The sequence below is a fragment of the uncultured Roseovarius sp. genome (assembly GCF_947489715.1).
GTDB lineage: Bacteria > Pseudomonadota > Alphaproteobacteria > Rhodobacterales > Rhodobacteraceae > Roseovarius.
This window is the reverse complement of the sequence record NZ_CANLER010000004.1, coordinates 280,677-382,785: the sequence shown is the minus strand read 5'-3', so window position 1 is coordinate 382,785 and position 102,109 is coordinate 280,677. Positions and strand designations below refer to the sequence as shown.

The 102,109-nt window shown below is 58.2% G+C and carries 91 protein-coding genes, 1 tRNA gene and 2 pseudogenes (1 of these 94 running past the window's edge); 36 read left to right on the top strand and 58 right to left on the bottom strand.

What is annotated here, in order from left to right:
* Positions 1-130 precede the first annotated feature (130 nt).
* The 3 genes from fusA to rpsL are packed head-to-tail and all read right to left on the bottom strand — an operon-like array spanning position 131 to position 3,124.
* Positions 131-2,248 carry an elongation factor G gene (fusA, locus tag Q1B27_RS13590; protein ID WP_299848321.1) on the bottom strand — a complete coding sequence of 706 codons (2,118 nt, stop codon included), beginning with the start codon at positions 2,246-2,248 and terminating at the stop codon, positions 131-133.
* Positions 2,249-2,269: 21 nt separating this feature from the next.
* Positions 2,270-2,740: a 30S ribosomal protein S7 gene (rpsG, locus tag Q1B27_RS13585; protein ID WP_299848320.1), complete on the bottom strand. Its 471-nt coding sequence runs from the start codon at positions 2,738-2,740 to the stop codon at positions 2,270-2,272.
* Between the two features lie 12 nt (positions 2,741-2,752).
* Positions 2,753-3,124, bottom strand: a complete 372-nt coding sequence (gene rpsL / locus Q1B27_RS13580) for a 30S ribosomal protein S12 (protein WP_085800764.1) — start codon at positions 3,122-3,124, stop codon at positions 2,753-2,755.
* Between the two features lie 777 nt (positions 3,125-3,901).
* Here rpsL and Q1B27_RS13575 point away from each other — a divergent pair.
* Together Q1B27_RS13575 and cls are read left to right on the top strand one after the other, a co-directional pair.
* Positions 3,902-4,585 (top strand): endonuclease/exonuclease/phosphatase family protein, encoded by a 684-nt coding sequence (locus tag Q1B27_RS13575; protein WP_299848319.1) that lies wholly within the window; start codon positions 3,902-3,904, stop codon positions 4,583-4,585.
* The gene (gene cls / locus Q1B27_RS13570; protein WP_299848318.1) at positions 4,582-6,012 is read left to right on the top strand and encodes a cardiolipin synthase; all 1,431 of its coding nucleotides are present in this window, start codon (positions 4,582-4,584) and stop codon (positions 6,010-6,012) included. The genes Q1B27_RS13575 and cls overlap by 4 nt, the downstream gene beginning before the upstream one ends.
* 201 nt (positions 6,013-6,213) lie before the next feature.
* On the opposite strand, the gene Q1B27_RS13565 is transcribed toward cls, so the two are convergent.
* The 7 genes from Q1B27_RS13565 to Q1B27_RS13535 are packed head-to-tail and all read right to left on the bottom strand — an operon-like array spanning position 6,214 to position 11,462.
* The gene (locus tag Q1B27_RS13565) at positions 6,214-7,155 is read right to left on the bottom strand and encodes a TonB family protein (protein WP_299848317.1); all 942 of its coding nucleotides are present in this window, start codon (positions 7,153-7,155) and stop codon (positions 6,214-6,216) included.
* Positions 7,152-7,538, bottom strand: a complete 387-nt coding sequence (locus Q1B27_RS13560; RefSeq protein ID WP_299848316.1) for a biopolymer transporter ExbD — start codon at positions 7,536-7,538, stop codon at positions 7,152-7,154. The genes Q1B27_RS13565 and Q1B27_RS13560 overlap by 4 nt, the downstream gene beginning before the upstream one ends.
* Positions 7,535-7,915: a biopolymer transporter ExbD gene (locus tag Q1B27_RS13555; protein ID WP_299848315.1), complete on the bottom strand. Its 381-nt coding sequence runs from the start codon at positions 7,913-7,915 to the stop codon at positions 7,535-7,537. Before Q1B27_RS13555 ends, Q1B27_RS13560 begins: the two co-directional genes overlap by 4 nt.
* Entirely contained in the window at positions 7,908-8,549 is a 642-nt protein-coding gene (locus Q1B27_RS13550) for a MotA/TolQ/ExbB proton channel family protein (RefSeq protein WP_299848314.1), read from the bottom strand. The genes Q1B27_RS13555 and Q1B27_RS13550 overlap by 8 nt, the downstream gene beginning before the upstream one ends.
* A gap of 5 nt (positions 8,550-8,554) precedes the next feature.
* Positions 8,555-8,926: a hypothetical protein gene (locus tag Q1B27_RS13545; protein WP_299848313.1), complete on the bottom strand. Its 372-nt coding sequence runs from the start codon at positions 8,924-8,926 to the stop codon at positions 8,555-8,557.
* Complete coding sequence (locus Q1B27_RS13540) at positions 8,916-9,347, bottom strand: hypothetical protein (RefSeq protein ID WP_299848312.1); 432 nt, start codon at positions 9,345-9,347, stop codon at positions 8,916-8,918. Before Q1B27_RS13540 ends, Q1B27_RS13545 begins: the two co-directional genes overlap by 11 nt.
* Positions 9,348-9,356: 9 nt before the next feature.
* Positions 9,357-11,462, bottom strand: coding sequence for a TonB-dependent receptor (locus Q1B27_RS13535; protein WP_299848311.1), 2,106 nt, complete (start codon positions 11,460-11,462; stop codon positions 9,357-9,359).
* Positions 11,463-11,808: 346 nt separating this feature from the next.
* Here Q1B27_RS13535 and Q1B27_RS13530 point away from each other — a divergent pair, with 346 nt between their 5' ends.
* Together Q1B27_RS13530 and Q1B27_RS13525 are read left to right on the top strand one after the other, a co-directional pair.
* Positions 11,809-12,036: a hypothetical protein gene (locus Q1B27_RS13530; protein WP_299848310.1), complete on the top strand. Its 228-nt coding sequence runs from the start codon at positions 11,809-11,811 to the stop codon at positions 12,034-12,036.
* Between the two features lie 11 nt (positions 12,037-12,047).
* On the top strand, positions 12,048-13,616 hold the full coding sequence (locus tag Q1B27_RS13525; protein ID WP_299848309.1) for a PepSY domain-containing protein: 1,569 nt from the start codon (positions 12,048-12,050) through the stop codon (positions 13,614-13,616).
* A gap of 165 nt (positions 13,617-13,781) precedes the next feature.
* Here the strand turns inward: Q1B27_RS13525 and Q1B27_RS13520 are convergent, their stop codons facing one another.
* The gene (locus Q1B27_RS13520) at positions 13,782-14,198 is read right to left on the bottom strand and encodes a VOC family protein (protein ID WP_299848308.1); all 417 of its coding nucleotides are present in this window, start codon (positions 14,196-14,198) and stop codon (positions 13,782-13,784) included.
* A 552-nt stretch (positions 14,199-14,750) separates the two neighbouring features.
* On the opposite strand from Q1B27_RS13520, the gene Q1B27_RS13515 reads away from it, so the two are divergent.
* The 3 genes from Q1B27_RS13515 (at position 14,751) to Q1B27_RS13505 (ending at position 18,658) form a co-directional block, all read left to right on the top strand.
* A complete protein-coding gene (locus Q1B27_RS13515; protein WP_299848307.1) occupies positions 14,751-15,371 on the top strand; it encodes an RNA polymerase sigma factor in 621 nt (206 codons plus the stop codon).
* On the top strand, positions 15,368-16,141 hold the full coding sequence (locus Q1B27_RS13510) for an anti-sigma factor (protein WP_299848306.1): 774 nt from the start codon (positions 15,368-15,370) through the stop codon (positions 16,139-16,141). The genes Q1B27_RS13515 and Q1B27_RS13510 overlap by 4 nt, the downstream gene beginning before the upstream one ends.
* A gap of 669 nt (positions 16,142-16,810) precedes the next feature.
* Entirely contained in the window at positions 16,811-18,658 is a 1,848-nt protein-coding gene (locus tag Q1B27_RS13505) for a calcium-binding protein (protein ID WP_299848305.1), read from the top strand.
* Positions 18,659-19,054: 396 nt separating this feature from the next.
* Here the strand turns inward: Q1B27_RS13505 and Q1B27_RS13500 are convergent, their stop codons facing one another.
* Genes Q1B27_RS13500 through Q1B27_RS13490 form a run of 3 tightly spaced genes read right to left on the bottom strand, consistent with a single transcriptional unit; the run spans position 19,055 to position 22,173 of the window.
* Entirely contained in the window at positions 19,055-20,005 is a 951-nt protein-coding gene (locus Q1B27_RS13500; RefSeq protein ID WP_299848304.1) for a pyridoxal-phosphate dependent enzyme, read from the bottom strand.
* An 11-nt stretch (positions 20,006-20,016) separates the two neighbouring features.
* The gene (locus tag Q1B27_RS13495) at positions 20,017-21,183 is read right to left on the bottom strand and encodes an aminotransferase (protein ID WP_299848303.1); all 1,167 of its coding nucleotides are present in this window, start codon (positions 21,181-21,183) and stop codon (positions 20,017-20,019) included.
* A gap of 18 nt (positions 21,184-21,201) precedes the next feature.
* Positions 21,202-22,173 (bottom strand): ornithine cyclodeaminase family protein, encoded by a 972-nt coding sequence (locus Q1B27_RS13490; protein WP_299848302.1) that lies wholly within the window; start codon positions 22,171-22,173, stop codon positions 21,202-21,204.
* Positions 22,174-22,452: 279 nt separating this feature from the next.
* On the opposite strand from Q1B27_RS13490, the gene Q1B27_RS13485 reads away from it, so the two are divergent.
* Together Q1B27_RS13485 and Q1B27_RS13480 are read left to right on the top strand one after the other, a co-directional pair.
* A complete protein-coding gene (locus Q1B27_RS13485) occupies positions 22,453-23,610 on the top strand; it encodes an aromatic ring-hydroxylating dioxygenase subunit alpha (RefSeq protein WP_299848301.1) in 1,158 nt (385 codons plus the stop codon).
* Positions 23,611-23,701: 91 nt separating this feature from the next.
* Positions 23,702-25,315 carry an ABC transporter substrate-binding protein gene (locus Q1B27_RS13480; protein WP_299848300.1) on the top strand — a complete coding sequence of 538 codons (1,614 nt, stop codon included), beginning with the start codon at positions 23,702-23,704 and terminating at the stop codon, positions 25,313-25,315.
* 135 nt (positions 25,316-25,450) lie between these two features.
* Here Q1B27_RS13480 and Q1B27_RS13475 read toward each other — a convergent pair whose 3' ends face one another.
* From Q1B27_RS13475 to Q1B27_RS13465, 3 genes are read right to left on the bottom strand one after another with little or no spacing between them, the layout of a single operon-like run.
* The gene (locus Q1B27_RS13475; RefSeq protein ID WP_299848299.1) at positions 25,451-26,080 is read right to left on the bottom strand and encodes a class I SAM-dependent methyltransferase; all 630 of its coding nucleotides are present in this window, start codon (positions 26,078-26,080) and stop codon (positions 25,451-25,453) included.
* Complete coding sequence (locus tag Q1B27_RS13470) at positions 26,077-28,473, bottom strand: FAD-dependent oxidoreductase (protein WP_299848298.1); 2,397 nt, start codon at positions 28,471-28,473, stop codon at positions 26,077-26,079. Before Q1B27_RS13470 ends, Q1B27_RS13475 begins: the two co-directional genes overlap by 4 nt.
* Positions 28,474-28,476: 3 nt before the next feature.
* Complete coding sequence (locus tag Q1B27_RS13465) at positions 28,477-29,100, bottom strand: cupin domain-containing protein (RefSeq protein ID WP_299848297.1); 624 nt, start codon at positions 29,098-29,100, stop codon at positions 28,477-28,479.
* 68 nt (positions 29,101-29,168) lie between these two features.
* On the opposite strand from Q1B27_RS13465, the gene Q1B27_RS13460 reads away from it, so the two are divergent.
* From Q1B27_RS13460 to Q1B27_RS13450, 3 genes are read left to right on the top strand one after another with little or no spacing between them, the layout of a single operon-like run.
* Positions 29,169-29,999, top strand: coding sequence for a hypothetical protein (locus tag Q1B27_RS13460; protein ID WP_299848296.1), 831 nt, complete (start codon positions 29,169-29,171; stop codon positions 29,997-29,999).
* Positions 29,996-30,775, top strand: a complete 780-nt coding sequence (locus Q1B27_RS13455) for a sulfotransferase family protein (protein ID WP_299848295.1) — start codon at positions 29,996-29,998, stop codon at positions 30,773-30,775. Before Q1B27_RS13460 ends, Q1B27_RS13455 begins: the two co-directional genes overlap by 4 nt.
* Positions 30,772-31,938 carry an aromatic ring-hydroxylating dioxygenase subunit alpha gene (locus Q1B27_RS13450; RefSeq protein ID WP_299848294.1) on the top strand — a complete coding sequence of 389 codons (1,167 nt, stop codon included), beginning with the start codon at positions 30,772-30,774 and terminating at the stop codon, positions 31,936-31,938. Before Q1B27_RS13455 ends, Q1B27_RS13450 begins: the two co-directional genes overlap by 4 nt.
* A gap of 87 nt (positions 31,939-32,025) precedes the next feature.
* On the opposite strand, the gene Q1B27_RS13445 is transcribed toward Q1B27_RS13450, so the two are convergent.
* The 4 genes from Q1B27_RS13445 to Q1B27_RS13430 form a co-directional block, all read right to left on the bottom strand.
* The gene (locus Q1B27_RS13445; RefSeq protein ID WP_299848293.1) at positions 32,026-32,349 is read right to left on the bottom strand and encodes an NIPSNAP family protein; all 324 of its coding nucleotides are present in this window, start codon (positions 32,347-32,349) and stop codon (positions 32,026-32,028) included.
* Positions 32,350-32,427: 78 nt separating this feature from the next.
* Entirely contained in the window at positions 32,428-33,438 is a 1,011-nt protein-coding gene (locus tag Q1B27_RS13440) for a zinc-binding alcohol dehydrogenase family protein (protein WP_299848292.1), read from the bottom strand.
* Complete coding sequence (locus tag Q1B27_RS13435) at positions 33,435-33,788, bottom strand: cupin domain-containing protein (protein WP_299848291.1); 354 nt, start codon at positions 33,786-33,788, stop codon at positions 33,435-33,437. Before Q1B27_RS13435 ends, Q1B27_RS13440 begins: the two co-directional genes overlap by 4 nt.
* Positions 33,785-34,888, bottom strand: coding sequence for an alkene reductase (locus tag Q1B27_RS13430; RefSeq protein WP_299848290.1), 1,104 nt, complete (start codon positions 34,886-34,888; stop codon positions 33,785-33,787). Before Q1B27_RS13430 ends, Q1B27_RS13435 begins: the two co-directional genes overlap by 4 nt.
* Positions 34,889-35,209: 321 nt before the next feature.
* On the opposite strand from Q1B27_RS13430, the gene Q1B27_RS13425 reads away from it, so the two are divergent.
* Entirely contained in the window at positions 35,210-36,094 is an 885-nt protein-coding gene (locus Q1B27_RS13425; RefSeq protein ID WP_299848289.1) for a LysR family transcriptional regulator, read from the top strand.
* Between the two features lie 92 nt (positions 36,095-36,186).
* Here Q1B27_RS13425 and Q1B27_RS13420 read toward each other — a convergent pair whose 3' ends face one another.
* From Q1B27_RS13420 to Q1B27_RS13405, 4 genes are read right to left on the bottom strand one after another with little or no spacing between them, the layout of a single operon-like run.
* Complete coding sequence (locus tag Q1B27_RS13420) at positions 36,187-36,750, bottom strand: ABC-type transport auxiliary lipoprotein family protein (RefSeq protein WP_299848288.1); 564 nt, start codon at positions 36,748-36,750, stop codon at positions 36,187-36,189.
* A gap of 2 nt (positions 36,751-36,752) precedes the next feature.
* Complete coding sequence (locus Q1B27_RS13415) at positions 36,753-38,837, bottom strand: MlaD family protein (protein WP_299848287.1); 2,085 nt, start codon at positions 38,835-38,837, stop codon at positions 36,753-36,755.
* Complete coding sequence (locus Q1B27_RS13410; protein WP_299848286.1) at positions 38,830-39,480, bottom strand: paraquat-inducible protein A; 651 nt, start codon at positions 39,478-39,480, stop codon at positions 38,830-38,832. Before Q1B27_RS13410 ends, Q1B27_RS13415 begins: the two co-directional genes overlap by 8 nt.
* Positions 39,456-40,082 carry a paraquat-inducible protein A gene (locus Q1B27_RS13405; protein WP_299848285.1) on the bottom strand — a complete coding sequence of 209 codons (627 nt, stop codon included), beginning with the start codon at positions 40,080-40,082 and terminating at the stop codon, positions 39,456-39,458. Before Q1B27_RS13405 ends, Q1B27_RS13410 begins: the two co-directional genes overlap by 25 nt.
* A 317-nt stretch (positions 40,083-40,399) precedes the next feature.
* Between Q1B27_RS13405 and Q1B27_RS13400 the strand changes: the two genes are divergently transcribed.
* Complete coding sequence (locus Q1B27_RS13400; protein WP_299848284.1) at positions 40,400-41,029, top strand: sulfotransferase family protein; 630 nt, start codon at positions 40,400-40,402, stop codon at positions 41,027-41,029.
* 98 nt (positions 41,030-41,127) lie between these two features.
* Here Q1B27_RS13400 and Q1B27_RS13395 read toward each other — a convergent pair whose 3' ends face one another.
* Positions 41,128-41,529 carry a hypothetical protein gene (locus Q1B27_RS13395; RefSeq protein ID WP_299848283.1) on the bottom strand — a complete coding sequence of 134 codons (402 nt, stop codon included), beginning with the start codon at positions 41,527-41,529 and terminating at the stop codon, positions 41,128-41,130.
* 33 nt (positions 41,530-41,562) lie between these two features.
* Here Q1B27_RS13395 and Q1B27_RS13390 point away from each other — a divergent pair, with 33 nt between their 5' ends.
* Both Q1B27_RS13390 and Q1B27_RS13385 read left to right on the top strand, forming a co-directional pair.
* A complete protein-coding gene (locus Q1B27_RS13390) occupies positions 41,563-42,036 on the top strand; it encodes a hypothetical protein (RefSeq protein WP_299848282.1) in 474 nt (157 codons plus the stop codon).
* Between the two features lie 26 nt (positions 42,037-42,062).
* A complete protein-coding gene (locus Q1B27_RS13385; protein WP_299848281.1) occupies positions 42,063-42,776 on the top strand; it encodes a lysophospholipid acyltransferase family protein in 714 nt (237 codons plus the stop codon).
* Positions 42,777-43,541: 765 nt separating this feature from the next.
* On the opposite strand, the gene Q1B27_RS13380 is transcribed toward Q1B27_RS13385, so the two are convergent.
* The 8 genes from Q1B27_RS13380 to Q1B27_RS13345 all read right to left on the bottom strand — a co-directional run bounded on the left by Q1B27_RS13380 (position 43,542) and on the right by Q1B27_RS13345 (position 53,927).
* Entirely contained in the window at positions 43,542-44,603 is a 1,062-nt protein-coding gene (locus tag Q1B27_RS13380) for a ferredoxin--NADP reductase (protein ID WP_299848280.1), read from the bottom strand.
* Between the two features lie 2 nt (positions 44,604-44,605).
* Positions 44,606-45,133 carry a hypothetical protein gene (locus tag Q1B27_RS13375; protein WP_299848279.1) on the bottom strand — a complete coding sequence of 176 codons (528 nt, stop codon included), beginning with the start codon at positions 45,131-45,133 and terminating at the stop codon, positions 44,606-44,608.
* On the bottom strand, positions 45,130-46,008 hold the full coding sequence (locus Q1B27_RS13370) for an ABC transporter six-transmembrane domain-containing protein (protein ID WP_299848278.1): 879 nt from the start codon (positions 46,006-46,008) through the stop codon (positions 45,130-45,132). The genes Q1B27_RS13375 and Q1B27_RS13370 overlap by 4 nt, the downstream gene beginning before the upstream one ends.
* Complete coding sequence (locus Q1B27_RS13365; RefSeq protein WP_299848277.1) at positions 46,005-47,156, bottom strand: SRPBCC family protein; 1,152 nt, start codon at positions 47,154-47,156, stop codon at positions 46,005-46,007. Before Q1B27_RS13365 ends, Q1B27_RS13370 begins: the two co-directional genes overlap by 4 nt.
* A 22-nt stretch (positions 47,157-47,178) precedes the next feature.
* The gene (locus Q1B27_RS13360; protein WP_299848276.1) at positions 47,179-47,427 is read right to left on the bottom strand and encodes a hypothetical protein; all 249 of its coding nucleotides are present in this window, start codon (positions 47,425-47,427) and stop codon (positions 47,179-47,181) included.
* On the bottom strand, positions 47,424-47,963 hold the full coding sequence (locus tag Q1B27_RS13355; RefSeq protein ID WP_299848275.1) for a TetR/AcrR family transcriptional regulator: 540 nt from the start codon (positions 47,961-47,963) through the stop codon (positions 47,424-47,426). Before Q1B27_RS13355 ends, Q1B27_RS13360 begins: the two co-directional genes overlap by 4 nt.
* Positions 47,964-48,558: 595 nt before the next feature.
* Positions 48,559-51,738 carry an efflux RND transporter permease subunit gene (locus tag Q1B27_RS13350; protein WP_299848274.1) on the bottom strand — a complete coding sequence of 1,060 codons (3,180 nt, stop codon included), beginning with the start codon at positions 51,736-51,738 and terminating at the stop codon, positions 48,559-48,561.
* Positions 51,735-53,927 carry an efflux RND transporter periplasmic adaptor subunit gene (locus Q1B27_RS13345; protein ID WP_299848273.1) on the bottom strand — a complete coding sequence of 731 codons (2,193 nt, stop codon included), beginning with the start codon at positions 53,925-53,927 and terminating at the stop codon, positions 51,735-51,737. The genes Q1B27_RS13350 and Q1B27_RS13345 overlap by 4 nt, the downstream gene beginning before the upstream one ends.
* A gap of 671 nt (positions 53,928-54,598) precedes the next feature.
* Here Q1B27_RS13345 and Q1B27_RS13340 point away from each other — a divergent pair.
* The 5 genes and pseudogenes from Q1B27_RS13340 (at position 54,599) to Q1B27_RS13320 (ending at position 57,111) form a co-directional block, all read left to right on the top strand.
* Positions 54,599-54,940: a copper resistance CopC family protein gene (locus Q1B27_RS13340; protein ID WP_299848272.1), complete on the top strand. Its 342-nt coding sequence runs from the start codon at positions 54,599-54,601 to the stop codon at positions 54,938-54,940.
* A gap of 3 nt (positions 54,941-54,943) precedes the next feature.
* The gene (locus tag Q1B27_RS13335; RefSeq protein ID WP_299848271.1) at positions 54,944-55,816 is read left to right on the top strand and encodes a CopD family protein; all 873 of its coding nucleotides are present in this window, start codon (positions 54,944-54,946) and stop codon (positions 55,814-55,816) included.
* Between the two features lie 164 nt (positions 55,817-55,980).
* Positions 55,981-56,499, top strand: a pseudogene (locus Q1B27_RS13330) (tyrosine-type recombinase/integrase); the annotation flags it as partial.
* Positions 56,494-56,936 (top strand): annotated as a pseudogene (locus Q1B27_RS13325) (transposase); the annotation flags it as partial. The pseudogenes Q1B27_RS13330 and Q1B27_RS13325, both read left to right, overlap by 6 nt.
* A gap of 103 nt (positions 56,937-57,039) precedes the next feature.
* Positions 57,040-57,111: transfer RNA gene (locus Q1B27_RS13320), tRNA-Ala, on the top strand.
* Positions 57,112-57,501: 390 nt separating this feature from the next.
* Here the strand turns inward: Q1B27_RS13320 and Q1B27_RS13315 are convergent.
* Positions 57,502-59,382 (bottom strand): SLC13 family permease, encoded by a 1,881-nt coding sequence (locus tag Q1B27_RS13315; protein WP_299848270.1) that lies wholly within the window; start codon positions 59,380-59,382, stop codon positions 57,502-57,504.
* 180 nt (positions 59,383-59,562) lie between these two features.
* On the opposite strand from Q1B27_RS13315, the gene Q1B27_RS13310 reads away from it, so the two are divergent.
* The 3 genes from Q1B27_RS13310 (at position 59,563) to Q1B27_RS13300 (ending at position 61,659) form a co-directional block, all read left to right on the top strand.
* Positions 59,563-60,594 (top strand): helix-turn-helix domain-containing protein, encoded by a 1,032-nt coding sequence (locus Q1B27_RS13310; protein ID WP_299848269.1) that lies wholly within the window; start codon positions 59,563-59,565, stop codon positions 60,592-60,594.
* Positions 60,595-60,705: 111 nt separating this feature from the next.
* A complete protein-coding gene (locus Q1B27_RS13305) occupies positions 60,706-60,867 on the top strand; it encodes a hypothetical protein (RefSeq protein ID WP_299848268.1) in 162 nt (53 codons plus the stop codon).
* Positions 60,868-61,659: a sterol desaturase family protein gene (locus Q1B27_RS13300; protein ID WP_299848267.1), complete on the top strand. Its 792-nt coding sequence runs from the start codon at positions 60,868-60,870 to the stop codon at positions 61,657-61,659.
* A 36-nt stretch (positions 61,660-61,695) separates the two neighbouring features.
* On the opposite strand, the gene Q1B27_RS13295 is transcribed toward Q1B27_RS13300, so the two are convergent.
* Together Q1B27_RS13295 and Q1B27_RS13290 are read right to left on the bottom strand one after the other, a co-directional pair.
* Positions 61,696-62,160, bottom strand: a complete 465-nt coding sequence (locus tag Q1B27_RS13295; RefSeq protein ID WP_299848266.1) for a hypothetical protein — start codon at positions 62,158-62,160, stop codon at positions 61,696-61,698.
* Between the two features lie 129 nt (positions 62,161-62,289).
* Positions 62,290-62,856 carry a TlpA disulfide reductase family protein gene (locus tag Q1B27_RS13290; RefSeq protein ID WP_299848265.1) on the bottom strand — a complete coding sequence of 189 codons (567 nt, stop codon included), beginning with the start codon at positions 62,854-62,856 and terminating at the stop codon, positions 62,290-62,292.
* A gap of 21 nt (positions 62,857-62,877) precedes the next feature.
* On the opposite strand from Q1B27_RS13290, the gene argH reads away from it, so the two are divergent.
* The 4 genes from argH to Q1B27_RS13270 all read left to right on the top strand — a co-directional run bounded on the left by argH (position 62,878) and on the right by Q1B27_RS13270 (position 68,446).
* Positions 62,878-64,269 (top strand): argininosuccinate lyase, encoded by a 1,392-nt coding sequence (gene argH / locus Q1B27_RS13285; protein ID WP_299848264.1) that lies wholly within the window; start codon positions 62,878-62,880, stop codon positions 64,267-64,269.
* Positions 64,266-64,445, top strand: a complete 180-nt coding sequence (locus Q1B27_RS13280; RefSeq protein ID WP_299848263.1) for a hypothetical protein — start codon at positions 64,266-64,268, stop codon at positions 64,443-64,445. The genes argH and Q1B27_RS13280 overlap by 4 nt, the downstream gene beginning before the upstream one ends.
* Before the next feature lie 121 nt (positions 64,446-64,566).
* Entirely contained in the window at positions 64,567-65,832 is a 1,266-nt protein-coding gene (gene lysA, locus Q1B27_RS13275) for a diaminopimelate decarboxylase (protein ID WP_299848262.1), read from the top strand.
* Between the two features lie 37 nt (positions 65,833-65,869).
* Complete coding sequence (locus tag Q1B27_RS13270) at positions 65,870-68,446, top strand: TIGR02302 family protein (RefSeq protein WP_299848261.1); 2,577 nt, start codon at positions 65,870-65,872, stop codon at positions 68,444-68,446.
* 187 nt (positions 68,447-68,633) lie between these two features.
* Here Q1B27_RS13270 and Q1B27_RS13265 read toward each other — a convergent pair whose 3' ends face one another.
* From Q1B27_RS13265 to Q1B27_RS13235, 7 genes are all read right to left on the bottom strand, one after another.
* Complete coding sequence (locus Q1B27_RS13265) at positions 68,634-69,518, bottom strand: DMT family transporter (protein WP_299848260.1); 885 nt, start codon at positions 69,516-69,518, stop codon at positions 68,634-68,636.
* On the bottom strand, positions 69,515-71,584 hold the full coding sequence (locus tag Q1B27_RS13260; RefSeq protein ID WP_299848259.1) for a proline/glycine betaine ABC transporter permease: 2,070 nt from the start codon (positions 71,582-71,584) through the stop codon (positions 69,515-69,517). The genes Q1B27_RS13265 and Q1B27_RS13260 overlap by 4 nt, the downstream gene beginning before the upstream one ends.
* Positions 71,581-72,639, bottom strand: a complete 1,059-nt coding sequence (locus tag Q1B27_RS13255) for a glycine betaine/L-proline ABC transporter ATP-binding protein (protein WP_299848258.1) — start codon at positions 72,637-72,639, stop codon at positions 71,581-71,583. The genes Q1B27_RS13260 and Q1B27_RS13255 overlap by 4 nt, the downstream gene beginning before the upstream one ends.
* A 16-nt stretch (positions 72,640-72,655) precedes the next feature.
* Positions 72,656-73,606 (bottom strand): ABC transporter substrate-binding protein, encoded by a 951-nt coding sequence (locus Q1B27_RS13250; RefSeq protein ID WP_299848257.1) that lies wholly within the window; start codon positions 73,604-73,606, stop codon positions 72,656-72,658.
* 150 nt (positions 73,607-73,756) lie between these two features.
* A complete protein-coding gene (locus Q1B27_RS13245) occupies positions 73,757-74,959 on the bottom strand; it encodes an NnrS family protein (RefSeq protein ID WP_299848256.1) in 1,203 nt (400 codons plus the stop codon).
* On the bottom strand, positions 74,949-75,209 hold the full coding sequence (locus Q1B27_RS13240) for a DUF6522 family protein (protein ID WP_299848255.1): 261 nt from the start codon (positions 75,207-75,209) through the stop codon (positions 74,949-74,951). The genes Q1B27_RS13245 and Q1B27_RS13240 overlap by 11 nt, the downstream gene beginning before the upstream one ends.
* Positions 75,206-75,622, bottom strand: coding sequence for an Rrf2 family transcriptional regulator (locus Q1B27_RS13235; RefSeq protein WP_299848254.1), 417 nt, complete (start codon positions 75,620-75,622; stop codon positions 75,206-75,208). Before Q1B27_RS13235 ends, Q1B27_RS13240 begins: the two co-directional genes overlap by 4 nt.
* Before the next feature lie 167 nt (positions 75,623-75,789).
* On the opposite strand from Q1B27_RS13235, the gene Q1B27_RS13230 reads away from it, so the two are divergent.
* On the top strand, positions 75,790-77,040 hold the full coding sequence (locus Q1B27_RS13230) for an FAD-binding oxidoreductase (protein ID WP_299848253.1): 1,251 nt from the start codon (positions 75,790-75,792) through the stop codon (positions 77,038-77,040).
* A 95-nt stretch (positions 77,041-77,135) separates the two neighbouring features.
* Here the strand turns inward: Q1B27_RS13230 and Q1B27_RS13225 are convergent, their stop codons facing one another.
* From Q1B27_RS13225 to Q1B27_RS13200, 6 genes are all read right to left on the bottom strand, one after another.
* Complete coding sequence (locus Q1B27_RS13225) at positions 77,136-79,148, bottom strand: M3 family metallopeptidase (RefSeq protein ID WP_299848252.1); 2,013 nt, start codon at positions 79,146-79,148, stop codon at positions 77,136-77,138.
* Positions 79,126-80,193 carry a HesA/MoeB/ThiF family protein gene (locus tag Q1B27_RS13220; protein WP_299848251.1) on the bottom strand — a complete coding sequence of 356 codons (1,068 nt, stop codon included), beginning with the start codon at positions 80,191-80,193 and terminating at the stop codon, positions 79,126-79,128. The genes Q1B27_RS13225 and Q1B27_RS13220 overlap by 23 nt, the downstream gene beginning before the upstream one ends.
* Entirely contained in the window at positions 80,193-80,654 is a 462-nt protein-coding gene (dut, locus tag Q1B27_RS13215) for a dUTP diphosphatase (RefSeq protein ID WP_299848250.1), read from the bottom strand. The genes Q1B27_RS13220 and dut overlap by 1 nt, the downstream gene beginning before the upstream one ends.
* Positions 80,655-80,693: 39 nt before the next feature.
* Positions 80,694-81,887, bottom strand: coding sequence for a bifunctional phosphopantothenoylcysteine decarboxylase/phosphopantothenate--cysteine ligase CoaBC (gene coaBC, locus Q1B27_RS13210; RefSeq protein ID WP_299848249.1), 1,194 nt, complete (start codon positions 81,885-81,887; stop codon positions 80,694-80,696).
* Between the two features lie 83 nt (positions 81,888-81,970).
* Entirely contained in the window at positions 81,971-82,741 is a 771-nt protein-coding gene (locus Q1B27_RS13205; protein ID WP_299848248.1) for a ChaN family lipoprotein, read from the bottom strand.
* The gene (locus Q1B27_RS13200; protein ID WP_299848247.1) at positions 82,738-83,616 is read right to left on the bottom strand and encodes an RNA polymerase factor sigma-32; all 879 of its coding nucleotides are present in this window, start codon (positions 83,614-83,616) and stop codon (positions 82,738-82,740) included. The genes Q1B27_RS13205 and Q1B27_RS13200 overlap by 4 nt, the downstream gene beginning before the upstream one ends.
* 104 nt (positions 83,617-83,720) lie before the next feature.
* On the opposite strand from Q1B27_RS13200, the gene cobU reads away from it, so the two are divergent.
* The 4 genes from cobU (at position 83,721) to Q1B27_RS13180 (ending at position 87,475) form a co-directional block, all read left to right on the top strand.
* Positions 83,721-84,242 carry a bifunctional adenosylcobinamide kinase/adenosylcobinamide-phosphate guanylyltransferase gene (gene cobU, locus Q1B27_RS13195; RefSeq protein WP_299848246.1) on the top strand — a complete coding sequence of 174 codons (522 nt, stop codon included), beginning with the start codon at positions 83,721-83,723 and terminating at the stop codon, positions 84,240-84,242.
* Entirely contained in the window at positions 84,239-84,811 is a 573-nt protein-coding gene (locus tag Q1B27_RS13190) for a histidine phosphatase family protein (RefSeq protein ID WP_299848245.1), read from the top strand. Before cobU ends, Q1B27_RS13190 begins: the two co-directional genes overlap by 4 nt.
* A 58-nt stretch (positions 84,812-84,869) precedes the next feature.
* The gene (locus Q1B27_RS13185) at positions 84,870-85,745 is read left to right on the top strand and encodes a glutathione S-transferase (RefSeq protein ID WP_299848244.1); all 876 of its coding nucleotides are present in this window, start codon (positions 84,870-84,872) and stop codon (positions 85,743-85,745) included.
* Positions 85,746-85,960: 215 nt separating this feature from the next.
* Entirely contained in the window at positions 85,961-87,475 is a 1,515-nt protein-coding gene (locus tag Q1B27_RS13180) for a YifB family Mg chelatase-like AAA ATPase (RefSeq protein WP_299848243.1), read from the top strand.
* Here the strand turns inward: Q1B27_RS13180 and Q1B27_RS13175 are convergent.
* The 4 genes from Q1B27_RS13175 to rsmI are packed head-to-tail and all read right to left on the bottom strand — an operon-like array spanning position 87,441 to position 90,600.
* Entirely contained in the window at positions 87,441-88,349 is a 909-nt protein-coding gene (locus tag Q1B27_RS13175) for an alpha/beta hydrolase (RefSeq protein ID WP_299848242.1), read from the bottom strand. The genes Q1B27_RS13180 and Q1B27_RS13175 overlap by 35 nt on opposite strands.
* Positions 88,346-89,281 carry a glutathione synthase gene (gene gshB, locus Q1B27_RS13170; RefSeq protein ID WP_299848241.1) on the bottom strand — a complete coding sequence of 312 codons (936 nt, stop codon included), beginning with the start codon at positions 89,279-89,281 and terminating at the stop codon, positions 88,346-88,348. The genes Q1B27_RS13175 and gshB overlap by 4 nt, the downstream gene beginning before the upstream one ends.
* A gap of 57 nt (positions 89,282-89,338) precedes the next feature.
* Positions 89,339-89,743: a YraN family protein gene (locus Q1B27_RS13165; protein ID WP_299848240.1), complete on the bottom strand. Its 405-nt coding sequence runs from the start codon at positions 89,741-89,743 to the stop codon at positions 89,339-89,341.
* Positions 89,740-90,600 carry a 16S rRNA (cytidine(1402)-2'-O)-methyltransferase gene (gene rsmI, locus Q1B27_RS13160; protein ID WP_299848239.1) on the bottom strand — a complete coding sequence of 287 codons (861 nt, stop codon included), beginning with the start codon at positions 90,598-90,600 and terminating at the stop codon, positions 89,740-89,742. Before rsmI ends, Q1B27_RS13165 begins: the two co-directional genes overlap by 4 nt.
* Before the next feature lie 89 nt (positions 90,601-90,689).
* Between rsmI and Q1B27_RS13155 the strand changes: the two genes are divergently transcribed.
* Both Q1B27_RS13155 and Q1B27_RS13150 read left to right on the top strand, forming a co-directional pair.
* Positions 90,690-91,859 carry a penicillin-binding protein activator gene (locus Q1B27_RS13155; RefSeq protein WP_299848332.1) on the top strand — a complete coding sequence of 390 codons (1,170 nt, stop codon included), beginning with the start codon at positions 90,690-90,692 and terminating at the stop codon, positions 91,857-91,859.
* Between the two features lie 20 nt (positions 91,860-91,879).
* The gene (locus Q1B27_RS13150; RefSeq protein WP_299848238.1) at positions 91,880-94,648 is read left to right on the top strand and encodes a [protein-PII] uridylyltransferase; all 2,769 of its coding nucleotides are present in this window, start codon (positions 91,880-91,882) and stop codon (positions 94,646-94,648) included.
* Between the two features lie 25 nt (positions 94,649-94,673).
* On the opposite strand, the gene Q1B27_RS13145 is transcribed toward Q1B27_RS13150, so the two are convergent.
* The 3 genes from Q1B27_RS13145 to Q1B27_RS13135 all read right to left on the bottom strand — a co-directional run bounded on the left by Q1B27_RS13145 (position 94,674) and on the right by Q1B27_RS13135 (position 98,288).
* Entirely contained in the window at positions 94,674-95,423 is a 750-nt protein-coding gene (locus Q1B27_RS13145; RefSeq protein ID WP_299848237.1) for a DUF3592 domain-containing protein, read from the bottom strand.
* A gap of 150 nt (positions 95,424-95,573) precedes the next feature.
* Entirely contained in the window at positions 95,574-97,175 is a 1,602-nt protein-coding gene (locus Q1B27_RS13140; protein WP_299848236.1) for a hypothetical protein, read from the bottom strand.
* Positions 97,176-97,316: 141 nt separating this feature from the next.
* Positions 97,317-98,288 carry a zinc transporter ZntB gene (locus Q1B27_RS13135; protein ID WP_299848235.1) on the bottom strand — a complete coding sequence of 324 codons (972 nt, stop codon included), beginning with the start codon at positions 98,286-98,288 and terminating at the stop codon, positions 97,317-97,319.
* Positions 98,289-98,435: 147 nt separating this feature from the next.
* Here Q1B27_RS13135 and Q1B27_RS13130 point away from each other — a divergent pair, with 147 nt between their 5' ends.
* Positions 98,436-101,609 (top strand): valine--tRNA ligase, encoded by a 3,174-nt coding sequence (locus Q1B27_RS13130; protein ID WP_299848234.1) that lies wholly within the window; start codon positions 98,436-98,438, stop codon positions 101,607-101,609.
* 331 nt (positions 101,610-101,940) lie between these two features.
* Here the strand turns inward: Q1B27_RS13130 and Q1B27_RS13125 are convergent, their stop codons facing one another.
* On the bottom strand, positions 101,941-102,109 hold the final stretch of the coding sequence (locus tag Q1B27_RS13125) for a crotonase/enoyl-CoA hydratase family protein (protein ID WP_299848233.1). It continues 626 nt past the right edge of the window; only the last 169 of its 795 coding nucleotides appear in the window; its start codon lies beyond the right edge, outside the window; it ends in the stop codon at positions 101,941-101,943.

Below are 102,109 nucleotides of genomic sequence, written 5' to 3'. Positions count from 1 at the left end.
TCTTACCGTGGTCAACGTGACCAATCGTGCCAATGTTCACATGCGGTTTCGAACGATCAAACTTTTCCTTTGCCATGATGGCCTCCTTGATTTTCCCTGGGGCGCCGGCATCACCGGCACCCGATTTCGCTTAGGCGTATTTCGCCTGAATTTCTTCGCTGATGTTCGAAGGCACCGGATCATAATGCGAGAATTGCATTGTGAACTGGGCGCGACCCGAGCTCATCGAGCGCAGCGTGTTGATGTAGCCGAACATGTTGGCCAGCGGGACGTTTGCGTCGATCGCAATTGCGTTTCCGCGCGGTTCCTGGCCGGATACTTGTCCGCGACGGCTGGTCAGGTCACCGATGATGCCACCGGTATACTCTTCCGGCGTGATCACTTCGACCTTCATGATCGGTTCCAGCAGTTTCGCACCGGCACGTTTCAGACCTTCGCGCATACACATCCGCGCCGCGAGTTCAAACGCCATGACGGACGAGTCAACATCGTGGAATTTACCGTCGATCAGGGCGACCTTGAAGTCGATCACGGGGAAGCCTGCCAAGGGGCCGCTATCCATGACGGACATGATGCCTTTTTCAACACCCGGAATGTATTCCTTGGGAACCGAACCACCAACGATGCGGCTTTCAAACGAATAGCCTTCGCCCGCTTCTGTCGGCGAGATGATCATCTTCACTTCGGCAAACTGACCCGAACCACCCGATTGTTTCTTGTGGGTGTAGGTGTGCTCGATTTCATGACCGATGGTCTCACGATAGGCCACCTGCGGCGCACCGATATTCGCTTCAACCTTGAACTCGCGTTTCAGGCGATCCACCAGAATGTCGAGGTGAAGTTCCCCCATGCCCTTCATGATGGTCTGACCGCTTTCGAGGTCAGTCTCAACACGGAATGAGGGATCTTCGGCGGCCAGACGGGCCAGACCTTGAGACATCTTTTCCTGGTCATTCTTGGTTTTCGGCTCGACCGCGATCTCGATCACAGGATCGGGGAAGGTCATGGTTTCCAGAACCACCGGATCATTGACAGCACAGATCGTGTCACCGGTTGTGGTATCTTTCAGACCCGCCAGCGCGATAATGTCGCCAGCAAACGCCTCGGTGATTTCCTCGCGGTTGTTCGAGTGCATCATCATCATCCGGCCGACGCGCTCTTTCTTGCCCTTGGTCGAGTTCAGCAGCGTGTCACCCTTGTTCAAGGTACCCGAGTAAACGCGTGTGAAGGTCAGCGAGCCAACGAAGGGGTCGTTCATGATTTTGAACGCCAGTGCCGAAAACGCCATATCATCATCTGCACGGCGGGCAATGTTACGGGTTTCTTCTTCGTCACCGGGTTTGAAGCCCATGTAATCGACAACGTCCAGCGGGCTGGGCAGATAGTCGATCACAGCGTTCAAAAGCGGCTGAACACCCTTGTTTTTAAAGGCAGAGCCACCCAACACAGGTACGAAATGCAACGCCAGTGTGCCTTTGCGCAGCAATTTGCGCAGCGTCGGCACGTCGGGCTCGTTGCCCTCAAGGTATTCCATCATCGCATCGTCGTCTTCTTCGACGGCGGCTTCGATCATCTTGCCACGCCATTCGTCAGCCATGTCCTTCAGGCTGTCGCGGATCGGGGCCTTGACCCAGGAAGCACCCAGATCTTCACCCTGCCACAGCCATTCTTCCATGGTCACGAGGTCGATCAGACCCTCCAACTCGGTTTCCGCACCGATCGGAATGCCGATTGGAACGGCAGTCGCGCCGGTACGGTCTTCGATCATGCGTACACAGTTGAAGAAATCGGCACCGATCTTGTCCATCTTGTTGACGAAAACCATCCGCGGCACCTTGTAGCGGTCGGCCTGACGCCAAACGGTTTCAGTCTGCGGCTCTACGCCCGCGTTGGCGTCCAGAACGCAAACAGCACCGTCAAGAACGGCCAACGAACGCTCAACCTCGATGGTGAAATCCACGTGGCCGGGAGTGTCGATGATGTTCAGGCGGTGTTTGGGGGTATCGGCGGTTTGCCCGTCTTCGGTGCGCTCCCAGAAGGTGGTGGTCGCAGCCGATGTGATGGTGATCCCGCGTTCCTGCTCCTGCTCCATCCAGTCCATGGTGGCCGCACCATCGTGCACCTCACCGATGTTGTGGGATTTGCCGGTGTAGTACAGGATCCGTTCCGAGCAGGTGGTTTTGCCTGCATCGATATGGGCCATGATGCCAAAGTTGCGGTAGCGGTCGAGCGGATAGTCGCGTGCCATAGGTCTCTTGCCTCTGAATTTTTACCAGCGGTAATGGCTGAAGGCTTTGTTCGCCTCGGCCATCTTGTGGGTATCTTCGCGTTTCTTAACGGCGGAACCGCGCGATTGAACCGCATCCAGCAATTCGCCCGCCAGACGCTCTTCCATCGTGTTCTCGTTGCGGCCACGGCTGGCGGTGATCAACCAACGGATCGCCAGAGCCTGACGGCGCTCGGGGCGCACTTCGACCGGCACCTGATAGGTGGCACCGCCCACCCGGCGCGAGCGAACTTCGACGCTGGGCTGAATGTTATCGAGCGCTTCGTGGAACACTTCCAGCGGGGCGCGCTTGATTTTGTCCTCAACGCGGTCAAGCGCGTTGTAAACGATCTTCTCGGCGACCGATTTCTTACCATCGATCATAAGATTGTTCATGAATTTTGTCAGAACCAGATCACCAAACTTGGCGTCGGGCAGAACTTCGCGTTTTTCAGCGGCGTGACGACGTGACATCTCGCTCTCTCCTTACTTAGGACGCTTGGCGCCGTATTTCGAACGGCGTTGCTTACGGTCTTTGACGCCCTGGGTATCCAGAACACCGCGAAGAATGTGGTAACGCACACCCGGAAGGTCTTTTACCCGGCCACCACGGATCAGAACGACCGAGTGCTCTTGCAGGTTGTGACTTTCGCCGGGGATGTAGCTGATGACCTCAAAGCCATTGGTCAGGCGCACCTTGGCAACCTTCCGCATGGCCGAGTTCGGCTTTTTCGGTGTGGTGGTGTAAACGCGCGTACATACGCCACGTTTCTGCGGGCACCCTTGCAGGTGCTGCGACTTCTGCGTTCTTACTTTCGGCTGCCGCGGTTTGCGGATCAGCTGCTGGATCGTTGGCATTCCGGTTCTTCCCCGTCTCTCAACACATGTGTCTGCATGGGAACCCATGCGGTTAAATCTCGCTCGCCTCACGCGTCCGCAAAGCGAAATGACCGCAATCGTTCCCATTCCGAGGTGAACGACGCGGCTGGCTATTCAGAGGATCGGAGCGCTATAACGGCCCGGATCTTGACCACTTCAGTTTTGATATCAGCTTTCGGGGCGACCCCCTTGGCCGGATGTGGCGCGTATAGGGGGAGTCGGTATGCTTGTCAACAGCACCTGCCCGGTGGTTATTCATTCCCTTATGCGATCAGAATAGCCTTAAAATACATGCCATTTCGCTAGGAGGCTTTTGATTGCGAAGTCAACCAAGTTTATATCAAAGACCGTTCTAGTCGCGACGTTTGGGTACTTGCCAAGTGCCACATGGGCCGGTCAAGCGAAGTTGGACATTGCGAAGCTTCCAGAACGTACTGTTCCAATATGCTCGGGCGTCGAGGTGGTCATTCTTAAAGCAGACCTATCGCATCAATATTGTTTGCCCTGTTCAAGCTTCCCAGCGGCCGCAATCCACTAAAAATAACCAGCTGAACGGTATCGTCCTCAAGACCATTGCCATTGAAAAGATAGTAAAGTGCATCAAGTCGGTGTTGCCAAACCCGGCATGAAACGAGGATGATGAAACTTCTCAAACCCGTAAACCACTCCGGTATCGACCGGCGCTTTGACATTCATACCAATCGACATGTCGCATAGCGGCGCACCGTTGGCTGTAAGGAATTTGCAAAAAGACTGATGCGTATCGCCAGCTACAACATTCGCAAGGCAGTGGGACTCGACTGGCGGCGCGACGCAGACCGTATCGCTGATGTCTTGGCAGAGATCAACGCGGACGTGGTTGTTTTGCAAGAGGCTGATCGCCGCGTCGGTGCTCGCGCCGGTGTGCTTCCTCTGGACCGGCTGGCAAAAGAACTCGACTATGAGCTTGTTGACCTGGCGATACGTCCTCAGAGTCACGGCTGGCACGGAAACGCCATGTTATGCCGGGCCGACACCGCCATTGCCGAAACGAAACGTATCGACATACCGACCATAGAACCGCGAGGGATCGTGTCCGCTGTCCTGTCGGATCCGCTACTCGAAATCATCGGCGTTCATCTGGGGCTTACCCCCGGCATGCGACGCAAACAGATGATGTCATTGGCCCGCTACATCACCGGCACTTGCCATCCCGTTGTCATTGCGGGTGATTTCAACGAATGGAAGCTTGAGACCGATGTCTTCGGGAACATTGGCCACATGATTTCCCCGGGTCCCAGTTTTCATGCGTCCCGTCCACGGGCTCCTCTTGATCGGTTCGTTGTTGCCGGTCCCATCAAGCCCCTTAACTCGAAGGTTCATAAATCCGAACTTGCCAGAATTGCATCAGACCATCTGCCCATCGTGATGGAAATCGCATTTACCAAGGACACGCCATGACCCTCATTCTGATCCTTCATGCTTTGCTGGTTATCGGGTTCACGACCCGGATCTTGTTGCGCGATGATCTTTCTCCACCTGCACGTCTGGCCTGGTTCATCGTGCTGAACGTTTTACCCTATTTCGGCAGCGCCATCTATTTCGTGTTTGGTGAGATTGACCTTGGGAACAGGGCAAACAAACGCCATCATCAGATATTTGGTGAAATCAGAACCAAAGCCGCCGCGTTCATGGGAACTGCTTCCAATGTCGAGCATCTGATAGATCCACTCTACCGTCCGGCATTTTTCTATGCGGGTTCAATCAACGGATTTCATCCTGTTGACGGGAACAAGGCTGAATTGATGGTCGATGCCAGGGCCACAAAGGATAGGTTGGTGGCGGATATCGATGCGGCGCGCGATCACGTTCATGTTCTTTACTATATTTGGCTAGACGACAATACTGGCACGGATGTCGCCGAGGCTTTGATCCGCGCCGCCCGGCGCGGAGTGACTTGCCGGGCGATGGCCGACGGGTTGGGATCACGCGCATTGGTCAAGAGCTGCCTTTGGCGACAGATGAAAGAGGCCGGTGTTCATCTTGCCGTCGCGCTATCATTGAAGAACCCGATCCGCACAATTCTGACCAGCCGGCTTGATCTGCGCAACCATCGCAAGATCACAGTGATTGATGGTAAAGTTACCTATTGTGGCAGCCGAAATTCAGCCGACCCCGAATTTCTGGTCAAAGCCAAATTTGCGCCTTGGGTCGATATCATGCTGCGGTTTGAAGGCCCGGTCGTGGCACAGAACCAACTGCTGTTTGCCAGTGATTGGATGCAGGCGACCGGTGAATCTTTGGACCAGATCAAACTGGTCGCCAAGCCGTTCAAAGATGGATTTCCGGCGCAAGTCATGGGCGACGGTCCAACCGAACGCCGCGGTGCGACACCTCAGCTTTTTTCCAACCTCATTGCCTGCGCCCAAAGTGAATTGACACTCTCAACCCCATATTTCGTACCCGATGCGACCGTGCTGGAAGCCCTTTGTGCCGCAGCACATCGCGGCGTCGAGGTCACCCTGATTTTTCCAAAGGTCAACGACAGCTGGATCGTAGCGGCGGCCAGCCGCAGTTTTTATCGAAAACTTCTAGAAGCGGGCTGTGTCATTCATGAATTCAAGGGCGGTCTACTGCATGCAAAAACGTTGACTATTGATGGCAAGCTTAGTCTCGTCGGCTCCTCCAATCTTGATCTGCGCAGTTTCGATCTGAACTATGAAAACAACATCCTGCTTCAAGATCCGAAAACAACCGCCGCCATCTTTCAAAGGCAACAAGACTATATTGCATCCTCTTCGCACGTTGATTTGCCTGAAGTACTGGCCTGGTCATATCGTCGGCGCATCTGGAACAACGTGATCGCCACAATCGGTCCCGTTTTGTAGAAAATTCAGACCACCATCGGCAACTGACTTACCCTTGACGGGCGGTCCCAGTATTTGACCCGGACCGAACGGTGGGCGCAAACGCAATTTTGCCAATGACTCGCCATCAATCGCGGTTTTGCCATCGCGATCAATTGGTCTGTCGTTCGAATGAAACCAGTATTCGACGGTTTATCTTGATCAAACCGACGAAATCCTTCTTCATCCTCCTTTGATCTTGATCGAAAAGCTTCGGCGGGCACCGGTGGGTGGTGGCGGGAAGGGTGCCGCGCGCCGCACGACACGCAGCGCCGCTTGATCCAGCTTGGACGATCCCGAACTGCGCGACAGAGAAATTGCGCCAATTCCACCGCTGGAAGAAATCGTAAAGGCCACAACGCTCGTCCCCTTGGAACCGACGCGCGGTTTGGGCACCCGTGAGATTTTCTTCATCACCTTGCCGGGATAATTGCTTACCGCCACATTGCCGGTTGCCTGTCGCTTTGATTTGCCCGTGCTGGCCACCTTGGCCTTTGTCTCGGTTCTTCCAGTCTCAGCACCGATTGTGGCATTCTGCTTGGCGTTCCCACGCGGCTGCGACTTTGCTTTCTGTCGCTTGGTCTTGGCAACTTTTTTTGGCGGCTCGACCCGTTTTTCCAACTCGGTGCTTCTCGTCTTGGGTCTAAGCGATCGTGTGACCGAAGGTGTCTCATCCACCTCTGGTTCGATCATCTCAGTAATCTCCGACGCTGCGAGATCGGGGATAGGTTCAGCTACGGCCTGGGCCTGTTCCGGCAGGAGATGTTGAGTTGGTAGCGGCGGCTCAGTCGTCCGGGTGGGTTCGGGTATTGAAGCTGTCTGAGTAGTGACCAGCTCCTTGATCTTTGCCATAGAATCTGGCGGCGCTGGTTGGAACGTTTCGCTTGGCAAAACCGCTTCAATTTTTTCCGGCGAGATTTCCTCCAAGACCTCATTTGTTTGGGTAGCAATGAACATTCCCGCCGACATATCCGCGAAACTGCTGCCAATACTGGCGTCGATCGAACCGGCAGAACCTTCGATTGCGACATTTGTATCCTTCGCCATTCCCCAGATCGCGACGCTGTGCAGCGCAATGGCTACCGATACCGCAAGCGTCTTAGCCAAGCGCGATGAATGCGTCATTGCAAACCTCGCTCGGTGACAACCAGTATTTTTTCAGCACCTTCAAGACGCAACTCACGGGCCACCATGACCAATTGAACGGCTGGCAGATCACGGTCCGGCACAATCCGGACGCTTTGCCGTTCATCGTCGGTGCGCGTTGCAAGAAAAGAGGCCGCGGTGGTGACCGTTTCGCCGCGATAGCTGAGGCTGCCATCCGAGTGAACGACCAGCGCATCAGGCGGTGCACGCCCTTCGAGCTCTGCCGTGCGCACGAGGTTCAGTGTACCGTCCAATGGCTGCGCCACGGTGCCTGCGACCATGAAGAAGACAAGCATCAAAAACACGATGTTGATCAACGCGATGGTCGGCTCTCGGGTGCGTTTGACCTGCTTGCGTTTCATGATGCCCCCAGCACCGTGACCTGCACGCCCTGCACACCGCGCAACACCACCAGTAGATCGGTCAGACGTTGGGCGTTCACACCGTCACGCAGACTGATCAAGACCGACATTGTTACAACATCCGTATCGCGCGCCGCAAATGCCGCCGGTAGGGTTTCGAGTGTCTGCGGTTGCCCATTCAGGCTCAGTTTTTCAGCCTCAAGTCGCAGAAAAAAAGGAGAGGTGTCCGCGACTGTCCCACCACCACCAGCCGCCGCTATTTCAACCTCGGAAAAACGCGAAAAGGTCGAGGAGAGCATGAAGAACAAGAGCAGAAGAAAGATGACATCAATCAAGGATGTCATTGACAACCGCCGCCCTTGCCGATGCCTACGCATGGCTAAGCGCCCCCGCTGCCGGTGCCTCTGACACGCCACCGGTCGGGTGAAGGATCGTCGCAATTGCCCGCTCGGCGGTGACGCGCTCTGCATCCATCCGCCCTTCGAACCAGCTGAGCACCAATGCCGTTGGCATTGCAACCGCCAGACCCACCGCGGTGGTCAGTAATGCGACCCAGATGCCACCCGCAAGGATCGATGGATCAACTTGCGCACCTGCGTCCTGCAGCGACTGGAACGCCTCGATCATTCCCAGAACCGTCCCAAACAGACCCAGAAGTGGCGCCATCTGAGCCACCGAATCCAAAAACCTGAACCCTCGTTCCAGCCGGGCAAAGCGGGTTTCCGCTTCGGCCTCCAGCCGCGAACTGTCCTCGGGCCGGGCGCCAAATGCCATATCGACCACAGGCACAAGGTAGCTATTGGATCGGTTCAACGAGAGTTTCGCACCGGAGCGGTCACCCCGATCCCAGGAGGCAACAGCATCGGAAAGGGCTTTGTGTCGACCGACACCAGCGGCTGCGAATTGCCAAATTTTATAAAGAACCGTTGCCAGTGTTGCGATCGAAACGACTATCAGCACCATGACGACCGGGCCACCAAGATCTGCGATTTGACGAATTGGCTCTATCATGTTGTTCATCCTGTCACCTCGATATCTGTCCGTGTTCTCAATTGCAGACCGGTCTCACAGGCGTCCTCGGACAGTTCCGGGGCGGCACAGGCATGAACGCCGTTGATCAGGATCTGCCCAAGGTTTTCACAGGTTGTTCCCGGGACCGCGAATTGCCGCACGCGGGGGCGGCCTGCGGGTAACGTGCCGAAGTCAAAGAGCGTCAGTCGGTCCACCTGACCGTCGCTATCGAACAGAACCGTTTCGTAGACAGCCTTTTCGATTTTCCGGGCACGGCCATTGATCACCAGAAAGGTCAGCGTGCATTTACCCTCGGAGGTCTTTATCGCATTCAATTCCAGCGAGACTTTGGCGTCGATTTCGGCTTCATCCGCCATCGCGGCTCCTGCGAGCGATCCTGCTATCAAGAGAATGATGGGCTTGGGATCGAAAATCATGGCTGTTTTCTCCTGTTGTTCTTCCCTTTTTGTGCTTTGCCTCTTGCAGCCAGGTTTGAAGGTGGCTTTCAAATCCATCTCCCATCCGATTGAGCCAACCGGCAATGGCATGCCAGCCCTCAGGTGTGACCGCGATCAGCATCCATCCAAAAGCACAAACCGCTCCCATCCAGATCACCAGACCGGCGGAGGTGCCTGCAAAAAGCAACGCCGCCCCGGGAAGGCTGAAAACCAGCCAACCCGGCCAAGCGTTGAGAGGTACTCGCAATGCAGGCAATCCGAAGACACGGCGCCGCTTAGGATCACGCCAACTGAGCCAGGCCAGTGCCAAGAGGGATATGATGATCGCTGCAAACGTCATCGCATCTTCTCAGAAAGTCTTAGTCGCAAAGGCACCGACGGACAGCGGTTCACCGGTTCGGACCTGCGTGCCTGTGGCGCTTGCATTTCGTTGAACGGCATAATCTTTGTCAAAGAGATTTCGCACGTAGACACCGGTCAACCAACCGCCATCGTTTTCATAGGTCAGTTGTGCATTTACCAACCAGCGATCATCACTCCGGTTGCCCGGACTATTGGCGGCGTCGAAGTAACTGGCGCCAGTATAGGAAAGATCCATCCCAAAGCTGACACCATTATTCCAAGAATATTCACCCCCCAACGCTGCCGTCCATTCGGGTGCCAACGGAAAACTGTTGCCGGCAAAATTATTACCGGCTGAGGTAAAGCGCAAAAACTCGGTATGTGCATAGCCGACTGACCCGAAGAGGCTGAGGTTTTCTGTTGCGTCACCTTCAACCATCAACTCGCCGCCAAACAACTCGGACTTGCCAGCGTTTAAAGTATCATTGTCGAACGGACTGCCCGATGCGCCCGGGCTGTCCACCTGCTGATCACGCCAGAGTACATAAAACATGTTGGCGGCGACGCGCAGATTGCCATCATAGAATTCACCACGGTAAGCCAGTTCGTAGTTCGTTGTGTATTCCGGGTCGAATTCATTCAGCACTCCGGTAAACAGATTTACCTGTGCTCCTCCGGCCCGATAGCCTCGTTGAATGGTGAGACTGACAGACTGATTTTCTGCAAAATCATAGGTCACACCGGCCTTGGGCAGGAAAGCGTCATAACTTGTTCTGCCCGAGAAATTTGTGCCAGGAACGACCGCGGGCGTAACCGTTGTGATATCGGCAAATTTAAAGCGTTCTTTGTCGTACCGCGCTCCAAGCGTGAAACTCAGCCCGGACAGAATTTCATCGACCTTGATATCTGCTTCGCCAAATATGGCGTAGTTGGTCGTGGTGGTTGGAAATTCATTCAACCGCGTCGCGAAAATGCCATTGGGCACACCCACGGTCAGGAAACCAATATCAAATACCGCCTCCGAGGGACGGTTGTCGTCGATCTCGGTATAAAACAAACCCAAAACGCCACTGACGCGGTTTGTTTCGAAGCGCAAGCGCAGATCTTGCTCGAAGACTTCGGATTCAGCTGTGGCATTCAGGAACCCCAGATTTGCCGGGGAGAAATCGAAATCTTCTACTCGCACATAATCATGCATGTAATAATTGGTCTCGGACTCAAGCGAGAAGATGTCGTTGACCGCCCAATTTACGCGGACCCCAAAGATATCGTGGTCCGATCCCTCAATGGCTCTAACATTGGAGAAATTGAAGCGGTTTGCAGGGAATGGCGGTTCATTGACAAAATCTTCCCCACCAAAGTTTTCGGTGTGCGAATAGCTAAATATCACTTCGACATCTTCAGCAGGGTCCCATAACAACTTGGCCCGATAAGTTGTCATCTCCCGGCCGTCATAGTCATCCGTACCCAGCGTGGGATTGGTGATAAAACCGTCGTTTTCAAGGTGCTCCGCCGAAAACCGCAATGCCAACTTGTTGTCGATGATCGGTATATTGGCCATGGCAGCAAAACGCTGATGATCGCGTGAACCGGCCTCGGCGTGAAGTTTGAATTCTTGTTCATATGTCGGATCCTTGCTGCGGATCACGACCGCACCAGCCAGAGCATTACGACCTTGCTGAGTAGATTGCGGCCCGCGCAAAACCTCGACCTGCTCCAGATCCCACGCCGAATATGGGCCAAAAAAAGTTGCCTGATTGCTTGGCAGCGCAACACCATCCACCTGCGTCGAAATCACAAGGCCCGAGCCACCGCCAACGCCGCGTTGGTCGACCCCGCGAATTGAAAAACCTTTTTCGCCGAAGGAAGAAACCACATTTGGCGTGCGTTCGATCACATCATAAAGATCAGTATCTCCGCGGCGCTCCAGAATTTCGCCCGTTTCTACCGCCGCCGACGTCGGGCTGTCCTGTAGGCTGCGTGATTGCAGTTCGCCCCGGAGAACGATGGTGCCAAGGTCATAATTCTCTCTACTCTCCTGCGCCAATGCAGGAAATTGAACAAGCGCAACAGCGGACACCGTATAATAGATGAGATAGCGAGAACTGGTCATTCCATGCTCCGACATCAGACGTTTCGAGTTGAGACGAACCTGGCGGGGCCACATGACCGGCTGGGGACAGTTGGTCGCGATTAACCATTTTTTTGCATTTCGATCAATACCTAATTAATTTAATCAGAAATAGGTGGATTCGGTTTTCTTGATGCCGATCACCGCATAATATGAACCCAGGTCAGCCACGCGCACACGCTCAGCCAGCCAATTTTCTGATAAACTGTGGGGCGTGAAAGTGGCAGACCAATCCCAGAGCGTTTCAGCGTTACAAAGTGAAACAACTGCGACAACTAAGCCAATACACCGAAATCAAACGATTTTAAGGTGGTTTTTGGCAGGGCCGATGGCCTTCCTTCTGGCCATATTAGTGATGGCAACCCTGCCGCTTATCCTACCCTCGGGCCGCGGGGATATCGACCATCTGGTACTACCCGTAATCTTCTTTCCCTTGATATGGTCAACGCTGGTGGTGCTACCCGTCACGTCCGTGAGCCCCGGGCGCATCGCGCGGCTCTATGTCTTTGGCATGGGCTTTTGCATTTCCGTTATCGCCCTGACAATCGCGCTATAGGAACAGCCTTCATGCTGCTTGACGCATCCCAGACAAAACGCCTTGTCGCCCTGCATGGCTGGCTGGCCACAGCGCTATCGATCTTGCTTTATGCCGTCATTCTCAGTGGTACGGTCGTCGTCTTTGCTGATGAAATCGGCCATTGGTCTGAAAAGACCACACTCACGAACCAGGCATTGAGCCAACCTGTCAATCGTCATTTCCAGCGGATCGCGGCGCAGGTACCTGCTGACCTCAAAGAAGACGTCATCATCGGCGAAGGCCCCAATGGCACCTTGCGACTTTTCTTTGGCGGTGCCCGCCCTCGGCTTGATGGCGGTGGCGTCGCGACCTTTGGACGAGAGTACATCGTGCAACCTGATTCAGGTGCAATCGTAAGCGCTAAGTCTGGGTTTTTAGAAGATCTGTCTGCCACCCGTCCAAGCGAGGCACTGGCCGATTTCCTTGTCGAATTGCACGTCCGATTGCATGTGCCCGGTCGCTGGGGTCTTTATCTGACCGGCATCCTGGGTATTGCGATGTTGATCGCCGCCATCACCGGAGTGTTGATCCATCGCAACATCATTAAGGAGCTGTTTGTCGCCGAGCGCCCCGGCGGGCGCATGGTGTCATACCGGGACCGACACAACCTTGCGGGCGTGTGGTCGCTGCCTTTTGCCGTGCTGCTGGCTTTCACGGGCGCCTTCCTGAGCTTCGCGGTCTCGCTGGGACTGCCAGTCGTCGCGATGGTAGCGTTTGGTGGCGATCAAACCGCCGCGCTTGAGGCAGTTGTCGGCGCGCCAATGACCAAGGATGCATCGCCGGCTGAAGTCGCTGATATTGATTTGGTTCTTTTACATGCCCAAAGTATCAGCAAAACGACCGCCAGCGTCTTGAACATCCATAACGCAGGCCGCGCGGATGCGATAATTGAGACCTTTCACACCCCTGCACGTGGCTATCTCAGCGGCATGTCGCTTGAATTCAACGGCGCGACCGGCGCATTTCTGGGCCCCTCTTTTGTTGTCGGCACCGCACCGTCCGTCGGGTCAACGCTGGTCGATCTAGCCGTGCCCCTTCATTTTGGAAACTTCGCTGGCAAGGCGTCGCGTATCGTGTGGGCGGCCCTTGGCGCTGCGATGACCTTTACCGTTGTCTCAGGCTTGCACCTGTGGTTTCGCCGACGCGAGACACCGCTATGGTCAACAACTGAATGGGCTTTTGAAACCGTGGTTTGGGGTCTGCCGCTGGCGATGGTCGGCGCAGCCTATGGTTACTTTCTGGCACGCCTGGCAGGAGATCCCATTTTTTGGACAGCGCAGGCATTTCTGATCACATCAACGGGTGTGATCGTCGGTTCGTTCGTAATACGCTACAGGCCAGACCTTGCCCAAGCCAAGGTGTTTGGCCCGGTGCTGGGAAGCGCCCTTTGCTTGCTGCCGATTGTCAGGTTGCAATCGGGTGGACTTTCTTGGGGTGAAGCCGTTTTCGGCGCAGAGACCGATATCTTTTCCCTGGACCTCTTCTTTTTGATCAGTGGGGCAATCTTTTTGATCCGAAGCAGAAAGACACGTCTGCATGCGGAAGCATCATCTACCTAAGAAACGATGTGACTGGCGACGAACCAACAGAATCTTGAGATCCGGCAAGCAAACACTTCGACCAGTGCATCGCCCCTCTGATAAGCCAGCACCAGATCAAAGAAGCTGGTCCAATATCCCTAATGATTTGTCTTTTATTTTGAGGACGCTGGCAGGAAAACAGCCTTAGATCACCTGCTGGTGCACCTCAATCACATTGCCTTCCGGATCCATGAAAAACACCTGGTGCCAGGTCTTTGCAAAGCTTGTTCCGTAGTCAGAATAAGGAATGCCTCGCTCATCTAGAATCTTCAGAAACGCGTCGATATCGTCTGTCCGAAATGCAATGTGCCCGCGGTCCACAGGGTTGATCACATGTCCGTTCTTGAAGCCCACATCAAGCGCGCGCTCTGCGAGGTGCATTTGCATCTTACCCTCCGACGCAAAGCGGATTTTGCCGCTATAGCCGCGCTCCTCGGTCTCCTCGGTGCGCGGAAAATTCTCTTGCGGAACGTCGTCCAAACCCAGCACGTTCGTATAGAAATCGTGCATCCGATCCACATTTTCCGAGACGAAGTTTATGTGGTGAAATTCCAGTTTCATAGCAGGGGTCGATTCTCTGTTTTTTTTGCTCACACCAATTACCATAGTGCTTGCTGATAACGGTTACCAATCTGCTAGCGCACCCTGATCGATGCAATCACAGCGCAGGCGAAACGCCAATATGATAGTGATGTCTGCGCAACTGAAAAACCCGAGCTCCCACCAAGATCAGTTGTGTGAAAGCTCGGTTCAAACGGCATAAAAAATGCGACCACAGATTTCTCTACGGTCGCATCACACTCGTTACGCAACAAAGTTTTAAGGTCTTTAAAAATCAGTAACTGGAAGACCCATAAGCTTTATTTGACCCACCGGAGGGCTGACCGCCATAGTCGCAGGCTGTAAGGACCAGCAGGCCAAACGAAGCTAAAATAATGCGTTTCATGAAAGAATTTTCCTTTTTATGCGAAGTCAACAAAGTGGAGTTCGTATCTCTCACTGCTAGCCATTACGCGTGGGATCGGGCGGATATTCACAGCCTTTCGGAAAAAATTGGAATTTTTTCGCCGGCCCAAGCGTATGCTCTTTGAAACAAACGAAAAGGAGTGTGTAATGACCTTGGCTCTGTCAGGCCAAACCAACTGGCAAACAAGTTTCTTTATCGGGCCCGTCGCGGCACCGAGAACCGGCAGCATTCGAATTCTAGGCGCCGAAATCCGAGAGGACCACGCATTGACTGATCTCAAGCGCGAGTTGATCGCGCTCTTGCCACGGCTCAGACGATTTGCGCGATCATTGACACGCTCCGTGCCAGAGGCAGATGATCTCGTGCAAGAAGCTTGCCTGCGCGCGCTTAGCCGTTCAGACCAATGGGATCCCACTCAACCGCTTGATCGTTGGATGTTTCGGATCACCCGAAATCTGTGGATCAGTGAAATTCGCAAACGCACGGTTCGATTGGGCCAAGGTCACGTCCCGGCGGAAGAAGCTCATGAGCTGGTCGCACAAGAAACGGGCGAGGCCGCCGCCGCCGCGACAGAGTTGCGCGACCATATCGCCGCATTGCCAGAAGAGCTGTCAACTATTCTGCTCACCGTCTCGGTCGAAGGATACAGTTATGCGGAAGCGGCCGAATTGTTCGAAATTCCGATCGGTACTGTCATGAGCCGTATCCATAGAGCGCGGAAGACACTGGCCAAGCAAATGGCCGAGCCCGCAGGAGCAAGCACGTGACAGATTACACCGAAAAATTGAGCGCGTTCCTGGACGGCGAACTGCCGGAAGATGAAGCGCATGAGATTGAAAAAGCTCTGGCAAGCGACCCTGAACTCCAGACTGAGCTAGAAGCGATCATGGCAGCGGATACGGCCGCCCAGGAAACCTTTGCGGCCATGCTGGAGGAGCCTGTCCCATTCGAGCTGGCGGCGGCTATTCAGGACGCTCCTGTTGCAAGCGCGGCAAACGAGCCCCGCCCGCCTTCAGCCCTCGGTTGGATTTCGGCCCTGGCGGTGGTGATTGCATTATTAATCGGCGGCGGCACGGGATATTTTACCGGATTGTCCCAAAATCAGCAGATCGCGGCAGCGCCCGGATGGCTGGACGATATCGCAGATTATCATCGCGTCTACGCAAGCCAGGGTCGTCATCTTGTAGAAGTACCTGCGGATGAGGCAGATCACATCAAAACCTGGCTTACAAAGTCAGTGGGTGCAGAAGTTCGAATCCCGGATTTGTCTGAACATGGATTAACTTTCCGAGGGGCTAGATTGCTGGTTGCCGCCGGAAAACCGGTTTCTCAGCTGATGTACACGGATACACAAAAACGTGTGGTCGCTCTCTGCCTGATCCAATCGGATTCTCCGCGAGAGGGTTTCGACGAACGTACCATAGGTGTATTCGATATGGTGACTTGGGGTGCCCGCAACGCAAATTTTGTTATCGTCGGAGACGAAGATCGCGACGATCTGGGCGATATTGCGCTTTCTGCCGCCGAGCAAGCCTAGCCAAAAATTACAATGATGCGTTTCCTGACGTGACTGGCAATTCCTGCATCATCCCTCGGATGCAGCGAAAAGGCCCTTTGCCTGGCACCAAGCTGCCTTGCGATACCAACTTGGATCAGCGGCTATTTCAGACGTTCTAACGCTTTTTCCCAAAAGTATCCCGGACACGTCGTTTGCTGCTGGATCGAACGATTTCTCGCCTCAGAAAACCTGCATCTGATTGTCCGATATCCATTGGTTCGCCAACGCGCGCACCACCGTAGAAGCCCTAAGAAACAAAGGATACCGGAGGGACGGGCGGCGGGTGAAAGAGTCGTGAAAACAGATGCTATTGCAACGCTGCCGAACAATGCACGGCGGGTACAAAAAAATACGCCACCACAGAGTTCTTGCGCGCAAAACGTCAAAAAAAAATCGGCACCTCAAGAATAAACCGCTGGCCATAGGCGTAACCCGACCATGAACGCCACACACTGTTGTTCAAAACAACATCGGTGTTCGTGAGAGGAGGAACGACACCATGATCGGATCATTCATCGGGACCGCGACCATCAAGTCGCAGATGCAAGATCAGACCCATTCGCGACCCATCCTGACTGTCGAAACGCCTCAGCCCTATTAACCCACCGCAGCACAGAAACATATGCGCGTATTTGAAAGGCAAATAAAATGACCAATCCTATTGAAGAAAAAAACAGCACTCTTATCAAGCCAGAGAACAGCAAAAAAGGCGTTGTTGAAATAACCGGGACCGACGTCGGTGAACGACTTGTCGGGACAAAAGGCCACGATAACATCCAGGCGCTCGGCGGTGACGACACGGTGATCGGCAAATCCGGTGATGACACGCTTGATGGTGGCGACGGTATCGACCTGATGTTTGGCAAACGCGGCGACGATGTCATGTCAGGTGGTAACGACCAGGACGCGATGAGCGGCGGCGCAGGCAATGACACCGTGATCGGCAACAAGGGCGACGACCTTATGCTTGGCAACGACGGTGACGACCTGCTGGTGTGGAACAATGGCGATGGTTCCGACACGATGCGCGGGGGGAAGGGCTACGATAAAACGCAAGTGAATTTCTTCACCGATCTGGTGAACAACGATTTGCAAAACGAAGACACCGCACGTATTGAGGCGTCGAAAGCCGGTATCAGCTTTGCCCGAACCGAGCTGAATGGTCAGGCAGTCAACGGCCTCTTCCAGCTCGATATTGCTGAAGTCGAGGCGCTTGATGTGAATTTTGGTGGTGGCGATGACACTGCAGAATTGGTTGGAGACGTGGCGAGCCGGATTGACATCACGTTGGAAGGTGGCGACGAGGGCCCGGTCGGAGACACGCTGGACATGAGTGAACTCGCCGCAGCAGCGAAAGTCGATCTGGATATCGAAAACCACGGTGATCGCGGTCTTTCGCAAAACGGCAAGGTCAAGACCGACGGCGCGACAGTCGTTGCCAACGATTTCGAAAACGTGATCGGCACTGATTTCGATGATCTGATCCGTGGCAACTCCGAAGAGAACATCCTCACGGGCGGTCTTGGTGTAGATACTCTGGCGGGTGGTGCAGGTGATGACACCATCATCGGCAACAAGGGTGACGACGACATGCGCGGTGGTTCGGGTGATGACCGGCTGGTGTGGAACAATGGCGACGGGTCCGACAATATGAACGGTGGTCGCGGCTATGATACGACCGAAGTCAACTTCTTCACTGACCTGGTGAATTTCGACCTGCAAAACGACGACACCGCACGCTTTGAAGAGGCCGGGAAGGGTATCACCTTTGCGCGCACCGAGTTGAACGGCCAAACAGAAAACGGGCTTTTCCAGCTTGATATCAACAAGGTCGAAGCGATCGAAACCAACTTCGGCGACGGTAATGACACCGCCGAACTAGTGGGCGATGTGTTGTCGAAAATCGATATCAAACTGGATGGCGGAGACGATGACGCGGACGGACCCGCCAAAAATTTAGCAAAAGATGCCAAAGGCGGTGATACCCTCGATTTGTCCGAACTTGGGTCTGGCGCGCGGGTCGATCTAGACATCAACGACCAGGATGCCTTGCACCCTCAGCTGCGCAACGGCGACAAGACCGCGCCCGGTCTGTCGGAATTCGGATCAGTCTCGGATGCAAGTGGCAAAAACACCGCCGTCGTCAATGATTTCGAAAACGTCATCGGCACAGCATTCAACGATGTGATCATTGGCAACGCTCAGGACAACGTGCTGACGGGCGGAGGCGGTTATGATGTCATGACCGGTGGCGAAGGGGCCGACAGCTTCGTCTTCGCAAACCATGATGGTCACGATGCGATTACGGATTTCGATGTAACCGAAGACATCATCGATCTCAGCGGCGTTTCGGAGATTGTCGATTTCCGGGATCTTTCAAAGACCCATATCGCTCAGGTTGGCGACGATGTTGTCATCGACGACCACGCGGGTACAAAAATCACCTTGCAGGACGTTGAGATAGGCGATCTTGGTGTCGATAACTTTCTTTTCTGAGAACTGGATATCCCAATTCTTGGGATGAGCTTATGAAATGTGCCACGGCGATTATTGTATCGCCGTGGCACAAAAGATGATCAGGCCTTCAAATTTTCTGCTGGTCTTTTGACACGGCAGTCGTCGCATCGCTCAATATTTGGAAGGCTGGCAAATCTCCAAACGCGTATCATTTCCTAAGCAGCGGCGACCCGTAGCTCGTTGAGATGTTGCGCGCATACGATTGCGATGGCCGGTCCGTTGATATTAGGTTCTTATACTTCGACCGAGCCGGGCGCCACGTGAGGGCAAACGAGACCGCCACTCACCTGGCCTGATGCTCATGGCATCATCCTGAACGTTTGTGTCAGCCCTGAGAACCGAGAATGCGCCCAAAAGAACAATCGTTGCGAGCGCTCAACTTTGAATCAGAGAGCTGACCTTGGTCCAGTCAAAGTTGGCACCACATAACAGGACGACATTGGTTTGCCCGCGCATCTCGTCTGACAATTGCAGGAACCCGGCCAGCGCAAGCGCTGCCGCACCTTCTACCAGCATGTTTTCATCCTTCGCCAGCCGTCTGAGTGCGGCAGCAATCTCTGCTTCGCTGCATTCAACGACCTGATCAATCACATCCATGGCCAGCGGCAAGGTCAAGCTATCTTGGTCCATCCCACCCGCCACGCCATCTGCAAGTGTGTCCAGATGCTCAGTTTCCACCACCCTGCCCGCCTGTATTGACGCTGCCAAAGCTGCCGAATTCTGCGCTGAAACGCCGATCACATGCGTGTTCCCGGAAAAACTCTTGAGGACTGACCCAATACCGCTGATCAGCCCGCCGCCGCCCATCGAGATAAAGATGTTATCGACCTCATCCACCTGCTCCAGCAGTTCCAGACCAATGGTGCCCTGACCGGCGATGACATCCACATCATTATAAGGCGAGATGTACGTGTAATCGCCTGACGCTGCGAGATTTTGTGCGTGGATTTCTGCCATGCCCGATTCCTCCCCGTGCATGATGACCTCAACCCCAAAGGCACGGATCTTTTCAAGTTTGGCGCGGGCCACGGTTTCAGGCAAAACAACGGTCAGGTCCTGCCCGGTCAAAGACGCCGCCCGCGATGAGGCAATCCCGTGATTGCCTGAAGAGGCGGTGATCAGTTTCTGACCAGGATCAAGCGCCGTCATCTTGCTGGCGGCACCACGCATCTTGAAAGAGCCTGTCAACTGGAAATTCTCGGCCTTGAACCGTAAATCGCAGCCCATTTCATCACCCAGCACCCGCGCGGGCAAAGTAGGTGTTTGATAGATCAGATCATTTATACGCCGCCGGGCCCTGACCGAACGCGCGGCGGACTGGCTCATACGGTCCTCCCTCATATTGCCACCTGTCCGTCAGGTTGCGCATGCGCTACGCCCTTCTGCTTCAGCCGTGCCATAAATTCAGTGACTTTTGCCAATCCGACCTTCAGGATTTCGGGATCGTTGGCATAGCCGATGCGCAACCAACCCTCCATGTGCAGAACTGAACCGGGGGTGAACATCACCCCGGTTTCGTTGAGCAGCTCGACACAGAAATCCCGTGACGACATGTCGAAATCGTATTTCAGCAGCGCCGTCGTCCCAGCCTGCGGTTTTACATAGAAGATTGCCGGTTCGCTCTGCACCCAATCGTCAAGGATTTGCAAGTTACCCCGCGTGATCCGGTGGCTGCGTTCCAGAATGCGGGCTTTGCTTTCAAGCGCAAGCGCGGCAAAATAATCATCCAACATACCGACGCTGATCGTATTGTAATCACGATGTATGGATACAGCCTCGATCACCTCAGGCGCTGCGGCAATCCAGCCTAGGCGCAAACCGGCCAGCGAAAAGGTCTTTGACATGCCCGCCACGCTGATACCGCGCTCATACATATCGGCAATCGCGGGCGAAAAGCCGTCGCCCTGCTGTGCAGTACCACGATAGACTTCATCGCAGAGAATATAGGCCTGGCTGCGCCGCGCGATCCCGATGAATTGCTCAAGATAGGCCACATCCATCAACGCGCCCGTAGGGTTGTTCGGGTTGTTGATCGCAATCAGTCTGGTTTCAGGGCGGATCATCGCTGCGAACTCGTCAAGATCGGGCAAAAACCCGTTTTCTGGCCGCAGATGAAGGATATCGACCATCGCCCCATAGCTTTCAGGGATGGAATAATGCTGCTGATAGGTCGGCCGGACCGAGATTACGTGATCGCCCGGCTCCACCAGCGTTTCATGTACCAATGCATTGGCCCCTATGGCACCGTGGGTAACCACGACGTTGTGGCGGCTTTGGCCTTCATAAAGCGTGCAGATCGCATCGCGCAGCCGGTCTGATCCCTCAATGGCACCGTAGGTCAGCTTCAGCGGTTTGAGATCATCCAGCACATCGGCGTTCTTGCCAGACATCTCCAGCAATTGCTCAACCGTCAAAGACGCAACACAGGTTTCTGCCAGATTGAAATCACAGTGATTTTCAAACTCGTTCATCCAGATTTCAACGCCGAAAGGTTTGATCTTCATCTCAAGTCTCCCAATCACTCAGCCGCGCTGCGCTTGCGCCAATTTCCAGATACCGTAGGCCATCGCAATGTCTTCCAGCCCCAACCCGATCGAACGGAAATAGACAGGCCTTTCATAGCTGGGCAAGGGCGCTTCCCCGCAGGCAAGCATTGCCAGATCACCCTTGATCTCTTCAGGGGACCAACCGTGTTCAGCCTCGGCCAGACGCATCTCGGCTGCCGCTCCCGGTGTGGTCGGAGCATAATCACAATAGACATCTGCCTCCGGCAGAAACCCGGGCGGCACCTCGTGCGCCGCCGGCGCGTTGGTGCTGATCGAAGTGATAAAAGCTGGCTTGCCGATATCTGCCGGATCAATGACCGGCGTGCCCGATGATGTACAGAGCATCACCACATCCGCACCGCTGATGCAGCTTTTGGCGTCCTCCGAGACGGTCACGTTTTCCGACAGTGCATGCCACTGCGCCAGCCGCGCCTGATCATCCTCCAGCGCGGGGGAATAAACGGAAATCCGCGTCCAGGGCCGCAGGTTCAGCACATGGCGCAGATGCGCCTGCGCAACCGCTCCACTGCCTATGATCGCAAGATGATTTGCCGTCGCCGTCGCCAGAAAATCCACCGCCAGTGCGGTCGTCCCCGCCGTGCGTTCGGTCGTCAACCTAGCCGCATCACACCATGCAAGCGGTTGGCCTGTTTGCATGCTCATCAACGCGGTCCAAGCTGTGATGATCGGCGCAGCATCTGTCACGATATAGGGGGACAGTTTGGCGCCGAACACGCCCATCTCCTCAATCGCACCCAGATAGGTGATGAAGTCGCCATCCTTGCCAGGAAATTCGGTCACACTCTGTGCCGGTTGCACCGCTTTCCCCTGTCCCATCGCCCTGAACATCACCTGCAGTTCCGCCTGCACATCCATTTGTGGCAACAAGGCATCGACAGCGGCGCTATCAAGAATGACAGGCGCGTCAGAATGAGATGTCACGTGCATAAGATTCCCCTCCAGCAAGCCGCAATGTATCCTTGCATAATTGAAAGGGTTACTTCCAGCCGCGACGTGAAAGCGCATTAAAAAGCACCATGCGGAATCCTGCGCGATCATGCATATCAAATGCCAAATGAAGGCGATGAATGGGATATGTTTCGCACCGTCGAACGTTCACTCCCTCGTCGGCCAATACTTCGGGGATCGCGCTTGCCAGAATCGTTAAACTGTGATCACAGTTTAGGGGAGCACCAGCGGACAGTTTTTTACGAGGCAGGATACTCAATGCTTGACAGAACCGATGATGAGATCAGCCGCCTGACACAGGAACTGGCGGAGCGCGCGGGCCGCCCGGCTGAGGACGCCTATGCCATGCCGGCCGAATACTATACCTCGGCGGCGTTTCTGGATCATGAGACGGATAACGTGCTGCGCCGCGACTGGCTGTGCGTGGGCCATGTAGGCGAGCTGCGCAACAATGGCGACTATTTCACCTCCGAGCTTCTGGACGAACAGCTTCTTGTCGTGCGGGATCAGGAGGGCGTGGTACGCGTTTTGTCAAATGTCTGCCGTCACCGGGGCAACCGCGTGGCCGAAGGCTCGGGCAACGCACGCAAGTTCATCTGCGCCTATCACACCTGGACCTATGACACGACCGGTGCCTTGAAGGCCGCGCCGATGATGAAAAAACAATCCCGCTTTGATCAATCGAAATGCGGGCTGCCGGAATTTGCCTCCGAGATTTGGAAAGGTTGGATCTTTGTCAATCTTGACGGCAACGCCACCCCTCTGGCCCCGCGCCTTGATGGCCTGTCCGAGGTGATCCGCAACTACCATCAGGAAGACCGGTTCCTTGTTTTCATGGAAGAAGATATCTGGGCCTGTAACTGGAAGGCCTTGTTTGAGAATTTCATGGAGGGCTATCACCTCTCCGCAACCCATCTGACCACCCTGCACCCGATCACCCCGACGCGATTGTGCAAGAAAATGGTCTCGGGTGAAGGCTGGACCGGCTACCACGCTTTCTATAACCCCGATTATCCGCCGCGCGGGCCGTTCCACCCGGACCTGACCGAGGAGGAAAAAAATAATTCCCCCATGTATGGGATTTTTCCCAATCTGATGGTCGGCATGGGTACCGATTTTACTCTGTTCATGATCATCCGCCCCGATGGGCCCGACCGGGTGCGCATCCGCTGGGGTGTGACCGGGCAGAAGGATGAACCGACCTCGGGCGCCACGAAAGGCTATGTCGATCTGTGCCGCGCGTTCAACGCCGAGGACAAGGAGAAACTGGAAATATTGCAAAAGGCCCTAAAGACCCGCGGATACCCCGGTGGACCACTTGCCCCGGATGCGTTTGAGGGAACGATCTGGGATTTCATTCAATACATGGGGCGTAAGCTGGGTGCTGACGCAATGTCGGTGAATACCGGAAAATAGACGCCACAGTCGGGCAAATGGCGAAAAATCGACAATGAAAACGGCCTATGGCCGCCTTAATCATTGATATAAACCGACAGGGAAACAGAAAATGACAAGAAGCACTGATCAAATTGTGCTCGACCGCATCATTGCGGCGGGCCAGCAACGCGGCATCAGCCGCCGCAGCTTTATGGGCCACGCCACCGCGGCAGGCCTGACAACCACCGCAGCGACCGCTCTTTGGACCAATCAGGTCTCGGCCGCAACTCCAAGCCAGGGCGGCACCTTCCGCGTGGCCATTCATGACGCCAACACTTCCGACGTACAGGATCCCGGCCAATATCTCTCGGTCTTCATGATCCAGCTGGCCCATGCCTCACGCAGCTACATGACCAAGATCAACGTGGACGGCACGGCAGGCCCGGACATGGCTGACAGCTGGGAAGCGTCGCCAGATGCCAAGGTCTGGACGTTCGAGCTGAACAAGAACGCAACATTCCACGACGGCCGAAAATTCACCTCGCGCGACGCGGCCGCTTCACTCCGCCACCACCTGGGTGAGGAAAGCACCTCGGCCGCTAAATCTCTCCTTGGTAATGTGATGGATGTGCGCGCCGACGGTGATCATACCCTGATCGTCGAATTGGATCAGGGCCTGGCCGATCTGCCCTATATCCTGACCGATTATCATATCGCGATCTGCCCAGCGGATGCTGATGGCAATCTGGATTGGAAAGGTGGCATCGGTGCCGGCCCCTACAAGATTAACAGCTTCAATCCCGGTGTCAGCGCGACGCTCACCAAGCATGATGGCTGGCACGGCGAAGGGGCGTATTTTGATGCGGTTGAAATGATCGCGATCAACGACCCCAACGCGCGCCAGACCGCCCTTGTGTCCGGTGATGTGGACGCGGTCAGCTCGGTCGACCTCAAAACGTTGGAACTTCTGCGTCGTCGTCCTGGCCTGGAAATTCTCAACCTACCGTCCGGTTCGACCGTGACCATGCCCATGCATGTCACCGCCGCTCCGTTCGACGACAACAATGTGCGCATGGCTCTGAAACTGTCGATGAACCGCGAAGAGCTGATCGAAAAGATCGTGTTCGGCACGGCCACCCTGGGCAATGATTTCCACATCTCGCCCAATATGCCTTACTACCCCGAAGGGATCGAACAACGCGCCTATGATCCCGACAAGGCCAAGTGGCACCTGAAAGAAGCCGGGATGGAGGGCCTGTCCCTTAACGTCTCGGCATCGGATTCGATCATGCCGGGCGCGGTGGATTTCGTTACGCTTTATGCCGAACAGGCCAAGGCGGCGGGCATCTCGCTGCAACCCGTGCGTGAACCGGGGGATGGTTACTGGGCGGATGTATGGCTGAAAAAGCCTTTCATCTTTTCCAAATGGGGCGCACGGCCCACGCCGGACATGATCTATACACTGGCCTATCAAAGCGGTGCGCCATGGTCCGAGGCGTTCTGGAGCCATGATGGGTTTGACAAGATCCTGCTTGAGGCCAAGGCCGAGCTTGATGACGCCAAACGCGCCGAAATGTACCGTGATATGTCGATGCTATTGCGGGATGAAGGCGGATCGATCATTCCGATGTTCACAAACTACGTTTATGCCCATAGCGATAAGGTTGGTCATGCCGACACGGTCAGTTCGACATGGGAGCTGGACGGCGCGCGCGCCTATCAGCGCTGGTGGTTCAAGAGCTGAGTTAGTCCGATTGCCCGATGCGAAGAAAAATCTCTTGCTCGTGGAAACTATGGCTTATGAAAAAACGTTTGATCCTCGGGCATTACTTGCCCGAGGATTTTTCGATGTGCAATTTGGCAAACGAATTTGGAGCCATCATGCTTCGGCCTTTCTGTAAACATGCAGGCGGTGTGTAACTTCCTCGGCGCCGTAGGGCATGGAGTGAATACTGTCGCTGCTCCAAACCTCGTGCCACATACCGTCCCGAACCAGAGTTGCAATGCGGGTGGGATAAGCCGGATCCTGGGCTGGATCATCGCGCAGGCTGAACACAATCGGCGCACCAGCGCGGGCCACGCGTATAAGCCCATCAAAGCTTTCGGGTGGGGCATGGTTTGGCGTGATCGTCCCGATGCAAAGAACTGCCCTCATGCTGTTATCGGGCAGATCCAACCTGGCACCCAAGGCACCCTGATGCAGCTCGGAATAGATACCTTTTTGCCTCGCCACATTTAGCATCCCTGTCGACAGGTCCAGCCCGATCAATGGGCTGTAGCCCAAAAGCGCCAGCGCCTCGGCTTGAATGCCACCACCGCAACCGGCATCCAGAATGGGTCCAGTCTCAATCGGCACAAACCGGGCAAAGACCCCGGCGGCAAGGGCAGGCAGGCGATATCCCATTGCGCAGAGATCGCGCTCATAGCTATCGGCCCAGTTGTCATAGGTGGCCTGCTGATCTTCGGAACTTGAGGCGGCATAGGATTTCAGAACCTTGTTGTCGCTCATGCTTTCAACCTTTCGTTGTCCGGATCCCAAGGTGCGCCGGGCAATACCATCGCCGCGACCAGTTGACCGAGAACCGACACCGTCAACTTGGTTCCCGGTTCCCGAGCCTCTTCCGCCAAGAACGCGATGGCAAGAGATCGTCCAACCGTGTGTCCATAGGCCGCCGAGGTCACAGATCCAACCACATGCCCGCCCTTGAAAACGGCCTCTCCAATCAGGGCGTCAGTTTCTTCACCGTCCAGCGCAAGAAGGGCAATCCGACTGCGCGGCGTGCGGGCAAGCATCGCGTCACGGCCGATGAAAACCTTGTCCGTGGCGGCAAATCGTTCTTGTGCAACATCCTTGTGGCTCGCATCATTGGCCAATTCATGCCCACCGCGATAGAACTTCTCCAACCTCAGACTATCCAGCGCCTTTGATCCAAACGCCGCGATCCCGTGGGGCTGACCCGCGTCCCACAGGCCATCCCACAGCGCGCACAATTGATCATTGGGGGCGTGCAATTCATAAGCCAGTTCGCCGGAAAAGCTGAGCCGTAGGGCCAGAAGCGGTACACCTGCTACCGTCAGCTCCGCACAGTTCAACCAACGCAGCGCCGGGTTCGACACGTCATCATCCGTACAGGCGTACAACACCTCTCGCGCCTTCGGTCCGGCAAGGCACAAAATGCCGATCTCGTCGGTGGCATTGGTTATCGTGACCCCATCCATCGACACGCTGCAATGCAGGGTCAGCCAGTCCCACACCCGCCGCTCAGAGGGGGCGCCGGTCACGAAATAGAAACTCTCAGGCCCGGTGCGGGCAATGGTGGCCTCCCCTTCGATCGTACCCTTTCGGTTCAGCATCAGCGTAAGACAGGTGCGCCCCAACCGCGGCATCCGGTTGGCACAGACGGTGTTTAGCCATTCCTCGGCCCCCGGCCCGTCGATACAAAACTTGGCAAAGGCGGAAAGATCGCTCAAACCCACGCGCTGGCGCACGGCTTGGCACTCGGCTGCGACCTGATCGAAAGCGGATGTGCGTCGCCATCCCAAGGGATCGGGCGCATAAAGGCGCGGGCGTTCCCATCCTCCGGCTTCCTCAAACGTTGCACCCAGGGCTTTGGCTCGGTCATGTGCGCCGGAAATCTTGCCCCCCCGACAGCTTTCACGCTGATGCTGTGGATAGGGCATCGCCTGCCGCAACGTGTAATCTTCGGTCGCGCGAGAGCGGGCGTATTCGGCATCTGCCCAAGCGCCGAACCGGCGCGGATCAAAGGCGCGCATGGAGATATCGGCCGATCCGTCGATCATCCACTGCGCCAGCGCGCGCCCCGCGCCCGGACCCCATGCAATGCCCACTGTTGCGCCGCACGCCAGCCAGTAGTTGCGCAGCCCCGGTGCGGGTCCCAGCATCATTGCTCCGTCCGGCGTATAGGTGATGCCGCCATTCACCACCCGTTTGATGCCGCGATTCATCAGCGAAGGCATCCGCTCAAAGCAGTTCTCAAGCCAGGGGGTAATCCCGTCCCAGTTGGGGTCGAACAGCTCATTGGCGCTATCCCACGGACAACTTTCCAGCCAGACGGCTTGGGGGTCCTGCTTGTCATAAAGACCAATCAGGGCCGATCTCTGTTCGCGACGGATATAGCCACAGAAGTAATCATCTCGGGTGACGGGAATCTCATGCTCCATGCCCTCGAACTCCGGCACGGCATCCGTCACCACATAGTGGTGCAGCATTGTGGTGATCGGCAAATCCAGCCCCGCCATCGCCCCCAGCTGCCGCGCGTGATAGCCGCCCGCATTGACCACATGCTCGGCGATGATCGTACCATGCTCGGTCATCACCTCCCATTCACTTGACGGTAATTGCCGTACGCCCGTGACGCGACAATTGCGTATCACCTTGGCACCCAGTTGTCTCGCGCCCCTGGCCATCGCCTGACAGGTCCCGGAGGGGTCCACATGCCCGTCGTCGGGGGTGTAGATCGCTCCCAAAACGCTCGCCGATTTCACATCGTAAAGCGGGTTCAGTCGGGCCACTTCGGAGGCGTCGATGATTTCCGCTTCCTGCCCACGGGCCAAAACGACATCACGGATGTGATTAATCCAGTCCATGTGTTCCGGACTGGTCGCCACCCGCAATGAGCCACAATTGTGCCAACTGACGCCAACTTCTGTCTCGGCCTCGATCCGCTTGTAAAGATCAACGGCATAATCATGCATCGCGCCCAATGCCTGACCGCCAATCATCCGGCTGACCAACCCGGCAGCGTGCCAGGTGGCCCCGCTGGTCAATTCCGCCTTTTCGATCAGCACACAATCGGCCCACCCCATATGCGCCAAATGGTACAGCACCCCGGTCCCCATATTGCCACCCCCGATAACAACGACGCGTGCGTGGCTTTGCATGGGCTACCTTCGAAGGTTGACGGGCGTGTTGGCCCAGACGATCTGGGCCTCACCATCGCCGGGATTGGAATAGCGATGCGGCAAATTGGCGGCGAAGGAAAAGCTGTCACCTGCATCCAACCGAAAGACCTTGTCATCAAGATGCAGGTCAATCTGGCCTTTGATCACCAGACCGGCCTCTTCGCCGTGATGGGTGTAAAGTTCATCTCCGGAATTTCCACCCGGTTGATAGGCTGAGATACCGAGGGCAAGCTGGCCGTCCAGACCGGCCGACAGCAGGTGATCTTCGAACCCCATATAGTCAGTCGATGTCAGGCCAGAATAACTCAGCTTGCGGCGCCGATTGGCCCGAACCACATAAGGGCGCTCATCGGCGGGCACCGGGCCATCGGTTTCAAAAAACCACCCCACTGGCACGCCAAGTGCACCCGCAAGTTCCTGCAAGGTGGTGACGGATGGCCTGGCCTGGCCACGTTCGATCTTGGAGATGAAAGAGACGGATTTACCGCTGGCCGTGGCGAGGTCTTCCAACGTCAATCCTTGCGCGCGGCGAAGACCGCGCAGGTCGTCACCCAATTGAACCAGAGCACGTTCAGGAGCGGTTATCTCATTTTTCTTGACCTTCATGACAATTTCATGCCTAAAATTTTCCTAAAGAGCAATAACCAATCGTTGGTTGTTTGAAAGTTAGCTGTATGAAACCGGAACGCTGGAATGATCCTGCCAAGAAAATCTTCCCTTACCAGGTAGGGTTTACCGCGCCGCCGCATGATTTTGACGCCGCCCCTCATGACTTTCTGAAGATAGCGCCAGAAGGGGTTGGCGTTCATGGGCGGCTGATCCACGCAGAGGATTACGCCCACCAGTTGTCTCAGCGTGTGGATAATTTTCACAAGCTCGAAGAAGTCGTGCATTGCCTGTCCAACGCAGGCGCTGACGTCGTTGGCCAAGTCGGCACCAACTGGTCACATGCCGGGGGCAAGACACCAGCTGACATCCGCACCTTTTGCGACCGTATGGAAGACACTTACCAGGTACCGCTGCACATGGCAGGCCTGTCACTGGTCGAGGCGCTGCACAGCATCGGCGCGAAATCCATTGCCGTGAATGGCGGTTATTTCTGGCCTGATTGGCGCGAGGGAACAACCCGGTTTCTGGCGGACGGCGGGTTCGATATTCTCTATTCCGGCAATTTCGTCGATCACGGGTTGATGGCCACCCAGGAAGAGGTGAACGAAGCGACCTGGATTTTCCCCGGCGATTTTGCCATGCGGTCGTTCGAATATGTAACCGAACAAGCCCCCGAGGCCGATGCGCTGGTGATCATCGGGATGCCTAATTTTCGCCGTGCTGACGGCCTGCCGCAGCGCCCCGTCAGCATCCTGCACGAGATTGAAACGACCATTGGCAAACCGATCATCGCCTCAGATTGCGCACTGTACTGGAACATCTTTCATACGCTCGGTGTCGTGCCCGTGGGCAATCAACCGCATATTCTGGCGTCATTGCAGGGGGTGGGCGCGTGACCGGGCATCCAATCTACTTTCTCTGGGCAACGCCGCGATCAACCTCGACCGCCTTTGAATGGATGATGCGCCAACGGGGTGATCTGATCTGCTTTCATGAACCCTTTGGCATGGCGTGGTATCAGGGGCCCGAAGCTCGCGCGCCGCGACCCGCGCCCTCGGACAGGCGGCGCCCCGAAGCGATGTTCGAGAAAATCTGGCACGATATTCAGCAGGCAGCCGAGAGACGTCCGGTTTTCGTCAAGGATATGCCGCACCACACCGACCATTTGTGGAACGATGCCTTTCTAAATCGAATCACCCATAGCTTTCTCATTCGCGACCCGGCCAAGGTTCTGGCCTCTTTGCACCACTCATACCTGAAGGCCGGAATGGACGACGGTTTTGAGGCGCATGAAATCAGTTTTGGACCACAAGAGGCGCTGTTTGATCTGCTGCGTAAGCGCGGCGAGGTACCGCCGGTGCTGGACAGCGATGACTTGCTGGAAGACCCCGACACGATGGTACGCACCTATTGCGACGCCATTGGCGTGCCCTTCATCCGGGAGGCGCTGTCGTGGGAACCGGGCGCGCGCGATGATGTGCTGTGGTATGATGGCAATGACGAGATCTGGCATGCCTCGCTGCGCGATAGCGACGGGTTGAAACCGATCCCACGCAAACAAGTGGACTCAGGCGACCTGCCACCTAATCTGGCCGGGTATTTTGAGACATTCATGGGGCACTACAGCGCGCTTCATGCACACAGGTTGCGCCCCGAGACGGTGAACGGATGAGCGAAGATATCCGAAAGAAGGTTGTAGACCTGATCGGCGAAGACGGGCTTGCCCAGACGTTTGCCCCGATCGAAGATGCAAGCGGATTGCCGAATGCGGCCTATTGGTCGGACGACTGGCTGAAACTGGAACAGGAGCATTGCTTTCGCCGCGCTTGGGTCTTTGCCGGGGCCGAGGCGGAATTGCCCGAGCCGGGCGATATGAAACCCATCGATATCGGCGGCGCGCCCCTGATTATCCTTCGCGACCACGACGGGATGATCCGAGCTTTGCACAATGTCTGTCGTCACCGGGGGGCCAAGCTGGTGACCGAAGCGTGCAGCAAGCTAACCCTGACCTGTCCATACCACGCCTGGAGTTATGGGTTGAATGGCAAGCTACGCTCGCGACCGCATTTCAGCGGCCCCAACGTGGTGGACAAGTTCGAGGATGGCGGTGGCGACAGGCTGGACCTGAAACAGGTACGGGCAGAGACATGGAACGGGTGTGTTTTCGTCAATGTCTCAGGCGATGCAGAGCCCCTGGAGGCGTGGCTCAGGCCGCTGCTGGAGCGGACGGACGCCTATGATTTCTCCTCGATCCGGTGGGCGGGAAAGCTCGAATTCGAGGTGAATGCCAACTGGAAGCTGGTCTATGAGAATTACATGGAAGGGTATCACGTCTTCTGCGTCCATCCCAAGTTGCTGAAATTCGCACCGATGAATGTGCGGTGGTCGGGTGAATGGGATCGGCATGTGTTTTACAACGACTATATCTTTCCCGAACTGGACGAAGGCCGCGGCGACGGCTTGCCGCATTACCCGGGATTATCCGAGAAGGATGCCAAGCGCGGTCTTTGGTTCCTTTGCTTTCCGCATTTCGCTGCCGAGGTTTTTCCCGATCAGTTCTCGGTCCTGGTCAGCTATCCGGTGGCACCGGATAAAACACGCGAAGAACTGCATGTGTTCCTCATTGGGGATGCGGCGACGTCCGGAGAATACAAAGAGGCGCGCGAAGCAACGTTGAAAATGTGGGACGATCTGAACCGCGAGGATCTGGGCATGCTGGAGCTGCTGCAACAGGGGCGCTTGTCACCCGCATATGACGGGGGCCGCCTGAGCCCACATTGGGAAGGACCCACGCATGAATTCGGACGTCGCGTGATCCAGCGGATTTTGTCCTGATCAACATGGTCCGGCATTCAATTCGACAGCCGTTGGCGAGCCTGGATGAGATGCAAACCGTCACCAGCATTCCCCGACAGACGTTGATCACTGCATCGGCGACAATGCGGTTGGCGTAACGCGCAGAATTCTGGACGCATCTCTGTTCAACAGCGCCCCGATTTTGGGTGACAGAACATTTTTCCAGTGATCACTTTCGTAGACCGCCTCATATAACGCGGTCAAATGGGCCTCGTCGTCAAACCGGCGGATCCAGATGTAAAGCGTATCATCCACCTCGCCACGAAAACTGGCAGTCATCACCATGCCCTTGGAGATCACGAAGGGGATGATTTCACCTTCCATCAACGCCAGCCAGTCCGACATTTTGCCGGGCTTGACCTGATATTGCCTCACTTCGTGAATGGCCATTCTGTTTCTCCTTCTTCCGTTCTGAATTAATCGACCGTGCATGATGTGATCGCGCAACTGACGCAGACGTCGCAGCTCTCAGAAACCCTCAACAACAATCTTGCCTTTGGCCTGACCTGTCTCGACCAACCGGTGCGCCTCGCGCATGTTGGCGGCATTGATAGGGGACAAGACATTGGACAGAGTTGTCCTGATGTTACCGGCGTCAATCTGATCGGCCACGTAGGACAACAGTTTGTGCTGCCCGATCATGTCCGGCGTCTGATGCATGGAACGTGCGAACATAAACTCCCAATGCAGGCTGGCAGCCTTCATCTTCATCCCGCCCATGGGCATCGGCAGATCGGTATCGTCAATCGACACGATGCCGCCCTGCGGTCGGATCAGCTCTACCGCGGCGTCCCAATGGCGCATATCATTGAAGATCGCGATATGATCGACATGCTCAAAGCCTAAGGCCCGCACCTGGGCCACCATATCCTCGCGGTGATTGACCACGTGATCGGCACCAAGTTCCCGCACCCAGTTCGAGGTTTCGGGCCGCGATGCCGTCGCAATCACCCTCAACCCGGCCTGTTTGGCAAGCTGAATACCAATGGAGCCAACACCACCACCCGCCCCGATGATCAGGATCGACTGCCCCGCATCAGCGCCGTCGCGGTCAATGCCAAGGCGGTCAAAGAACGCTTCGTAAGCCGTGATCGTGGTAAGCGGCAGCGCTGCAGCTTTGGCATGGCTAAGGGTTTTCGGCTTGTGACCGACAATACGCTCGTCGACCAGGTGAAACTCGGCATTGGTGCCAGAGCGCGTAATATCGCCAGCATAATAGACCTCATCCCCCGGCGAGAAGAGCGTCACGTCGGCACCCACCGCCTCCACGATACCGGCAGCGTCATAGCCGATGATGCGCGGCGTTTCTTCAACCTTGTCTTTCGGTGCGCGCACCTTGGTATCAACCGGGTTCACGGCCACCGCCTTGACGGCGACAAGGATGTCGCGACCTGTAGGTGTCGGCGTTTCGATATCCAGATCGAGAAACGCATTGGTATCTTCGACCGGCAGGTAGTGTTTGAAACCGACAGCTCTCATGATGTTTTTCCTTCTGTATTGAATTCGACGGTCACGAAAATCAGATCGCTGTCGCCGGTATTGCTAAGGTCATGGACAAACCCTGTTGAGGGGGTCAGATCCGCAAAGTTCTTGGTGTCACCGATCTTGTAGGTGATCGGCACCACCTGCCCGTCATCGAACCGCGAAACGCCTTTCCCATCGGTCAGGACCGTCCAGAAATAAGGCCGGTCATGCCGGTGTGGCGGGATCGTCTCACCCGGTGCAAGGCGGAGATGCCAGACACGCATCGTATCTGTTTCCAGCACCAGGTCGGTGCCGATCTGCGCGTTTTGCTGCCCGGATGCGATGCTTTGCGGCGTCAAGGTCATGCCGCGCCCGCCCATGCCGGGTAGGTGCTATACCCGGCCTTTGCCCCGCCAAAAAGTGTCGCACCGTCGAACTCGGCCATCGGCAAATCTTCGGCGAACCGGCGCGGAAGATCGGGGTTGGCAATGAATGGTCGTCCGAATGCAATGATGTCGGCCAATCCCGCGCCAAGGATCGCGGCAGCCCTCTCTTTGGTGTATTTCCCGGCCACGATGATCTTGCCGGAATAGACAGCGCGCAGATCATGGCGGAACTGCTCGGGCACTTGCGGAGCGTCGTCCCAATCAGCCTCGGACAGATGAATATAAACCAGCCCGATGCGATCCAGTTCTGTCGCGGCCTTCAGGATGGTGTCGATGATCTCATCATCCGCCATGTTGCGCTGCGTGATGTAAGGCGACAGGCGAACACCCGTCCGATCCGCGCCAATCTCGCCTGCAACGGCTTCGGCCACCTCGACCAGGAACCGGATACGATTCTCCTGCGATCCGCCATACCGGTCGGTGCGGTGGTTCGATGACCGGCGCAGGAATTCGTCAATCAGGTATCCATTGGCCCCGTGGATCTCGACCCCGTCAAAGCCCGCCTCAATGGCATTGGCGGCGGCCTTGCGGAAGTCATCGACGACGCCTGCGATCTCGTCCGTTTCCAGCGCACGCGGCACCGGGCTATCGACCATGCCGCCAATCCCGGTTTCGGGATCGACCACCCAGACCTGGGCGTCCGGCGACAGGGCGGAAGGCGCCACCGGCTTGCCGTCGTCGTGGAAGCTTTCATGGCTCATGCGACCCACGTGCCAGAGCTGCAGAAAGATGCGGCCACCGGTCTTGTGGACGGCGCGTGTAACCAGCTTCCAACCCTCAATCTGCTCCGGCATGTGGATACCAGGCGTGAAGGAATAGCCCTGACCCTGTTGCGAGATTTGCGTGGCCTCGGTGATGATCAGCCCCGCCGAGGCCCGTTGCGCGTAGTATTCCGCCATCAAGGTATTCGGCACATTGCCGGGCTGCGTTGTGCGCGCACGCGTCATCGGCGCCATGGCGATACGGTTCGGAAGCGAAAGCGGCCCAAGATCGAGAGTGGATAAGAGCTGATTTTTCATGGGATCATTCCTTTCGGGGGTGTGTTCAATTCAGCTAATGAGTGTGCCACCCGCCATGTTGATCACGGCACCGGTGACGAATGGTTTGCTGGATAGCCTTGCGTCAGGTTTTCTGGCGCTCTGGCCTTGCCCGCAGGACGCGTTTGCGACGCGCGTTCAAGCATCACCTTGTTTCGGCAAGGTCGCGTGTTCGCAGAGTGATATGATCTGGGTGCATGATGACCTCCTTCGGTTGATCACCAGATAGCGCCTATCTTTCAGCCTAATAATTAGCTAAATTTCGAAATTATAATTCGGAAAATCCGGATAATGGAAAATCACATGCTGATTGAAAATCTCAAGCTATTCCTGAAGATCGTCGAAAAAGGCGGCCTCGCCGCCGCCGGTCGCGAGCTGGGCGTGTCACCGGCGACTGTGACTGACCGGCTTGCCGCACTCGAAGCGCATTACGGCGCACGGCTGCTGACCCGCACAACACGTTCCATCAGCCTGACCGATGAAGGCCGCGAACTTGTCACCGGCGCGCGGCGTATTCTGGCTGAGGCCGAGGAAACCGAGGCCCGGATCAGGCTGGGCGTCGAGAAAATATCGGGCACGATTCATGTCAGCACCCCCAGCGATCTGGGCCGAAATCAAATCGTTCCTCTGCTTGATCGCTTCATGGCACAGCACCCCGAAATCACCGTCGACCTCACGTTAAGCGATGGATATGTCGACCTGGTGGGGCAAGGTATCGACCTTGCCTTGCGCTTTGGCGATCTCTCGGACAGCACAATGAAGTCGCGCAAGCTGGGCCCTAACCGCCGTCTCGTCTGCGCCGCTCCGGCCTATCTGGAACACCGTGGAGAGCCCCAGCACCCCGATGATCTTGCGCACCACAATTGCCTGATCATGCGGTTCGGGGCCAACACCGATCAGGATTGGGCCTTCATCATGGGCGGAAAACAACGGACACGCCGTGTGAATGGCGACCGGATTGCCAATGACGGTGATCTCATCAGACGATGGTGCCTGAAGGGATATGGTCTGGCACTGAAGTCCGAATGGGATGTGCGCGCCGACTTGGCGGCGGGCCATCTGGTCTCTGTCCTGAATACCTTTGCACCTGAACCCAGTTCGCTCCAAATGGTCTACCCGGCGGGGGCCGTGCAGCCGCGACGCGTGCGAACGCTCATGGAATTTTTCTCAACGGCGCTGGGGCACTAGATCAGACGCGCCGAAACCGTGCATACGCAGACGTGGCAGCAAGGGCCCAGGTTGGGGCGGCCAACACCGGTTGACGTCGCCTGAATTGGCTCTCAGCGCAGCCCGTTTCGCGCGATATAGGTTGCAAGATCAAGGATTACCTGACCACGGGCCGACGCGATGGCCTGGGGTCCACCGTCAGGGTCGAACGGTACAGCAAGTTCAAAAAACCCCGAACGCTCCCGACGACCAGTGGTAACGCCGACGAAATACTGCCCGGACGTGCGAAACTGACCATCGGCGCTGGCGACAAGACTTTCGAAACGCACTTCAAGCCGCGCATCCGGAAAGGCCTCAAGCGGCCAGGGCTCCGAGGCGACATGCGCACCTGACAGTCGCGCCAGGTTGCGCGCAAGTTCAAGCGCCACGGCACGCTCGGGGTTGTCCGCCCACAAGACATCCCCCTTGGTGATCAGCTTGCCATTGGCGTCCTGAACCGCGATTTCATCTGCGGCGGCATAGGCCGGCAGGGATACATCCCGCACCTCTACAGACCGAAATCCAATGCGGACCGTTTCCGTTACCGCCGGCGGGATCACCGGATAGAGATCCGACGTACCACCGCACGCGGTAAGTGTCAGAGCGACCCCGATAAGGGTAGGTTTGAGAAAAGTCATGTTTATCGTCCCCGTATTAGCGCACTGGGATTGCGTTCCAGCATTCGGGCCAGCGACGCCATCGCGTCAGCGGCCTTGGAGATATCGCGCAGCGCGGCCCGTGCATCGCGGCTCAGGACATCCCCCTTGTTATACCCGTCGATGGTCGCACTGGCCTGGCTCAGGACAGCACGGATACGTTCAACCAAGGCAGGCAGGTCTTGCGTCGAAGTGGCCACGGCATCGGCCGCTTTACGCGCGGAATCAAGTGTCGCGTTGATATTGGACACGGCACCGCCTTCGCGCAATTCGGCCAAAGTGGCGTTGATCTCTTTCAGAGCATCCCCAAGGTCGGCTGGCAGTTCACGCGCATCCTCGGTATCCAGAATTTTTTCTGCCGCGGCCGTCAACTCGGTAAGCTGGGTTGTCAGCTCTGTCAGAGGCAGGGTTTCCACCTTGGCCGCGACCGCCTGGATTTGCGTGACCAGCGCCGGAACACCTTCGACCGAAGTTGTCACGCCATTTGCAGCCGACGCCGCCGCATCGACCGCAGCGACCAGCCGGGCGGCAAGTTTTTCTTCCTCCAGCTGGGCCAACAGATTTTCAAAGCGACCGAGCGCGGCATTGAGCTTGACCGGAATGCCTTGCGTATCCTCCGAATTTACGATGCCCCGCACCTCATCAAGTAGGGCCCGCACATCCTGCGGCGTTTCACGCAAATCCTCGTCTGAAACGAAGGCTTCGGCGCTGTCGAGAAACTGGATGGCACTGTTAAGGAGTTCTTCGACCGGCAGGTTGTTTATGCGGGTAACGACACCTTCAACTGTCGCTGCAGCGTCAGAGATTACGCTTTCAGTGGTTGGTATGATGGGGATAATACCCTCTCCGGTCAGGACCACCGCGGCGGGCGCATCATCAACCTGAATTAGTTCGATTTTCAGCCCGCCCGTCAGAAGGCTGGCCGAGGCAAGTCGGGCGCGCAGACCTTCCTCGATGCGTTTGGAAAGAAACGCCAGCGCCGCTTCGGGCGTCACATCTTCCTGCAACCCAAGCCGCGCGGGCTGGATCGACAGCACGGCATTCAGACGCACGCGATTGTCGCCGAATGCGTCCGCGTCAATCACGCCCGTGACGCTTTGCACCTTGCCGATTTTCAACCCACTCAGTTCAACAGGTGCGTCAACGGCCAGGCCCGAGATATTCTCATCAAACACCACCCGCATCTCGAGGGTTTCGACCTCGGGCGCAATGAAAAGACTGTTACGGGCCGACGCTTCGTCGGGAAAGACTTCGAAGACCGTACCATCGGCGACACGGCCCCGCCCGGACACGAAAGTATCAAAGGTCAGCCCCCCGCCAACCAGCGTGGCAAAGGAGGAAAAGTCGATTTCGGCGCCTTGCGGACCCACGGAAAAGGTGAAACCCGATGTATCCCAGAAACGCGTCGTCGGCGAAATCAGGCGGCTGTGCGGGTCATAGATGATGGCTTCGGCGATGGCAAAATCGCCCTGTTGCGAGATGCGGGCCTTTCCGACCCGCCCCACTTCGATGCCGCGAAAGGTAATCGGGCTGTTATCGGTCAGATTGCCGCCCGCGGTTGATCGCAGCGCAATCTCCAAACCTTCCTGGCCCGGACGGAAAAGCGGGGTATCATCCAGCCCCTTGAAACTGGTCTTGGACGGGCCGGCTTTGCTGTCCCATGAACCCTCGATGTAAACCCCCGAAAGCACCGTATCCAAGCCGCTGACACCGCGTGTTGTCAGCTTGGGTCGCACCACCCAAAAGGTGGCAGACACGTCGATAAAGGCGGCCACCTCCTTGTCGACGCGTATTGACGCGACGACACCTGTAAGATCAGCCGCGAACTTAACGTCTTCTACGACCCCAACAGCAATATCGCGAAAGCGCAGCTCGGTTTCGCGCTTGGTGATCCCAGCGCCGTTACTGAATTCGATTTCGATAAGGGGGCCGCGCTCTGCATAGGTCTGCCATGCCACACCAAGAGCTATTGCAAGCGCTAGAAAGGGAATTACCCAGACAAAGGAGACCCGACCGAGAAAGGATTTACGCGCCGGTTCAATTGTCACGGGCGGGGGGGCGTCACTCATACTCTACCGTTCCTTTATGCTTGGCCTGAACATCCCATATCATGCGGCTGTCAAAGGCTTGCGCGGACAGCATCGTGAATATCACCGAGAGGGCGAAAAACAGACTGGCGCGGCCCGGATTCACGGCGGCCAGTGTATTCAGTTGCACCAGCGAGGACATGATGGCAACAACAAAAATGTCGATCATGGACCAGCGTCCGATGTATTCGACGACCTCATATAGCAGCTGGCGGTGGTGATTTGAAACGCTGGACGGGCGTGTCACGGAAACCGCCAGAAAAGCGATGGCCATGAATTTGGCCAGCGGGATCACCACACTTGCGACCAGGATGATAAGGGCAATGCCGACGGCGCCATGGTGCATAAGTTCGACCGCGCCGCCTACGATCGTGTCTTCCTGAACGCTCAGCAAAGTGCGCGTTTGCAACATCGGATACATATTCGCCGGCACGTAACACATCAGCCCGACCAGCCAGAGCGCCCAGACCCGTTGCAGGCTTTTTTCGTCGCGCATCATCAGGGCTTTGCCACAGCGACCGCACGCCTCTGTGCCCACAGGCCAGACCTGGGTACAACGCGTACAGGCGATAACACCCAGATCGCGCGCGCTTTTGATTTCTACGTTTTTTCCAGCGATTTCCATACAGACCACCTGCACAAGAAATTGTCCTGTACAACCACAAGAACGACAAGGGCGGCAAACATCCAGAATGCCGGGCCAAAAGCCACATCCGCAAGGTCACTGATCTTGGTCAGCGCCACCGCGCAACCGATTGCAAAGATTTCTGCCATGGACCATGGCCTCAGCGCTTCGGACAGGCGAAAGGCCTGAGTTGCACCACGGGCGGGCGGCCGGTCCATCACGACAGGAACCAGGACATAAAGCGCCAGCAGCACACGCGCCAGAGGCACGAAAATAATCAGCGCCGCCGTTGTCAGCGCCAGCGCAACAAGCGGCCCGTCGCTAAAGGCAAGCGCCGCATCAAGGATAGAAACCGAATTGGTCGTGCCTCCGGCCTTGATCGTCAGAAAGGGGAACACCGTCGCCGCCACGATAAGGATCGCCACCGCCAGCGACACCGCGATGATCTGTAGCCCGGCCTTGCGCCGGGGCGTGATCAGGACCGTCCCGCAGCGCTGGCATCTTGCCCGTTCGCCCACGCCTGGGCGCCGCAGCTCATACGCCGCATCGCAATGCGGACAGACAATCAGCGTATCAAGGGGAATCGGTTGCACATCAGCCATCAAGTCAAAATATCCGATTTTCTGAATCTAAAACACATGTTTCGGTCCGGGCAGCCTGCGCGATTAAAAGAAGGCTAAGGTTGGCAGGCCATGTTCGCGCGACACGTCCAAAGACCTGCTTGTGGCGTCTAAAGCTCGGGGGATACGCATGATCGCAACGCGCCGCTCCGGGCCAAATCCGATAGACCCAAACGATGTGATCTCGCTCCAAAGCGTCCCTATCCGGCCGTCGAAATAGTTTCCGAAAATCCTTTGACTTGAGTTAAGGTCACAACGTGCGGACATATTTACGCACAAGTGCCGGGGGGGCTTTTTGCATGACACTTAAAGTAATTGGAACGGGCTTCGGTCGAACCGGGACCATGTCATTGCGCATGGCGCTCGTAAAGTTGGGATTTGGTCCCTGCTATCATATGGAAGATGTGATTCAGGACATGCCCAAACGCGTTCCGCATTGGAATGCCGCACTGGATGACAATCCAGACTGGGACGCAACATTTGACGGGTTCCAATCGGCTGTCGATTGGCCAGTGGCCGCTTTTTGGCAGGAAATGATGGTTCAGTACCCGAACGCCAAGTTCATATTGTCTACACGCGACGCCAACAGTTGGTATAAGAGCATCTCGCAAACCATTCTTGCGGTTCTGACCGCACCCGAAAAGTGGCCTGCCGAGCAGGTTGACTGGCTGCAAATGGTGACTGCTGTGGCACTCAAACGCAGTCTTGGCAGCGAGACGGGTCAAGAAGGGGCCATCAACGCTTTCAGGTCACATGAAGCAGCCGTGAAACGGGCCTTTCCCGCTGAAAAGCTCTTGGTTTTCCAGGCTGCCGACGGATGGGAACCGCTATGCAGTTTTCTCGGCAAGCCCGTTCCAGACGAACCATATCCCCGGTCCAACAGCCGCGAGGAGTTTTTCGAAATCATGAGCCAGAATTCCGGCAACTAGGCACAGTCTCATGATTTCCCGACCAGGAATTTGGGAACCTTAGACAACTGCAAGCGCTCTGCTGGTTGTAATCTTCAATGTGGGATCAAGGGACAATTCTAGGGTTTGTCCGCTGATGATTTCTTCGGCGCGGTGCCAGCAGCAATCCGCTTCAACCGTTCAGCTTTCAGGCGTTCGGTCTTTTCTTGGCGGGCATCCATCTCGTCACAGATAAGCTCACGCGCGGCGCGCTCCGTTCTGTCAACTTTGGAATCCAGCCGGGCTAATTGGAAAGGCGCAGTTCTAGTCACCATATTGGACGGGTCTACCTTTTGGAATTTCTCTACACCCTCCTCTAAGCCATTGATGCCCGTGAAGACAGTTCGTTTTTTCCACCAACGCCGCTCAGCTGAGAAATCTGATGCCTTCGCTTCGCCCTGAGAAATCTGTGGCGTATCCAGATACGACTTTTCCAAGATCTGGTTCGGGCTCAAATTGCTGGAATTCCGCGCTACCGCCAATGACCGCCTCCATGATTCAGAATTTCCCGGAAATTGCCCATTACCGCCTGCAAAACCAGTGTTGGCGAAGTGCTACTTCGCCGCCTTGATCCGCCGTCCGGCGGTCTTGAACGCGCCGCTCTATTTCGAAACTCGACGCCACCGAATGATTGTATGTTGGAGATTTTCGTGGACCGACGTCAAAGCCTGCTGCTTCATAAAATGAAAACTAACTACTACGAGGTCGGCCCGATCATGAGTATTTCAAAAAATCCGGCAGGGCGCAACTTTCTTGTATTCCTCTCTTCGAATGGTGCCCATGCGTTCTTTGCGGCCAGTCAGGGTTCAGCCGAAACCGCCAACACGTATTCCCCGCCTTTCGCCACCTCTTGGTTCCACGTTGAATTCCGCCAGAAACTAGCGGATATTGCCTCTATCGCGCCCGCCCGTCGTTGCCTTATGCACCCGGACAGCGTGACAACAAACGCTAGGCCTCTATGTCAAACAACCCAAGTGCACGAGACCTAGAAGCCCCGGCTGTTGATCCGTTAATCATGAGACTGATCAAGCGCAGCTTGTTGTTGATACTCGGACCATTCTACTTCTTGTGCATTGCATTTTCGCCAACGCTCTGCGGGCGGCGCACAGGGTTTCGCGGCTGGTATTGGCGGCTTGTCAAACGCGCCTGTTCCCGACTTTTGTGGCTGTTGAGCATTCGCGTAGAGATGTCCGAAACCGATATGCAGCTTCTGGCTGCCGATACCGGAAGCGTCATCGTCATTAATCATCGCAGCCATCTGGATGGGTTCACGTTGATGGATGTTGTTCCGGATGAGAAATGGTTCACTTTTGCCGCCAAGAAGGAACTTTTCGATGCTTTTCTGCTCCGCACGGGCTTCAAAGGAGCCGGTCTGGTGGAAATTGACCGACGAAGCGGCAAGGTGGCGATGGAAACGCTTAGCCGGGCTGTGCAGGAAATGCCCGAACGACGGTCTGTGGTGTTGTTTCCAGAGGGGACGCGGACGACCACGCAAACACTGGGTGAATTCAAGGCAGGCGCCGTGCTGGTGGCGCGGGAAACCGGCCGGACAATCCGGCCCATTGTCATTCTCGACTCGGATCGGCTGTTGCCACGCGGCAAGTTCGTTCCCAGAAGTGGCACTGTCCGGATTAAGGTTCTTCCGTCATTCGTCTGTGATCTGGACGCATCAATAGACGATGATGTCGCCCGTCTGCGTATGGCAATGATGGCCATCATCAATGTCTGATGCCAGCGCGCCCCGGAGAAATTCAAGGCTTTGGGTTGGAACCTCGATTCGCTGCGAAAATCCTGAAGTTGACTTATTGATCCGCATTTCTCTGTTAAATTTCCGTTCCTTACCGAAAAAGGCTCCCTTCCCGGACCCCGATTGAATGATGACCTCCCTGCAAGGCCACGCCGCGCGTCGATCAACAGGCCGGATACCTGTCAGCGACGTCCTGAAACCCGGCAATCGAACACTTGCCAACAGCAGTCGGTACAAACACCGGGCGCACAGCCGCGCCCGGACGATGACGACAAATCTCGATTTGGGGTATGGTGGCGGAGCCGATGCTTGCCATACAATAAATACAAGTTATTGATATTAAAGACATAATTAATCTATGTATTTGTACACACCACAATTATTACCACTTACGGTTTCAATACTACTCAAATCAGCGGACGAAACACGATTATTCGCACACAGCAAAGATCGCTGTCTACCGGATGCTGACCGATTCATGAAGTAACGCATATTTTGCATTACTTCCGTTGACAGAAGAAAGATCGGCCCTAACCGGACATTTGCCATCGTTCAAAGTTCACCTGCAGGCTTCCCGAAAGCCGTCATTCGTGCGAAGCGCAGCATTTTTGGTTGCTGAACTGAAGCTATTCGTTCTTTGACCAAACGAGATACAACGAGGAGACCAAGCCGATTTCTGGTCGTCCGAATGACCAACTGCACGACTATGATCGCAAAGAAGACGTTGCGTCATCCGATCAGAGAAACTCAGTCATAGTTGATGGTGAGATTTTTGGTAGTCGCCACCGACTGACAGGTCAGGATTGTGCCCTTCGCGATATCATCGTCTTCCAACGCCATGTGTGCCCGCATATGTACCGTTCCATCGACCAACCGGGCCTTGCACGTGCCACACACACCTGATTGGCAGGAGAATGGTGGATTGAGCCCGGCCGACCGCGCTGCTTCGAGCAGGGTTTGACCCTCTGCAACGGGCACCGTATGTGTTTTGCCATCATGGGTGACCTCTGTAGTGGACGCCATCCCAGCGACGCTGGTGTCGAGTTCAACCGTTCCCCCATAGCTTTCCGTGTGAATGCGCGAGGCTGGTACATCTAGCGCCATCAGCGCATCCTTTACCGCCTTGTTCATGCTACCCGGCCCGCAGACGTAATACTGGGTGTCTTGAGCGTAGGGCGGGTTTTCGGTGATCATCGCCTCGATTGCATCCTTGTCGATCACGCCCTTGCGCCAATAGTCAGCGCCGGACCACCACGCCGGTAGGGAAAATACGTGATTGACCCGCAGTTGGTCAGGATTTGCCACAGCGAGCGCGTTGATCTCCTCCTCAAGCAGGATGCTTTTTTCGTTGTTGTTCCCATAGGCGAGATAGGCGACCGATTGCGGTTCGGCTGCCATGACGGAAGACATCATCGCATAAAGCGGTGTGATCCCGGAACCGGCCCCAAAGAAATAATGTGTCCGCCGCGCGTTGGCGGTGCACTCCAGCGTGAATTTGCCAAAAGGCGGCATCACGTCGATCACATCGCCCGTTTTGACATGGTCATTGATGTGATTGCTGACAAGGCCGTCCTTGACCCGCTTGACGGTGATCCGCAGCGGCTCTCCCGTATGGGGCGAGGAAGAGATCGAATAGTTGCGCCGTACCTCTTCCCCGTTGATCCGGAAGCGAAACGATAGGTGCTGCCCCGGCTGCCACGCAAAGGCCGCGCGCAGATCACCAGGCAGACCGAACATCACCGTCTTCGCCTGGCCACCGATCTCGGGTCGCGTTTCTCTGACGGTGAGCGGGTGGAAATTTCGTACCATGTCTATTCCCCAAAATTCTTGCTGGATTTGAGCGCGACGATGATCGGGCGACCGTAATAGCGCGCCAGCGTCAGGACCTCGTATCCCGTTGCCTGCCCCTCGTAACCCTGAAAGGTGTAATCCGAAGAATGGTCGATCCGGATCCGGGTGCCGTCGGGACTGTCTGAGACCAGTGCCAATTCGTAGTTCCAGTTGCTCTCGGCCAGGCCGCTATCCGGGGCAGAATAACCCCAACCACCGCCGGAACTTGCGGCGACATCTGCCCAGTCGGACGCATTGGTTTCATACCCATCGCGCGGTGCTGTGACGCCATAATCGGCCCGCACGCTGATCGCAGCATTCGGTTGGAACAGGCCGTAAATCGTGGGCCAATCCTCTTCTTTGAGGGACGTGTAATAGGTACGGGCAAGATCGTGCGCCTCGGTGGCTGACACTTTGGCGGGGCCGAAGTAAGCCAGATACGCAAGGCTCAGGCACATCACCGTGGTAATCATACATTGGATGGGAACGGGGGCGCTGAGACGCATCATTTGCCTTCCCCCACCAAAGCGCGGCCGGATCGGTTGATGCGATGTGTGATTTCGCGCAGCCTTTTCAGGTTCTGAAGCGCAAAGGGAAGGGTGACCGCGGCTTCGAGGAACTGCGTGGAATAGGTGACGATGGCAAAGATATCCCCGGCGGATGCGCCGCTTTGCGTGGCGGCAAACCACAGATTGAAGGCAACCATCGTCATCAGCACGGCAAAGATAAGACCATAGACCAGGCTTTCGGTATCTGACAGCCGGACTTCCTGCCGCCGCAGGCCAGGAAAATAGGCCGCGATCTGTTTCGGACTTTTGCTTTCCAGGACCGAGACCTGATTTTCCGACTGTTCGTTCAGCGCCGCGTTGGCGCGGAAAAAGCTGCGCGAAAAAAGCGCGTAGATCACCAGGATTGCAATGGCTGACCCGCCGCTTGAAAGCGCAAGCGTGCCATGGAAAGACAAGAGGATTACGACCGATGCCACCACCTGAACAAGGGCCGTCATCGTTTTGGGGGCGGTGTCCTCGAGAAAATCCACCAATTCTCGGCCCATAAGCACGCGGGCATTGGCAATGCTGACCGGATCCTGCGCAGAACGCGCAGCCTGCGCCTTGCCCAGCTCAACGCGCATCGTCCCGTAGGCGCGCGTGTCATAGATGCGCCGGCCAGTGGCGACAATCAGGACAAGCACAAACATGGCAATCAGAAACTGAAAGGGCTGCAAGTCGCCGCTCAGCAGCCCATCAATCGAATGACCGATCATCAGGGGCATCAGGGCGAAAAACGCCGTCTCCATCAGCGTCAGGCCCCATGTGATCAGGACCTTGCCCCAGAAGGTTCGGAACAAGGTGCCAATCGACAGCGTGTCGGTTTTCGCAATCATGCCTCACCCAGCCAGCGCAGGACGACTTTCTGATGCTCGATCACCGGGCTTTCGCCCTTTGCGGCGGGGCCTGTTTCGAAATAGGGTGATTTCAGCGAGGCCTGCTGCCGCTCGCAGGCATATATATCTTCGGCGGTGAAATCTCCACCCGCCATCGGATCGTCTTCGCTTTGGGCATCATGGGCTTCGTATTTGCCGCTCAATCCAAACTTGGTCCAGAAGTTCGAGGATTTCATCTCTTGCTTGGCGAATTCCCAGTTCGATGCGTTGGCAACGCGCCCGCGGTTGGTCACTCGTGTCAGCGCAGGCCCAAGCGGTTCGACGATGAAGATGTTCCAGCCGTCTTCCGTGGCACCAATACCGATCCCCGGCCAAAGCATCGGCACCCAGGCGCCGTTCTGATCTTCGGGGATCACCCGCGGGGCGATCAGCTTTTTATCCTGGTACTTGGCGAACGAAGCCTCGGGCGGTTCCCAGAACATGTAGTGGTCGCCGACAAATCCATACTTGGCGGATTTGTGATCATACATGGCAAGCGTGCCGGAATGCAGGTGGCTGAGGTGGTACACGTCGATGTAATTCTCAACCACGATCTTCCAGTTGGCCTTGATTTCATACGAGGTGTTCAACTCTTCATACTCAACAAGCTCTTCCGGCACATGTGGCCCGATCTGATCTTCGGCCGGGGCGAACCAATCGGTGATCGGGTCGGCGTCGGCGTCGGGATGGATAAAGATCATCGATTTCCAGATATCCACGCTGGCGCGTTTCAACCCGTGGCAGGATTTATCGACCTTGCCAAACTCCTCGTGTTCTTCAGGGACCGAGATCAGGTTGCCCTCAAGATCGTAGGTCCAGTCATGATACGGGCAGGTCAGCGCCTTCTGGGTTTTCCCGACCGCGCGGATCAGCTGTGTGCCGCGATGGCGACAGATATTGTGAAATGCGCGCAGCCGGCGATCACGGCCCATCACGATGAAGATGTTGTTCAGCCCGGCCTGCACGCTTATATACTGGCCCGGTTCGCCGACATCCTCCATGAACCCGGCATAGATCCAGGTCTTCGAGAAGATCTCGCGCATCTCGCGGTCGAACCATTCTTGCGAAGTGTAGGCGTCGGTAGGCAGCAGGTGCAGCATGGTAGACATGGGGAAACTCCTCAGAGCGGGCTCAGGCCCAGCCGGGCAAAAAATCAGAGAGCAACAGCATAATGCCGATTGAAACCCAGGCTATCTGGATCAGCCAAAACAGGATCGGGTCATGTGCGCGGGATACCTCAGACAGCAGAAAGGCGTGCCCCGAGTAGAAATTGGGGATCGTCCAGTAAAGGAACAGGATGCCCCAAAGCGATTGAAATCCAAGCACGGTCGAAATCGCCAGAACGGCAAATCCGATATAGTTCAGGATGCGCGGGTTCATGCGTTTTCACCGATTATTTCCAGCAGGCCTTGCGCCGCGTGTCTTGAGGCAAGCAGCCAGGTTCTCGGCATCTCCAGCGGGGCCAGCGAAGCCGCGTTGAAGTAGATGGCCGTAACGCCTGTGGCTGCCTCGGCAAATTTTGGATGCCCGGTATTCTCCGAGCCAGAGGCAAGCACAGCCGCGATCTTTTTCTCGAATTCAAGGATCCACCGCCGACAATCGTCACGCAGTCCTTGATCTTCGGTGGCCCGTGCAGTCAGTGCAGCAAATGCCATGACCATATCGGATGACACAGAACGGTCTTCGGCAAACAACGCATTCAACAACGCCTCAGGTCTGCCGGTCTCGGGAAGGCTGGCCAGCATCTCGTCGGTTCGTTCCGTAAATGCCGACAGAACATAAGATGTCAGCTTGTGCAGCATGTCTTTCCGATTGCCGAGGTGATGCCGGATCAGTGGGCGCGACAGTTCAGCCTCTGCGGCAATCCGTTCGAGCGTTGCCCCCTCCAATCCGAACCGGGCCACACAACGTACCATTGCCTTCATCACCTGGAGGTAGCGCTCTTTTTGATTTGAGGGGCGTCCCGCCATATCCATTGACTTTCTTCATCAGGTCGACCGGATGTAGGATTGATTTAATTAATTGTCAATATAGACAGTAAATAGATTTTCCTCGTACAAAAAAAGAATTCGTCGCGAGACATCGGTCAATTGGGCTCGCTCAGATATCAAACCGTCCAATTCCGTCGCCTCTGCTTGTGTTTTGCAGAAAGAGAGCAGTGATAAGGTCAGAAGTTTGGATCATGCGGATGGGCGAAAAAGGGATCGGTTTCGAGAGCGCTATAAATGTCCCCACCTAGTGCAATGCAATACCATTGGACTCCAACCGGTCATCGGAAGCGCTGCATGATGCACAGATTTGGTTGAACCAGAGTCAATCGGGGACGGCCCTTACCGGGCATTCAGTCAAGTAAAATTCCGGCCATCCAATTTCCCGGAACCAGACCTTCATTCATAGCGCAGCACTATTGGACAATCAGACGACTGCTTGGTGGACAACAGACCGTTCACCATCAAAAGTAGGATTAAGTTTCGCATAGAGTTCACCATTGAGGTTGAAAACTGTGATGGGCTATTCGCCCGGGGTGAGGATTGCTCCCTGCGGCGGGTTGTTTGCTATCAGGCGATTTGTTTTTCGCAGGCTGAAGCGTTTCCAGATCACGAAGATTGCTGGAATGACGAACAGCGTGAGGATGGTGGCGGTGGCCATGCCGCCAATCATCGGAGCGGCGATGCGTTGCATGACTTCCGATCCTGTGCCGGTGCCGTACATGATCGGGATCAGCCCGGCAAAAATCGTGGCTACCGTCATCAGTTTGGGTCTAAGGCGCAAAAGCGCGCCCTCGAAAACGGCCTCCTCGATGTCGTCCCTGACCAGCGCCCGCCCTTCTTCTTGTGCCGCCTTGACGCGTTTATCCCAGGCCAAGTTGAGATAGAGCAGCATCACGATTGCGGTTTCCACAGCCACACCCGCCAAAGCGATGAAACCTACCAATACAGCAACGGAAATCGCAAACCCGAGATACCAGACCAACCAGACACCGCCCGCAAGAGCCACCGGCAGAGCCAGCAGGATAATGGCCACTTCAGATACCCGGTTGAACGCCAGAAACAGCATCAGTGTGATGATCAATAGCGTGGCCGGGGCAACGACAGACAGCTTCTCCTGTACTCGTTCAATGTATTCATACTGCCCGGACCACGACAGTGCGTAACCCGGCGGCAGTTCGACGGTTTTGGCAACATGGGCGCGCGCCTCGGTAACGTAACCGCCCAAGTCTCGACCTGCGATATCAATGAACACAAGGCCCGTGCGCCGCGCGTTCTCCGAGCGGATCATACCTGGCCCATCGACCAGCTTGATGTCCGCCACTGCCGACAGCGGAATTTGCGCACCCGATGGGGTCACCATCGGCAGATTGGCCATCCGATCCGGGCTGTCGCGCCAGTCACGGGGGTAACGCAGGTTGATCGGGAACCGTTCCAGCCCTTCGACGCTTTCGGCAATCGTTTGGCCACCAATGGCGGTCTGCACCAACTGCTGCACATCGGCAATTGAGAGGGCGTAGCGAGCCGCTGCCGCGCGGTCGATGTCGATCTCGATATAACGCCCACCGACGGGTCGTTCCGCATAGGCCGAGGTGGTGCCGGGAATATCGGCAACCGCTCGCTCGACGGCAATCGCGATCTCTTCGATCACGTCCAGATCGGCCCCGGAAATCTTGACTCCTACTGGCGTCTTGACACCCGTTGCCAGCATGTCGATCCGGTTCTTGATCGGCTGTATCCAGACATTTGTGACGCCGGGCACCTGCACCCGTCTATCAAGCTCGGCCCGAATATCATCCATTGTGACACCCGGTCGCCATTCGTCTTCGGGTTTGAGTTGGATCGTGGTCTCGATCATGGTCAGCGGGGCCGGATCGGTCGCCGTATCGGCACGGCCCAGTTTGCCATGCACGTTCTTGACCTCCGGCACGTCGCGGATCAACCGGTTGGTCTGTTGCAAGACCTCGCGCGCCTTGCCGATGGAAACACCGGGATAGAGCGATGGCATGTAGAGGAAATCGCCCTCGTTCAGGGCGGGCATGAACTCGGTCCCAAGGCGCTGCGCGGGATACCACATGGAGGCCACCAATGCGCCCGCCAGAAGGGTTGTCGCCCAAGGCCAGGCCACGGCGGCATCCAGAAATGGCCGGTACATCCACTGGCACAGCAGGTTCAGCGGGTTACGTCGCTCGGCAATAATGCGGCCCCGAATGAAGTAACCCATCATCACCGGCACCAGGGTGACCGACAGGATCGCAGCAGCAGCCATTGCATAGGTCTTGGTGAAGGCCAGCGGCTTGAACAGACGGCCTTCCTGTGCCTCCAGCACGAATACCGGAATGAAGCTGACCGTGATGATCGCCAGCGAGAAGAAGAGTGCCGGGCCGACTTCGGAGGCCGCGTCGCCCACCACCTTCCATCGGTTTTCGCGGGTAATCTTGCCGTCTTCGATCTTCCGGTGCATGGCTTCGATCATCACGATGGCCGCATCCACCATAGCCCCGATAGCAATCGCGATCCCACCCAGGGACATGATATTAGCATTCACCCCCTGCAGGCGCATCACAACAAACGCCGCCAAAACGCCGAGCGGCAGGAACAGCACGATCACCAGCGACGAGCGCAGATGCAGCAGGAACGCGCCACAGACCAGAATGACGACGATAAATTCTTCGGTGAGCTTCTTTTGCAGGTTCTCAATCGCCCGCTCGATCACACCGGAGCGATCATAGGTGGTGACGATCTCAACGCCCTCAGGCAAAGAGCCACGCAATTCGCCCAGCTTTTGCTCTACCGCCTGGATCGTGGTCAGGGCATTTTCCCCCCAACGCATGATCACCACGGCTCCGACGGCATCCCCTTCACCGTCAAACTCGCCCACACCGCGCCGCATCTCGGGGCCAAAGCGGATTTCGGCGACATCCCCGAGGGTCAGCGCTGCGCCGCGCTCGTTGACCATCAGCGGAATGGCGGCCAGATCGTCCAGCCCGTCCACATAGCCGGTGGCGCGTACCATATATTCGGCCTCGGCCATTTCGATGACACTGCCGCCGGTTTCACGGTTGGCCATCTCGATCGCCGCCAAAAGTTTGGCGAGCGGGATATCGAAGGCGCGCAGCTTATTGGGGTCAACGACGATCTGGTATTGCTTGACCATGCCGCCGATGGTGGCCACTTCGGAAACGCCATCAATCGTCTGCAACTCGAACTTCAGAAACCAATCCTGAATGGCTCTGAGCTGCGACAGATCATGTCCACCGGTGCGGTCGATCAGGGCATATTGGTAAATCCAGCCGACGCCGGTCGCGTCCGGTCCCAGTTCGGGGTTCACACCTGCCGGAAGTCGGGATTGCACCTGCGCGAGGTATTCCAAGACACGCGAACGGGCCCAGTATAGATCGGTGCCGTCTTCGAACACGACATAGACATAGCTGTCTCCGAAGAAGGAAAAGCCACGCACATCCACAGCACCGGGAACCGCGAGCATCGCAGTGGCGATGGGATAGGTCACCTGATCCTCCACCACTTGCGGAGCTTGCCCGGCATAGGGTGTTTTGACGATAACCTGTACATCGGAAAGGTCGGGGATGGCGTCTACGGGTGTGGTGCGCGCCGCCCAAAGGCCCGCAGCCCCCAACATAAAGGCCAGAACGACAACGACAAAACGGTTGGCAATTGACCATCGGATGAGCGCGGCGATCATAATCCACTCTCCGCCACGCCCCGCAGGGTGAGCGACATGTCTTGTCCTTGCGTGAGCAGAAGGCCTGTTTCCTGGCCGATAGGAAGAGAGGCTGGGTCGAGCGTGTCATCCAGTGGGAAATCCATGGTCATGCCCGGCATACCAATTTCGGCGATTGGCTCGTGCGTGACATTTGCGGTGCCTGAATCCGTGTCGACACTGTTGACGGTGCCCATGACTTTCATGGGCTTGGCCGTGGTTTCGAAGGAGGTCAGGATCATTTTCATCCCATCAGGACGCGCGAAGGTCAGCGACAGGTCCTGATCCAGCGGAAGCGTGGCCGGGTCAATATCGTCGGCCAGATCGAAGACCATCATCATGCCCGGCATTCCGATCTCGGCAATCGGACCATGGGCGATCATCGCCTGGCGCGCCTCGGCATCGACAGATTGGATCACGCCCTCCACCACTATGGGCGGGGCAGCAGTCTCCGCCTCCATTTCTGACGCGGGCTCGTTCGCCGTCATCGCCGGCGCGCCCTCAGCCCGCACACCCACGATAACATAAAGCCCGTCCTCTCCCTGGGCGAGGTCGAACTCCACATTCACGTCCAACGGAATCTCCGCGGTATCCAGACCGGCCACGTCCATGTCCATTTGCATGGCGGGCCAGCCAAGCGCCGGGATTGGGTCGTGACTGATACTGAGCTTTCCATCAGGCGTGATGGCATGGACCATTCCCACACCGGTGGCATCCACACCATCGTCTCGACCAAGGGCACTGATCGCCAACAGGCCGTCGGCCCCCCGGAACACCTTGAACTTTAATTCGTCGCCCAAGGACAAATCATCGAGATAAACGTCCGAGCGAATTGCAAATTCCGTCTCAAGCGCGGGCCAGTTCAACGCTGGGATCGCGTCATGCCGGATCGTGGCACTTCGGTTTTCCGGATCAAAGGCAGTCAGAACACCCTTGGCATCCACCGGCTCTGCCTCTGTGGGGGCGAAGCGCAGCATCCCGGCGTTCAATGCACTCTCGCTGTCGATCAGGAACTGGGCCGAGGCGACTACTTCATCGCCCGGGGCAAGACCCTGTTCGATGACTGTGCGGCCTTCCGCGCCGAAACCATCCCGCAGACCAGTGGTGACAAGACGCGGGCGGAACGTCCCTTCGTCAGTTTTCAGGATCACGCGTTCAGCCCGGCCAGTACGGATCACGGCTTCGGAGGGGACGGTCAGCGCCTCACGTGTCGCGCGCGGCAGCAAGTCGACATTGGCAAACATGTTGGGTTTCAGGATGCCCTCGGCATTGTCGAACCGTAATCGCACCCGTAGCGTTCGGGTCATGGCGTCAAGCTCCGGGAAGATGTAGTCGATCTCTCCGGTGAATATTCGGCTCGGAATATGCTCGAACCTGGCTTCGGCCATCATATCTGTTGAGAGCCGCCCAATATCCCGTTCGAACACGTCTACGAGCAGCCACACAGACGACAAGTCGCCCAGCGACATCGCCCGGGTGTTCGGCTGCAAATACATCCCGTCCGCAGCCGTCAAATCGATCACGACGCCATCCTGCGGGGCGTAATACCTGACACGCTTTTCTGGTATAGACGCCTCTGCCATTTCGGCGATCTGACGATCACTAACCCCAAAATTCTGAAGTTTGGATCGGGCGATGTTGATCTCATCTGCATCCTTACGCTTGACTGCGCGGATGAGCTCAGAGCTGGCAAGGGTAATTTCCGGTGCGTAGAGGTCAAAGAGCAACTCACCTTGTACAACCGGATCACCCTCAGCGCGCACTTCAAGCCGTTCGATCCAGCCTTCTACGCGGGTATGGATATGGCTGGTGCCATGTTCGTCGTAGCCAACAAAACCCACCGTTTCGATCCGTTGCGCCACGTCCTGCACGCGCGCCACGGCGGTACGTACACCAATGGTGTTTATCTCAGCTGCACTCAGGCTCACATCCTCTGGGTCGCCCGACGGTTCATCCCCCTCATAGACCGGCACCAAGTCCATCCCCATCGGAGATTTACCGGGACTATCCTTGCGGAAGTTGGGGTCCATTGGTGCCACCCAATAGAGTATTTCTGGCCCAGCACCGTCAGCGGTCATCGCCATAGCGCCGCGTTCCCGTTCGTACCAAACCCCACCTGCGATGCCTGCACCAAGGGCTAAAATTACCAGCGCAACGTATCTTCCACGCATTTTATCATCCTGTCTTTGACGCGCGGCCACAGGGAGACCGCGCAAAGAAAGCCCGAGCGATCAGTCGCAGGGGCTGCTTGTCAAAAGGTCAGGTGTGTTTTGGAGGTTTCTTGGCGCTCTCAGGTTCTGCCTTGGTCAAATGAAGGTCGGCCGAAAGAGTATGTTGACACGTGATAACATCGGTCATTGCAGGAACGGATGGCGTTGCGATCCCGCCTATGTGACAGCAGGCTATCATCGGGCAACTTGCATGGCCGTCATGCGCCGGGCCGTGATCTGCAGGGGGCATATTATGATCGTCACGAACCAAATCTGCGTGACCCGAATGATCCATCATCGGAGTATCCAAAGTCATCGTGGTATGGGACTGTGCCATACCAAGGCCACTCAGTGAAATACCGAGAATAACAACAAGCAGACTTGCCTGAACGATGAGCCATCTCATAAGACGCATGTCGCATTCTTAGCCAAGTTTCGCTCACATACCAAGCGACAACTCATCACCTGCGACAAGACTGCCTACACATTGCTGTGAGCGCCAAAGTTCGGATCACTGCACAAAAACGTCAGGATTGACATTCCCCTTGCTGGAACGTTTAGCGTAAATTTGCAAACGCGCATCTATCTCTCGCGCGTTTGCAAAAATGAACAAAATCCGTGAAGGGCAGAACATGAAATACCTGTTTGCATTCATAGTTATAGTGCTTAATCCTCTAGTGGCCTTGGCTCATTCTGACATGCAGAAAACGACCCCGGAAAACGGTTCTGTGCTGACTGAAGCGCCTGTTGAGATTGAACTGAACTTTACCGACAAGCTGCGGCTGACCGCCGTCAAGGCACGCCATTCCGATGGCGAAACGCAAGCCTTCGATCTTGGCGATCACAAAGGTTTTGAGGCGGAGTTCATGTTGCCTATGCAGCCAATGGGCACAGGCGTTTATGAGGTGGAGTGGCGCGGGCTGGGAATGGACGGGCACGCTATGCAAGGCACTTTCAGCTTCGAGGTGGAGTAACCCGTGCCGGATATCTGGGCGCTCGCCGCAGTCGTCAGCAAGACACTTTTGTATTTTGGGGTATTGACCAGCGGGGGCCTGATACTCGTGCGCTTCGTTTTCGCGTCTGAAGTCGCCGCTGTTTTACCCGTCATGCGAAAATATGCGGTGCTTTGTGCAATACTAGGTCTTGCTGCAGCAGGTATCAGCTTTGCCCTGCGTGGTGCCGCTCTGACAGGTGATGCATCTGGCTTGACCGATCCCGATATGCTGGGTTTGATGTGGCAAACGTCTGTCGGCACCGCCCTTCTCCTCAGGGTCATTGGGTTGAGTCTAGTGCTAGCTGGGCTCTTGGTAGGAGGGCTTGGCTGGGGTTTGGCGGGACTGGGTGTGCTGACGGCACTTTGGTCCTTCATAACAATCGGACATCTTTCGGACGATATTGGCCTTTGGGCAAGACTGGTCTTGCTGACACACCTATTGGCGGTGGCCTTTTGGATCGGCGTTTTGCTTCCTTTGAACCGATTGACCATAACCACCGGCGACACGGTGTTGGCAGCCCGGCTCGGTCACCGGTTCGGACAAATTGCAACCGTAGTCATCCCAAGTCTGATCGCGGCAGGTGTCGTTCTGGGGTGGTTGCTGGTTGGCTCCTGGACACACCTGTTCACCACAGCCTATGGTCTCAATATCATTGCGAAACTGTGCCTGGTCGCAGGACTATTGGGACTGGGGGTGTTGAATAAACTGCGTATTGTTCCCGAATTGATCTCCGGAAACGCTCAGGCTGCGGTTTATCTTTCAAAAACTGTATCAATGGAATGGTTAGTGTTCGTAGCTGTATTGCTAGCGACTGCCGCTCTGACAACGCTTTTTGCGCTGCCTGGAAAGCTGTGACAGCATAATCAAAAACCACGTTTCCAGACATTTGTGCCAACCGCAGCATCTGATAAAATGGGCTTTGAGCAGGCTTTCACCGCATCTTTCGAACCCCATGGTATTCTTCGCTGTCAACGCCGGGTTGTCGTTGTGGGAGGGCGTGGCGGATCGGAGGATCCGTCATGGAGATACCAAACTTACCTGCCATTCGTGCGCTCAGACCTGCCTGGATCAAGGGCCGTATCGTCGGCCAGAAGCGCCCGCTCAAGCCTAAACATGTTTGGGCCATCCGCGTTCGTCTCGTGCTGGCAGAAAACCATCGCGATCTCGCCTTGTTCAATCTAGCCATCGATAGCAAGTTGCGAGGCTGCGATCTGGTCAAAATGAAGGTTATCGATGTCATGGCATCCGGCGAGATCAAAGAACGCGCTTCCGTCCTGCAGAGCAAAACCAATAAGCCTGTCCGGTTCGAAATAATGGAGGGCACAAGGATGTCGCTTGAACGCTGGATGGAAGATCCGCTGATGGTTGGGTCAGAGTATCTATGGCCCGGGCGGTTTCACGAGCGGCTTCACATCTCGACACGGCAATATGCACGGATTGTCAGGGACTGGGTTACGTCCATTGGTTTAGAGGCGACCGCATATGGCACGCATTCCATGCGCCGGACGAAGGTGACACAGATATACAAGAAGACCGGCAAGCGCCGCGTCGTGGTCGCCATGCGTGAGCGTGAGGGCCGCACACTGCCTTTCATGCGCAAGTCCGAAGGTGAAGGCGTTGAGCTGGCGAACGAGAACGTGTCCCGCCTGTCACCATGTCAGCGGATGAAGCCAGCCATTGGGATGAGTTGCACATGGGCTATCATGTTGACCGCGTGAACCACTCTGAGATCTACAGCGACCACGGCAAGAACACCAACTGGGTTGAAAGCTACTTTTCCCGCCTGCGCCGCATGGTTCAAGGTCAGCATCACCACGTCAGCCCACAGTACCTTTATCAGTATGCCAACCACGCTGCATGGCTGGAAGATAACCGCCGGACAGACAACGGCACGTTGACGCAGATTGTCGTCAGTAATTCGATGGCAGCACCAATTAGTCGTCAGTGGAAGGGGTATTGGCAGCGGGCGGCGTGACCACGAGATATTGGGACAGTTATATAGCCGACCGCGACAGGATGTGGCGTCAACTATAAAGATTGCTTGAAATGGAAAGAGCCAGTGCTAGACTGACTCTTAAGGCAAGGTGGCGGAATGGTTATGCAGTCCCTTTGCAACGGTTCTCTTGCGGGCTCGAATCCCGTCCTTGCCTCACAGCTCCGCTTCGGCGGGGCTTTTATTATGGCGATTATATCTATGCCTTCACTCAGTTTGACGTGTGTTTCCATCTTCTTCACGGGGTATCAAACTGGTCTGCAACCAACACTTGCGCTAACACCTTATTCAAGGTCTGATCTCACATGAAAACTTGTACCGCAAATAAATATGCTTACGACTGAAGCGGTCATTCGCTTGCTACGCAAATTTGGTAATTTGGGCTCAAACCGGTCGTTAGTCACTTTGCGGACTTGGTAATCGCTCATTCCAGCCACCCTGCTCGGAATCAAGCCGCAGGCGCCGGGCGAGCGCCGGACCATCCCACGGACCCCCGCGCTCGCCCTCGGCATCAAGTCCAGTTTGGGCTCAAACTCTCCAGGACCCCTCAAAATACAATGTTCAGCATCACCATCGACACGATCAGGAAAAGCACTGTCATGATCCCGCCGGATCGGACGAAATCGGTGACCTTGTAGCCCGCCGGGCCCATGATCAGGGCATTCACCTGATGGGTCGGGATGATGAAAGAATTCGAGGTTGAGATCGCCACGGTCAGCGCAAAGATTGCCGGATCGCCGCCCGCCGCCACGGCGATCGACACCGCCAGCGGCACCAGTAGCACCGTTGCCCCCACGTTGGACATGACCAGCGAAAACGCCGTGGCAAGGATCGCGATCCCCGTCTGCAATGCCCAGAGCGGCCAGCCATCAAGTGCGACCAGGATCTGCTGGGCAATCCATTCCGCCGTGCCGGTATTCTGTACCGCCTGCCCCAGCGGAATGAGACTGGCCAACAAAAAGACCGTGTTCCATCCGACGGCGCGGTAAGCCTCGTCGATCGACAGAACGCGGGTCAGCATCATGCCCACCGCCCCGGTCAGCAGGCAAAGCGACAGGCGCACATCGGTGAACAGGATCATCGACAGCGAGATCAGGAAGAAAAACAGCGCCGCACCCACTTTTTGCGGGCGCAGTTCCTCTTGCGGGAAATCGGCCGTCACGACGACGAAATCCCGATCCTTCTTGATCCGCACAAGATTGTCCCAGCGCGAATGCGCCACCAGCATGTCACCCGCCTGAAACGGCACCAGCCCGATGGCGGTGGGTTTGTGCTCGCCATATTCCACATGGCTCATCGTGTCCTCGCCCCGGTGGATGCCCAGCAGGCTCAGCCCATAGGTCTTGCGCAGCAACAGGTCGCGGGGGGACTTGCCGATCAGCTTGCTGTCGGGCGGGATCACCACCTCGGCGATGCCCGCATTGGTGGGCGCGAATTCCTCGGCAAATACATCGAGGCTGGGGCGGATCGTCAGGCCGTATTTCTTGGCGAACGCCTCAACCACCACGCCTTTACCGATGATCGCCAGACGGCAGGGGGCAGCGATTTCAGCGGTCAGTATCTGCACCATCGACACCTTGCCGCGATAGAAGGTCGAGATGATGTAGAGGTTGTTTTCAAGGTTGATATCCGCCAGAATCTGCCCCACCAGCGCGCTTTCAGCGGGCACGTCCACCTCGTACACATCGGCCTTGAGGCCATAGACCCGTTGCAGGTATTCGGACGTGCCATGCCCGGACGAGGCCTCGAGCTTGGAGGTGCCGGGCAGGACGAAACGCCCCAGAAGCAGGAAATAGGCAATCCCGGTCAGGATAAGCGCCGCGCCGATCGGGGTGACCGAGAAAAGGCCAAAGGGTTCCATCTGCGCATCCGCAGGCAGGCCTTCATTGGCGGTATCAATCAGGTCGTTGAGCAGGATGAGCGGCGAGGACCCCACCATCGTCATCGTGCCGCCAAGGATCGCGCAGAACCCCATTGGCATCAGCAGGCGCGATAGCGGTATGCCCGTGCGTGCCGAAATCCGGCTGACCACCGGCAGAAAGAGCGCCGCCGCGCCCACGTTTTGCAAAAAGCTGGAGATGAACCCGACGGTACCCGACACGATGGGCATCACGCGACCTTCTGTCGTGCCACCATGTTTCAGGATCTGCGCGGCGACCTTGTTCATGATCCCGGTCTTGTCGAGGCCTGCACCCACGATCATCACCGCGATGATCGAGATGACCGCGTTCGAGGCGAAACCGTCAAAGAGGTGGTTCACATCCGCCAGATTATCGAGGCCGGGGATGTACGAAAGGATGCCGATCAGCACCAGCACCAGGATGGCGGCCAGATCGACCCGTATGATTTCAGAGACAAAGAGGAAAACGGTAAAGGCCAATGCGCCGACCACAACGGCCATTTCGGTGGTAAAGGCCAGGTTTTCCATATGAGTCCCTCATTTGTTTTTTCTTTCAAGTGTGCGGCGAAAACGGGGATCGGTCAAATTGTCTGACCGACCCGGCCAAACGCGTCGATTCCTTGAAAACCCGCTAGTTTCAATTTTTGACGAGAATCCACGGGGCGGGCGCGGTATCATCGCCCCATAACATCAAGGAGAGCGCGGCACTTGCTGATCATTCTGGACACGTTGTTTCGCGGCAATGCGATCGGGATCGTATTGCTGGTGTCGATCGTGCTGATGCGCAATCCGCGCACGCGGGCCAAGTCGTGGTCCGTGTCGGCGATGGGGGTAAGCATCATCGGTTACCTGCTGGTATCGTCGACCTTTCATGACCAGTTGCCGCCGGTCGTGTTCAGCATCGGCGTCTTCGGCGCGATCATGATGAGCCTGACATTCACTTGGCTGGTCCTGGATATCTTTCTGGACGCGCCCGGCCAGCATTGGCCGTGGTACCTGTTTGCGGGGGCCACGGCCCTGGCCAGCCTGGCCTCGGCCATCTACCCCAGCCTGGGGCTGATCTGCCGCGCGATGGCGCTGGTGCTGCATCTGGCGCTTTTATGGGCGGTGCTGACATCGGCCGGGGATGATCTGGTGGAAAAACGCCGCCAGTTCCGCCCGGTTTTCATGACCGCGATGGTGATCCTTGGCGTGATCATCATCGTCACCGAAATGTTCGTGGCCCCCACCGATGTGCCCGATCTGGCACGGCTGGGCCAATCGGCGGCCTTCTTCGGTCTCTGTGCCGGATTCGCGCTGTGGTCTTTAAGGCCCGATCGCGGGCTCTGGGATAGCGAGGCAGCGCCGGGCCGGAAAACAGTCAAGAACGGCGCGCTACCGGACACGCAAACTTTGGCCAAGCTCAACGCCGCCATTGGCGCAGAATTCTGGCGGCGCGAGGGGCTGACCATCGGTGCGCTGGCGGAAGAACTGGACGTGCCCGAGCATCGCCTGCGGGTGGTGATCAACCGCGAACTGGGCTTTCGCAACTTTCCGTCTTTCATCAACAGTTTCCGGGTCGATGCCGCGCGGGCCGAGCTGAGCGCCCCCGAAAAAGCACAAAAAACCATCCTCGAGATCGCTTATGATTGCGGCTTTGCGTCCCTGGGGCCGTTCAACAAGGCGTTCCGCGCCCAGACCGGCACCAGCCCGCGCGATTACCGGCGTGGTGCCCAGTCCACGGAACTGGTTGATTCCTGAAAATCAACCTCGATTCCATAAAACCCTCGTCGATTTCGGAATGAACGAGAGCTGCTTGCGCCAAGCGGCCATGCTGCCTGTCATGACATCCCGACAAAGGAGTGATGGGACATGACACGTATTCTGAAATTCAGCCTTCTCAGCCTCGTGCTTGGGGTTTCCGGTGCCGCGCAGGCTTTTGTGGTGGGTACGCCCAGCATGCCATCGGGCTGGCCCGCGGGTGACACGGCCCCTGCCCCAGACACGGTTACCCGCGATGTGGTACCCGGCTAGATGCCCGAGCTTGGTTATTCAAACCTGATCATGGGTAGTCTTGCGCATGATTTCTTTCGCTATGTGATCGGCGCGGGCGGCGTCTATCTGGTGGTGAACGTGCTGCTGGCGCCTTGGCTGGCAGCGCGCAAGATCCGTAGTGAGATGCCCGGCTGGCCGCAAATCCGGCGTGAGATCATCGTCAGCCTGCGCACGGTTGTAATCTTTGCCTCTGTCGGTCTTGCGATCTGCCTGCTGGCGGCGACCGGCATACTGCCGGTTTACGACCGCATTGAGACCTATGGCTGGGGATGGTTCTGGGCCAGTGCCGCGCTGATCATCCTTGCCCATGATGCGTGGTTTTACTGGGCACATTGGCTGATGCACCGGATGCGGGCGTTGCGACGCATGCATCTGCTGCATCACCAATCGCACAACCCGACCGCGTTCACGTCTTATGCCTTTGATATGTCCGAGGCGCTGGTTCATGCAATCTTTCTGCCACTCTTTCTGGCAGTTGTGCCGATGCACCCGGCGGCAATCTTGATCTTCACCAGCCACATGATGCTGCGCAACGCGGTGGGCCATTGCGGGGTCGAAGTGTTTCCGGGCTCGGCCCGGGGCAAACCGCTTTTCGACTGGATGACAACCGTGACCCATCACGATCTGCACCATGCGCAGGCAGGGTATAATTACGGCCTTTATTTCACCTGGTGGGACAGGTGGATGGGAACGGAACATCCGAAATATCTGGAGGCGTTTCAATGGGCAGCAGGCATGCCCGTAAGCGGTGCCGTATATGTAAAAAAATAACCTGCCTGGCCACTCCGGGCCTGAAACAGTCATGGTTCAACAGAAGTCCCGCAATACTGTCGTAGCTGATTTTTCGTGATCAACCTTCCGAATGAAAGCCCGGGCGCGAGGCACGGGATCTTTGAAATATTGTTCAGGCCCCAACATTTTTCGTCTGTTCAACTCGATCTGGTCGAGCAAGTCGAAATTCACCCGTTCCAGTGAATACTCCCATTTGTCGCCGCACTGCCTGCGCCATGATTTCACATGGTGAGTGAGCAACGCGACACGGGATGAATAGCCGTGGTAGTCGAAAGCGAGAATGCCGTTGGTGACAAAAATATGGTTGCCCGGAAATTCACCCTTGGGAATTAAGCGTTCGGCGTAAAATTCCTGCTGCGGCGGGTCTTTCAGGTAGACCCCCGCGAGTATGTGGCATGCCCCGTGTCCAAAAAACACGCGATCGGGTAACGCCCAGCGTCGCTCCGGGTCTTGCTTGATACCTGGCTTGAGTTTGTACATGCGGCGCTACATAGGCTGTTCAGAAAAAATATCTGACCTGCGTTCCTGGCTTACTGAGCCTTCCGGAGCCAACGCGCCGAGCGACGCCGGGCAGCGCTCGGCCATTTTTTGCGCCAGATTGCACCTGTCTCAACTTCCCTCGGGCAATTCGATCAGCGCTCGCAGGATGGCCAGCGCGCTGTCAGAGCTCCAGTCAGCCTCACCCTGGAGACGGGCGATTTCCTGGCCCTCTGCATTCAGGATGACCGAATTGGGCAGGCCGAAAACAGCCATGTCACGCGCCACTGCCTGTAGCGGGTCGCGGTGCAGCGGCAGGTTATCGACTTCGATCTTTTCAAAGAACTTCTTCATCGCCGGGGGTGGATTGTGGCCACTGGCCAAGGTCAGCACCTCGAACTGATCGCCGCCCAGTTCTGTCTGCAACTGCGCCAGCATCGGCATTTCTTCGCGGCAAGGCCCGCACCAGGTGGCCCAGAAGTTCAAAAGCACCAGCTTGCCCTTGAAATCCGCCAGCGTCACCTCGCGGCCATCTTCATGTTCGAAGCTCTTATCACTGACCTGGCGCGGTTCGGAATGCAGGTTCAGCTTTTTCATGTCACCGTCGCGCAGCGCGATGATTTCGGACATATCGGCCAAGGCGCCATTTGCACCAAGCGCGAGGGCCATATAAAGGACGAGCGACGCCAGAATTTTCATTTTCCCTCCGAAGGGCAGGACATGACCAACAAGACCTCGAACCAGATGTGGGGCGGCCGCTTTGCCGCCGGGCCGGACGCGATCATGGAGGCGATCAACGCCTCGATCGGGTTCGATCAGCGGATGGCGGCACAGGATATCGCCGGCTCAAGGGCCCATGCCGCGATGTTGGCGGCCACGGGTATCGTAAGTGATAGTGATGCGGATGCGATGAGGGAAGGGCTGCTCACGGTCTTGTCAGAGATCGAGGGCGGAACGTTTCAGTTTTCGACCGCGCTGGAAGATATTCACATGAATGTCGAAGCGCGCCTGAAGGATCTGATCGGCGAACCGGCGGGGCGGCTGCATACGGGCCGGTCGCGCAACGATCAGGTGGCGACGGATTTCAAGCTGTGGGTACGCGATCAACTGGATGCAGTGGACAGCGCATTGCAGGCACTGATGCGGGCGCTGCTGACGCAGGCCGAGGCCGGGGCCGATTGGGTGATGCCCGGTTTTACCCATCTGCAAACTGCCCAGCCCGTCACCTGGGGTCATCACATGATGGCCTATGTCGAAATGTTCGGCCGTGACCTGAGCCGTATCCGCGATGCCCGCACGCGGATGAACGAATGCCCCCTGGGGGCGGCGGCGCTGGCCGGCACGTCCTTTCCGATTGACCGCGAGATGACGGCGCGCGACCTGGGCTTTGACCGGCCTGCGGCCAATTCGCTGGATGCGGTCAGCGACCGCGATTTCGCGCTGGAATTCCTGGCGGCGGCCAGCATCTGCGCGATGCATCTTTCGCGCATAGCCGAAGAGCTGGTGATCTGGTCCTCGGCGCAGTTCCGGTTCGTGTCGCTCAGCGATCGGTTCTCGACCGGCTCGTCGATCATGCCGCAGAAGAAGAACCCCGACGCGGCGGAACTGATCCGTGCCAAGATCGGGCGGATTTTCGGGGCCAACGTGGCGCTGATGACGGTGATGAAGGGGCTGCCACTGGCCTATTCCAAGGACATGCAGGAAGACAAGGAACAGGTCTTTGATGCTGCCGACAACCTGATGCTGGCGCTGGCCGCGATGGAAGGCATGGTGCGCGACATGACTGCCAACCGCGACAACCTTGAGGCGGCAGCGGGCAGCGGATTTTCCACCGCGACCGATCTGGCCGACTGGCTTGTTCGGGTGCTGGACATGCCGTTTCGCGACGCGCATCATGTGACCGGAAGCCTTGTTGCACTGGCGGAACAGCAGGATGTGGATTTGCCACAGTTGACGCTGGAACAGATGCAATCCGTGCATTCGGCGATCACCGCTGATATATTCGACGTACTGGGCGTGCATAATTCGGTGGCATCCCGGGTAAGCTATGGCGGGACGGCCCCGGCGCAGGTGCGGGCACAGGTGAACCGCTGGAAAGAGGTGTTGGTATGAGAGTAGTAGTCTTTCTGATGACGTTTGGCGCGTTGACGGCCTGTGGCGCGGACGGCGAACCCATTCGCCCATCGCTGTCGACAACTGTCGGTGTGGGCAGCAGCGGCACCCACGTCAGAACGCATGCCTCTGCCGGACGGGGCAACTGGAATGTCGGGGTTGGCCTGGGCCTCTGACGCCGGGAATTCGAGTATTTTTGCCAAGAAGAAACAGGGCCTTGCCACTAACAGAGTGCGATTGCAATAACTGCAAGCTCTGATATGACGCGGGCGCAGATATTTCCGGGGGGCGCCAGTCATGGATCATTTTCTTTACCGCGATGGCGCGCTTTTTGCCGAAGATGTCCCTGTGGCCGAGATCGCAGCGCAGGTCGGCACGCCCTTCTACGTCTATTCCACCGCCACGCTGGCTCGCCATTTCCGCCTGTTTGACGAGGCGTTGGAAGGCATGCCGCATCTGGTCTGCTACGCGATGAAAGCTGCCAGCAATCAGGCCATTCTGAAAACGCTTGCAGGTCTTGGGGCGGGCATGGATGTGGTCTCGGGCGGGGAATATGCCCGTGCGGTTGCGGCAGGCGTGCCCGGTGACAGGATCGTCTTTTCCGGTGTCGGCAAGACCCGTGACGAAATGCGCCGGGCGCTAAGCGGGGGCATCCGCCAGTTCAATGTCGAAAGCGAGCCGGAAATGGCGGTCCTGAACGCAGTGGCGCTGGAACTGGGCACCGTTGCCCCCATTACCGTGCGCGTGAACCCCGACGTTGACGCCAAGACCCATGCCAAGATCGCCACCGGCAAGTCCGAAAACAAGTTCGGCATCCCGATCAGCCGCGCCCGCGAGGTCTATGCCCTGGCCGCCAGCCTGCCGGGGCTGAAGGTGATCGGCATCGACGTCCATATCGGCAGTCAGCTGACCGAGCTGGCGCCGTTCCGTCTGGCCTATGAGAAGGTCGGTGAATTGGCCGAGCAATTGCGTGCGGATGGCCACGACATCCAGCGCCTTGATCTGGGCGGGGGCCTGGGCATTCCCTATACCCGCTCGAACGAGGCCCCGCCGCTACCCACCGAATACGGCGCACTGATCAAGGACACGCTGGGCCATCTGGGGTGCGAAATCGAGATCGAACCGGGCCGTCTGGTGGCGGGCAATGCCGGTTTGATGGTATCCCGCGTGATCTACGTGAAATCCGGTGAAGACCGCGAATTTCTGATCCTTGATGGCGCGATGAACGACCTGATCCGCCCGGCAATGTACGAGGCCTATCACGATATTATTCCGGTGACTGAGCCTGATGCGGGTGTGGAACAAACGCCCTATGACATCGTCGGTCCTGTCTGCGAGAGCGGCGATACCTTTGCCAAGGGACGCATGATGCCACCTGTAAAAACAGGCGATCTGGTCGCGTTTCGCAGTGCCGGGGCTTATGGCGCGGTGATGTCGAGCGAATATAATACCCGGCCCCTGATCCCCGAAATTCTGGTGCATGGGCATCAATTCGCCGTCATTCGGGCACGTCCAAGCTTTGACGAAATGATAAATCGCGATACCATTCCTGAATGGTTGTGATGCAATGCTTGTGTCGCACCCCCATATGGTACGGTAGATGGCACGCCAGAATAGCCCCCTGACACCGGTTTTACACCGGCTGCGCAAGCCCCTGACCCTGACCTGGGCGGGGCTGATTGCCGAACGCGTTGTGCGTGCGTTCTGGCCACTCTGGACGCTGGTCGCAACGCTAGCGGCCGCGCTGATGATGGGCCTGCACGAGGTCTTTTCCTTTGAAATCCTCTGGAGCGTGATGGTTCTGGCAGTTCTGGCGCTGATTACAGCGGCAGTGCACGGCATCCGCCGGTTCCGCTGGCCTCGCCGGGCCGAGGCGGTGGCGCGGATTGATGCCGCCCTGCCCGGTCACCCGCTGGCCGCACTGGCAGACGAACAGGCCATCGGCAGCGGCGATCCCGCATCCGAGGCATTGTGGCAGGCGCACCAGAAACGTATGGCCGACCGGGCCGCGCAGGCCAAAGCGGTCGAGCCAGACCTGAAATTGTCGCGCCGTGACCCGTTCGGGCTGCGCTATGTGGCCCTTTTGGGGCTGGTGGTGGCCCTGCTATTCGGGTCGATCTGGCGCGTGGGCAGCGTGGGGCAACTGGGCCCCGGCACCAGTGCCGCGCTGGCCTCGGGGCCCGCATGGGAGGGGTGGGTTGAACCGCCTACCTATACTGGCCTGCCCAGCCTTTATCTGAATGACATTGACACCCGCATCACTGCCCCCGAAGGCAGCCGTATCACCATCCGGCTATATGGCGAGGTGGGCGCGCTGACCGTATCGGAAACCGTGTCGCAGCGCACGGACGGCCTGGGTGCCGCTACAGATCCCAGTCAGAGTTTCGAGATCCTGCAGGATGGCGAACTGGCCATTGACGGCCCCGGCGGGCGCAGCTGGAAGGTTTCAGCGGTGCGCGACGTGCCGCCCCGGATCGAATTGATGCCGGAAGGCGCCCGCACCAATTTCGATGGGCAGATGAACCAGCCTTTCCGCGCGATCGACGATCATGGCGTGGTAAGCGGCACGGCGCGTTTCACCCTTGATCTGACGCAGGTGGCGCGCGACTACGGGTTGCGCATCGACCCGGAACAGCGCGACCCCATCGTGCTGGACCTGCCGATGCCCATCGCCGGAGACCGGGCGATATTCTCGGAAACCCTGATTGAAAACCTGTCGGACCATCCTTGGGCGCACCTGCCGGTGACCATGCAGATGGAGGTAGTCGATGCCAAGGATCAGACCGGCCAAAGCGAGATCATTCAGCTTGATCTGCCCGCGCGGCGTTTCTTTGACCCGCTGGCGGCAGCGCTGATCGAACAGCGGCGCGACATTCTTTGGTCCAAGGGCAATGGCCCACGTGTTGTGCAAATCCTCAAGGCAATCTCTTATGCGCCCGAACCCGGCCTTTTCCGCAAGGAAAGCTCGTATCTGAAAATGCGGGTGATCCTGCGCGATCTTGACAAAATGGTCGGGAATGCCAGCCTGACGGATGAGGCCCGCGACGGGATCGCACTAGCGCTTTGGGATCTTGCGGTATTGCTGGAAGATGGCGATATCGACGACGCGCTGGAGCGGATGCGCGCGGCGCAGGAACGTCTGAACGAAGCGATGAAAAACGGCGCCACGGACGAGGAAATCGCCCGTCTGATGCAGGAAATGCGTGATGCGACGCAGGATTATCTGCGGCAGAAGTCCCAGCAGGCGCAGCGTGAGAATAACACCGATCAGCGCGGTCAGACCCCGCAGGACATGATGGAAATGTCCCAGCAGGACCTTCAGGACATGATGGACCGCATCCAGGAATTGATGGAACAGGGTCGCTTTGCCGAGGCACAGCAGGCACTGGAAGAATTCCAGGAGATGATGGAAAACATGCAGGTAACCGAGGGGGGCAGCGGCTCATCCCCCGGTCAGGAGGCGATGGAGGGGCTCGCAGATACGCTGCGGCAGCAGCAAGGTCTATCGGACCAGGCTTTCCGCGACTTGCAGGAACAGTTCAACCCCGGCGCGCAAGCTGGGGAATCGGAAGGCAATGAGGGCCGCAATGGCGGTCAGGGCCAGGGCCAGAGCCACGAGGGCCAGAACGGTCAGGGCGAAGGGATGGGTACCCAGCAGGGCCAGAACGGCGCACCCGGTGAGGGCCATCCGGGATCATTGGCTGAGCGGCAAGAGGCATTGCGCCGCGAATTGGAGCGCCAGCGCGGTAACCTGCCCGGCATGGGCGGGGAGGCTGGTGAAGCGGCGCGCGAGTCACTGGAACGTGCTGATGACGCCATGCGCGGCGCCGAAAACGCCCTGCGCGGTCAGGATCTGGCCGAGGCGATTGACCGCCAATCCGAGGCGATGGAAGCCCTGCGCGATGGTATGCGCAACATGGGCGAAGCGCTGGCAGAACAGCAAAGCCAGCCGGGCCAGGGTGAGGCGTTCAGCCAACTGGGCCAGCAGGGATCAGATCCTCTGGGCCGTGAACCGGGCCAGGGCGGCAACGGAAATACTGCGGACAACCTTTTGCAGGGCGAAGATGTTTATCGCCGTGCCCGCGAGCTTCTGGACGAAATCCGCCGCCGCTCGGGCGATGGTGAGCGCCCGGATATAGAGCTTGACTACCTCAAACGGTTGCTGGACCGGTTCTAGGTCAATTGTCGTCTTTTCAGCCCCTGGCAACCATAGCTTTGTTGCCCGAAACCAAGGACTGATGCGACGCCATGCGGCGCAGGAAAGGCGGGGCGCTGATTTCTGTTGGAAGTTCTATCAATCACTTTTCACCTGTGCTCTTTCGAAGCCGCTGAGTTGACCATGCAGAAAGGTAGCGCTGCTGTGCCTAACCCGCTTTTGCCCCCAACCCTTTAAAAACTTCCGCCGTCGCGGCAAACAGGATCAGGGCTGCGCCGCCCGCTTGCATTGCGCCAAAAGGTTCGTCCAGAAACAAGACACCCGATAACACGCCTGACAGAATTTCCGCCGTCAACAGAAACGAAATCGTGGCTGGAGGCAGACGTTGTGCGCTCCAGAGTGTCAGCACCATGATCGGCAAGACATAGACCACACCCGACAAGGCCCCCATCCCGCTGCCCAACACGCTTGCACTGCCGGAAAATACCGTGCCTTGCCCCAGCAGGATAAATCCCAGGCCGATCAATGTGGCACTTAGGCAGGTGACCAGCGTCAGTGCCGAAGGGCTTACGCGAGACCCTGTAAAAATCAGCGCCGCACCCCCTGCCCAGGCCATGCCTGACAGCACCGCCAGCAGGTCCCCGGCACCAAAACCCGCAAGCGTCAGGTCACCCCCCAGCACCAGCCACGCGCCCAAGAGCGAAGCCGCAATGGTCAGCGTCGAGGTCCAGTGCCAGCCGCGCCCCATAAAGGCCCATTCGATGATCTTGCCCCAACCGGGCGCGAGGTAGAACAACAGGATGACCCGCACCACATCAGACATCGTGATGGCGACCGAATAGGTCGAGACCGCCACCCCCACCAGCGCTGCGCCAAGAATACCGCTAACGCCCAAGCGGAACGGCACACGCATCACAGCAATCCAGAGCACTGCAAAGATGGTCGCACCCACATTCATCGCCACGCTGCCCCAGGCGCCATCCATACCCAGCGTTTCCAGATACCGGATCGGGATCCACCAGATTCCCCATAAGGCGGCGGCCAAAAAGGCAAGGATAACGGGCGTCATTGGCTTTTCAGCCAGGGTTGTCATAGCCCCAACGCCTGCCTGCGCTCCTCGGCGAAACCCTGCACCAGACGGTCGGCGACAAGGGCAAGGATTGCCATCGCCGCGCCCGACGCAATGCCAAGCCCCACATCGGCCTGCGCCAGCGCGCCATAGATCGACTGGCCCAGACCAGTCGTACCGATCAGCGCCGCAATCACCAGCATGGCAAAGGCGTAGAGGATGGTCTGGTTAAGGCCCAGCAGGATCGTGGGTGCAGCATAGGGCGCGCGTATCTCGACCATCGTCTGCCACTCGGTCGCGCCAGAGGAGATCGCCGCCTCAATCAGTTCCTCGGGCGTGTTGATCAACCCGTGGCGCGTGTATCGGATCATTGGCACAATGGCATAGAGGCAAATCGCCAAATAGGCCGAAAATTCACCGATCTGAAAGAACATCAGAACCGGGATCAGAAAGACAAAAAGCGGGATGGTTTGCAGCATATCGCAGATCGGCAGCACGAAACGCCAGGCCAGCGGACTGACCGCACAGAGCAGGCCAATGGCGCCGCCCACGACCGCGCAGGTAAAGACCGCAGCCCCGGACATGTAAAGCGACAGCAACGCGCGTTCCCACAAGCCACTGAACAGCACCAGCGCCAGCATCACCAAAGCAAAGATGGCCAGCTTGCGACCGCCCGATACCCAGCCGATAGCGCCCGCGCCGACCAGCACGAAGGGCCATGGCAACTCTGCGAGGCCGGTCTCGATGATGCCCACCAAAATGACCAGAACGATGCCCAATGTGGCGCGCCCGCGTAGGGCCAGAACAAGGCCCGCAGCGGCAGCAACGGCAAACAGTGCGATGCTCATGCCGCTTGTCCAGGTAAAACCCCAGGTGAAGGGAAGCACGGCGCCATCCAGACCGATTTTCAGCGGTAGGAGGCCGTAAAACATCGCCCCGTTCTTGAGCCCGTCCAGCCCGGCCCCGTTTTCCCGCAGGAAACCTGTCAAGCCCGCATCCAGCCAGTCCGAGACCGGTTCCAGAAGCGTGATCCCCGACGGATCCGGCAGCGACCGCCACGAGGCTACGGCCACGATCACGCCCATCATTGCGATGGCCACCGCCACGCGCAGGCTGTGGCGTATCCGGTCAGACGCAAGTTTGCTGCTATACCGGTCGATGATCATCGCGAAGATCACGATCACCATGCCCGCCATAAGGCTGGGGCCGAAATAGGCCTTTCGCATGGTCAGCAGCACTTCCCATCCGATATCCTTGAACCCCCCGATCACGGCTGCGATGATGACCATGCTCAGCGCCGCCATCAGGCATTGGTTCACACCGACCATGATCTGCGTCTTGGCCGAGGGGATTTCGATCAGAAACAGCTGTTGTAACCTGGTGCCGCCCGACATCACGGCGGCCTCTTTAATATCGCTTTCCACCCGTTCCAGCCCGAGGATCAGGTTGCGTGCCATGGGCGGGGCAGCATAGATCGCACTGGCGATCAGACCCACCACCGGGCCGAAGCCAAAGAGGAAGAGAAGCGGCGTCAGATAGGCAAAGGTCGGCACCGTCTGCATCACGTCCAGAACGGTCTGGATTGCGTTCTTGAAGCGCGGGAATTCATTGGCCAGAATGCCGATAGCCCCGCCCATGACCAACGCCAATGGGACGGACACCGCCACCAGGGCCAACGTGGCCATGCCTTCCAGCCAATATCCCGTCGCCAGCACAAACCCCAACCCGACAAGGCCCAAAGCCGCCATCGGCAGTCCGCCGATATACCAGCCCAGCGCTGTGACCAACCCGATAAGCAAAGGCCAGGGCATCCCGGTAAACAACATATTGGCCCAATCCATCGGATAGGCCAGCACAGCGGAGGCCAACCGCATTGCCGGTTTGATCAACTCTAGAAACCAGGTGAGCGAGATACCGATCCACTCGGCCGCAGGCAATGACCAGGCATCGGGGAATTTGACCAACCAGGGCGCCACCGGCGTCAGCGCGATGCAGATCGCCCCGGTCAACAAGGTGATCAGCGCCGCAAGCACACCGGTGCTGAGCGCGATCCCGCCACGATTAGCGGCCAGATCGCTGTCGGCCATCATGTCTCTTCCGCCTGCAGTGCCGCCGCCAGATCGGCGGGATCGACAACGCCCACCATCTTGCCATCGCTGCACAGGACCGGCACCGGATCATAATGTGAGATGCAGGCTGCAAGCGCGGCCTCAAGCGTCATGTCCTGCCTGAGGCCCGGACCACTTGGCGTTTCGCCCTCGGCCGATTTCATCACCGACGCCACCTTGGCATGGCGACCCTTGACCACATCTTTAGAAAACTCGCGTACGTAATCATCCACCGGCTTCAACACGATTTCGGTGGGCGTGCCGATCTGAACGATCTTGCCATCACGCATGATCGCGATCCGGTCGGCGATCTTCAGCGCCTCGGCAATGTCATGGGTGATGAAGACAATGGATTTCCGCAGGGTCGCCTGAATGTTGATGAACTCGTCCTGCAACTGACGACGAATGAGTGGATCAAGCGCCGAAAACGGCTCGTCCAGGAACCAGATATCAGGGTTCACGGCCAGCGACCGCGCGATCCCGACCCGCTGTCTCTGCCCGCCGGACATCTCACGCGGGAAACTGTTTTCGCGACCTTTGAGACCGACAAGTTCGATCACCTCCAGCGCCCGCTTGATGCGCTCGGTCTTGCCCTGTCCCTGCATTTTCAGCGGAAATGCCACGTTTTCGGTCACAGTCATGTGCGGGAACAGGCCGAAATGCTGGAACACCATGCCTAGCTTGCGGCGTCTGAGTTCGATCAGCCGCGCCTTCGAGGCATCGACCAGGTTTTCCCCCTCAATCAGGATCTCGCCACCTGTGGCCTGCAACAGCTGCGAAATACAGCGCACGATGGTGGATTTGCCTGACCCGGACAGCCCCATGATCACGAAAAGTTCGCCAGGGTGGACATCGAATGTCGCATCCTGCACGGCGGGGATCAGCCCCTGATCGCGCAAGGCATGGGCGGCGGCATCACTGTCGCCGCCCGTGCTGGCCAACACATCGGCCAGTTTTTGTTTCGCATTGGGGCCAAAGACCTGCCAGACATTCCGGCAGCTGATGGCGGGCTCGGTCGAGCCTGTCTGGTCGGTCATTTCTGGCGCCCGTTGCTTAGTTGGTGGCCGCGTCGACGACGGGTTTCCAGGTCGCTTCGTTCGCGGCCATCCAGGCGGCGACGGCCTCTTCCACCGATTGTCCGTCAACGTCGATCTGACCCATCAATGGCTGCTGATCTTCGACTGAAAGCTGGTAGTTGGTCAGTATTTCAGCAGCGGCGGGCCATTTGTCGGCCATACCGGACCAGGACGCTTTGAAAATCCGCGACGGGGCGAAATCGCAATCATTGACTGCGTTGGGATTTGGACCCCAGGCCGGATCTTCGAAACAGGCGGCTTCGCCCACCGGCAGATCAACGAATTGCACATCATAGGCCGACATCGCCCAATGCGGCTGCCAGAAGGTAATGAGCAGTGGTGATTTCTTGTCCGTCGACGCGCGCAACTCCGCGATCAGCGCGCCCTCGGATCCCGCTGGTACGGCCTTGAACGGCAGGTCCAGCCCCGTCATCCGGTCGGCCCCCGGCGTGCCCCAATCGGCGGGATAATCCACCAGACGGCCCGCAGGCAGGGTTTCAGCGGTGGCGAAATTCTGTGCGCATTCCTTCAGCGCTTCCCAGGCGGGCAGGCCTGGGCATATCTCGGCCACATGGGCGGGATAGGCGATGCCTTCCTTGGCATCCAGCCCCAGATCGCCCAGCTCGGTCACGCCACCGGCCTCGACCTGCTTGGCATATTCGTCTGATACGTTCGACGACCAGATTTCCATCGCACCGTGGATTTCGCCATCAGCCATCGCCTGATACATGTTCATGTAACCGGCGGTCACATATTCCACGTTATAGCCCGCCGCTTTCAGCATCTCACCGGCGATATGAGTGCTGACATGCTGACCGGTCCATTCATTGACCGCCAGCTTGATCGGCTCATCCACGGCACCCATTTCAGCGGCACCGGCGACACCCGCTACACAAGCAAAGGCCACGCCTAAAGTCGTTGTTTTCATCATTATATCTCCCTGATGTTTTTATTGACTGGTGAGTCAATATAACCTTCGCAGGCCAAGCGCAACTGATTTGATTGTGAATAGCGCCCCCACCTGCCAGTCTTGCACAGGCCATGCGAAAGCAAAATAGGGTCTCACAAGAATAGGTTGCTAACGTGTGGGTCGAGGGCGCAGCAAAAGTGGTCCATAGATCACGGCAAAGCCTATAAAAGCAAGGCACCAAGACCCGCCAGAAAGCGCATAAAGCACATCGGCCGAAGATGGCATGAAGCCCGCCAGAAGCCGCACAAGAACCGCAGCGATAAGCGCCAGATAGATCATGGTCGTCGCGCTCCCGGCGGTCAGATCACGACCGGTATGGCCCAAAGTCGCCCTTGTCATTACCGCCAGTGTCATCAGCCCGATGGCGCCGGCCATCCACAGGTGCTGCCCCGCCGCCGGATCAAACGTGCCATGCCCCAGAATCCCGACGCCCAATGCCAATGCGCCCACTGGGATAAAGACATATCCTGCGTGCAGCACCCAAACCAGCGGCTCGGACAGGCAATGGTGACCGCACCAGCGCGAAAGCCGTAGGGCCTGCACCAACCCGGCCAGAATCAACGCAATGCCAGTCGGATCGGTCCGGGGTGCAAAAACCCAAAGCAAAATCGCCAGCAGCGTCAGGACAAGCGTTGCCTTGTCGAACCGCGCCATCGGCGGCACCGGACGCGCAGTACTGCCCTGCCCGGCCAGCCAATTGCGGGTGAAGGACGGGATGATCCGCCCGCCAATGACGCTGATCATCATGACCGCCGCGCCCAGCATCACCCGGAATCCGGCGGCGCGCGCGGCGACCTCTCCCTGTGCGGCCTGCCAGTGAAAAAGCAAGCCGCCCGTTATCAGCGCCAACAGCATCACCAACACGATAAGGTTGCGCCAGTTCTTACCCGCCACGATCTCACGCGTCAGCATCGCGGCCAGCGCAATCAGAAAGGACATATCCAATAGTGCGACCACTACCGGCGGCAGATGGACCGAGGTCATCATCGCGCCGCGCCCGATGATCCAAAGCGCAGCCAGTAACCCCAGCCGCCAACCCACGACCGGCAGCCGTCCGGTCCAGTTGGGCACCGCTGTCAGTAAAAAGCCCGACACGATGGCGCCCAGATAACCGATGATGAAAGCATGCGCGTGCCAATCCACCGGATCGAATGCCATCGGCAAGCTTATGCCGCCCGCCAGCATCCCAACCCACAGGACCATCGCCAGCGCAGCCCAAAGTGACCCAAGGAAAAAGAAGGGCCGAAACCCGAAGGACAAAACGGCGGGACCGGTCCAGTCGCGCATCTGCTGGGCCGAACTACTGGCCATCTTCGGCACCCTTTGTTCTGATCTGCGACAGGACTGTGCCATCCTGGGCGCAGGTAAACCGCACCCGCGTTGTCTGGAAACGGAACGTGACCCGGAACCGCCCGGCATCCTCACCTTCACCCTTCTCAGAGACACTGGTGATCTTTCCTGCCCGCATCAGGCCAGGCACTTCGGAGGGTTCGCAACCTATCAGTGGCGCCAGATCAAAAGCGTCAATTATGACACGATCACCAGCGACTTCCAGCTTCATCGCGCAGCCTCCAACGGGGTCAGCGTGCAATCGGCCAGCGTGTGCTGATCCAGTGCCGCCAGAAAGGCCTGTTCGGCGTCACCCAGATAGTGTTTCAGGCAGCAGACCGGCGTGATCGTGCAACCATCGCCCGAACTGAAACACTCCACCAGCGGTTGACCCTCTTCCAGAATTCGCACGATGTCGCCCAGTCTAATCTGATCCGCGGGACGGCCCAGTTGAACGCCGCCGCCTCCACCTCTGCGGCTTTCGACCATCCCCGCATTGGCCAAAACGGCGATTGATTTCGCCAGATGGTGACGTGACAATTTGAACTCGTCGGCAATCTCGGCGGTGGAAAAGGCCCGCTCCGGCGCGCTGGCCAGCCGCATCAACGCGCGAAATCCGATATCCGTGAAAGAGGTAAGGCGCATCGCAATCCATCCATCATTATTTGATTTGGTATCTTAAATACTAATTTCTAGGCGTATATGAAAAAAGTCAGCCCGCGACCCTTAGCCGCGCAACTTACCCCTCTTGCGCCTGCAATCTGCCTGCGGTTAGGTGGCGCCAAACCGGCCACCTTGCAAAGGCATGCCCCATGTCTGAACCACAGAAAATCATCGTCATCGGTGCCGGGATCAACGGTGTGTCAACTGCAATCTGGTTGCGGCGCGCGGGCCATGATGTGACGCTGCTGGACAAGGACGGGCCCGGCGCAGGCGCGTCTTTCGGGAATGCCGGCCTGTTGGCGCAATGGGCGATCATTCCGGTCAACACACCCGGGCTGATGAAAACCGGGCTCAAGTATCTGGCCAACCCGAAATCGCCGCTTTTCATGCAATGGAGCTACCTGCCGAAGATGCTGCCCTGGCTGATCAGGTTCCTATCCCATGCCAACGAGGATGGTGCCCGCCGCATGATCGAAGGGTTGATCCCCATCCTGACCGACAGTGTGGCGCAACATCAGGCCCTGACCCGTGGCACCAGCGCCGCGGAATTCGTGGCGCTCAGCGATTTCAGCTATGCCTATGAAACTCGCGCCGCTTTCGATGCCGACAGCTATGGCTGGAAATACCGCAGCGACGCGGGCATGGCACCCGAACTGATCGAAGGGCCGGCGGTGCAAGAGGCTGAACCGATCCTTGGTCGCCGTATCCAATGTCTTGCCGTAACCAAGGATCATGGTCATGTCCTGAATCCCGGCGGATATCTAAAAGCGCTGGCGCAGGTTTTGATCGAAGAGGGCGGCACGCTCCGACAGGCCGAGGTCACGGACCTGACCCTGACCGATGGCCGCATCACCAGCATTGAAACCGATCAAGGCAGCCTGACCTGCGATCAGGCAGTGTTGGCGGCGGGCATCTGGTCAAAACCCCTGATGCGGAAGCTGGGATTGAATGTGCCGCTTGAGGCTGAGCGCGGGCATCATTTGCATCTCCAGAATCCGTCGCAGATGCCCCGAAATCCGATGATGGTCACAACCGGAAAATTCGGGGTCACCCCGATGAACGACGGCCTGCGTTGTGCCGGTACGGTCGAACTGGGCAGCATTGAAAAAGGTCCGTCGCGCAAGGCGCTTGACCTGATCCGACATTACATCGCACATACCTTCCCCGATCTGACCTATGACAGCGCCGAGGAATGGCTGGGTTTTCGCCCCTCAACACCGGACAGCCTGCCCCTAATCGGAGAAATCGCCCAGACCGGTGTACATGCCGCTTTTGGGCATCAGCATATCGGGTTGACGGCGGGGCCCAAGACCGGACGTCTGGTGGCAGACCTGATTGAGGGCCGCCGTACAAATCTTGACCTGACACCTTATGATGCCAACCGGTTCGGGCGGCGGTAGCAAGACGGCGCACCTTGGCCACCTAAGCGGATGAAACCGCCAGAAGCGCGCCAAGATCGCACCAGCCAAAGGCTTAAACACGCATTTTTATGGCGCTACGCCGTCAATCCCCGGCCCTTCAATAGCGCATCGACCCCCGGCAGACGTCCGCGGAAAGCCAGATAAAGCTCTTCGGCGTCACGTGACCCACCAGTTGACAGGATGTTTTCCTCCAAGGCCGACGCTTTTTCAGCGTCGAACGCATCGCCAACTTCCTCAAAGGCAGCAAAGGCATCGGCATCCATCACCTCGGACCACATGTAGCTGTAGTAGCCCGAGCTGTAGCCATCGCCAGAAAACACATGCGCGAACTGTGGGGTTGCGTGACGCATGGTGATGGCATGGGGCATGCCGATATCGGCCAGCACCTCGGCCTGTTTTGCCATCGGATCAGATGGTGCATCACCTTCGTGGAAGGCCAGATCGACAAGCGCCGAAGCGACGTATTCGACCGTCTGGAACCCCATGTCGAAAGTGGCAGCGCCCAGCACCTTGTCCAACATGTCCTTGGGCATCACCTCGCCGGTCTCGGCATGTGTGGCAAATTCGGCCAGCACGGCGGGCACTTCCAGCCAATGCTCATAAAGCTGGCTGGGTAACTCCACGAAATCGCGTGCCACGTTCGTGCCCGAAATACTCTCATAGGTCACGTTCGACAGCATCTGATGCAAGGCATGACCAAACTCGTGAAACAGCGTGCGGGCATCATCATAACTCAGAAGCGCCGGGTCGCCCTTGGCAAAATTGCAGACATTGATCACGACCGGCCCCTGTGCTTCGGGGAATTTCGCCTGACCCCGCATCGCAGAACACCATGCGCCCGAGCGTTTGGAGGCACGGGCGAAGTAATCGCCGATGAAGATAGCGACATGCTTCCCCTCGCGCGTGACCTCCCATGCGCGGCAGTCAGCATGATAGAGCGGCACGTCGAGCGGTTTGAACTCCAGACCGAAGAGGCGCGTGGCACAGGCAAAGGCAGCCTCGATCATGCGATCCAGTTGCAGGTAGGGCTTCAGCGCAGCCTCATCCAGATCATGCTCGGCCTTGCGGCGCTTTTCGGCATAGTAGCGCCAGTCCCAGGGTTCCAGATCACCATTGATGCCATCCTGCTGCATCATGTTGGTCAGAATCTCGGCATCCGCCACGGCGCGTGCACGGGCCGGCCCCCAGACATCCATCAGCAATTTGCGCACGGCGGCCGGGGTTTTGGCCATCTCGGTTTCCAGCTTGAAGTCGGCAAAACTGTCATATCCCAGAAGCGCCGCACGCTCCTGTCGCAGTTGCAACGTCTCGGCCGCTATGGCGCGATTATCCGTGTCGCCCCCATTGGCCCCGCGCGCGGCCCAGGCGTTGAACGCAATCTCGCGCAGGTCGCGACGAGGGGAAAATTGCAGGAACGGCACGATGAGCGAGCGCGAGAGCGTGATGACCGGGCCATCCAGCCCTTTTTCACGGCCCGCTGCGCGCGCCGCATTGATCACGAATTCCGGCAGCCCCTCCAAATCGCCTTCGGCAAGTTCCATATACCAATTGGCTTCATCCGCCAGCAGGTTCTGCGTAAAGGCGGTGCCCAATTCGGCCAACCGCGCCATGATTTCGCGCATCCGTTTGTCCTGATCGCCGGTCAACGCCGCGCCTGCACGCACAAAACTGCGTCGTGTCAGGTACAAGAGCCGATCCTGTTCGGGTGACAGGTTCAGCGTGTCACGCGCCTGCCATAGTGTGTCGATCCGCGCAAAAAGCGCTTTGTTACCATGAACTTCTGAACTGTAGGCCGCCAGTTTGGGGCTGAACGCGCGTTGCAGCTCCTGCCGTTTCGGGTTGCTGTCCGCCCCCGCGACCGAAAAGAAGACTGACAAGACCTTATCAAGCGCCTTGCCGGATATCTCCAACGCCTCGATCGTGTTGGCAAAACTAGACACCTCGGGATTGTCTGCGATCGCGTTTATATCCGCCCGCGCGTCGGCCAGCGCCGCGTCAAAGGCAGGTTCAAAATCTGCGTCCGTGACCAGATCAAACGGCGCGATGTTGAACGGGGTTTGCCAGTCAGCCAGCAGCGGATTTGTCATGGGTATCTCCTTTGCCGCCACAGATAGGGCAATCGGCACGGGGTTTAAGGGTGAATTTGCGGCTTTCGCCATAAAGCGCATCGTAGATCAGCATTTCACTGCGCAGGGCCGTGCCCGCCCCGGTGATCAGCTTGATCGCCTCACCGGCCATCATCGACCCGACGACACCGGGAAGCGGGCTCAGCACGCCTGCCTCGGAACATGATGGTGCCAATTCCGGCGCAGGGGCCTCGGGAAAGATGCATTGGTAACAAGGTGTGCCTGTTGCCGGGTCAAAGACGCTCAACTGCCCCTCCCACTGCGACAAGGCACCGGAAATCAGCGGCTTACCGGTGGCAACCGCGGCGGCATTGGCCAGGTAGCGCGTATCGAAATTGTCAGTACCATCAAGGATCACGTCATAATCGGTAAAAAGTTCCCGGGCGATCTCGGTCGTCAGGCGGCGATGATACGGGCGCACGGTCACCGTGGGGTTTTGCGCCTGCATCGCGCGCAAGGCGGATTGCACCTTGGGCGTGCCGATATCGGCGTCGCGGTGGATGACCTGCCGCTGCAGGTTTGAATTCTCGACCAGATCATCGTCAATTACGCCGATTGTACCCACGCCCGCCGCCGCAAGATAAAGCAGAACCGGTGATCCCAGCCCCCCGGCCCCGATGACCAGAACCTTGGCCTCGCGCAGGGCTTTCTGACCCGGGCCGCCAATTTCGCGCAGCACGATATGACGGGCATACCGCTCCAACTGAGCCTCGGTGAAACTGGTGGAGGGTGCGGGCGTAGATTGTGTCGGCTGGACCTTGGCCCGCAGGCGCTGCAACCCCGCCCGATAGGCTAGTATCAATGACGCCGCTCCCCCAAGCATCAACCACAGGGCGGCACTTTCACCCGTCGCCTGACGCAACGCATGCCCGTCCGGCAGGATCAGATGCAGGATCACGACGCCCAGCCACAACAGGCCAATCATGCTCCACCGCAGGGCCTTGGGCGTGCCCATCGCCACCCCGATGCCCCAAAGCGCCGCTGCCAGAGCCAGTACCAGCAACATCAGCCACGCCCCGTGGAGCCGAAACCACCTGTGCCGCGCGCGGTATCCGCCAGCGTTTCGACCAGATCGAATGTCGCCTGCACAACCGGAGCCACGATCATCTGGGCGATCCGCATGCCGTGGGTCACATGAAAGGACACGTCGCCTGCATTCATTACGATCACACCCAAAGGCCCCCGGTAATCGCTGTCGATCGTACCGGGCGTGTTGGGCAGGGTGATGCCATTCTTTAGCGCCAGGCCCGAGCGCGGGCGCAACTGCACCTCGAACCCTTGCGGTATGGCCAGGCGCAATCCGGTGGGCACCAACACCCGTGCGCCGGGGTCGATCACAATACCGTCGCGGGCACCTTCAGCAAAATTCGCCCGCAGATCGGCACCCGCCGCACCCGCGGTCTCGTAGGTGGGCAAGCCCAGGGAACGGTCAGCGCCCGCATCCCAAATGATCTGAACCGTGATCATCCCCTGCCCCTTCACCTTTTCAGAAATATGCGCATATCCTCAGGTCAGCGCCTTGGCGATCCGTTCAGCCAGCCGGGCGGCAACCTGATCTTTGGCCATACGCGGCCAATCCTCGACACCTTCCTCCGAAATCAGGGTGATGTCGTTCTCGATCCCGCCCATGATGCCCGTGCCCGCGCTGACATCATTGGCAACGATCCAGTCGCACCCCTTGCGCTTGCGCTTGACCGTGGCGTTTTCAACCACATCATCCGTCTCGGCGGCAAAGCCGACCACCAGGCGCGGCCGGTGCTTTTGAAGCTGCGAAACAGTCGCCAGAATGTCCGGGTTCTCGGCAAAGTCCAGCTTGGGCAATCCGCCCTTGGTCTTTTTCATCTTGCTCGTGCTTTCCTTGGCCACGCGCCAATCGGCAACGGCCGCGGCAAAAATGGCCGCATCAACGGGCATCGCGGCCTGCACCGCCTCTAACATCTGCTGTGCGGTCTGGACGCGCACCACCTGCACGCCTTCGGGGGGCGGCACATCGGCAGGACCGGTAACAAACACCACCTCCGCCCCCAGGGCGGATAACGCACGGGCAAGCGCCGTGCCCTGCGCCCCCGAAGAGCGATTGGCGATGTAGCGCACCGGATCAATCGGTTCATGCGTCGGGCCTGAGGTGACAAGCACGCGCTTGCCCTTCATCGGGCCGTCCACCAGCGCCGCTTCGATCGCCGCCACAATTTCCAGCGGTTCCGCCATGCGCCCGGGCCCATAATCGCCGCAGGCCATATCGCCCTCATTCGGGCCAACAGACATGATGCCGTCTGCGTCCAGCGTGGCGCGATTGCGGCGGGTTGCACGGTGTTCCCACATCCGCACATTCATCGCCGGCGCAATAAGCACTGGCGTGTCGGTCGCCAACAACAGGGTCGAGGCCAGATCATCCGCGTGGCCACCCACCATTTTCGCCATCAGGTCGGCGGTTGCCGGCGCCACGACAATCAGATCGGCACTGCGGGACAGTTCGATATGGCCCATCTCTGACTCATCGGTCAGGTCAAAGAGGTCACGGAACACTTTCTGTCCTGCCAGCGCCGACACCGACAAAGGCGTCACAAACTCGGCCCCAGCCTTGGTCAGAACCGGTGTCACCTGCGCCCCGCGTTCGCGCAACCGTCGGATCAGGTCCAGCGATTTGAACGCCGCGATACCACCGCCAATGATTAAAAGGATGCGCTTGGATGCCAGCATGGGCCGTCTTCCTTGTTAAGTTGGCGTGACAGTATTGCGGGATAAACTGAGTGACAAGGGCAGCGAAACCTCTCAGCCGGCACTTACTGGAAGGCCAGGCACGGGTCGGGACGCTGTTGCGCCGGGCTTGATACAACCTCGTCGAATACGCCCTGCAAAGGGGCACCATCCTCGGTCTGGCCCAACACAAAAACCTCAAGCCCGGGCCTGACATGCGCCAGTATGGCGGGCATGCCCCAATCCTTGCGCGCGTGCCCATTGCCCGTAATCACGGCGACCGGCCCACCGGTTTCCGCCATCGCCTCGACGGTCCGACGTGCCAGCATCGCATCGCGAAAACGCTGGATGTCTACCATCGGGGCCAGCATATTATCCGGCAAGGCATCGCAATGCGCGCCGTCCTGCAATGCCTCACGCGCAGCCTGTTCCTTGTCCACCAAAGGCGTCGTCAGGCCATATCGGTCAGCTTCGTCGCCAAAGGCGCCCGCAATGCCCGACGTCATCGCCGCGCGCGCCACCTCACGCGAAACCGCGGCCCCATATATTTGTGTGTTGGAGGCGGTGAAAATCGGGTAATACATGCTGAAATCGGGCCAGCCGCTGTCTGACCATTTCAGAACATCCGCCAACGCCACCTGGTCTTTCAGCAGCTCGGGCGTGACGCGCGCGGCTTGCTCTGCGCTCAGCATTTCAAACACGATCGCTTTGGGCTCAAACGCCTTGATACGTTCGGCCTGAACCTGATGATGACCGGGATTATCGTGGACTTCGCCCAAAATCAGCACGTCCTGCGAAGACGCTGGCAAGGACAAAAGAAAAAGCTGGACCAGCGCCGCGAAAAGCAGGTGTTTCATACCAGCAGGTTATGCACCTCGGACCCGTGACGTTCAAGGTGCTTGCGCATCTTCTGAAACGCCGCCGCCTCTAGCTGTCGGACACGTTCCTTACTAAGGCTCAACTCGTTGCCCAGACTTTCCAGCGTGCGCGGCACCTCACGCAGTTTGCGTTCGCGGACGATAAACCGCTCTCGTTCATTCAACGCGCCCATCGCCTGCGTCAACCAGGTCCGAAGCGCCGCGCGGTCATGATCCTGTTCGACCAGTTCATCGGCCTGCGGTCCTTCGTCTTCGATGGTATCCAGCCATTGTCGCCCTTCATCCTCGGACGATTGCGTGGCATTCAGCGAAAAATCCGAACCAGCCAGCCGGCCCTGCATCATCTCCACATCGCGCAATGGTACGCCAACCTCATGGGCGATCATCTCGCGCAGCTGGTAGCCGTCAAGCTCTTCGCCCTTCGACATCGCCTCCCGCTCAATTCTGGCCTGAACCCGGCGCATGTTGAAAAACAGCGACTTCTGGCTCGACGTGCTGCCGGTGCGCACCATCGACCAATTGCGCATGACATATTCCTGGATCGACGCCTTTATCCACCACACCGCATAAGTCGAAAAACGAACCCCCCGGTCAGGATCAAACTTGTCCGCAGCCTTCATCAGGCCCAGCCCCGCCTCCTGAATCAAATCATTCATCGGCGCACCGTAGCGACGGAACTTCGAGGCCATTGAAATTGCCAACCGCATATAGGCATTGATCAAGCGATGCAGCGCGGCCTCGTCCCGTTCGTCGCGCCAAGCATAGGCAAGCGCACGCTCGGTTTCAGCGTCCAGCATCTCGGCCCGCATGGCGGTGCGCGACATGGTGTTTTGTTGAGGGGCGTCCAAGGGCATGATCATATCCAACCTGTCAGAATGGAATTTGTTCCTTTTTTAGTCTCTCACAGAGTGTTACGCAGACCCAATCAAAGCAGATCAATTTGGGGTGCAATTTTGTCATGTTACCAGAACTGACATTGGTGCTTGGGGGTGCAGCCTCGGGCAAATCAGCCGTTGCCGAGGGGCTGGCAAAGGGGTCGGGACGTGGGCTGATCTACCTGGCAACGGCCGAAATACACGACAATGAAATGCGTGCAAAGGTTTATAAACACAGGGAAATGCGCGGCCCGGGCTGGAAAACGGTCGAGGCGCCGCTGGATCTGGGCCCGGCGCTGAACCGCGCACCCGGCGACCACGTGGTTTTGCTTGATTGCGCAACCATGTGGCTCAGCAATCATTTGCTGGCCGAAAGCGATCTGGCCATGGCCGAGGCGGATTTGATGACGGCGCTCACGATGTCTGCTGCGCCCGTAATTGTCGTGTCAAACGAAGTCGGGCTGTCGGTTGTCCCTGAAAACGCCCTGGCCCGCAACTTTCGCGACGCCCAGGGTGCCTTGAACCAAAAACTTGCCGCCAAGGCCGGGCTGGTGGTGAATGTCATCGCAGGATTACCGCAGGTGCTGAAAGGCACCATGCCATGAGCCGATTTTTCTGGGTCCGGCACGGGCCGACCCATGCCAAGGCGATGGTGGGCTGGTCGGATATCCCGGCGGATCTGCGTGATACGGCAAAGATTGCCCGCCTCTCAGCCCATTTGCCCGAAAATGCGCTTGTTGTTTCATCCGATCTGGTGCGGGCAACGGCCACCGCCGATGCCATCGCCACAGGGCGTGATCGCTTGCCGCATGATCCCGATCTTCGCGAAATCCACTTTGGCACCTGGGAAATGCAGGGGTTCGATCATATCGAAGACCAGGATCACGTTCGCGCCTTCTGGGATCAACCCGGCGACGTACGCCCCCCGCAAGGCGAAAGCTGGCACGAGGTCGTCGCGCGGGTGGATCGTGGCGTCACGCGGCTGATGGCGGCACATCCGGGGCGCGATATCATCGCGGTTGCCCATTTCGGGGCGATACTGACACAGGTGCAGCAGGCGCTTCAGGTTGGCGCTTATGAGGCGTTCAGCCACAAGATCGATAATCTGTCGGTCACCGATCTGCACTGGGACGGCGCGCGCTGGCACGCCGGCACGATCAATCACATTCCGTGATGGGGATGCCCACAAGCTTTCGTTTTGATCACCCTTAACGGCACGCTACGCTGTCAACATGACATATGACCTTATCCTCGGCGATTACGCCTATTCCAGCTGGTCGCTGCGCGGCTGGTTGCTGTTCGAACGCTTCGGTATCGCCCGCCGGACCGAAATGGTGGATTTCAAAAAGGGTGGCGTGCCCGAGCAGATGCCGGGCTGGGCACCGGCCAAGACCGTCCCTGCCATACGCACACCCGACGGTGCGATCCTGACGGATTCGATTGCCATTGCCGAGGAGTTGGCGACACGACACCCCGATGCCGGGCTCTGGCCCAGCAATCCGCTGGCCCGCGCCACCGCCCGCAGCCTGACCGCCGAGATGCATTCAGGTTTTGCCGCTCTGCGTAGTGATTGCCCGATGAACCTGCGGCTGGCCTATGTCGGGGTTGACCCGTCCGATGCGGTAAAAGCTGATCTGCGACGGCTTGAGGCGATCTGGGATCACGCGCGAGAGGTTTGCGCGCCCACCGGGCCCTGGCTGTGTGGCGAATATTCCATCGCCGATGCGTTCTATGCCCCCGTAGCTGCGCGGATCGCTGGCTATGGGCTGGATGTTTCGACCAGCGCGCAGGCCTATGTGGCCGCACATCTGGCCGACCCGGCGTTCCGGCGCTGGCGCGCTATGGGTCTTGTGCACGGCAAGGTGCTGAACCGTTACAAGAAACCCTTTGCAACAACCGACTGGCCCGGACCATCCCCGTTGCCAGCACAGGCCGCAGACGGCACGCCGGAAAACATCAACTGCCCCTATTCCGGCAACCCCTCGACCCATATGTTGGCGCTTGAAGGACGGGTATTCGGTTTCTGCAACGCCTTTTGCCGTGATAAGACCGCCGCGGACCCGGCAGCATGGCCTGCCTTCATGGCCCTTCGCGACCATGCGACGTAGCTGCTATTAAAAGGAGCGCTGCCGCGCGCTTGTTTTTCGAAACCTTGAGCAAGCTGCACCAAACGAGCGTGCCCTCGTGACGAAAATGATTGGTGCCGCGTCTTCTTTCCAGAACGCGTCACCGCAGATCCAGATCATTTATTAAGACTTCCTCAATCATTGCGGACATAACGTTAATTTCGGGTCGTTAACCAAGATTGACGAAAGGCAGGGGAATGGTCGCACGCGCCTACACGGTCGCATTTGAAGGCGTTGAGGCACGACAGGTCGAGGTGCAATGCGCCGTGACCCCCGGTATGCCCGCATTTTCCGTCGTGGGCCTGCCCGACAAGGCCGTGAGCGAAGCACGCGATCGGGTGCGCACAGCACTCAGCTCAATGGCCATCGCGCTGCCCTCAAAACGCATTACCATCAACCTCAGCCCCGCAGACATGCCAAAAGAAGGCAGCCATTTCGATCTGCCCATCGCCCTGTCGTTGCTGGCAGCACTCGAAATCATCCCCAAAGACGCGGTCGAAGGCACCACCTCATTGGGAGAGCTTTCGCTGGACGGTTCCTTGGTGCCAGTCATCGGCGCCCTACCTGCGGCAATGGCCGCGGCCGCGGAAGATCACACCTTGCTTTGCCCCCGCGATTCAGGGGCCGAGGCGGCCTGGGTCGATGCCGTTCAGGTGCTGGGCGCAGGCTCGCTCGCGGATGTGGTTCGGCATTATACCGGTCAATCCCCGCTGCCCCCCGCTGAACCGGGAGAGGTCACCCATGACACAGGCGGGCGCGACCTGCGCGACGTAAAGGGTCAGGAACGCGCTAAACGCGCCCTGGAAATCGCCGCGGCCGGGCGGCACCACCTGATGATGGTGGGCACGCCGGGCTCGGGCAAATCCATGCTGGCGGCGCGCCTGCCCGGTATCCTGCCGCCCCTGACCGCGCCCGAAGCGCTGGAAACCTCGATGATCCATTCCCTGGCCGGTTTGCTGGACGAAGGTGGAATCAGCCGCAGGCGACCTTTTCGTGAACCGCACCATACCGCCTCAATGGCCGCCATCATCGGTGGCGGTCGGCGCGCCGGCCCCGGCGAGGTCAGCCTTGCTCATAATGGCGTGCTTTTCATGGATGAGTTTCCGGAATTCCCCCGTGCCGTGCTGGAAACCCTGCGCCAACCGATCGAGACAGGTGAGGTGATGGTGGCCCGTGCCAATGCCCATGTGAAATATCCCTGCCGTTTCATGCTGGTGGCCGCAGCAAACCCCTGCAAATGCGGGTATCTCAGCGATCCGGCCCGTGCCTGCACCCGCGCCCCGATCTGTGGCGAGGATTATATGAGCCGCATCTCGGGCCCGCTGATGGATCGCTTTGATCTGCGGGTCGAAGTGCCTCCCGTCGCCTTTACCGACCTGGACCTGCCAGCCTCGGGCGACAGCTCTGCCCAGGTCGCCGCACGGGTGCTCGGGGCACGGGCGGAACAACAGGCGCGGTTCGCGGACCGGCCCGACATGCGCCTCAATGCCGATGCCGAAGGCGAGGCTCTGGAGGAGATCGCAACGCCCGATACCGAAGGCCGCGTCCTGCTCACAAAAGTGGCGGAACGGTTCGGACTTAGCGCCAGGGGGTATCACCGGGTGCTCAGGGTCGCCCGCACAATCGCCGATTTGGATAGGTCACCGGATGTGCGCCACCCTCATGTGGCCGAGGCGGTCAGCTATCGCTTGACCGGGGTGAAAGAGCTTTGATCCAACCCGCCAGATCGCGCAACGTATCGTCGGCCTCGGGCAGATATCCCTGAAACAACGGCCAGACATGCGGCAGATTGCTTTCGATCTTGCAGGTCACATCAACGCCCTGTTTCTTGAGTTTCTCGGCCATTCGCAATGTGTCGTCGAGCAGGATTTCCCGATCGCTTGCCACCATCCAGACCGGCCCGGCACCGGTGAAATCGGCAAATAACGGGGACGCACGCGGGTTCGTGGGATCGGCCCCATTAAGGTAGAGCCGCGCCAGTTCCGAGGCGCGCTTCGCCGGCAACACAACATCCAAACGCTCATTATCGCGAAAACTATCGCCGGAAAAGGTCAGGTCGGTCAGTGGCGACATCACGAATGTCCCCAAAGGCTGCGGCAGGCCAAGGCGTGAAATTTCACCCAGAAGCGCTAATGCCATACCACCGCCCGCGCTGTCACCGCCGATAATGATGCCATTGGGCGCATTGCGCACGAAACGGTAGGCAATCACCGCGTCCAGCAGCGCCGTGGGAAAGCGATCCTCGGGCGCGCGGCGATAACTTACGATCGCCGCGGAAAGGTCGGTATAATGCGAGACCCAGGCCACCAGCGCACGATGGGTATGGGCTGAGCCAAAAACATAGCCGCCACCGTGAAAATAGAGGATCAGTGGTCCGTCATCCGACGCCTCGACACTCAGTGTCGGGACCGATCCGGCGGTGCCACCCACACCCTTGATATCAAAAACCGTCCCCTTCGGTGACCGCAGGAACGTCCGCGCCTTCCTCTCGAAGCGGCGGCGTATCCGGTCGTGGCTCGCGCGCTCAAGAGTAGGCTTTTCCGTCGTCCGCAACCAGCAATTCAGAAGGTGTTGGCGTATACTCATATGCGTTTGGCCTCAATCGCTTCCCAGATTTGCGCGGCAACATTGATACCGTCAAAACGCTCCAATTCCTGAATGCCGGTCGGCGAGGTAACATTGATTTCGGTCAGATAATCACCGATCACATCAATGCCCACGAAAACTTGGCCTTTCTCACGCAAGAGCGGCCCGATCGTGGCACAAATCTCACGGTCGCGGTCACTGAGTTCGATCTTTTCCGGCCGCCCGCCCACATGCATGTTCGACCGCGTCTCGCCCTTGGCAGGTACCCGGTTGATCGCGCCAACAGCCTCGCCATCCACCAGTATCACCCGCTTGTCGCCTTTGGATACGTCCGGCAAAAATTTCTGCACGATCAGCGGCTCGCGGCTGAACCCGGTAAACATCTCATGCAATGAGGTCAGGTTGCGGTCTTCCTTTTTCAGCAGGAAAACACCCGCACCGCCGTTGCCGTAAAGCGGTTTGAGGATCACGTCGCCATGTTCCTCCTTAAAGGCGCGGATCGTGTCCAGATCGCGGGCGATGGCGGTCGCAGGCATCAATTGCGGAAAATCGAGGATCAGCAGCTTTTCCGGAAAGTTTCGTACCCAAAACGGATCATTCACCACCGTCGTGCCCGGCATCAGGCGCTGAAGCAGATGCGTCGTCGTGATGTAGAACATGTCAAACGGCGGGTCCTGGCGCAGCCAGACCACGTCAAACCCAGCCAGATCAACCGTCACTTCGTCGCCCAGGCGGAAATGATCGCCCTCGACTCGCTGCACATTCAGCGGCCAGCCCCGGGCAGTCACCCGTCCCTGATCATAGGACAGTTTGTCGGGCGTATAATAGAAAAGCTCGTGCCCACGCGCCTGCGCCTCTTCGGCCAACCGAAAAGTGCTATCCGCATTGATGTCGATCGGGCCGATCGGATCCATCTGAAAGGCGATTTTCATAGTGTAGCCCCTTGTTTTCAGCATCCTTTAATGAAGCAAGGATGGTCAAGGTGCAATTCAGAAATGACTGAAAGCGTTTTCGAATATCTGAACCCGGCCAGTACCGTCCATCGCGGCCAGATCAAACCGCACATCGCTAAGCTGACCATTGGGCGTCCGGGCCAGATATTCGGACGCCGCCGCGTGGATACGCCGCATCTGCGCGGGCCGCAAACTGCAAATGGCCGCATCAATGCTGCGTGCTTTCTTGACTTCGGTGAAAACCAGCAATTCGCCTTGGCCAAAGATCAGGTCAACCTCTCCGCCGGCCCCGCGCCAGCGGGTTTCGATCAGCGCATAGCCCAACCGGGCATATTCTACAGCCACGCGATCTTCGGCGGCGCGCCCCGACAACTCGGCGCGTTGTCCGGCATCCCGGCGCGCCACTGCGGCGACCTCGGATTGCGCCTGATCATCTGTCATTTACCTGCCTCCAGTTTCAGCGCCAACTGATAGACCTGTCGTCGTTTCATCCCCGAATCAGCCGAGACCTGATCCGCCGCATCGCGCACCGACAGCGTTTCAAGCGCCTCAACCAGATGCGATTCTACATCGGCATCGCTAATTGTTGATGAATCTCCCCGGCCGATCAGCACGACCACTTCACCTTTCAGGCTGCGTGCCGCGCAGGTTTCAGCCAGGTCTGCCAGGGTGCCGCGCATCACCTCTTCGAATTTCTTGGTCAGTTCCCGTGCGACTACCGCCTGCCGCGCGCCCCCCAGCACGTCCGACGCATCCTTCAACATGGCCGCGACGCGCTTGGGCGATTCGTAGAAAACCAGCGTCCCGGGCACCTGCGCCAGCGCGCTCAGCGCGGATTTCCGCCGGGATTTCGTGTTCGGCAAGAACCCCGCGAAATGAAACTGATCGGTGGGCAGGCCGGCCAGCGTCAACGCGGTGATTACCGCCGACGGACCCGGCGCCGAGATCAGCGGCAAGCCAGCCTCGACCACCGCACGGCCCAGATCAAACCCCGGATCAGCCACCATCGGCGTCCCCGCCTCGGACGCGTAGACCACCGATTTGCCCGCGGCCAACGCCTCAATTATGCGGGGGCGTACCCGATCGCCATTGTGATCATGATAGGCCAGAACCGGCCTGTCATTCAGCGCAACCCCGTGAATATCCATCAGTTTGCGCAGGCTGCGCGTGTCTTCTGCGGCCAAAACGTCCGCCGAGGCCAGGATATCCAGCGCCCTCAGCGTGATGTCCCGTGCCGTGCCAATCGGCGTCGCAATCAGGTAAAGACCCGGCGACAGCTTGCTCTTGATCGGATTCACCACTGGACCCGCCCCGTATGACGTTTATGATTGCCCTCAAAATCGCGGCAGCCGCTCACGCACGCCGCTCAGAGGGAGTTTACCTGTCCATGTTCGCCGTTTTATCCGCCGCCCGCAAGGCATTCACCCGTCTTGCCCTGCTTGTCTCGATCCTGTGGATCGCCGCCTGTCAGCCTGCCTCGCTCAGCAATACCGGCATCATCCCCAGCGGCAAGGTCGCAGTGGCGCTTCTGGTGCCCCACGGCTCCGCCAGCGATCAGGAACAGAAACTGGCGCGCGATCTGGAAAATGCCGCCCGGCTTGCGGTCACCGATCTGGACGGCGTGGCGATCGACCTGCGGGTCTATAGCACCGCAGGCAATGCCGCACGGGCTCAGGCCGTCGCGCTCGAAGCGGTGGGGGACGGAGCCAAGATCATCATCGGCCCGTTGCATGCGGAATCGGCCAATGCCGTGGCCGTTGCCGTCGCCGACAAGGGCGTCAACGTGCTGTCCTTTTCTAACAACAGCACGATTGCCGGTGGCAACCTCTTCATTCTGGGGCAAACCTTCCAGACAACAGCCAACCGGCTGGCCCGTTACGCCGCCAACAATGGCAAGTCCCGTGTCATGACCGTCTATGCTCAGAACCTGGCCGGGCAACTGGGCAAACAGGCCATCGAAAAGGCGGTCAGCGCCAATGGCGGATCGAATGTGGGCAGCGTCAGCTATGAGTTTTCGCAAAATGGGGTGGTCGCCGCCGTCCCGCAGATCACGGCCACGGCTGAATCAAGCAGCGCCGACGCGATCTTCCTGACCGCCAATTCGGCGGGTGCCCTGCCGCTCTTCTCGCAAATGCTGCCCGAAGCCGGCCTGCCACCGGAAAAGATGCAATATATCGGCCTCACCCGCTGGGATACGCCGCCCCAAACCCTGTCGCTGCCCGGTGTTCAGGGCGGGTGGTTTGCCCTGCCCGATCCCACCCGTGCGGCACAATACAAAAACCGATTTACCAGCAGCTTTGGCGAAACGCCCCACCCGCTCAGCGGTCTGTCCTATGACGGGATCGCCGCCATCGGCGCGCTGGTCAAATCCCGCGGACGCGGCGCGCTCAGCCGCGATGCGCTGACCCAGGCGGCGGGCTTTCAGGGCGTGACCGGCATTTTCCGCCTTCTGCCCAACGGCACGAATGAACGCGGTCTCGCCGTGGCCACGATCCGCAACAACCAGCTTTCGGTGATTTCCCCGGCACCGCAGGGCTTTGGCGCGGCAGGATTCTAAACAAGGCAACACAAGACGCGATGGAAAAGACCCCGCTTCTACCGGATGATCTGATCTGCCCGGCAGAAGAGATTTTCGACACCGCCGCCACACAGGCCCTGCTGGACGCCGCCGCCCGTGACAGCGACGGCGATCCCATCGCTTTGCGCAAAGCCGCCGTTGCAGTGCTGAGCGAGGCGCAGAAAACCGGCCGCGATGCCATCGCCGCGGCGCTCGCGGTCCATCCCTTCACCGCCACCGCCGCCACGCGATCCTATAGCTGGCTGACCGATTGCATCATCCTGGCCGCTCTCGATCTGGCCACGCAGCACCTGCACCCCCTGCCCACCCCGACCGAAGCTGAGCGCATTTCAGTCCTTGCCGTGGGCGGGTACGGGCGTGGCGAAATGGCCCCGCAATCGGATGTCGATCTGCTGTTTCTGACGCCCTACAAGATCACCCCCTGGGCCGAAAGCGTGATCGAATCCATGCTCTACATCCTGTGGGATCTGCGCCTGAAAGTCGGCCATGCCAGCCGTACGATCCGCGATTGTCTGCGCCTGGGGCAGGAAGATTTCACCATTCGCACCGCCCTGCTGGAAAACCGCTACCTGGCGGGCGACGCGACCCTTTCGGACCAGCTGAACCAGCGGCTTTGGAAAGAGTTGTTCAAGGGCACGGCCCCCGAATTCATCGAGGCCAAGCTGACCGAACGCGACATCCGCCACGAAAAACAGGGCGGCCAGCGCTACATGGTCGAACCCAACGTCAAGGAAGGCAAGGGCGGGCTGCGTGACCTGCACTCGCTTTTCTGGATCGCAAAATACCTGCACCGGGTGCAGGACATCTCGGAACTGGTGCGTCTCAAGGTGTTCACCGAGGAAGAGTTCGACAAATTCGCCAGCGCGCAGAACTTCCTCTGGGCGGTGCGCTGCCACCTGCACCTGGCCACCAAGCGCCCGAATGACCAACTGACCTTTGACATGCAGGTCGAGGTTGCCGACCGTATGGGCTATGTCGATATCGCCGGGCGCCGGGCGGTCGAACATTTCATGCAGGATTACTTTCGTCACGCCACCGTCGTGGGGGATCTGACGCGGATTTTCGTGACCAAGCTTGAGGCCGCGCATGTCAAATCCGCCCCCTTGCTGCAACGAATCTTTCACCGCAAGCGCAAGCTCAAGGACGGCTATACCGAGGTGCATGGCCGCATCGGCATTACCAGCGAGAGGAAGTTCCTGAAGGATCGCCTGAACCTGCTGCGCATCTTCGAGGAAGGGCTGCGCACCGGCATGCTGATCCACCCCGACGCGATGCGACTGGTCACCGCCAACCTGCAGATGATCGACACCGAGATGCGCGAAGACCCGGTGGCACAGAAGCTGTTCCTCGACCTGTTGCTGAAACACGGCAACCCAGAACGTGCGCTCCGGCGGATGAACGAACTGGGCGTACTGTCGGCCTTCATCCCCGAGTTCGAGCCGATCGTGGCGATGATGCAATTCAACATGTACCATCACTACACGGTCGACGAGCATACCATTCAGTGCATCAGCCAGTTGGCCCAGATCGAACGCGGCGAACTGGTCGACGATTTGCCGGTCTCCTCCACGATCTTCAGCGAAGGCATCAACCGCAAGGTGCTTTACGTGGCGTTGCTCTTGCACGATATCGGCAAGGGCCGCACCGAAGATCATTCGATCCTAGGCGCCAAGATCACCCGCAAGGTTGCCCCGCGCCTGGGACTGAAACCCAAAGAGGTCGATACCGCCGAATGGCTGGTGCGTTATCACCTGCTGATGTCGGATATGGCCCAGAAGCGCGACATTGCCGATCCGCGCACCGTGCGCGATTTCGCCAAGGCGGTGCAGACCCGCGAACGGCTCGACCTGCTGCTGATGCTGACGGTCTGCGATATCCGCGGCGTTGGCCCGGGCACCTGGAACAACTGGAAAGCCTCGCTTTTGCGCGCGCTTTATCGCCAGACCCGGCGCGCGATGGATGGCGGGCTCGAGGCGCTCAACCGCGAACAGCGCGGATCGGACGCCAAGCGCAATCTGCGCGAGGCGCTGGAAGGCTGGAACGCCAAGGACATCAAGATCGAGATTGCCCGCCATTACCCGCCCTACTGGCAGGGCCTGCACGTCACCGCTCATGCGGTTTTTGCCCGGCTTCTGCGCGACCTCAAGGAGGGCGAGATCGCGATCGACCTGCACCCCGACGAAGATCGCGACGCCACCCGTGTCTGTTTCGCACTGGCCGATCACCCCGGCATCTTCTCGCGCCTCGCGGGGGCGCTGGCGCTGGTCGGGGCAAATGTCGTCGATGCGCGCACCTATACCTCCAAGGATGGCCACGCCACGCCCGCCTTCTGGATACAGGACGCCGAAGGCCACCCCTATGACGCTGACCGTCTGCCACGCTTGCGCCAGATGATTCAGAAGACATTGAAGGGTGAGGTCGTCGCCCGCGAAGCGATCAAGACCCGCGACAAGATCAAGAAACGCGAACGCGCCTTCCGCGTGCCGACCCATATCACCTTCGACAATGAAGGCTCCGAGATTTATACGATCATCGAGGTCGATACCCGCGACCGCCCCGGCCTGCTTTATGATCTGACGCGCACGCTGGCCGACAATAACGTCTATATCAATTCAGCGGTGATCGCGACCTATGGCGAACAGGTGGTCGATACCTTCTATGTCAAGGACATGTTTGGCCTGAAATTCCATTCCAAGCCGAAACAGGAAGCGCTGGACAAGAAATTGCGCAAGGCCATTGCCGAAGGTGTGGAACGGGCAACCGCCTAGGCGCCGGGACGGGCCGCACGCAACCTCACGCCTTGCCGTCAGACCCGGCCTTGTGACCAACATCGCCCGCCCACCATGATTGCGTCGGCCCCCGGTAGATGTCGATGACAGCCCCCGGGTGCACCGCCATGACACTTCGGGCGTGGTGCCGCAGGCTCTGCCCGGTATTGCCATGCCGGTCCAGCCAGACCAGACGCCTGTCCGGCCAGCCGGGCAGCCGTATCGCGACCCGCCTGATCCCCGTCACGACAGCCTTTTCGCGCGTGCCATAATCCCGCGCCCTGATCGCATCGACACTGCGCCGGCCAATGACCCACAAGAGCAGCAGACCGATCAGACCGGCACCCAGCGCCAGGGATTGTTTCCGCTGTGCCATTGTCCGGAACCAGTTGGTCGCCAGTTCAACGGTGAAGGGCGCATCGGGCAGATAGCGCAGGTCGACACGGGCACCCTGCTCGGACCGCCGATATTCCACGCCGTTGACCAGACGCTCCAGCATCATCACCTCGCCCGCGCCGGTCCGGTAGCGCAGGGTAACCCAGTACGAGGTCGACAGGCTGCCATCGGGATTGCGCGTCTTGGCAAAACGCTTGTGGCTGACCGTGGCGCTGGTTTGCCGCCCGTCTTTATCGAAACGCTGCGCCAGATCGGAATCCGCGGCGCTGATCAGCGACAAGCCCGCGCATATCAGCCCCAGCATCACCACGATCCAGCCGCCCATGCGCAGAAAGAGACGCAGAACCGGCACCGGCTTTTCCAGAACATCCAGGGTCATGGGCACCAGCCTGAGGCCAAATCACCCCCGTTTCAAGCTTTCAAAACACATGCAGGCGTATGCAGCTTGCCCCTGCATACGCCTGCTTTGGGATCAGCCCGGCCCAGGAAGAAAAAAACCCGGCGATCCTCAAACCTGTTCAGCCCCCGCTCAGTTTCCGGTCACCTCTGTCGGGGCATCGGGATATGTCGTGCACACCCCGTGACTGCCCGCCGGATCCTGGCAGACGGCGTTCAGAATTCCCCAGACGAAATCGACCTGCGTCGCCATCACCGTCGGGCCGCCGATACCGTAAAACCAGTTCGGATCAGGCGCGCCCATCGACACCTGATTGTATCCCATCAGATTGGGCCGCCAGTCCGCACCAACCCCCGCAAGCGTCGAGGTGCCGTTTTTATCCGCCGCCGCCTGGCTGTGGCAGGTGGTACATGAGGCCGAATTGACGAAACCGCCCTCGGTGATCGTCGCGCCCATGCCGGTGGGAATGCCATTTGCGGTGGTAAATGTGCTTTGCGTACCCTTCAGCCGGTAATTCTTCCACGCCGGATCATCGGCGGATATTACCCTGGGGTCCGGGTCGGTGACCGCGGCGGCAATCCCCATCTGTTGAAACAGGTCTGCCAGCGCCGGTGTCATCTCTTCGCCGGTCGCGACCGGATCATAAACCCTGGCGGTCACGAAAAGCGGGGCGTTGCCCTCGGTCAGGTCGTCATTCAATTCGATCATCGGCGGAATAAACGCGGTGCCGAAATTCGCCCCCGCCTGCGCCGCTGGATTGGCGGCATAGCCGAAACTGTCATTGCAGCCGATATAATCGCAGCGCCCCAGATTGCCGACATGTTCCATCGCGTACCAGTGCCAGATCGGCAGGTTCTTGGACGCGTTGGTCATCGCCAGCATGTAATACCAGCCGGGCACCTGATCGTCGCTGCCATCGCCCTCAAGATAGATGGTCAGATAAGGGTAATCGGGGTTGTTGGGCACATCACTGCCCTCGATCGGCTGGATAAGCTTCTGATCCAAAAGGATATCCTGATGCAGGAAATCTGCCTTGACCATCACCGCATCGCTGGGAAACCGCACCGTCAGCCCGTGGGCACCGGCAATATCCCCGTCGTCAATGGCTGCATTCTGCGCCCGGTTGCGCGCGCCCAGCCCCTCACGGGAATACAGATCGTGGCGGTAGATGTAATCGACCATGGCCTTGTTGCGAAACACCAGTTCCAGCTCCAGATCACGCAAAAGCCGTCCGGGGTCGATCTTGTCAGCACTGACCAGCCCTCGGTGGTTGATCACACTGCCCGATGGTGTCCCGTTGGGTTTGGCTGGCAGCGGGCTTATGGGATCGTAATCGGCACGAAAGACCGGGCATTGCGTCGGCTGCGTGCCGGGATCAATGGCGGCATCGGGATCACAGCAATTGCTGGTCACACTGGCAGAACAGAGCGGCAGCGGACTTGCCGGCCAGACCGTCTGATCAATGCCCCAGTTCCAGAATTCCTGCGTTACCGCATTGGTCAGCTGCGCCCAGGCAAAGGCATCCGGACAGGTGGCCGCCCCTGATGCTGCATTAGCCCCGCCAATCGCCGCCGTGCCATCCTGCACCACGACGCTGCACCCCGGCGCGTCCTGCACGTAACTGCGATACAACATGAATTTCTGCAATCCATTGGGCCCGCCCTCGGCCACGGCCATCCCCGCCGTCAGGGCCAGCACGACCCCCCCGCCACCTATAAATTGCTTCAATAGCATCAAAGAATTTCCTTCTGCACACCCGCATAAACAGCAGCCGAACGTCCCGGTGTTGGCCCGGCTTTCCTTTACCCTACGTCAGAGAAAGATTCGCGCCAAAGTATATTTTTCTAAAAAATTATTCGCGTATAGGTAGTTTTTTTACTTCCCCAACATGCCGATCCTGCGAAACACCCAGACCAGCAACAGGCCGATCACCACCAGCCCACCGGTAACGATCCAGAAGGCCAGCGGATTATCCGCCCCCGGCATCCCGCCGACATTGATCCCAAGCAGCCCGGTGATCAGGCCCAGCGGCAGAAAAATCGCCGCCACCACCGACAGTATCAGCATCTGCCGGTTCATTGCCTCGGCGCGGCTGTCCATGATTTGATCCTGCACCACCTGCGCCCGGTCCCGGATCGCATCCAGTTCCTCGGCCAGCCGTGTCATGCGCTCCGTCGCCTCACGCAACCGGGGCCGGGCCTCGGGCTTCAGCCACGCCAGTTCCTCGATCTCGAACGTGCTCAGCGCGTCCCGTTGCGGCGCCATATGTCGGCGCAGCATGATCGACACGCGCCGGATGCTGCCCAGATCGAACCGTACCATGGACGAAACCCCGTCGATCACCTGATCCTCCAGCACGTCGATCTTTTCGTTCAGGCCCGCCACCACCGGCTCGGCCCGATCCGCCAGACGCAGCGCCAGCCGCGCCACCAGTTCGGCGGGATCCTCGGCACCCTGCCCCCGCTCCAGCCCGGCCAGCACATCGACAACCGCCTGCAACTGCCGCAATTGCACACTGATCACCAGCTTTTCCGTGACCCACATCCTTAACGAGATCATGTCCTCGACCTCGTCACCGGGGTTCAGGTTGACCCCCCGCAGGTTCATCAACACCCCGTCCCCATGCGACGTGCAGCGTGGTCGCGTTTCGGGGGCCAGCAGGGCGCGCAGGATCAGCGGATCAAGCCCCGCCGCCTCAAGCCAGGTGCGCGCCCCCTCGCGCGCCGTATCCACATGCAGCCAGACATAGCCCGGGGCATGCGAATCCAACTGATGCGGGCCATTGCCCACGCGCACCACCGTCGCCGCACCGTTTTCCGTGACATGCCACTGGGAAATACCGTCCATCGCCTTGCCTCCGCCTGCCTCAACCGCAGTCTGCGATGGTTTCCCGCGCCTGTCACGCACCTCTAAGAAAATACCGCACCTGTCTTTCCCTTGCCCCCTTCATTCGCTAGACGTGCGGGCAACGTGATAAGGACGCAGGACAAGCCCATGCCGATGGAAAAAACCTTCAACGCGGCCGAGGCCGAGGACCGCCTCTACCGGGCCTGGGAAAAATCCGGATGCTTTACCGCCGGGGCCAACGCCAAACCCGGCGCCGGAACCTTCTCGATCATGATCCCGCCGCCCAACGTCACCGGCTCCCTGCATATGGGCCACGCCTTCAACAACACGCTGCAGGACATCCTGATCCGCTGGCACCGGATGCGCGGCTTCGATACGCTCTGGCAGCCCGGCACCGACCATGCGGGCATCGCCACGCAGATGGTGACGGAACGCGAAATGGCCGAAAATCAGGAACCTTCGCGCGCGGAAATGGGCCGTGAGGCGTTCGAAAAACGCGTCTGGGAACAAAAGATCAAATCCCGCGGCACCATCATCGGGCAATTGAAACGCATCGGCGCCTCCTGCGACTGGTCACGCGAAGCCTTCACCATGTCCGGCGCCCCCTCGGCCCCCGAGGGTGAAGACGGTAATTTCCACGACGCCGTGATCAAGGTCTTTGTCGAGATGTACGAAAAGGGCCTGATCTATCGCGGCAAGCGACTGGTCAACTGGGACCCGCATTTCGAAACCGCGATCAGCGATCTTGAGGTCGAAAACCTCGAAGTGGCGGGCCATATGTGGCATTTCAAATACCCGCTGGCCGACGGTCAGACCTATGAATATCTGGAGAAAGACGAAGACGGCAACGTGCTGTTCCGCGAAACCCGCGACTATATCTCGATCGCCACGACCCGGCCCGAAACCATGCTGGGCGATGGCGCGGTTGCGGTTCACCCATCAGATGAACGATACGCGCCAATTATCGGAAAACTCTGTGAAATTCCCGTTGGCCCCAAGGAACACCGTCGCCTGATCCCGATCATCACCGACGACTACCCCGACCCCGATTTCGGCTCGGGCGCGGTGAAAATCACCGGCGCGCATGACTTCAACGACTACCAGGTCGCCAAGCGCGGCGGCATCCCGATGTACCGGCTGATGAACACCAAGGCGCAGATGCGCGCTGACGGTGCGCCCTATGCCGAAATGGCCGAAATCGCGATGGCCGTGGCCAAGGGCGAGCGGGAACTTTCCGAGGCCGAGGCCGACACGATCAACCTCGTCCCCGACGACCTGCGCGGCCTTGATCGCTTCGACGCCCGCAAGCGCGTGGTCGACCAGATCACCAGCGAAGGACTGGCCGTGATGCTGCCCGGCGAGCCGAACGAAGAGGGCGAAACCTGCTTTGATGGCGGCATGGTGCCTTATGTTGAATCGAAACCGATCATGCAGCCCTTCGGCGACCGATCCAAGGTGGTGATCGAACCGATGCTGACCGATCAGTGGTTCGTCGACACCGACCAGATCGTCGGCCCGGCACTGGAGTCGGTGAAGGATGGCACCGTCAAGATCCTGCCCGAGAGCGGCGAGCGCACCTATTACCACTGGCTGGAAAATATCGAACCCTGGTGCATCTCCCGCCAGCTCTGGTGGGGGCATCAGATTCCGGTTTGGACAGCTATGGTCCCTACATTGGATGGGCAAGTAGGCACTTGGCGGGTTTCTGTCGGCGGCAACATTCCGTTGGCGAAAGCCCATGATTTCTTGAGGGAAAAACGCCCTGACGAAGAAGCTTTGGGAGGCAAGTTAACGCCCGGCGGGATGCTCACTATGGAGTTTTGCGCCGCCGGCGCTAAAGAAGCGAAGGAACAAATAGCAAAAGTATGGCTGGAACGCACTGGGAAGCAGCCACAGAACTTTTTTGAATTGGACAGCGACCCTGGTGACTGGTTCCTGAACAAAACAGCGTTGGGGTCGACAGATAGTGGCGGCTATATGGACATTCCGATGTGGCGCGACCCCGACGTACTCGACACCTGGTTTTCCTCCGGTCTCTGGCCGATCGGCACGCTGGGCTGGCCCGAGGAGACGGAGGAACTCAAGAAATACTTCCCCACCTCTGTGCTGGTGACCGGGCAGGACATCCTGTTCTTCTGGGTCGCGCGGATGATGATGATGCAACTGGCGGTGCTGGACGAAAATAAACCCGTGACCGAGCGCATCCCCTTCCACGAGGTTTACCTGCACGGCCTTGTCCGCGACGCCAAGGGCAAGAAGATGTCGAAATCCGTGGGCAACGTCATCGACCCGCTGGAGATCATCGACGAATTCGGTGCTGACGCGCTGCGTTTCTCCTCGGCCGCAATGGCGGCCCTTGGGGGCGTGCTAAAGCTCGATATGGAACGCATCAAAGGCTACCGCAATTTCGGCACCAAGCTCTGGAACGCCGCGCGGTTTGCCGAGATGAACGGGGCCACGGGCAGCGACGGCACCCTGCCCCACCCCGAGGCAACCGTGAACAAGTGGATCATCGGCGAAACCGCGAAAGTACGCGAGGCGGTCGATGCGGCGATGGCAGGCTACAAGTTCAACGATGCGGCCTCGGCGCTTTATGCCTTTGTCTGGGGCAAGGTCTGCGACTGGTATGTCGAGTTCTCAAAACCGCTGCTCTTGGATGGCGACGACGCGACCAAGGCCGAGACACAGGCGACCATGGCCTGGGTCATCGACCAGTGTCTGATCCTGTTGCACCCGATCATGCCCTTCATCACCGAGGAGCTTTGGGGCACCTTGGGCACGCGTGAAAAAATGCTGATCCATGCCGACTGGCCTGAATACGGGTCCGAGTTGGTGGATGCTGCCGCAGACCGCGAAATGAACTGGGTGATTTCCCTGATCGAGGCGGTGCGTTCGGCCCGCGCCCAGATGCATGTGCCTGCCGGGCTGCACATCCCCGTGCTGGTCTTGGAACTGGACGCCGCCGGTCAGGCCGCGTGGGACAGCAACGAGGTGATGATCAAGCGCCTGACCCGGATCGACAGTCTGACCCATGTCGAGAGCTTCCCCAAGGGCTGCATCACCGTCGCGGTCGAGGGGGGCAGTTTCGGCCTGCCGCTGGCCGATATCATCGACATCAGCGAGGAAAAGGCGCGGCTGGAGAAAACGCTGGGCAAGCTCGACAAAGAACTAGGTGGATTGCGCGGACGGCTCAACAACCCGAAATTCGTCGAAAGCGCCCCGGAAGAGGTGGTGGCCGAGGCCCGCGAAAACCTTGCCTTGCGCGAGGAAGAAGCCGGCAAGCTGACCGCCGCACTGGACCGTCTGAACGAGATCGGCTGATCTGGATCGGCCAAGGTCGCGCGGGCAGCGCCGGCACTAGCTTGACGTGGTCGCGCTGGCTTCGCCAGCACTCGGCGCCTGCGGCGGGCGGGGGGCTCGCTTCGCTCGCCCGGGGAAAGGGGGCGCCCGCTAGCGCGGGCGGGTGTGGCCACACATTTCCAGAAGAGGGCCATGCGCGAGTTTAATCTCTGCGAAACCATATCCGTGCGCACGGTTAAGGGATGGGTTTTCGGTATAAATACCGACGTAATACCGACGTGATACCGACGCAATACAGCCCGGAGTTTTTGCAGTTTACCAGTGGGTTAGCGGTGAGTCGCACCGGTAACCGTCAGGTGTCGCCGGAAAAGACCGGTTTGCGGCCCGACATATTGGCCGAAATTACCGCCACCTGGTGCGGTTTGCCGATCAGGTCGGTCTGTTCCCGGCTTTCGGCCAGCAGCACCGCATCCTCATCCGCGCCGCTTTCAGCGACCCCGATCAAGCGCTTTGCCGCGCGT

Excerpts from the sequence above, each read along its gene's own strand:
- Q1B27_RS13430 (WP_299848290.1), bottom strand. The coding sequence starts at position 34,888 with ATGAAAAATCAGCTCTTATCCACTCTCGATCTTGGGCCGCTTTCGCTT.
- cobU (WP_299848246.1), top strand. The coding sequence starts at position 83,721 with ATGTTACCAGAACTGACATTGGTGCTTGGGGGTGCAGCCTCGGGCAAA.
- Q1B27_RS13185 (WP_299848244.1), top strand. The coding sequence starts at position 84,870 with ATGACATATGACCTTATCCTCGGCGATTACGCCTATTCCAGCTGGTCG.
- Q1B27_RS13340 (WP_299848272.1), top strand. The coding sequence starts at position 54,599 with ATGAAATACCTGTTTGCATTCATAGTTATAGTGCTTAATCCTCTAGTG.
- cls (WP_299848318.1), top strand. The coding sequence starts at position 4,582 with ATGACCCTCATTCTGATCCTTCATGCTTTGCTGGTTATCGGGTTCACG.
- Q1B27_RS13165 (WP_299848240.1), bottom strand. The coding sequence starts at position 89,743 with ATGACAGATGATCAGGCGCAATCCGAGGTCGCCGCAGTGGCGCGCCGG.
- Q1B27_RS13230 (WP_299848253.1), top strand. The coding sequence starts at position 75,790 with ATGTCTGAACCACAGAAAATCATCGTCATCGGTGCCGGGATCAACGGT.
- Q1B27_RS13270 (WP_299848261.1), top strand. The coding sequence starts at position 65,870 with ATGGCACGCCAGAATAGCCCCCTGACACCGGTTTTACACCGGCTGCGC.
- coaBC (WP_299848249.1), bottom strand. The coding sequence starts at position 81,887 with ATGCTGGCATCCAAGCGCATCCTTTTAATCATTGGCGGTGGTATCGCG.
- Q1B27_RS13435 (WP_299848291.1), bottom strand. The coding sequence starts at position 33,788 with ATGACCTTGACGCCGCAAAGCATCGCATCCGGGCAGCAAAACGCGCAG.
- Q1B27_RS13370 (WP_299848278.1), bottom strand. The coding sequence starts at position 46,008 with ATGATTGCGAAAACCGACACGCTGTCGATTGGCACCTTGTTCCGAACC.
- Q1B27_RS13560 (WP_299848316.1), bottom strand. The coding sequence starts at position 7,538 with ATGAAACGCAAGCAGGTCAAACGCACCCGAGAGCCGACCATCGCGTTG.
- Q1B27_RS13265 (WP_299848260.1), bottom strand. The coding sequence starts at position 69,518 with ATGACAACCCTGGCTGAAAAGCCAATGACGCCCGTTATCCTTGCCTTT.
- Q1B27_RS13445 (WP_299848293.1), bottom strand. The coding sequence starts at position 32,349 with ATGGCCATTCACGAAGTGAGGCAATATCAGGTCAAGCCCGGCAAAATG.
- Q1B27_RS13235 (WP_299848254.1), bottom strand. The coding sequence starts at position 75,622 with ATGCGCCTTACCTCTTTCACGGATATCGGATTTCGCGCGTTGATGCGG.
- Q1B27_RS13540 (WP_299848312.1), bottom strand. The coding sequence starts at position 9,347 with ATGACGTTTGCAGCGATCATCATATCCCTCTTGGCACTGGCCTGGCTC.
- Q1B27_RS13155 (WP_299848332.1), top strand. The coding sequence starts at position 90,690 with ATGTTCGCCGTTTTATCCGCCGCCCGCAAGGCATTCACCCGTCTTGCC.
- Q1B27_RS13460 (WP_299848296.1), top strand. The coding sequence starts at position 29,169 with ATGAAACCGGAACGCTGGAATGATCCTGCCAAGAAAATCTTCCCTTAC.
- Q1B27_RS13410 (WP_299848286.1), bottom strand. The coding sequence starts at position 39,480 with ATGGAAATCGCTGGAAAAAACGTAGAAATCAAAAGCGCGCGCGATCTG.
- Q1B27_RS13295 (WP_299848266.1), bottom strand. The coding sequence starts at position 62,160 with ATGTACAAACTCAAGCCAGGTATCAAGCAAGACCCGGAGCGACGCTGG.
- Q1B27_RS13240 (WP_299848255.1), bottom strand. The coding sequence starts at position 75,209 with ATGAAGCTGGAAGTCGCTGGTGATCGTGTCATAATTGACGCTTTTGAT.
- Q1B27_RS13130 (WP_299848234.1), top strand. The coding sequence starts at position 98,436 with ATGCCGATGGAAAAAACCTTCAACGCGGCCGAGGCCGAGGACCGCCTC.
- Q1B27_RS13500 (WP_299848304.1), bottom strand. The coding sequence starts at position 20,005 with ATGAGCCAGTCCGCCGCGCGTTCGGTCAGGGCCCGGCGGCGTATAAAT.
- Q1B27_RS13525 (WP_299848309.1), top strand. The coding sequence starts at position 12,048 with ATGCTGCTTGACGCATCCCAGACAAAACGCCTTGTCGCCCTGCATGGC.
- Q1B27_RS13255 (WP_299848258.1), bottom strand. The coding sequence starts at position 72,639 with ATGACCGACCAGACAGGCTCGACCGAGCCCGCCATCAGCTGCCGGAAT.
- Q1B27_RS13200 (WP_299848247.1), bottom strand. The coding sequence starts at position 83,616 with ATGCCCTTGGACGCCCCTCAACAAAACACCATGTCGCGCACCGCCATG.
- Q1B27_RS13365 (WP_299848277.1), bottom strand. The coding sequence starts at position 47,156 with ATGTCTACCATGCTGCACCTGCTGCCTACCGACGCCTACACTTCGCAA.
- Q1B27_RS13515 (WP_299848307.1), top strand. The coding sequence starts at position 14,751 with ATGACCTTGGCTCTGTCAGGCCAAACCAACTGGCAAACAAGTTTCTTT.
- Q1B27_RS13415 (WP_299848287.1), bottom strand. The coding sequence starts at position 38,837 with ATGAGTGACGCCCCCCCGCCCGTGACAATTGAACCGGCGCGTAAATCC.
- Q1B27_RS13250 (WP_299848257.1), bottom strand. The coding sequence starts at position 73,606 with ATGAAAACAACGACTTTAGGCGTGGCCTTTGCTTGTGTAGCGGGTGTC.
- Q1B27_RS13280 (WP_299848263.1), top strand. The coding sequence starts at position 64,266 with ATGAGAGTAGTAGTCTTTCTGATGACGTTTGGCGCGTTGACGGCCTGT.
- Q1B27_RS13535 (WP_299848311.1), bottom strand. The coding sequence starts at position 11,462 with ATGACCAGTTCTCGCTATCTCATCTATTATACGGTGTCCGCTGTTGCG.
- rpsL (WP_085800764.1), bottom strand. The coding sequence starts at position 3,124 with ATGCCAACGATCCAGCAGCTGATCCGCAAACCGCGGCAGCCGAAAGTA.
- Q1B27_RS13480 (WP_299848300.1), top strand. The coding sequence starts at position 23,702 with ATGACAAGAAGCACTGATCAAATTGTGCTCGACCGCATCATTGCGGCG.
- Q1B27_RS13490 (WP_299848302.1), bottom strand. The coding sequence starts at position 22,173 with ATGCACGTGACATCTCATTCTGACGCGCCTGTCATTCTTGATAGCGCC.
- Q1B27_RS13380 (WP_299848280.1), bottom strand. The coding sequence starts at position 44,603 with ATGGTACGAAATTTCCACCCGCTCACCGTCAGAGAAACGCGACCCGAG.
- Q1B27_RS13550 (WP_299848314.1), bottom strand. The coding sequence starts at position 8,549 with ATGATAGAGCCAATTCGTCAAATCGCAGATCTTGGTGGCCCGGTCGTC.
- Q1B27_RS13300 (WP_299848267.1), top strand. The coding sequence starts at position 60,868 with ATGCCCGAGCTTGGTTATTCAAACCTGATCATGGGTAGTCTTGCGCAT.
- Q1B27_RS13425 (WP_299848289.1), top strand. The coding sequence starts at position 35,210 with ATGCTGATTGAAAATCTCAAGCTATTCCTGAAGATCGTCGAAAAAGGC.
- Q1B27_RS13175 (WP_299848242.1), bottom strand. The coding sequence starts at position 88,349 with ATGAGTATACGCCAACACCTTCTGAATTGCTGGTTGCGGACGACGGAA.
- Q1B27_RS13180 (WP_299848243.1), top strand. The coding sequence starts at position 85,961 with ATGGTCGCACGCGCCTACACGGTCGCATTTGAAGGCGTTGAGGCACGA.
- Q1B27_RS13305 (WP_299848268.1), top strand. The coding sequence starts at position 60,706 with ATGACACGTATTCTGAAATTCAGCCTTCTCAGCCTCGTGCTTGGGGTT.
- Q1B27_RS13375 (WP_299848279.1), bottom strand. The coding sequence starts at position 45,133 with ATGATGCGTCTCAGCGCCCCCGTTCCCATCCAATGTATGATTACCACG.
- Q1B27_RS13530 (WP_299848310.1), top strand. The coding sequence starts at position 11,809 with ATGGCCTTCCTTCTGGCCATATTAGTGATGGCAACCCTGCCGCTTATC.
- Q1B27_RS13345 (WP_299848273.1), bottom strand. The coding sequence starts at position 53,927 with ATGCGTGGAAGATACGTTGCGCTGGTAATTTTAGCCCTTGGTGCAGGC.
- Q1B27_RS13470 (WP_299848298.1), bottom strand. The coding sequence starts at position 28,473 with ATGCAAAGCCACGCACGCGTCGTTGTTATCGGGGGTGGCAATATGGGG.
- Q1B27_RS13225 (WP_299848252.1), bottom strand. The coding sequence starts at position 79,148 with ATGACAAATCCGCTGCTGGCTGACTGGCAAACCCCGTTCAACATCGCG.
- Q1B27_RS13575 (WP_299848319.1), top strand. The coding sequence starts at position 3,902 with ATGCGTATCGCCAGCTACAACATTCGCAAGGCAGTGGGACTCGACTGG.
- Q1B27_RS13245 (WP_299848256.1), bottom strand. The coding sequence starts at position 74,959 with ATGGCCAGTAGTTCGGCCCAGCAGATGCGCGACTGGACCGGTCCCGCC.
- argH (WP_299848264.1), top strand. The coding sequence starts at position 62,878 with ATGACCAACAAGACCTCGAACCAGATGTGGGGCGGCCGCTTTGCCGCC.
- Q1B27_RS13495 (WP_299848303.1), bottom strand. The coding sequence starts at position 21,183 with ATGAAGATCAAACCTTTCGGCGTTGAAATCTGGATGAACGAGTTTGAA.
- Q1B27_RS13385 (WP_299848281.1), top strand. The coding sequence starts at position 42,063 with ATGAGACTGATCAAGCGCAGCTTGTTGTTGATACTCGGACCATTCTAC.
- gshB (WP_299848241.1), bottom strand. The coding sequence starts at position 89,281 with ATGAAAATCGCCTTTCAGATGGATCCGATCGGCCCGATCGACATCAAT.
- Q1B27_RS13520 (WP_299848308.1), bottom strand. The coding sequence starts at position 14,198 with ATGAAACTGGAATTTCACCACATAAACTTCGTCTCGGAAAATGTGGAT.
- Q1B27_RS13405 (WP_299848285.1), bottom strand. The coding sequence starts at position 40,082 with ATGGCTGATGTGCAACCGATTCCCCTTGATACGCTGATTGTCTGTCCG.
- Q1B27_RS13420 (WP_299848288.1), bottom strand. The coding sequence starts at position 36,750 with ATGACTTTTCTCAAACCTACCCTTATCGGGGTCGCTCTGACACTTACC.
- Q1B27_RS13150 (WP_299848238.1), top strand. The coding sequence starts at position 91,880 with ATGGAAAAGACCCCGCTTCTACCGGATGATCTGATCTGCCCGGCAGAA.
- Q1B27_RS13475 (WP_299848299.1), bottom strand. The coding sequence starts at position 26,080 with ATGAGCGACAACAAGGTTCTGAAATCCTATGCCGCCTCAAGTTCCGAA.
- Q1B27_RS13545 (WP_299848313.1), bottom strand. The coding sequence starts at position 8,926 with ATGGCGGATGAAGCCGAAATCGACGCCAAAGTCTCGCTGGAATTGAAT.
- Q1B27_RS13360 (WP_299848276.1), bottom strand. The coding sequence starts at position 47,427 with ATGAACCCGCGCATCCTGAACTATATCGGATTTGCCGTTCTGGCGATT.
- Q1B27_RS13355 (WP_299848275.1), bottom strand. The coding sequence starts at position 47,963 with ATGGTACGTTGTGTGGCCCGGTTCGGATTGGAGGGGGCAACGCTCGAA.
- Q1B27_RS13145 (WP_299848237.1), bottom strand. The coding sequence starts at position 95,423 with ATGACCCTGGATGTTCTGGAAAAGCCGGTGCCGGTTCTGCGTCTCTTT.
- Q1B27_RS13440 (WP_299848292.1), bottom strand. The coding sequence starts at position 33,438 with ATGAGAGCTGTCGGTTTCAAACACTACCTGCCGGTCGAAGATACCAAT.
- Q1B27_RS13555 (WP_299848315.1), bottom strand. The coding sequence starts at position 7,915 with ATGCGTAGGCATCGGCAAGGGCGGCGGTTGTCAATGACATCCTTGATT.
- Q1B27_RS13135 (WP_299848235.1), bottom strand. The coding sequence starts at position 98,288 with ATGGACGGTATTTCCCAGTGGCATGTCACGGAAAACGGTGCGGCGACG.
- Q1B27_RS13350 (WP_299848274.1), bottom strand. The coding sequence starts at position 51,738 with ATGATCGCCGCGCTCATCCGATGGTCAATTGCCAACCGTTTTGTCGTT.
- lysA (WP_299848262.1), top strand. The coding sequence starts at position 64,567 with ATGGATCATTTTCTTTACCGCGATGGCGCGCTTTTTGCCGAAGATGTC.
- Q1B27_RS13140 (WP_299848236.1), bottom strand. The coding sequence starts at position 97,175 with ATGCTATTGAAGCAATTTATAGGTGGCGGGGGGGTCGTGCTGGCCCTG.
- Q1B27_RS13290 (WP_299848265.1), bottom strand. The coding sequence starts at position 62,856 with ATGAAAATTCTGGCGTCGCTCGTCCTTTATATGGCCCTCGCGCTTGGT.
- Q1B27_RS13505 (WP_299848305.1), top strand. The coding sequence starts at position 16,811 with ATGACCAATCCTATTGAAGAAAAAAACAGCACTCTTATCAAGCCAGAG.
- Q1B27_RS13465 (WP_299848297.1), bottom strand. The coding sequence starts at position 29,100 with ATGAAGGTCAAGAAAAATGAGATAACCGCTCCTGAACGTGCTCTGGTT.
- fusA (WP_299848321.1), bottom strand. The coding sequence starts at position 2,248 with ATGGCACGCGACTATCCGCTCGACCGCTACCGCAACTTTGGCATCATG.
- Q1B27_RS13400 (WP_299848284.1), top strand. The coding sequence starts at position 40,400 with ATGACACTTAAAGTAATTGGAACGGGCTTCGGTCGAACCGGGACCATG.
- Q1B27_RS13450 (WP_299848294.1), top strand. The coding sequence starts at position 30,772 with ATGAGCGAAGATATCCGAAAGAAGGTTGTAGACCTGATCGGCGAAGAC.
- Q1B27_RS13485 (WP_299848301.1), top strand. The coding sequence starts at position 22,453 with ATGCTTGACAGAACCGATGATGAGATCAGCCGCCTGACACAGGAACTG.
- Q1B27_RS13565 (WP_299848317.1), bottom strand. The coding sequence starts at position 7,155 with ATGACGCATTCATCGCGCTTGGCTAAGACGCTTGCGGTATCGGTAGCC.
- Q1B27_RS13315 (WP_299848270.1), bottom strand. The coding sequence starts at position 59,382 with ATGGAAAACCTGGCCTTTACCACCGAAATGGCCGTTGTGGTCGGCGCA.
- Q1B27_RS13220 (WP_299848251.1), bottom strand. The coding sequence starts at position 80,193 with ATGTTGCTGGTACTGGCTCTGGCAGCGGCGCTTTGGGGCATCGGGGTG.
- dut (WP_299848250.1), bottom strand. The coding sequence starts at position 80,654 with ATGATCACGGTTCAGATCATTTGGGATGCGGGCGCTGACCGTTCCCTG.
- Q1B27_RS13260 (WP_299848259.1), bottom strand. The coding sequence starts at position 71,584 with ATGATGGCCGACAGCGATCTGGCCGCTAATCGTGGCGGGATCGCGCTC.
- Q1B27_RS13205 (WP_299848248.1), bottom strand. The coding sequence starts at position 82,741 with ATGAAACACCTGCTTTTCGCGGCGCTGGTCCAGCTTTTTCTTTTGTCC.
- rpsG (WP_299848320.1), bottom strand. The coding sequence starts at position 2,740 with ATGTCACGTCGTCACGCCGCTGAAAAACGCGAAGTTCTGCCCGACGCC.
- Q1B27_RS13190 (WP_299848245.1), top strand. The coding sequence starts at position 84,239 with ATGAGCCGATTTTTCTGGGTCCGGCACGGGCCGACCCATGCCAAGGCG.